Raw genomic sequence first — 103,295 nt, forward strand, 5'->3', positions numbered from 1 at the left:
TAATCGAAATGCCATTTTGCGCTTGTGCTTTGATTAAAGACGTAAAATAATATTTTTTAGAGTAAGCGGGATAAAATGAAAATAGCATTATTTGATTTTGATGAAACATTAGTAGAAGAAAATTCACTCGGTTTTTTGTTTAAGCATTTTTTAGGGAAAACCCCATTACCGCTTCAGTTGTTACCTTTATTGCTAAAATCGTCAACCTATAAACAACCGATTAAAACATCTATTAAGACGCACTTTTATAAGCAATCGTTGAAGAGTAAAACCTCCGCAGAGGTTTTTGCGGCGGGAGAATTTCTGTTTCAAAAAGTCACTCCAATTGATGAAGTCGTGAATATGATGACGGCTTTACATGATATTGGCATTCAAGTGTGGATTGTCACTGCGTCACCAGAACAATATATTGCCGGTATCGTCAAGCGATTGGGGTGGCCCGTTGAACGTGTTATTGGGACGACTATTATAGAAAAAAATGGCTACCTTACCGGGGACATTGACAGTGAGTGCCAAGAGCAAGAAAAAGTACGCCGTTTAGAGGCTATTTTTAGCGACAGTAGTATTTCCTTTCAGGTTGAACAAGCCTTCGGAAATTTACCTGTTGATATCCCTATGTTAAATATGGCTAACAAAAAGTTTTATGTATTAGACTGCAACGTTAAGCCCTATGAAGCCGATCCTGTGTAAAGGACATACTATAAAAACAATCGGGGACAGCCGTAAACTGCAATACCTTAAACTATTGATTTTATATGATTGAAGTTATGGGTGTCCTCAATTAGCCAGTGTCGTGTTACCCGTCATTCCCGAGTTTTTTTATCGGGAATCTCTGTTGGGTTAATCTAAAAGATTGGATGCCCTCGATTGGCTGTTTTCTATGGCTGAAAAGGGCACATTACGAGATAGGAAAGGGTGTTAATCGGGGACAGCCGTAAACTGCAGTACCTTAACCTATTGATTTTATATGATTGAAGTTATGGGTGTCCTCAATTGACACACCAGTAGTACAGCATTGGTGCAGCAACTACAAAAATCCCGGGAAGCTCTCGGCCTTGAAGATGCACTAAAAAAGTTAGATAAATATGAATTGCTGATTTTAGATGACATTGGCTATGTAAAGAAAAGTGACAGTGAAAGCCAAGTATTATTTGAATTAATAGCACACCGTTATGAACGAAGTAGTTTATTGATCACAACCAATCAAGCATTTAGTGAGTGGGATAGTATATTTGGCGACAACATGATGACAGTTGCCGCCATAGATCGCCTTGTTCACCATGCTGATATTTATAAAATAGAAGGAGAGAGTTACCGTAAAAAAGAAGCTTTAAAATCAAACCAAGAAATCGGTCAAGTTAATTGACGCCGATCGGTCAAAGTAATTGACGTCTGATAGGTTCTACTAAATGAAGGAAATTACCAAGTTTATTGTAGTTTTTTGTTAACCATTTTACTGGCGGGATTTTTTGCTCACCTAACAGCAACCAACCGTCTTTTGGTGGGACATCTGTTTTTGCAAGATTAAACTCAATTTTACAACCACTAGCTGCTAATTCATCAATTTCTGAGAGCATTTTGATAGCTTTGTGTGGTTGCCAAGTTTCAACAATAGAACTGGGAATATTTTTGATACCATGTAAAAGCTTTTGGTAAACGATTGCTTCGATACAAAATCTTAGTTCAAGGCAAGCATAAATATGATCTGTAGTATTCTCTGAATCTAGAAGCTGCATTGCTCGGTGTAAGTGTGATTCTTTTTTATAGATACTAAATACTGACACGGGAGTCCTTAAAGCTAACGCCTTGTTAAATTTTTACTTGTACCACTTTTGATAAGAATTAGAAGTTACAGCTTCTCCTGCTTTTTTCTCATTCTGATTGCACTCTTTACACAATAATTGGATATTTGTTACATCATTAAATCCATATTGCGCAAGTGCTACAATGTGGTCGTAATTTTCTTTGTTATCGATATTTACAATACCAGACAAATCTTTATTACAAAGGACACATTGCCCTCGATCTCTAAAATATACAGCCCTCTTAACCCATTGCGGTATATGACCTCTTTTTAATCTACCTCGTTTAGTTATAAGGTCATTATCAACTTTTTTAAGACCTTCTCTTTCAAGTGCTCCAGAAACCATTAAATTAAATTCCATGAGAAGGTCTCGATTTTGAAAAAGAATATAAAAAACTTCTTCAACTGTATGAGTTAATAATTGATCATATTCCTCACTCAGATGTTCCATATAATTATAAATAAGATCATCATTATGCTCTGTCTTACTTTCATTTTTTTCTATATAACTTTGAAATGATATATGCGGAATAGAGTGAAAGTTCAAAGCCCATTCAATAGGTAAATGCTTACTTTTATTTTCAGATAATTCGTTTAAATTCTCATAATAAATACGATCAATTACGAAATATAAATATTTATGGAAAAGTGAAATCTTAGGAAACGTTTCTATTAAATATGCAACATTACCACTACCGTGAAATTCATCCAGAGCTCTAGCCATTGAAAATTGATTTTGAAGGGTATTCTTAATCACATTACAAAAATAATACGTTTCATAAAACTTAGCGTTTAACATGAGCCTCCAAAAAAATCTAACAGTGTTATTAAGCAGAATTTATCAGTCTTTTATCGGACTAATGAAAGCGACTTATTCATTAAAAGTTTAATAAATAATGATATAGGAATTCAATAGAAACTAAAAGTACAGTGGATTTTATTTGTGGTTTTTTTATTAATGAATTTATTACTTACTTTGTTGATTAGTCTATTGATTATTTACTGAATTCATTGATAAAAGAAGATGGAAATAAGGGAGGGGAGCTGAGTGTTTTGGTGAGACTTAACTGCTAGAAAATTCACTAGCAAAAGAGAGTGTGACGTTATAATTACTTAACGTCACAGGTAACTGCTTAACTGTTTATCTGTTTATTGCGAGATAAGAGCCGGCGGCTATCATAATGCTACCTGCGCCTTGGTTTAAGCGTTTATGGGCGAGAGGGGTCTTGAGCATGTTACCCATACGACTTGCACCATAAGCAATCAACATAATGCCGGACATTAACGCAAGCGATGAAAGTATTGATACCAGTACAATGTCTTGTGCTTTTAATACGGTTAAATCAATAAAAGTGGGTAAGAATGAAATGTAAAAAAGAATCACTTTGGGGTTTGAGGCAGAAATCAAGAAACCTTGTGTAAAACTCGCTAGTGGTGAGTCTTTTGTCTGGGTTTCGGGTAGCGCTTCTGATCCTGTTTCAACGGCACTTTTAACATGGGGTAAGGCTTTAAACATTTTGTAACCTAAGTAAATAAGGTAAGCCGCGCCTAAGTAGCGAATAACCAAAAACACCTCAGCGTAATTATGCGCAAGACTGGCTAAACCAAAACAGGCGGCAATCAGGTACAGAAGGTCGCTACTAACCATGCCCATTGCCAGTAAATAGCATTTTCGCGGACCATAAACCATCGCACGCGCAAGAATGGCAAACACACCTGGGCCTGGGGTAATGCCAAAAATAAAGATGGCAATAAAAAAGGTAATCGCGGCTTCTAGTGACATATTACAGCCCTTATCAATCAATAAATTTAAGGACTATATCATAGAATATTCGTCGTGCTATAGGGGCTTTTAGCGGGCCGTTACGATTGAATTTCAAGTAAATATTACGTTATTTTTTCGATGATATTTTGTAACTGTTTATATGTATTAGTTACAGGCATTAAGCCTCTGTATTAAGCCTCTGCATTAACGGGTCAGCACGTTATCTTCGTTTTCTATGCTGGCACGTTAATAATAAGGGGCTTAGTCGAGGCCCATTTCAGCTCTGAAATCGCGTACGATTTCATCGTAAACGCCGTTATTTTTAATCTTAATCAAACCTGCTTCAAAGCGTTCAGACATGACTTTTCCCTGCGGGTGCTCTTTGGAGAACGCGAGCCAAAATCCATCAATGGAGATAGTACCGACTTTGACAACTTTGCCTGTCAGTCCTTTTTTCTTGATTCTAAGGTGGCCGGGCATTTCATTCATGAGAATAAAATCGACACGACCGTGATCAAGCATACCAATCAGTTGATAATCTGATCTGGCTTCAAAGCGGGTAATGTCGGGGTTTTCCATAAAAACAGTCGGGTAGGTATAACCAATTGTGATACCTACATTTTTACCCACTAGAGAGTCGAGTGTTAGGCCTCGTTGAGTTCGCTCTTCAAGGGAAAAAATAGACAGCTCTTCTTTAAATAGCGGGGTTTTATGCCAATAATATTGGTTACGGTTTTTGTCTGTAATGGTGGCATTAAAACAGGCCAGTATGTCTTTGCTTTGGGCGACACGCATGCAACGAGAAAAGGGCATGGTTTTGAATTTAGCATGTAGGTTCTCTGCATCTAACACGGCATTCACCAGTTTAGGGGCTAACCCCACGGGCTCCGCGCTAATTTTATCTTTTTCGCTATAGGGGGCCCAATCGTCTTCGGCTGCAATTATTAAAGACTCACTCCAAGTTTCGCTACTGACCATTGAACAGGTAAGTAATAGCCAGCTTAACTGTGTCCATTTCATCTTTGTGCTCCTATTAAGTGCAAGGTAGTTAGCATTTAATAGTGTAGCAATCATTCTTAAAGTAGGGATTCTTTAGAATGTGCCTGATAGGCTAGAAAGAGGGCTTAAGTGATATTTTTTAGTTATCACCTCTCATCGCTAAAAGTATGCCAATGGTTTGATTTCTAACCACTTTCAAAAGACGGCACGCCATTTTTAGGCAAAGAGAAAACACTCTAAAAATAATGATTTTTATTTGTATTAGAATTTAGCTTTTTAAAGTAAGTGCGCTATATTATTATGAAATAAGAAGTCTCACACTAAGGTAACGGAAAATGTTTAAAAAAACATATATAGCAACAGCACTTATTACAGCATCATTCGGAATTCAAGCTGCAACACATAGCTTTGATGCTCGTTCAACGGGAATGGGGGGGATCGGTGCGTCGAGTGCAGACTACCTAACCGCAGCTTTCCATAACCCCGCTTTAGTCGCAAGATACAATGAAGATGACAATGTCGGTATTTTGTTGCCATATGTTGCTGCAAGTGCCCAAGATCCTGACTCAATTATGGATCAGTTAGATGATTTTTCAGACATCTATGATAACGCAGATACTTCTACAAACCCTGATGATGTTATTCAAGCATTAAGTGATCTAAATGGTAATTCAGGTCATGTTCAAGTGGGTGTTGGTGGCGTTATTGCAGTTCCAAATCATCTTTTATCCTTTAGTATTTATGCCAAATCATATGCTGATGCATTTGTTGTTGCTGATGTTCATGAAGATGATTTAGATAAGGACAGTTATTTAGATCCTAATTATAACCTGCAATCTCAAGGTGTGACGTTAGGTGTGGCTATTTTAGAGGGTGGGGTCGCGATTGCTAAAGACTTTAAATTTGAACAAGGCACATTTTATGTTGGACTGACGCCAAAGTATCAACAGGTGACAACGATCAACTATGTGGTTGATCTTAATGATTATGAATTTGATGATTGGGATGATAAAAAGTATCAAAGTGAGGATGCTAATTTTAATGTAGATTTTGGTGTCGCTTACGCAATGCCTCAAGGGCTTGTATTTGGTCTTGTGGGTAAAAACCTGATTGAACAAAGCTATGAAACAGTGAATGTAAAAAATGTTCAAGCTAACTACACACTAAATCCTGTTTATACTGCATCGGCAAGTTATAACCATTCTTTGTTTACTGTTGGCTTGGATGTCGATTTAAATGAGAATGAGCGTTACGACAATTTCACTGAAATCAGTGAAAAATCAGACAATACTCAAATGGCGGGCCTTGGTGCAGAGTTTAATGCTTGGGATTGGGCACAAGTGCGTATTGGTTACCAAACAGATATTGCTGACACGTTAGATGATCAAATGACTGCAGGTTTAGGGATATCACCGTTTGGTGTTTTCAGTCTTGACCTGGCAGCCACCTATTCTGGTGATGAACAGTTTGGTGCCGCTATACAAACTGCGTTTACATTCTAATTTAGATTGTTAAATTAGAAAATTGCTTGGTGTTGTTGTTCTGTTGAATAACAACACTTTTTTATCTGTTCACGACACCTCTTATTATTTCCTATTTCCTTGTTTTTCTGCCATTTCAACTGCTTGTACATTTCTTTTTCTTCGTGGTGAATCGCTTTTGAACTTATTTAAGCGCCCCCATTAAACTGTGTATCTGTTAGAAAAACTTGTTTTTTGAGGGGCGCTCATATATATATCTATTCTTTTAGAAATAGTCCTGTGCAGGTGGAAAAATTGAGAGAAGATAAAACGTCACATTTAGTGTTTGGTCGAGAATGCGGAGAGTGTACTGCTTGTTGTGTTGTACTGCTTATTGATGATGAAAATTTTAAAAAACCAGCTGATCAAGTTTGTTCAAACTTGATGGAGCAAGGTGGATGTAAAATTTATACTACACGACCTTCGGTATGCCAAGAATGGTATTGTGCATGGCGTTTTATGGAGCAGTTAGACGAAACATGGCGACCTGATCGTTCTGGTGTTTTGTTACGCTCAGACGAAAATGGCATTATTTTTCAGCCAATACGTGATCCTAAAACAGTATTAACCACTGAACGTGCTATCGAGTTAATTGGTGGTGGTGTCGCCCAGGGGATTCCGATGTCGATGTCTATTCCGACAAAAGAGGGATTTCGCAGCTTTGGTTTGTCACTGAATGACTATTTAGAAGAGGCGGTGCAGTCAAGAAATCTGGTTACTATTCAAGAAAAAATGATTGAACTGATTGCGTATTCAGAAGCACAAAATACAGCAATGATCCCAATATTAGAAGGCTAAAATCTCTTCTCTCACACGCTGATGGTGACTCTTTATCAGCGTGAAATTTGTTATGGTAATTAACCACTTAGTCATAACGAATTACCATCACCATTCCTCATTATTCTTCATTTATCTCGCTGATTAAACATGAACACATTTATCTATTACTCTCTCTTGCTACGATCTATGATACGGCCTATCGCTACGAGCTGTTAATGCGAGCACTACCCAAATAGCGTACCACGGTCTAACATTAATCTAAGCGAGATAAACATGTTTCATTTGAAACGATGTGGGTTGCTAGAAGACAATCAAATAGTCATAAGTAGATGGGGTATTCATGATGAGGGTATATTTAATACGAACAGTGTTTTTTATAATGACAATCCTAGTAAATGTCACTTATGCGCAGCCTATCCAAATAGTGACAGAACAATACCCGCCTTATAATTACGAACAAGACGGTGAAATTAAAGGTATCGGAACAGAAGTTGTTCAGGCTGTATTTAAAGAAGCTGGCATGGCTGCAAACATAAAAGTATATCCCTGGGCGAGGGCATATAAAAATGCGCTGAAGAGAGAAAATGTACTTATTTATTCGATTAGTCGTACGCAACAACGAGAGAAATTTTTTAAATGGGTTGGGGTGATTGTGCCTATCGATTTTTATATCTATTCTTTAATAGAAAGAACGGATATTCATATTGACCAGTTAGAAGGTGCTCAGCAGTACAGTATCGGGACGGTAAGAAGTGACGCATTAGAACAATTATTCACAGGTAAAGGCTTTTCAAAAGTGCATAAAAGTATCTCAAATAAAATCGTAATGGAGATGTTATTTGCTGAGCGTTTAGATCTATGGCCAATCTCTGAACTTGCTGCAAACCATCTACTATTACAAAATAATCACGCGCTATCCTCCGTCAGAAAGGTTTATCACTTAGAAGGATTTTCGTCGGATGGGCTGTATATGGCCTTTGGGCTGCAAACCTCAGACAGTGTTGTATCAACATTTAAAGACGCGCTTGAAAGCATTAAACGTAAGGGAATTTACCAAGATATCATTGACAAATATGTCGAATAATCGCGTGAGATTTTATGTTCATGAGATATTGCTACGCTCTTTTAAATTAAAACCTGTTTTTACTTCTCACTACCTTGTGAAATCAGTGCCTTTATCTTCATCGATAGGCAGGTGAAAAAGAATAAAAAACAATCAGTTCAATGAAAATCCACTGTATTTAGCGCTAACTGCCTAGCGCGCCTAGCTTTTCAACTTGCCAGCCACTACAATGCGCGCCATTTCCCATTTTAATGATTTTTTTTACAGCGTTATTATCAGGCTGTAACAATTTCAATAGTACGTAACTATATTAAGCAGATAACTATGATTGAACCATCCTCCAAACGTCTCCGCCATGCTAAAGGTCCTTTTGCAATGACCGTGGTTTATAGCTTTACTGGCGCCTCTATTTTAGCGTCTATTATCTTTTCACTGTTGTTGTTTCTGTCTATCGATAACGACCCGTGGATGCAGTTCTTGTTTGGCGCATTAGCGGTGATTTTTGAACTCGGTAAGTTTTTTGCTTGGTATGAATTTGGCGAACGTTTAGCAAGACGTAACCTATACGCCGCAGTATCGGCCTTTACTTTTTATAGCATTTTAGCTGCTATTTCTATTGGTGGCAGTATCGGTGGTATTAATAGTGCGACCAATACGGCGCAGCGACATGTTGATAGTCAGCAGAATAAAAGTGCTACTTTTGATTTACAAATTAACGCCATTGAAAAACAGATAGATTTGAATAATTTAGCGGCACAAAAATATATCGACCTAAACCGTATTGCTACAGGGGTTGCGCGTATTCAAACTGAAAACACAGTGTTACGTGAACAGCAACTCACGCTGGCGATTGAACGCGATAGGTTACCTGTGGCAAGCCAAGGCTCTGTATTTGGATTAATTGGCAGTGTTGCGACGGCGTTAAATATCGACGCTAAAACAGCGCAGTTATCACTGGTTATCTTTTTATCTGTTTTATTAGACTTGTTTGCTGCCTTTTTTGTTGGCTTGATTGGTGAAGAGCTACGTTTTAGTCGCACTTTAAAAGCGCAGCAACAAACAAAAAATAGCAATAAAAAGTCGTTGTTTTCACTTGATAATAATGAAGATGATAGCGATAACGGCCTACCCACTGAATTGGAACTGGCAAAAACTGAGGCCAGTGATTTACCACGAAATGAAGACTTAATTGTGCAAGCCATCGCATTATTAAGCGCGGGTGATATTCGCTGCTCAAAAAAAGCATTAGCCGATAAATTACTGTTGAATGCAGAAGACACGGATTTGCTATTTAGTAGTTTATTACAGCAGGGTCTCGTCACCCAAAAGCCTAATCGCCATTTTGTCTGGCAAGGTGATATGACTCAATCTTTGAGTCAAGCGGCCTAAGGCTAAAAACCTTAATTGTTAACGTCATACACTATTTTAAAATGCTGACCTAGGTCGGCATTTTTTATGCTCTCCCTTTATTACATCCCTGTCAGTACCGCTACGGTAAAGCTCTATAAATGCAGTTCTTCGTGACCTTTGTGTAACGTAGTGGCTTCGTGGTCGGCTTTGGTTCGTTGGTTTTTTCTCTGTGCGTTGTTGATTTTTAAAAGAAAGTTGATTAATTAAAGCGCCTAATAGATAAATTAAATGTAAAAAACATCCTTAAAATTTGACTGTTTGACCTATATCACGTTATTGTGCGGTCACCTCTGGATATCGTCTTAAAAACGATGCGTTTTAATAGTTTAAAACGTTTGGGAACTTGGTTAAAAGCCAAGGCTGCCCCCGCAACGGTAAAGTTGTTTATAGTGATATAAATGCCTAAGCCCGGATACCAAACCATTGGATGATACTTGCCCTCGAGGCAAGTACCGTGGTGTTGCGGAGGGCTTCACCGGCTGGTTAATTTGCATTAAAAGACGCGACTCATCTTTTAATCTGACGCGCCATCTCCTCCACAACTTCGCCTGTTATTTTTCAGACGGAGAATTTTCTCATGTTACAACTCAAAAAACTGTTCAAACCGCTATTGTTAGCCACTAGCTGTGCTTTGTCTTTTTCTGCACACGCGCATTTTCAATTGCTTTATACCCCCGATTTACTGCGCGCTAAAGGCGGAGAAATCAATTTAAAACTGCCTTTTACGCATCCTGCTGCCAGCGGTCATGTAATGCCTGTTGATAAACCTGAAGCCTTTTATATGATCAAAAAAGGCAAAAAAACAGACTTAATACATACCATTTCTGATATCGAATGGGAAAGTGCTGTTGATAAAGAACATGCCTACCAAGCCGATGTGAAGCTTCGTGGCCTTGGCGATTACGTATTCATTGTGCAACCTTCCCCGTATTTTGAAGCTGAAGAAGATATTTATATCCAACAGCTGACTAAAACCATTGTTAATGTGGGTAACTTACCCACTGATTGGAATGAAGACTTTAATCTAAGTGCTGAAATCGTCCCCTTAACCAAACCTTACGCTATTTATGAAGGCGGTATTTTTAGTGCCGTGGTGAAATCAAAAGGTCAACCCGTACCATTTGCTGCCATTGAAGTTGAGTTCATGAACTATGTGCCTGACATGCAAAAAAATCAATTTGCTAAAGAACCTATCATGACACCACCTGCGGACGTGTTTATCACCCAAACTATTTATGCAGATGCCAACGGTACGTTTCATTTCTCGTTGTTAAAAGCGGGTCAGTGGGGATTTGCCGCTTTAGGGATAGGGACTGAAAAAACCTATAAAGGCAAAGAACTTTCACAAGATGCTGTAATTTGGGTTCAAGCGACTAAGTTACCTTAGTATTCAGAATGGATAACGGTAGCTCGGATTAGACACCGACTTACCGTTTTAATTTAAAAGGATGTTTATGCATATTGTAGATGGGGCATTATCAGCACCTGTTTTAGCAGGGGGCGCGCTCTTAGCTATTGTGGGTATTTTTATTGGCCTGAAAAAAATGGACTACGACCAATTGCCTTTAGTGGGCGTGTTAGCCTCTGTCTTTTTTATTGCTTCCTACATCCACCTTCCACTGGGTTTCTCTAGTGTGCATTTAATTATGAATGGCCTGCTGGGTATTTTATTAGGTTGGGTCGCTTTTCCGGCGTTATTAGTGGCGCTGTTATTACAAGTTATCTTCTTTGGGTTTGGTGGATTACTGGTATTAGGCGTTAATACTCTCAATATCGCCTTGCCAGCTGTTTTTATGTATTACCTCTGCTACCGCGGAATACGTCACGACAGTGCAAAAGTGGCCGCTATATGGGGCGCAATTGGCGGTGCTGGCGCGATTGTTATCACCTCTATTATGGTTGCGTTTTCACTGGCCTTGTCTGGCGAGTCATTTGTATTAGCCGCTAAAGCGGTATTACCCGCCCATATCCCGATTATGGTGGTCGAAGCCTTTGTCTCTTACTCTGCGGTTTATTTAATTCACTCGGTTAAACCCGATGCCATTCATAGGGATCTTATTTCGTGAAAACATTATTCGCCTGCGTGATTTTACTTTTGCTTAGTTTTAATCTTTCTGCGCATAACGTCGTGGGTGGCGTGTATGTCAGTGGCGCAGACATTGAAGGAGAAGCCGGATTCTCTAATGGCGCGATGGCCAATGCTGGCACCTTAGTGAAAGTCTTTGATCAATCGGGCATTCCCTTAGGTGAAGTTGTCACCGACGATGAAGGTTTTTTTATTTTTAGCGCTAAAAAGCGTATTACCCATGTCTTTGAAATCAATATGGGCGCGGGCCATACCTTAAAAATGCAACTACCCGCTGAGGAATTACCTGACAGTTTATCGGCTGAGGGTTTGACCACATCGGATGAAAATGCGCCATTAATTAGCACTTCTACAGCTATTGCATTGGATGAGCAGATAACCTCATTACTGTTAGAAAAGGCGATTGCTAAACAGATAAAACCACTGCGTAAAGAGATCCAAGCGTTAAAAGAAAAATCAGGGTTTCGCGACATAATAGGCGGCGTTGGTTATATCTTTGGCCTGCTCGGTTTGGTGGTATTTATGCGTGAATATATGTCTAAAACTAAACAAAATGTTAAGGATTAAGGCGTAATGTCACAAGGCTTAGAGCATAGCTTGACCTCGTGGTCAGGGCAGGCACTGAAACATCAATCTTCATGGATTGACGAGTTAGATGCGCGGGTGCGGGTTGTGTGTGCTGCACTTTTTGCTTTAGTGGTAGTTTCTAGTGTGAGTTTTGTAGCGGTATTGCTCGGTTTAAGTTTTGCGTTTTTTGTTGTTAAAGCGAGCAAATTAAACATCAAACGCACTTTGCGTCGCGTAGTTGCGATGGACCTGTTTATGCTCACGCTGATTTGTGTTTTACCTTTTACCACACCGGGTGACACTATGTTTACCCTGTTTGGTTTATCAGCAAGCTGGCAAGGATTAACCCATGCTTTGTTAATTACCTTGAAAGCTAATGCGGTGTTATTAGTACTGTTTTCATTGGTGGCAACGATGAGTGCATCGACCTTTGGACACGCGTTAGCACATTTAAAGGTACCCGATAAATTGGTGCATTTGTTACTTTTTTTAGTACGTTATTTAGATGTGATTAGCCAAGAATACAAAAAGATGCGCAGGGCCATGCAAGCACGTGCCTTTGTTATGGGCACCAATTTCCATACCTGGAAAAGCATTGGTTACTTGTTTGGCATGTTATTGATTCGCTCTATTGAACGTGCTGAACGCATTTTAGGCGCAATGAAATGCCGTGGTTTTTGTGGGCGTTTTTATCTTAACGATGAAATGAAAATCACCCCTTTAGATAGACGCTTTAGCGCCTTCTTTTCGTGTTTTTTAATACTCTTAATAGGGATCAATGTAGATGACTTATTGCAATAAACCGTTAATCGAAATCGAAGATCTAAACTATGCCTACCCAAGGCGTGGCAGTGTATTAAAGGACATTAATTTCTTGTTATATCAAGGCGATCGCGTGGTAATTAATGGGGATAATGGTGCAGGAAAAACAACGTTATTACACTTGATTGTTGGTTTGAAGAAAGCCAAACAGGGCGATATTTATGGCTTTGGTGAAATCTGTAAAACTGAAAAGCAATTTAATCGATTACGCGCAAAAGCGGGTTTATTGTTCCAAGATCCTGATGATCAACTCTTTTGCCCAACGGTATTAGAAGATGTCATGTTTGGCCCGATCAACTTAGGGTTTACTAAAACACAAGCCATCGAAAAATCGATTGTTACTCTCAATCGTTTAGGTCTGCAAGGCTTTGAATCGCGTATTACTCACCAGCTCTCTGGTGGTGAAAAACGCATGGTCACACTGGCCTGTGTATTAGTGATGGAGCCTGAAGTCTTAATATTGGATGAACCCACTAATGCCCTTGATGAGAAAGCTAAATTGCGTTTATTAAATGTATTAAAAACCTTGCCACAGGCGATGATCATCATTTCACACGATAAACCCTTTGCGCAGCAACTCGCGACACGCACTTTGTTATTACAAGATGGTTTGTTAACAGAGCAGATAAACAACCACGAAGCCGTTGCGTAAAGAGGGGGTTAATATGGAAAATGACAAACACAGTAAAATGGACTCGATCAATCAATCACACAATAATGTTTTCCCGTTTACCGCGGTGCAAGGGCAACCGTTATTTAAACTGGCATTGTTATTAGCCACTGTAAATCCGTTAATTGGTGGGGTATTAATTTCTGGACCACGTGGCTGTGCTAAATCGACCTTGGCACGTGGTGTTGCGGATCTTTTACCTGCAAAGCAAGATCTTACACCGCAGTTTGTGACGTTACCGCTCGGTGCGAGTGAAGAGATGCTTATTGGCACGCTTGATTTAGAGCAAGTATTAAATAACAAGTCGGTGCAGTTTTCTGCCGGTTTATTAAAAAAAGCACACGGTGGTGTGTTGTATGTGGATGAAGTGAATCTGCTGCCAGATCATTTAGTAGATCAGCTGTTAGATGTCGCCAGCAGTGGCGTTAATATTGTTGAACGTGATGGTATTAGTCACTCTCACGAGGCGGCGTTTACCTTAATTGGCACTATGAATCCCGATGAAGGCGAATTGCGTCCGCAGTTACAAGATCGTTTTGGTTTAATGGTTGAGCTAGATAATAACTACAGTTTAGATGAGCGCATTAATATCGTTAAAACACGCCAAGCCTTTGAAGCAGATAAAGGCCTTTTTTGCGATCAATACCAAGTACAACAAATAGTATTACAGCAGCAAATTAGCGATGCACAAAAGCGCTTAGTTGATGTGACCTGTGCCGAGCACTGTTTTATCGATATTGCTAAGCGTTGCCAACAAGCCAATGTTGAAGGTTTACGCGCAGATATTATGATGCATCGCGCCAGTATTACCCATGCAGCATGGTGTGGCAGAAGCGAAGTTACTTTAGACGATATTGAACAAGTCGCACCTTTAGTCTTATTGCACCGTCGCCAATCAGGTGGAACACCGCCTAATAGTGGAAAAGACAACAAGACAGAACAGAGCGAACAACAAAAAACAGAGCAAAATCAGCCAGCGACTAACAGTGGATTTTCACGTCCGCAAGTCCCACAAACACCCGCTCAAACAGAGCAATCAGAAACCGATGCTAATACTAACAGTGGCAACGAGAGTGGCAATGATAATGGCACTGGGAATGACAGCCACGAGAACGTCGGTGAATGGGGCGCAATGCCAACACAAAATGCTGAAAGTCAGAAAACCGGTGAGGCGATTAACTTAACCTTGCCAGCTTTAACAACGCATTTGGCGAAACAGAGTAAAAACCAAGATAGCTTGGTTAAACGACACAGTGCACAAGATAAACAAACCAGTGCTCATGGGGCACAAAAAAGTGCGCTTGAAGGTGCTAAACCCGATTGGTTTTCAACGATTTCAAATTCAATTGGGGCATGGCCACCGGCCAAATTCGCGTATAAAAAATTGGCCAAAGGGCAACAACATTGTCATTTGATTTTATTAGATACCTCAGCGTCAACACTCAGTCAAAGTTTGTCGTCGTTGGCTAAATCAGTGGTGGTGAACATCGCACAAAGCGCTTATTTACAACGCGATAAAATGAGCGTGTTAGGTTTTGGTAATGATCAAATTGAAACCATTATTAAAGCAGGACGTGCGCCTAAAAAGATAGAAAATCAACTTGATGAAATCTGCGCTGCGGGTGGTACGCCATTACGCTTAGCACTACAAAATGCAGCTAACAGAATTAACTCTCTGACTAAACAATATCCTAGCTTACAGCTGTTTTGTTATTTGATAACGGATGGGCGTAGTCGTGTGGATCTTGAGGATCTTAAACTCAGCGTACCTACCTTATTGATTGATATTGAAAAATCGCAAGTAAAACGAGGCCGTGGCAAAGTATTAGCGACACAACTCGATGCGAGTTATTTAGCGATACAGGGCTGATCACACATGAACACTAATAAGATGAATACAAACATGAACAAAGCGAGTTGCCCGGCATTGTTTTTAGCCGCACCCGCATCAGGGCAAGGTAAAACAACTATAACAGCTGCCATCGCACGCTACTTTACGATGCAAGGAAAAGTGGTGCGTGTGTTTAAAACCGGGCCTGATTACCTTGACCCACAAATACTGGCGCAGGCATCTAATGCACATGTCGAGCAATTAGATATGTGGATGGCCGGTGAAAACTATTGCCAGCAGAAGCTTTATGAAGCGGCGCTTGAGGCTGATCTTATTTTAGTCGAAGGCGCAATGGGCCTGTTTGATGGTGAACCATCAAGTGCTGATTTAGCTGCTCGTTTTAACCTGCCTATCGCAATCGTGATGGATGTAAAAGGCATGGCACAAACGGCGGGCGCGATTGCGATTGGCTTGGCGAACTACCGCGATGATTATGAATGTTATGGTTTAATCGCTAATAATTGCAGCACAGATCGCCATGCACAATTAATCAGAGAAGCACTTGCCGATAAACTACCTTTATTAGCTTGCCTTAAAAAAGATGAAACGATTACGCTACCTGAGCGTCATTTAGGCTTAGTGCAAGCGAGTGAAGTGTTTGATGAGTTAGAAGAAAAATTCACCCTCGCAGGTGAGTGGTTAAAAGAGGGAGTCATACGTGCAAACGCTTCGAGTCCCTTATTTCCGAACACTATATTAACCTTGCCTGCGCCTGTTGATTTTTATGCGACTGAATTACCCAGTGTTAAACCGTTATTAAAAGGCAAAACCATTGCGATTGCACGTGATCGTGCTTTTAGTTTTATCTATCAAGCTAATACACGCTTGTTAGAAGAGATGGGCGCAAGGTTAGTTTACTTCTCACCGTTGACCGATACGCAGCTTCCTGAGACCGATGCGTTATGGTTACCGGGTGGTTATCCTGAGCTTTATGCTCAGCAATTGGCACAAAACCAAACCATTCAGCAACAAATACAGCAGTTTTATCAAAGTGATAAACCGGTATTAGCAGAATGTGGTGGCTTTTTATATTGTTTGAACGAGCTGATCGATTTGGACAATAAACACCATCAAATGCTTGGCCTCTTAGCCGGTAACGGCAGTATGTCGGGAAAACGTGGTTGTCAGGGCATGCAAAAAGCAATATTGCCAGAGGGTGAGATTCACGGTCACGCACATCATCGCTCACGCGCCATTATGGATATGGATGCCATGGGGTACGGGCAACGTCAACGCCACCCTGCACCGGGAGAGCCTATTTATCGTGATAAAAAACTCACGGCCAGTTATTTACACCTATTTTTCCCATCAAACCCAGCATTGATTGCCAACTTATTTACAGGGCAACTTCAAGCGGTTGATAAAGAAAAATTAAACGCTTGGCAGCAAATAGCAGGTAACCAGTAACTATGTGGCCAGAATCAAGCGAAGAAGCAAAGCCATTACGTAATGGCCTCACCACAGGAAGCTGCGCAACCGCGTGTTGTGTTGCCGCTGTGCGCTTTTTACTGGCAAAAAAACAGCCTAGTACGGTTGAGATAACCTTACCTCGAGGTGAAAAATTTGATTTAGCCATCATCGATTATGTTGTACTTGATGGTGGTTCATCTGATGCTTGCATAGATCTACAAGGCGTACGCACTTCAACCATTAAAGATGCAGGAGATGATCCCGATGCCACCCATGGTGCAACCTTATTTGTTGAGCTGCGTTTGCTCAAAACACCGGGTATTTCTTTTAAAGCGGCAGCGGGTGTCGGCACAGTAACACGCGAAGGATTAGTGCTAGATATCGGTGAGCCCGCTATTAATCCGGTTCCTAGAAAAATGATGACCGAACATCTAAATCATTATGCACTTACTTATCAGTACCCAGGTGGCTTTGAAGTCTCAGTGGGTATCGAGAACGGCGAGCAGATTGCTAAACATACAATGAATGGTCGTTTGGGCATTATTGGCGGTTTATCCATTTTAGGCACAACGGGTATTGTGCGTCCTTATTCTTGTTCGGCTTATATCGCCTCTATTCATCAAGGTATTGATGTTGCTCAGGCAAATGGTTTTACACACCTTGCTGCCTCAACGGGTATTGCCAGTGAACGTGCGATTCAAGAACATTATCAGATGAACGAAATAAGTTTAATTGAGATGGGCGATTTTGTCGGCGCAATGCTTAAGTACCTGCGTCGAGAAAAAAATGCGCCCGACGTGCATAAACTATCGATCAGTGCGGGTTTTGGAAAACTAAGCAAATTAGCCAATGGCCACCTAGATCTCAACAGTCGCCAATCAAGTATCGATTTTACGCAATTAGCCAATATTGCCAAATCATTAGGCGCATCGGCAGCCTTACAAGACGAAATTATTAACGCCAATACCAGTATTGAAGTATTAAATAAAACCAAAGCTGCAGGTTTAGACATCGCCAGGGTTATCTGCCAAGACGCGTTAAAAGTCGCCCAAGCGATTGTTCACCCATCGATCGAAGTAGAAGTCTGGGCCGTTGATAGAAAAGGCCTTTTTGTTGCTAATGCAAAGCAAAAGGCAAAGCAAGATCCGATGTTCACAGAGGAAGATCTATGAAAATTTTAGTTATCGGTGGCACCGCTGACGGTCGCCATCTAACCAGTGCTTTATTTGAATCTGGCTTTGATGTCACTTATAGCATTGCGGGTATTGTGCGCAAAGCCACGCTGCCTTGCTCGGTGATTAGTGGCGGGTTTACGCAGTTTGGCGGATTAGCGCAATATGTATTGGATAACAACATCACCCATTTGATTGATGTTACTCATCCCTTTGCGCAAAAAATGAGTAATAAAATTTCATTAGTCAGTGAAGACTTAGCAATCGCTGCTATTCGTTTTCACCGCCCTGAATGGCCAAAACATGTGCACGATAAGTGGATCGAAGTTAACGATTGGCCTGAATTGATAACAGCGGTGAATACTGCAAAACATCAATCACTGTTTATGACCGCAGGGCAAGTGACACAATCTGTGATTGATGCACTCGCGAGTCAGGCGAAACATGTTTTATTGCGCACTGCGATGCCGGTAAAAATCCATTTACCCAACAATGTCACATGGGTAAAAGCCATTGGTCCTTTTCAATTAGACAATGAAAAGCAGCTGATAGAGCAATACCAAATAGATGCCATTATCAGCAAAAATAGTGGCGGTGATCCAACTTATGCAAAAATTGAAGCTGCGCGCGACTTGGCTATTCCGGTCTACCAATTTAAACGCCCCACACTAGCACCGACGCAATACCAATGTGATAACCAACAAGGCTGTTTTGATCTGTTAAATATCCTAGCTTCTAATGAAAATAAAAGTAATGAGTGTAACTAATGACTGAAAAAATGAACTTTGATTATATCCAGGATCCAAAAAAGATTGAAGTGGAAAGCTTTCGCCAAATCCGTGAATTAACGGCATTGGATCACCTGTCAATTGAAGCGCAACAAGTGGTGATGCGTATTGTGCACAGTGTTGGTTTTCCACATATTGCAGCGCAGGTGAACTTTAGTGAAAATGCTTGTCAGTCTGGCATTGCTGCGCTGAAAAAAGGCATGCCCATTCTTTGTGATGTAGAGATGGTCAAACAAGGCATTACTAAACGTATGATCAAAACGGATCCACTGTGTTTTCTAAACCAACAAGGTGTCGCTGAGCGTGCAAAAGAGCAGGGCGAAACGCGCACTATGGCAGCGGTTGAATCTTGGTTGCCACACTTAGCGGGCAGTATTGTGGTGATTGGCAATGCACCCACGGCGTTATTTCGTTTATTAGAGATGATTGCTCAAGGTGCACCTAAACCGGCGCTCATTATTGGTATGCCGGTTGGATTTGTCGGGGCTGCAGAATCTAAACAAGCGCTCTGGGATATTCATCAACAACTTGATATCGAATGTATTACTTTGCTCGGCCGTGAAGGTGGTAGTGCGGTTTCAAGCGCAACCTGCAATGCCTTATTACGTTGTATTAAAGGTGAGATTTACTAATGCAGCCGGTGAAAATAATCAGTGTTATTGGTTTAGGTGTTGCTGAAAATGCAGCGCTGAGTGCAGAGGCGATCAGCGCATTAAATAATGCCCAATTAGTGATTGGCTCAGCGCGCCAGTTATTAACTCTCGCGAATATATTAACCACTCAAAAAACAGCACATTTACCTAAGCTCAATGCCCTGAAAGCGCTTATTGAAACGGCATCCTCTGTGGTGGTATTAGGCTCTGGCGACCCACTTTATTACGGTATTGGCAGTTGGTTAAGCAAACAATTTACCAGTAGCCAATTGCATTTTTATCCTGCGATATCGAGCATTACTCAAGCCTGTCATAGCTTGGCGATTGGCCAGCAAGATGTCACGGTTTTAAGTTTACATGGGCGTCCATTAAATAAATTGAAAGTGGCGTTAAAGGCGAATCAAACCTTATTACTGCTCACGGATAAACACAGTCAGCCATCAAATATTGCGGAAGTGTGTTTAGAGACGGGTTTTGATCAGGCTGAAATTATTGTCTGTGAACGTTTAGGTTATAGCGATCAAAAGATCTCGCGCTTTATATTAGACGCGTTAATTAATACCGAACACTCTTTTGATGCTTTGCATGTCTCCTTTGTGATTTGTCATCAAAACCAAGGTTATTTACCTGAGTTTCCGGGCATCAAAGATCAATATTTTGAAACCGGTGAATTGGGCAGTAAAGGCATGATCAGCAAACGTGAAGTACGTTTGGCTATTTTGTCTTTATTACAGTTGCAAAAAGAGGATCTGCTTTGGGATATCGGCGCGGGGTGTGGCGGTGTTTCTGTCGAGTTGGCTTATTGGCAGCCTAAGGCAACGGTTTATGCCATTGAGCATCATCAGCAACGTTTTGAGTGTTTATTAAAAAATCGTGAAAAATTTGGTGTGGTGAGTAATTTAAAACCTATTTTTGGCCGTGCACCTGAGCAGTTATCTTCATTACCTGCTGCGAATAAGATCTTTATTGGCGGCAGTGATGGTGAGTTACCTGTGTTGTTAGCATCGCTTTGGCAAGCCTTACCCGAAGGCGGTAAAATTGTAGTGAGCGCGGTGATGGAAAGCACTAAATCTCAACTCTTTGATTTTTATTCGCTTCGATCTGATAACGAGGATTGCCAAGCGGAAACCTTACAAGTTGCCATTAATAAAGGTGCCACCTTGGCTGGGCAACTGATTTATCGTCCTGCGTTACCCGTTAATCTGTTTAGCTTTATCAAAAGGAAAACATCATGAGTGGTTTGTTTATTGGCGTGGGTGTGGGTCCGGGTGATCCTGAATTACTGACCTTAAAAGCCTATCGTGCGATTCAAAACGCCGATGTGATCTGTTATTTAGAAAACGAATCAGGGCACTCTCAAGCACTGACTATTGCCGTTGAGGCGTTAAAAGATCCGATTAAAGATCAGCAGTTTTTAACTGTTTCTTTTGCCATGTCGCGTGAACGAATCGCGGCTAATCGTGCTTATGATAAAGCCATTGGCCAAATTCAAGCACAACTTAAGCTAGGCAAAAGTGTTGCTTTTTTATGTGAAGGTGATCCGTTGTTTTTTGGCTCATTTACTTACTTGCTTGAACGTTTAGACAGTGAATATGCATCACAAGTTATTCCAGGTATTCCTGCCTTTATCGCGGCTACTGCGCAGCTACAAATGCCATTAACGGTATTAAAGCAATCTTTTGCGGTGATCACGGGCCGACATGAAGATCAGAAAATTCGCGCTGCATTGCTTGAACACGATGCGGTAGTGATCATGAAAGCAGGCATTGAAAGACCACGATTAATTAAGTTATTAAAAGAAACCCAACGTTTTGATGATGCCAATTACTTGGAATACATCAGCCGTGATAATCAGAAAGTCATTACTGATTTAACACAACTTGAAGATAAAGCGGGCCCATATTTCTCCTTATTTGTAATAACCCGACCTGAGAAAAAAACAGGGGAGTTAATACTATGATACGCATTATCTGTTTAACAGAGCCGGGTTTACAACTCGCTAAACGGTTAAATAAAGTCTTAATAAACAGTGATATTAGTTTTAAAGCGCAGCCTTTTAAAGAAACAGTGCAAGGCTATTTTGAACAGGGTGATCAACTGATCTTTATTTGTGCCACGGGTATTGTGATGCGCACGTTAGCCCCTGTTATCAAAGACAAACACAGTGATCCTGCCGTATTAGTGCTTGATGAGTTAGGCAAGTTTGTGATCCCGCTGTTATCCGGTCATGAAGGCGGTGCTAATGAGTTTGCTCGCCAAGTGTCTGCCTTGCTTGAAAGCCAATTGGTGATCACCACGGCAAATAACTATTTAAAACCTGTTTATGTGGTCGGCATGGGCTGTGAGCGAGATTGCCCTGAAGCGGTGTTATTGGGTTTATTAGAGGAGTGTTTACAAAAATCCAATCTCACTATGGAGCAGGTTTCTGCCATTTGCAGTATTGATATTAAAGATGACGAACTAGGACTTATTTCTTTAGCGAGTAACTTAGCAAAACCTTATCTGACCTTTGATACAACACAACTGGCACAAGTTGAAGATCAACTATCAACTAAATCAGATTACATTTTTAACACCGCTGGTGTGTATGGCGTTGCAGAATCTGCCGCCCTTTATCAAGCAGAAGTGGCGACCGGAAATAGCAGTGAATTGTTCTTAAACAAAAACAAGAATAAACAGGCGACCTGTGCAATAGCGAGATCATATAGCTTATAGGTTATAGCTACGAGCTTTTAGTTTCTAGCTTCGAAATTCAAGTTGTTATCTCGCAACCCGACTATCGACACTCGAAGCAAGTGGCTCGAAGCATGGAATATATTTAACGGATATGGGAAATAAAATGAGTAATAAAAAACAACTTTTTGTCGTAGGCATGGGACCGGGTGATTCAGAATTGGTTGCGCCTAAAGCATTAAAAGCGGTACAGCAAAGTACTGACTTAGTGGCTTATGGTCTGTATTTAGATCTATTAGGCAGTCCTTGTGATAACAAAGTGCACCATGACTTGCCTTTAGGCGAAGAGATTGCGCGTGCACGATTAGCGTTAGATTTAGCGGCCAGTGGTAAAACCACTGCACTGATTTCAAGTGGTGATATCGGTATTTATGCGATGGCAACCTTAGTCTTTGAATTGCTCGACAGACAATTACAAGGGCTTGAAAATCATCCAGAATGGTTAGATGTTGAGATTGATGTAGTGCCGGGTATTTCTGCGATGCAAGCGGGTGCAAGTCGCATCGGCGCTATGTTAGGTCATGATTTTTGTACAGTGAGTTTATCGGATTTATTAACCCCCTGGGAAACCATCAATAAACGTATTCATAGTGCAGGTGAAGGCGATTTTGTTATCTCTTTTTATAACCCTGTGTCTAAAAAACGTGATTGGCAACTTAACCATGCACGTGATGTATTGCTTAAATACCGTCCAGCATCGACACCGGTATTAATCGGCCGTCAATTGACTCGTGAAGATGAAAGCATTCGTATTATTCGCCTTGATGAATTGGACGCAAAAGACGTAGACATGTTTACTTTAGTGAGTGTCGGTAATAGTGAATCAAGACATATCGTTAACGGCAATAAACACTGGGTATACACCCCTCGAGGCTACAAAAAGAAATTATAACTTTGGCGTCGTTATGTTCGATTATTTATGAAGTACATCCATGTACTTCATCGCTTTGCGACTGGCTAAAGCCATTCAAATAGGTTCCGTACCTATTTGTCTGCGTTAAAAGTGCTCACTTGGTAAACCAAGCTCCGCGCTTTCGCCTTGAACTAAACGCACATAACTTATCCAAAGATAAATTTACCGTGTTCTCTGTTTAACGCAGTGACTTCGTGGTAATTAACGAACTTAAACTGACGGCTAACAGCTGAATGCTGACAGCTATAAAGGAAGAGAAATGACCGTTTATTTTATCGGTGCTGGGCCGGGTGATCCTGAATTGATGACTCTTAAAGGGGCGCGTTTATTAAAGCAGTGTCCTGTGGTGTTGTATGCAGGATCCTTGATTCCGCGTGAGATCTTACAAGAAGTAGAAGACAGCGCTGAGTTGATAATTGATACCGCAAAAATCAATCTGGATGAGATGGAAGCGTATTTTGTTGAAGCTGCTAATGCGGGCAAAGATGTTGCGCGTCTGCAGTGTGGTGATCCTGCTTTATATGGTGCGATTGCAGAGCAAATTCGTCGCCTTGAAAAGCATGGTATTGATTATCAAATCATTCCTGGTGTGAGTGCAACGGCGGCCTCTGCAGCTTATTTGGGTAAAGAGTTAACACTGTCAGGGGTTTCACAAACGGTGATCATGACACGTTATGAAGGTAAAACACCGTTTCCTGAGCGTGAGCGTTTACCGCAATTAGCACAAAGTGGCGCAACACTGGCGATTCACCTGGGTATTACTAAGATTCGAAAAATAGTGGCTGAATTGATTCCACACTATGGCGAAGATTGCCCGGTTGCAGTGTGTTATCGAAGCTCGTGGCCTGACCAAGATAAAGTGACGGGCACGCTGGCTGATATTAGCGAAAAGGTGGAAGCGAAAGGGTTTAAGTTAACCGCGCTGATTCTTGTCGGGCATGTTTTAGACACCACCAATTTCCAAGATTCTTACCTTTATCATAAAGATAAACCCAATATTTTCCGTCGTCGTAAAGGCGCATTATCACTTCAAGAATTAGAGGCACAAAATGTCAAATAGCATCTTATTAAACAAAATACCTACCACTGTTGTTACTGGTTTTCTTGGTAGCGGTAAAACAACCTTATTAGCTAACTTGCTTAAAAAAGCAAAAGGTAAACGCATTGCCGTGATCATGAATGAGTTTGGTGAATTGGATATCGATTCTGAATTGTTACGTAGTTGCCCATTTGAAGAGGGCGAGTGTGAAGATGATGCTGGTCAATTAGTCGGTGCTGGTGATGGCATTTATGAATTAGCCAACGGCTGTATTTGTTGTACGGTTGAAGAAGAGTTTTTACCTGTGATGAAAAAACTGGTTGAGCGTCGCGATCAAATTGATCACATTCTCATTGAAACATCGGGTCTTGCGTTACCTAAACCTTTAGTACAAGCCTTTAACTGGCCGGGTATTAAAGAGTTTTGTACCGTTGATGCGGTGATCACTGTGGTGGATGGTCCTGCGATTGCCGCTGGTCGTTTTGCCGATGATGAAGATAAAGTAAAAAGTCAGCGCGCTGCCGATGAAAGCTTAGATCACGACCCAAGCTTACAAGAGTTATTAGATGACCAACTTAATTCCGCGGATTTAGTGGTGGTGAGTAAAAGTGATTTATTAAACGAAGCTGATGTGAATAAAGTAAAAGCAGTGATTGAAAAGCGTCTACCAAGCACGGTTAAAACGGCTTATGTTAATCACGGTAATGTCCCGCTTGAAGTGTTAATTGGTATTAACGCTGAATCTGAAAAAGCCATTGATGCTGTGCATAATCATCACGATCATCATCATGCGCACGCTGCACATCACGACCATGCCCACGATCATTTTGATTCAATGGTTATTCGCATTGGCACTGTTGATGCTGCTAAATTAAAACAAAGCGTAGAGCAACTGCTTAACGACTTTAATATTTTCCGTATTAAAGGCTTTGCTGCAGTTGAAAACAAACCGATGCGCCAAGTATTACAAGCTGTGGGTAAACGTTTAGAAACACATTTTGACCGTTTATGGGCAAGTGATGAAACGCCAAAAACAGAATTAGTGTTGATCGGTAAAGGCTTAGATGAAGCTACTGTCACTGCTATTTTAAAAAGCGCTGAGGTGTAAATATTAATCGCTAGGTCGGTGTATAGGCCACAAATTAGCAGGTGATGGGAATAACCCGGCCTAGGATTCAATATTTTAAAAAGGTAAAAGTTTTAATGCATCTATTAGCGGCACAACCAGGTGGTTTTGTAGAGCAAGAAGGCATTGTGGATTTAGCACAATCGCCAGCACCATTAATCATAATGAGTGCGGCTGATAGTCAATTAACCGCGCTTTCTGCGGGTTTTAAATTGGCTAATCAGCAACATCAGCTCACTGAAATGCGTTTGGTTAATTGGACAAATCTACTTAAACCTGCTGCCTTTGATCTTTATGAAGATAAAGTATTAGAGCAGGCAAAAGTGGTAGTGGTGTCGTTATTAGGTGGCAAAGGTTATTGGTTATACGGTGTTGAGGCGTTAGTGCGTTGGTCGCAACAAGTGGCTGGGCGCACGCTTATTTTGGTGCCCGGTGATGACAATGTTGATCCTGAACTGATTTCGTTATCAACGGTGTCAGAACAAACGCAGCGTCAAGTGTGGCGCTACTTTCGCAGTGGCGGCATTGATAATAGTAAACAGCTATTTGGTTTTTTAAATCAACACTATTTTTCTCTGCCGAGTGATTACAGCGAACCAGCGTTTTTGCCCGTTGCACAGTTTTATAATGAACAAAATATTCATTGGCGTGACAATCAAGATGTCGTGGGACTGATTTTTTATCGTAGTCATCTTCAATCGGCGAATTGCCAGATGTTTGATGATCTGATTGCGTTAATGTCTAGCAATGGCTTAAACCCATTACCGATTGTGATTAGCTCACTCAAAGAAAAGCAAGTCATTGAAACGGTAAATAATTTATTAATAACACACCATTGTCAGCTGATTTTAAACAGTACCGGTTTTGCTTCTAACGCGGTCAGTAGTCCCGATTTAAGCTCACAACCGAATAGTTTTAAACGCCTGTTTAGTGTTGATATCCCGATTTTACAGTTAGTGCTTTCAAGCACCACATTGCAAGATTGGCTGGACTATAAACAAGGCTTACGCAGTCGTGATATTGCCATGCAAGTGGTATTGCCAGAGATGGATGGCAAAGTATTAACCCGCGCTATCAGTTTTAAAACCGAGGCGTTCTTTGATGAAAAAACGCAGATTTCCTTGGTGCAATATCAGCTTCATCCTGAGCGTGCGTTATTTGTGATTGAACTGGCTAAAAAGTATGTTGAGCTGGCCAACAAAGCCAATAAAGATAAACGCATTGCCTTGATTCTAGCGAATTATCCTACCAAAGACGGACGTATCGGTAACGGTGTGGGCTTAGATACACCGAACTCAACGGTGAATATATTACAGACGTTAAAAGCCGCGGGTTACCCCGTTGGAGATGTGCCTGAAAATGGCAATCAGCTGATTGAGCAATTATTACAATCTGTGACAAACAACCCTAATACCTTGCATCATCTTGCCTGTTGGCAAAGCTTGTCATTAAGCGATTATAAAAAGGCCTTTGCGAATTTACCATTGGTTAGTCAACAAGCGATTATAGCGCGCTGGGGTGAGCCCGAAGCGGATATTAAATGTCGTGATGGGCGTTTAATGATTTCCGGCATCCGTTTAGGTGAAACCTTTGTTGGTATTCAGCCTGCACGTGGTTTTAATGTCGATTTACTGGCTAATTATCACGATCCGGATCTTGTGCCACCGCATAACTATTTAGCTTTTTATTTTTGGTTACGTTTTAACTATCAAGTGAATGCGGTTATTCATGTGGGTAAACACGGTAATTTAGAATGGTTACCGGGCAAAGGTTTGGCGCTTTCTAATGAGTGTTGGCCCGATGCGGTGCTTGGTCCGATGCCCCATTTTTACCCGTTTATTGTTAATGACCCCGGTGAAGGTGCACAAGCTAAAAGACGCACGCAAGCGGTGATTATTGATCACCTTATGCCACCCATGACACGCGCTGAAACCTATGGTGAATTAGCGGAACTCGAAGGACTGGTGGACGAGTATTATCAAGCGCAGGGCTTAGATACACGTCGTGAAATTTGGTTACGCGAGCAGATACTAAACAAAGTACAAGAAACACATGTTTTAGATGAACTGAATGCATCGCAACGCGAAGATGATAATGAAGTTCTTGAACAGTTAGATACTTACCTCTGTGATATTAAAGAAGCGCAAATCCGCCATGGGTTGCATATTCTTGGCCAATTACCAGAGCCGATAAAAGTGGCGAATACCTTAGTGGCATTATTACGTTTACCGCGCGGTGAAGGGCTGATTAATCAAGGTATTTTGCACAGTGTGGTGTATGACTTTTCATTAAAACATGAAGGTGAGTTGTTTGACCCCTTAGAGGCGGGGCGTGAACCTTGGCTAGGCGAAATGCCAATTTTGTTAAAAGAGATCACTGATGTGTTATGGCGCACCACGGCAGATACCCGCGAACGATTAGAATTGTTAGTTTTACATTGGGTACAATATTACCTAATTGAAGGGCATGATTTAAGCGAATTAGCCCCTTATGCCAAAACACATGCGCTGTTTATTTATGCGCAGAATACCATTCAAGTGGCACTGCAACAGAGTGTTGAAAATGAACTGAGTGCCATTGTTGATGGCCTCGCGGGTAAATTTATTGACGCGGGCCCTAGTGGCGCGCCAACAAGAGGGCGTTTAGATACCTTGCCAACGGGGCGTAATTTTTACTCCGTTGATAACCGTGCTATTCCTTCAAAAGCGGCTTGGGTATTAGGTCAACAATCGGCACAAGCGCTGATTAACCGCCATTTACAAGAACAGGGTGATTATCCGAAACAGTTAGGTTTATCGGTATGGGGCACGGCAACGATGCGTACAGGCGGTGATGATATTGCGCAAGCCTTTGCGTTAATGGGCGTAAAACCCTTATGGGCGCAGGGCAGTAATCGTGTTATCGATTTTGAAATAATTCCTTGCCAGTTATTAGGCCGTCCAAGAGTGGATGTCACGCTACGTGTTTCAGGTTTTTTTAGAGATGCCTTTCCTAATGTGATGTCATTATTTGATGCCGCTGTGGTGGCAATTAGTGAGCTACAAGAGCCTGGAAATGGTAATATCATCAAACAAAATATTCAGCGACGCGAAGCGCAGTTAATTGCCGATGGTCTGAGTATTAGTGATGCTAAACGCCAAGCGAGTTATCGTGTCTTTGGCTCTAAACCCGGCGCTTATGGTGCAGGTTTACAAGGCTTGATTGATGAACGCTGTTGGGAGCAAAAAAGCGATTTAGCAGAAGCCTATTTAAACTGGGGTGGTTACGCTTACGGAAACTCGAATGGAAACGGGGACAAAGATGGCGTAGAGGCAAAAGAGGCGTTCCAATATCAATTAAGTCATATTGAAGTAGTGGTGCAAAACCAAGATAACCGCGAGCATGACTTGCTTGATTCCGATGATTATTACCAGTTTCAGGGGGGCATGAGTAACGCTGCACAAGTCTATTCTGGGACAGCACCGACTATTTACCATAGCGATCACAGTAACCCCAGTAAACCGATTATTCGCACCTTAAAAGAGGAACTTAATCGTGTATTACGCTCTCGTGTTTTAAATCCAAAATGGATACAAGGCATGCGCGAACATGGTTACAAAGGCGCTTTTGAAATGGGCGCAACCGTTGATTATCTGTTTGCCTATGATGCCACCACGGATTTGATTGCCGACTACCAATATCAACAAGTCACCGATACCTTGTTATTGGATGAAACGAACCAACAGTTTTTGCGTGATAATAACCCGCAAGTGATGGAAGAGATGGCCGAGCGATTAATGGAAGCAGCGCAACGCGGTTTATGGCAAGCACCCGGTGAGTATCAAGATAAATTACAAGATCTCCTGTTAGAATATGACGAAATGCGAGAATCAAAGTAGGGCGAGTGAGCCCTTTATATTAAGGCGTCAATCGGTGTTAGTCGCTGACTGATGACAAGAGTAAATAGATGAAAAGTAAACATAGTTATAGCGAAATAGAAAAACAGGCCGTGTACCGTGTTATCGCGGAACGCCGTGATATGCGTCATTTTGTTAAGGCACCCCTTGAAGAGGGTGTATTAACGCGTTTATTAACCGTAGCTAATCAAGCCCCGAGTGTGGGTTTGATGCAACCTTGGCGTTTTATTCGCATCACCGACGCTAATTTAAAAAACGCGATTAAAGGGTTGGTAGAAACCGAACGAAATACCACTGCTGAATTATTAGATTCACGTAAAAGTGAATTTTTAAAACTTAAAGTGGAAGGCATTTCAGAGTGTGCTGAGCTGATCGTGGTTGCCTTACCCGATGGACGCGAGAAACATATTTTTGGACGCCGTACTATGCCTGATATGGATCTCGCCTCTGTTTCTTGTGCAATTCAGAATATGTGGTTAGCGGCCCGCGCAGAAGGCATTGGCCTTGGTTGGGTATCGCTGTTTGATCCTATCGAACTGGCCACATTATTAAACATGCCTGAGGACAGCCGACCGGTGGCGATTTTATGTATTGGCCACGTAGAAAAATTTTATGAAAAACCGATGCTGGTGGAACAAAACTGGTGTCAGCCTGCAGAGATTGAAGAATTTTTGTTTGAAAATAGCTGGCCAACTAAATAACTAGAAGCTAACAACTAATTACTAACAACTTGATATGGAATGAGTGCAAAATGAATGCAAAAGTAGCTAAAAAAGGGATCATGGTTTGTGGTCATGGTAGCCGTGATAAAGATGCAGAAATGGAATTTGGATTAGTGGCTCAAGGGCTGAAAAAACGTTTTCCTGACATGCCCATTGAATATGGTTTTTTAGAGTATTCTGCGCCGAATATCCACATGGGATTAAACAGTCTTATTGCTCAAGGTGTGGATCATATTTACGCCGTGCCTGGTATGTTATTTGCGGCGACACATGCAAAAAATGATATCCCTTCGGTATTAACTACCTTTGAAGATCAAAATGCAGGGTTGAATGTTAGTTATGGGCAAGAGTTGGGTTTACAAAAACCAATGATTGAAGCATTCCAAGCACGTATTTATGAATCATTAGGTTTGGATGCAAGCAATCCACCTGCTGAGCTTTACGATACAATGTTAGTGGTTGTTGGCCGTGGTACATCAGACAGTGAAGCTAATGCAGAAGCGGCTAAGCTCACGCGTATTGTGAGTGAAAATATGGGTTTTGGTTGGGCTGATACGGTTTATTCTGGTGTGACGTATCCCTCTGTTGGTGTGGGTCTTGAGAAGCTCTTAAAACTCGGTTACAAGCGCATTGTTGTTGCGCCATATTTCCTTTTCACAGGTCGATTAATTAAACGTATTTACGGTTACATTGATAAAGTAGCGAGTGAAAACCCAGGGGTAGAATTTATTAAAGCCGGATATTTACGCGATCATGAAAAAGTCATTGATGCCTTTGAATTTCGTGTACGTGAAATTATGGAAAACAAACAAAGCAACGATGAAAACCTCATGGATACCTTTAAACGTCGTTTAGCCGCTGGCGAAATCGATGTGCATCATCATCACGCTGAATATCAAGATCCAGCGTTAGCTGAGAAAGCACATACGCATGACCATTCACACGATCATAGCCATGAACACTCGCATAGTCATTCACACAGCCATGCTGATAATCACGCCAACAGTCACGCTCATAGCCATGACAATGTTGAACCGCACAGCCACGGTGTTTACAAGCATATTTGGCACCCATTAGGGCCTCGAACTATGATTGGCGAAGGCATCTGTAACTGCTTTATGAGTCAGTTCCCGAAAGAACTGTTAGACGAAGAGATTGAACGCATCAATAATGGCGTACAAGGTGAAGCGTTAGCTCATAGGAAATAGCTGTTAGCTGCCAGTTATTAGCTGTCAGCATAAAACTGCTCATTTTTCCATATGGAAGCGGGACTTTAGTCCTGCCAATATTTGTATAAGAAAAAGATAAAACGTGAATAAAAAAACTATTTTCCACCTTGCTCGTCATGGTCAGACAGCTTGGAACATTGAACACCGTATTCAAGGGCTGCTTGATAGCTTGCTGACCACAGAAGGTGAGGCGCAGGCATTACAGCTCGCAACGTTATGTTTACCTTTAAACATCAGCCAAGTATTAACCTCATCATTGGGCCGTGCGATGCAAACGGCGACGATTTGCTCACAACGATTGCAAGTAGAAGCAAAAATCGTAGAGGGCATTGAAGAGCGTAATTTTGGCGCGTGGCAAGGAAAGTTAACGCCTGATATGCAGTCACATGAGAATTATGTGGAAATCACTTCACAGGTAACGGATTGCAAACCCGAGCAGGGCGAAAGTGCGAAACAGTTATTAACTCGTTTTGAAGCTGCGCTAAAAAAACAATGCCAAACATCCCCTAATGAAGTTTGCTTAATTATCACGCACGGTGATGTATTGCGCTGTTTTATGGCCAATCTTTTACAAGAAGGTTTATCAAAAACTGGTTACGACTACAAAAATGGACAGCTTATTTCCATTAGTTACGATCAACAAAGCGGCTGTTTCACGGCTTTATGATGTTATCGTTTACTTTGTTTGCCGCCCTTATTGTGGATCATTTCATCGGTGAGCCAAAGCGATTTCATCCACTGGTTTTATTTGGAAAAGTGGCGAAAAAAATAGAGCGAAAATTAAACCACGGTTCAAACAGAAAGCGTTTTTTAGGCGGTATGCTCGCTTGGAGTTTGTTGGTTTTACCTATTCCATTGCTTTATGTTGGGCTAACGCTTATTTTTCCCTATTATCTTTTGGTGATAATTAATGTTTATATTGTTTATTGGGCAGTCGCACTCAACAGCCTCAATGTACATGGCATGAAAATCTACAATCCGCTGCAAGAAAACGACCTCACACAAGCGCAACATTATTGTGGTTATATTGTAAGTCGTGATACCAGCGAACTTGATGCGCAGGCGATTAGTCGGGCCACCACTGAATCCATGCTAGAAAATGGCCATGATGGTGTGACCGCGACCTTGATCTATTTTGTACTTGGTGGCGCGCCTCTGGTAATTATTCATCGTTTGAGTAATACCCTGGATGCGATGTGGGGTTATCGCACTGAGCAGTTTAATTATTTTGGTAAATTCAGCGCTCGCTTGGATGACATCTTAGGTTTTGTCAGTGGTAAAATTACGGCGTTATTGTTTGCGCTTTTAGGTTTCGTAAAAGGAAATGTAACCACTGTGGGTAAGGCTTTAAGCAATGCTTATCAACAAAGTAAGCAGTACAAAAGTCACAATGGTGGTTGGGTAATGGCATCGGGTGCGACTGTGTTAAATGTCTGTTTGGGCGGTAAAGCGGTCTATTTTGGAAAAACCGTGCAATCACCTCAATTAGGTGAAGGTGAAGTGGTGCAAAGTAAGCATATTAAAGGCAGCTTAATACTAGTAAAACAAGCGACTTTACTGTGGTTATTATTGGTCTTCATTAGTGAGATAATAGCTATATCGACAGGCATCTTAATAGGACAAGTCACTTAATGGCTATTTTACATGGTGGGCAACTCAGTCGTGTTGCGTTGCAGTACAACATTCCCGAAACACAGTGGTTAGACCTATCAACGGGTATTGCCCCCTTTAGTTATCCGATTACTGATATTCCTTTAAAGGTATGGCAAGACTTACCTACAGTGTCAGAACAGTTCTTACATGTCGCAAAACAGTATTACCAAGCACAGTATTGCTGGCCAGTGTCTGGTAGTCAGGCATTGATTGAAAAGTTGCCTGCGCTTTGGCGAAAAAAACACCCCTCAGCAGGGCATGTTTATTTACCCAAAGTCGGTTACAAGGAGCATCAACACGCTTGGCAACAAGCCGGTTATGAATTGCATTTTTATCAGAAAAATCTGCCTAAAACATTACATGAAAATGCTGTTGTGGTGGTGATAAACCCCAATAATCCGCTCACAGATACCTTCTCTATTAAGCAATTATCGCAATTACAGCAACGCTGTGACATTCAAAACAGCCTATTGATTATTGATGAAGCGTTTGCTGATATATTTGAACCTGCATTTAGTTTTGTAACACAGATCAAAGCCGATACCGACAATGTCATTGTATTGCGCTCTTTTGGTAAGTTCTTTGGACTGGCGGGATTACGCATCGGTTTTGCTTGTTGTAGTTTAAGCTGGTTTGAAATAATCAAAACAACGAGTGGCCCTTGGGCGGTTAATGGCCCGGCTTTGTATATTGCAGAGCAAGCACTGCAAGACAAAAGTTGGCAACAAGCACAAACAAAACGCTTACAAACTCAAAGCCAGCAGCTACAAAGCTTATTAGAAAGCGCTTTGATGGTGAGTCGCATTGAAGCGAATGCGTTGTTTATGACTGTGTTTTTGGACAATGCACCGGCTATTTATGATCAATTATGCCAAAAAGCGATTTACGTGCGCCTAACCGATGAAAATGATGCCTTACGTTTTGGCATTGCTGATGAAATACAGCTTGCAAGGTTACGCTTGTTATTGGAACCATCATCACTTATAAAACAATGATTCATTAAGCACTGGCTATTAAAAATTGTCTATAAATGAACGTCATTATTCACTCTCTAAAAAGAACTCTCTTATGAAATTAAGCCTTAAACCTGCCGTTATTTTTCTTTTATCTATGCTGACGTTGGTGGCGAGTAGCCAAGCTGATGTATTAACAGAGAAAATTAAAAGCGTAGAAAAAAAACTTGGCGCCCGCATTGGTGTTGCTGTTTATGATACTCAAAGTAAGGCGTTATGGAGTTACAAGGGGGATACGCGTTTTCCTTTGATGAGTACCTTTAAAACACTCGCCTGTGCGAAGTTATTGGCCGATGCTGAAAGTGGTATTGTGGACATCAATAGCACCACGATGATCGATGCTGATTCACTCATTACTTGGTCACCAGTGACAGAAAAACGTGTCGGTGAAACCATGAGCCTCAAGCAAGCGTGTACTGCCACTATGGTGATGAGTGATAATACGGCTGCCAATATTGTACTTGCTGGTATTGATGGACCGAGTGGATTAACCAAGTTTATGCGTGCTATCGGCGATGATGTGACACGACTTGATCGTATTGAACCATATTTAGGTGAAGCTATTGATGGCGACCCACGTGATAGCAGCACCCCCAATGCGATGGTGGCCAGTTTGAATAGACTGTTATTTGCTGGGGTATTATCGACTGAGGGTAAAGTACAACTCAAACAATGGATGATGGATAACAAAGTATCGGATGCTTTATTACGCTCAGTGTTACCGCAAGGGTGGTCAATTGCCGATCGCTCTGGTGCGGGTGGCTATGGATCAAGAGGTATTACTGCCGTTGTGTGGTCAGAGCAGCGTCCTGCGCTAATTATTAGTATTTATTTAACACAAACAACGGCTTCTTTTGCACAACGTAATGATACGATTGCCACGATCGGCAAGCATATATTTACGGTCTATCAATAATCTTCTCTTGGCTATTATTTTCTCGGCTATTTATTACGAGAATTAAAATTGAGAGAGTAAAAAATCAATCAGTAATCGAACGCGATGTGGAATAAGGTCTTTCTTTGGATAGACCAGCCAAGTTGCGTTATCGCTGACTTGATAGTCATCAAGAAGATAAACAAGTTTGCCTTGGTCAACCAAAGGTTGCGCGAGATCTTTAGCAAGATGCGCAATACCTAAGTCGGCAATACAGGCTTGTTTTATCGCATCACCATTATTACTGCGCCAATTACCCTGTACTTTTATCTCTTTGACTTTACCCTCAACATTAAAACGCCAACGGTTAGTGATGGCAATTAAACAGTTGTGATGGACTAAATCGTCGGGTGTATCGGGTGTGCCATATGTTTCAAGATAATGTGTTGTTGCCACTAAACTCATATGCCGTGTGGTAAGAGGGCGTGCGATAAGATTAGAATCTTGCATGCGACCGAAACGAATAGCCAGGTCAAAACCTTCTTCAATCAAGTTGACGTTACGCCCGCTAAAATCGATTTCTATGTTAACTTGTGGGTAGGTCTTCATAAAGGTAGCAAGCAGTGGGGCTATTTGATTAGACATGAAATCGCCAGCACCGGTAAGACGAATTAACCCTTTAGGTGATTGCTGCGTGCCTTGTAAATGATCCGTTGCATCATTGAGCGCCTGACGAATCGTTTTAAGGCTAATGAGGTATTGATGGCCGGCATCCGTTAAGCTTATTGTACGCGTTGTGCGATTAATTAATCGTGTATCAATACGTGTTTCTAACTGGGTGAGTTGACGGCTGATATGTGATGTTGAAACATCTAATACCTTGGCCGCTTTGGTAAAACTTCCCTGCTCAACTACTTGAAAAAATTCTTCTAAGCCTTGCCAAATCATATTCATACTCCGTTATTAAAACTGTTATCTAAAGTGCTCAGGTAAAATAGTCATCTAAAGTTATAATTTAATAATATCATGGTTATTGTTGCACCTGTGCAAAAGTGATTGGTTGAAATAACACTTAACGAATTCTTTTTTGAATCTATAATGAACGCATCTTTTTAAATAAGCAGGTGTGCAAACCATGTTAAATTTTACTTTTTCAAATAAAACGCGTATCCATTTTGGCGAACAGCAAATTAAACAAGTTACCCAAGAAATCCCATTAGACGCAAGAGTATTAATTACTTACGGCGGCGGTAGCATTAAAAAGAATGGTGTTTACGATCAAGTGATCGCAGCATTAACTGGACACACTGTTTTTGAATTCTCTGGCATTGAGCCAAACCCAAGTTATGAAACATCGATGAAAGCAGTGGCACTGGTAAAACAAGAAAACATTGATTACATTCTTGCTGTTGGTGGTGGTTCGGTAATTGATGCAAGTAAATTTATTGCGGCAGCTGCTCACTTTAACGGTGAACCGTGGGATATCTTAATTAAAGGCGCGGCGGTTGAATCTGCTATCAAACTTGGTGCAGTATTAACATTACCAGCAACGGGCTCTGAATCTAACGGTGGTTCAGTGATTACAAAATTAGCGACTAAAGATAAACTTCCCTTCATGAGCGCACATGTTTTACCTCTGTTTGCGGTACTTGACCCAAGTGTTATGGACAGCTTACCAGCGCGCCAATTAAGTAATGGTGTGGTGGATGCTTTCATTCATACGACAGAGCAATACTTAACTTATGATGTTGACGCGAAAATTCAAGACCGATTTGCTGAAGGTATTCTATTAACCCTCATAGAAGAAGGTCCAAAACTATTCTCTGCTGAAAAAACCAATGCGGTTAACGCAAATGTTATGTGGAGTGCAACACAGGCTCTAAATGGTTTAATTGGTTCAGGCGTACCGCACGATTGGGCAACACATATGATTGGCCATGAATTAACAGCGAGCTTTGGTCTTGACCATGCACAGACATTAGCGATTGTATTACCTCGTTTGATGTGGGAAATGCGCGAATCAAAAGAAGGCAAGTTATTACAATACGCTGAGCGTGTTTGGGGCATCACAGAAGGCGATGTAGAAACACGTATTAAACAGGTGATTGAAAAAACTGAACAGTTCTTCCATTCAGTACAAATGAAAACACGTTTATCTGATTACGATTTAGATGCAACATCGATTGATGTGGTTATCGAGCAATTAGAGCGTCACGGTATGACACAGCTAGGCGAAAGACAGCTTGTGACACTTGAACGTAGCCGTAACATTCTAATGAACAGTCTATAATAGTTAACCATATTGCCCATTAAGATATGCTAATCAGGCCTTCGTTCAGTTTTTACTGACTAAGGCCTTTTTTCTTTGTGGTTAATTGTTTCGAAACTTATGTAAACCACACTAAACCTGCAGCACAAGAGTTGTATAATTGACTACTATTCAGCGCTAAGATTCATTACAATCCTTGCAAATTCAACTACTCAAAGCCTCTATGACCGATTCCGTTAGCACTAAAAAACATACCTACTTCGAAGATGCTCAAGCTTTTATTATTGGCACTTTACTCATCTCATTAGGGGTTAACTTGTACAGTAGTGCGGGTCTACTCACGGGGGGCACGGCAGGTATTGCTTTTCTTATTAAATATGCGAGCCAGCTCAGCTTTGGCCAAGCCTTCTTTTTAGTCAATATCCCTTTTTACTGGTTAGCACTGAAACAAATGGGCGCTGAATTTACGATAAAAACCTTCATTTGTGTGGCTTTGTTATCGTTATTTTCAGAAATTACGCCACTGTTCATTCAATTCGAACTGCTGAATGTAGTTTACGCGAGCATTATTGGGGGGTTATTAATGGGATCTGGCTTTTTAATGTTGTTTCGACACAATGCAAGTTTGGGTGGGTTCAATATTTTAGCGCGCTATTTATCCAAAACACGAGGTATATCTATTGGTAAATTTCAAATGGCAGTTGATTGTGTGGTGGTCTTTATGGCTATATTTATCGTTAATTGGCAGTTGATTTTGTTTTCTGCGATTGGCGCTATCTCATTAAACTTAATTATTGCAGTGAACCATAAACCAGGCCGTTACACGATTGTATAAAAAGCGATGAGCTTCTAGCATGAAGGCTTGAAGCTCAAAGCTCGAAGCTCAAAGCTCAAAGCTCAAAGCTCAAAGCTCGAAGCTCAAATGCTGATGCTTACCAAATTAAATCATCAGGTATCGCAAACTCTGCGTACGGGTCATCTTCATCAATCGCAGCCACATCCACTTTTTCATGTAATGCTACTAATACAGACGCATCAATCGCTGTCAGCTTTTCAGTTGCTTCTTTATTGATAAGATAAAAATCTTCGTTTAAGACACAAATCGCTAAGCGGCCAGCCGTTAGACTCTTTTGTGTTTCATCGTTAATCGCAATACGTTTAACTTTCTGTGCGTAGGTAAAGTGGTAATCGATTTCACCTTGGTAATTTTCCTCACAGTGCTGCGCAATCATTTGGATTAACTTGCCGTGTGCTGAACGCGCATCTAAATCCGCTTGAGCGGCTCTGTTTTTTTCTAAATCTTGCTGTTTAAGCAACTCTGTTTGTTCATTGATAGCAATTTGCACATCAGAAACTTCAACAGTGCCTTTTTTCTTTTTTTGTTTCGCTTTGCGACGTTTATCGGTTTGCGCTTGCTTGGCTTTTTGCTTATTGATAAGCCCTGATTTCATCAGCTGATCTTGTAGAGAGGCCATGAGTTACCTTGATATTGAATTTAATTGCCATCATTTTAACGACAAAGATAGTGGAAGGAAATTTATTATTGTAAAAAATCGACAAACAGTGAAAACAGATTAAGCTTAAACTACATAAAAGAGGGGGAAGTCTATGAATAACTTACAAGTTTCCGAGTATATGATCGGTAAAAGTTTGTCTTTTAAAAAAGAGATGACCATTGAAACTGCCGTTGAAATTTTACTGGCAAGTAAACAAATTGGCGGCCCCGTTATTGATACTGCAGGGCGTGTAGTGGGTTGGTTATCTGAACAAGATTGTTTAGCAAAAATGATAGAAGCCAGTTATTACTGTGAATTAGTCGCGCTAGTTGAAGATGTGATGTCTAAAAAAGCGGTCACGGTTAAAAAAGAGATGAGTATTGTCGATTTGGCGCAATTAATGCTGAAAACCGCACCTAAAATTTACCCTGTGGTAGATGATGAAGACCATTACATTGGGCTGATATCACGAAAAAATGTATTAGGTGCCATGAGCAAGCAAATTGCTAAGTGCTAACTCTGGCTAATTTATGTTAATTCAGAATAACTTAGGTTTATTCAGCCAGATTAATTCAGTAAATAGAAGGAAAATATTAGAGTTTGATAACAATCGATTGCTTATTCCAGCAATTTTCTTTTAATGGCTCATCTCGCGTTGCGTGCAAACGATTGACAAAATCTGCACGTGACAGGGCATTAACACCCAAGCTCTTGAGATGATCCGTTTGCATTTGGCAATCAATGAATTTCCCACCCACAGAATGAAAATGCTGATTCAAGGCAATAAAAGCGAGCTTTGAACTGTTATCCATTTGACTAAACATTGATTCACCACAGAACAACTGTCCGATACAAACACCGTATAACCCACCCACGAGTTTATCTTCACACCAAACTTCAATAGAGTGTGCTACGCCGAGTTCATGTAACTCACTATAGGCGTCCATCATTTCCTGTGTTATCCACGTTTCTGCCTGTGTTAAGCGTGGCTGTGCACAGGCCTTAATGACCTGTGAAAAACAATGATTGAGGGTGATGGTAAATTTATTTTTGTTAATAAAACGTTTCATACTTCTACTGATATGCACTTCACCAGCAGCAATGTTGGCACGCTCACTGGGGCTCCACCACAATAATGGCTCTCCTTCGCTAAACCAAGGAAAAATACCATTGTAATAAGCATTGTTGATACGTTCAGGGCTGAGGTCGCCTCCCATCGCTAATAATCCATCAGGATCTTCTAACGCCTCTTCTAGTGCGGGAAATAAACGTGGATCGTCACAAAGCTGGGGTAGGTAGATAGTCATTGTTTTCTCTAACTGAAATAGAGCCATAAATTTTAGGCACAAAAAAGCCAGTGTAAACACTGGCTTAATAGATTGAAATAACTATTTGTTAATCACAATCGTTTATTTACAACGTACATCTACGTGATCAAATTGTAAGTCTGTTTCACCAGTATATAACTGACGTGGACGACCAATTTTTTGACCTGGTTGATCTAACATCTCTTTCCAATGTGAAATCCAACCCACTGTACGAGAAGTCGCAAAGATAACCGTAAACATTGAACGGGGGATACCCATTGCACGTAAAACGATACCTGAGTAGAAATCAACATTAGGGTAAAGTTTTCTTTCAACGAAGTATGGGTCTTCAAGCGCAATACGCTCAAGTTCCATTGCAACGTCTAATAATGGATCGTCAACTTTAAGCTCGTCTAATACTTCATGACACGTTTTGTTCATTACTGTTGCACGTGGATCATGGTTTTTGTAAACACGATGACCAAAGCCCATTAGGCGGAACGGGTCATCTTTATCTTTTGCTTTTGCGATGAATTCAGGAATGTTATCAACATGACCAATTTCAATCAGCATATCTAAACATGCTTCGTTGGCACCGCCGTGAGCAGGCCCCCATAAAGAAGCAATACCAGCAGCAATACATGCAAATGGGTTAGCACCTGATGAACCGGCTAAACGTACTGTAGACGTTGACGCATTTTGTTCGTGATCGGCATGTAGAATTAAGATTTTATCCATTGCACTTTCAAGTACAGGATTCACAACATATTCTTCACATGGCACAGCAAACATCATTTTCAGGAAGTTACCTGCATATGACAGTGAGTTATCAGGGTAAACAAACGGTTGACCGTGAGAGTATTTGTAACTCATTGCTGCAATTGTTGGCATTTTTGAGATTAAACGGAAGGCAGCGATTTCACGATGCTTTTCGTTTGTGATGTCTAAAGAGTCATGGTAGAAAGAAGACAGGGCGCCTACAACACCAACCATGATAGCCATCGGATGCGAATCGCGACGGAAGCCTTTATAAAATTGCACTAATTGTTCGTGTAACATTGTATGTGTTAGCACGATACGGTGGAAATCATCATACTGCTTTTTATCAGGTAATGAACCATTTAAAAGAAGATAACAAACTTCAAGGTAATCTGATTTATCAGCCAATTGGTCAATTGGGAAACCTCTGTGCTGTAAAATACCTTCATCGCCATCTATAAATGTAATTGCTGATTCGCAAGATGCCGTTGCTAGAAAACCTGGGTCATAAGTAAAGTAACCTGTTTGTCCTAGTGTACGAATATCAATAACGTCATTACCAGCAGATCCTTTAAGGATGGGTAGCTCGACTGGCTCCTGTCCTGGTAAATGAAGTATTGCTTTTTGATCTGACATTTGATGCTCCTTTAGCTTTTTTTTATATTGCTTGAATTCCAATGCACATATTTTTACAGACTAAAAAGTACCTTGTCAATTTTAACATATCAACAATGAGACATGGGTAATTGGCAAGATATAGAACGTTTGCTTAATGTACAATGTTACCCCTAGGCAACTTGGTAAGGCATTGATAAACCCCTTGAAAATGCACTGAGTGGCGGTTTTGGTAGAATAGAAAAATCTGTAATATAGGTCACAAAATCGAGCTCAGTTTTAACTGTTACATCACAAAAAAAAGGCATAACACTGTCACAACACTTTAACATTATGCTAACAATGGTCCCCGTTACCAAACCCTTCGTTTTAGCCAAGTAGAAAGAGACAAATTGTGCGCAGAGAGAGACCTAAAAATTTAGACCTAGCCACGGTCAAATTTCCTATCACAGCAACAGCTTCCATACTGCATCGTGTATCAGGAATTATCGTTTTTATTGCTTTAGCAATATTCCTTACCTTATTAAATTACTCATTAACTAGCGAAGCGGATTTTTCTCGCGTTGTAGGTTATTTTGATAATTTTTTGATTGAATTTGTGATGTGGGGCTCATTAACGGGTCTTGCTTACCATGCCGTGTTTGGTGTGCGTCACATGATTCAAGATCTTGGGGTTTGGGAAGAGATGGATAGTGCATCTTTAAGTGCTAAAGTTGGATTTGTAATCACAGCGGTATTATCTGTATTAGCGGGGATTTTAGTATGGTAAAGGTTGCCGGTACGTTTGGACGCAGTGGCGTTCATGATTATATTTTATTACGTGCAAGTGCACTCATTTTACTTGCATACACGTTGTACTTAGTGGGTTTTGTTGCTTCAAGCGACATTACCTATGCAACGTGGTCAGGTTTCTTTTCATTAACAATGACTAAAGTGTTTTCATTATTTGCACTGATTGCAATGTTAGTACATGCCTGGATTGGTCTGTGGCAGGTATTAACGGACTATGTTAAATGCACTAAATTACGTGGTGCATTACAGTTTCTTCTAACATCAGTCGCATTTATCTATGTTCTTTCTGGTTTTGTAATTTTGTGGGGTGTTTAAGGTGAGTTTACCTATTCGTGAATTTGATGCGATTGTAATTGGTGCTGGTGGCGCAGGTATGCGTGCAGCACTATCTATTTCGCAAGAAGGCAAAAGTTGTGCGTTGATTACTAAAGTATTTCCAACGCGTTCTCATACAGTATCTGCACAAGGTGGTATTACCGTAGCATTGGGTAACTCACATCCAGATAACTGGGAATGGCACATGTATGACACCGTTAAAGGTTCTGATTTTATCGGCGACCAAGACGCGATTGAGTTTATGTGTAAAGACGGCCCTGATGCGGTTCGTGAACTAGAAAATATGGGTCTTCCATTTTCTCGTTTCGAAGATGGCTCTGTTTACCAGCGTCCTTTTGGTGGTCAGTCTAAAGAATTTGGTGGCGAACAAGCAGCCCGTACTGCGGCTGCTGCCGACAGGACTGGTCATGCTTTGTTACATACGCTTTACCAACAAAACATTAAAAACAACACCACTATCTTCTCTGAGTGGTATGCGCTTGATTTAGTTAAAAACGACGACGGTGATGTTGTTGGTTGTACGGCTATTGATATCGAAAGCGGCGAAGTGGTGATGTTCAAAGCACAGGCAACGGTACTTGCAACAGGTGGCGCGGGTCGTATTTACGCTTCTACTACTAATGCACACATTAATACCGGTGACGGTGTTGGCATGGCATTACGTGCTGGTGTACCAGTGCAAGACATGGAAATGTGGCAGTTCCACCCTACCGGTATTGCGGGTGCGGGTACGTTAGTTACAGAAGGTTGTCGTGGTGAGGGTGGTTATCTTTTAAATAAAGATGGCGAACGCTTCATGGAACGTTACGCGCCGAATGCTAAAGATTTAGCCGGTCGTGATGTTGTTGCACGTTCAATTATGATTGAAATCCGTGAAGGCCGTGGTTGTGAAGGTCCTTGGGGAACACATATTAAATTAAAACTCGATCACTTAGGTGAAGAAGTTTTAGAATCTAAACTGCCGGGTGTTTGTGAATTATCACGTACATTTGCGCACGTTGATCCAGTTAAAGAGCCGATTCCAATTATTCCAACATGTCATTACATGATGGGTGGCGTACCTGCTACGGTTAACGGTCAAGTATTACGTGTTGACGAAGATGGCAAAGACGTTGAAGTAAAAGGTCTGTTTGCTGTTGGTGAGATTGCTTGTGTATCTGTACATGGCGCAAACCGCTTAGGCGGTAACTCATTACTTGATTTAGTGGTATTTGGTCGCGCAACAGGTAAACATCTTGGTGAAGTATTAACCCGAGAAAATACATTAAAAGAGCCGACAGAAGCGAACATTGAAGCAGCTATGACACGCTTAAATCGTTGGGAAAATGGTAACGGCACTGAGTGTCCAAACCAAATCCGTAAAGATTTAAAAGAGTGTATGCAAAACAATTTCGGTGTATTCCGTGACGGTCCTGCAATGGCTGAAGGACTTGCTGAACTTGAAAGTATCCGTAAACGTTTAAATAACGCAAAACTAGGCGATAAGAGCAGTGAGTTTAATACTGACAGAATCGAATGTTTAGAGTTAGATAACCTAATGGAAACAGCAATTGCGACTGCAAAAGCTGCTAACTTCCGTACAGAGAGCCGTGGCGCACATAGTCGCTTCGATTTCCCTGATCGTGATGATGTAAATTGGTTACACCACAGTTTATATAATCCATTGACAGAAAGCATGAGTAAACGTGACGTTAATATGGCGCCAGTACTACGTGAAGCTTTCCCACCTAAAGCGCGTGTTTACTAGAAGGTTTTTTTAGCTATGAATGTTAATTTTTCAATTTACCGTTACAACCCTGATGTTGATAACAAACCTTACATGCAAGATGCTTCATTAGATGTGCCTGAAGGTTCGGACATGATGGTACTTGATGCACTTATCTTGTTAAAAGAGAAAGATGCAACACTGTCATTTCGTCGTTCATGTCGTGAAGGTGTTTGTGGTAGTGATGGTGTCAACATCAATGGTAAAAATGGACTTGCGTGTATTACACCTTTGTCTGATGTGTTATCAAAAGGCAAGATTGTTATTCGCCCATTACCGGGTTTACCCGTAATACGTGATTTAGTTATCGATATGGCACAATTTTATACTCAGTATGAAAAAATTAAGCCATATTTAATCACTGATGCGAGCAAGCCACCTGCAGGTGAGTTCAAACAATCACCTGAAGAGCGTAAACATTTAGATGGATTATACGAGTGTATTTTATGTGCTTGTTGTTCAACTTCATGTCCTTCTTTCTGGTGGAACCCTGAGAAGTTTATCGGACCTGCTGGTTTATTAGCGGCTTATCGTTTCTTAATCGATAGCCGTGATAGTGCAACAGAAGAACGCTTGTCTAATTTAGACGATGCATTTAGTGTTTTCCGTTGCCATGGCATCATGAACTGTGTCAGTGTTTGTCCGAAAGGATTAAACCCGACAAAAGCAATCGGCAAGATCAAATCGATGTTATTACAGCGCGCAATTTAAACGATTAACAATGAAGCGTGTGTCGCCATGGCACATCGCTACATTGTTATGTTATAAAAAATAAAATTCGAATTTTAAGGAATGTTAATGCCAAACAATGTGATGAAAGAATGGTTAGCCTCATCTCATCTTTCCGGGGCAAATTCTACCTATATTGAAGATCTGTATGAATCCTACCTAGAAGATCCCATCTCTGTTGATGCCAATTGGCGCAACGTGTTTGATGAGCTACCAAAAGTTAATGACCTGCCTGAAGAAGCCCATTCAGTGATTCGTGAGCAAATGAAACATGCGGCTAAAGCGCCAAAATGTTTTACCCCGCCAACTGGCGCGGTGCATAACGATGCAAAACAAGTCAAAGTATTACAGTTAATCGGTGCTTTTCGTAACCGTGGTCACGAGGTTGCTGCCTTAGATCCACTCGGTTTAATGAAACACGAAACGATTAAAGAACTTGACCCTTTCTACCATGACCTTGAAGGCTCTGATTTAGACGCAAGCTTCAATGTTGGCTCTTATGCCGCTTCTAATGAAACCATGGTATTACGCGATCTTGTTGCTTCATTGAAAAAAACTTACTGTGGTTCGCTGGGTGCAGAATACATGCACATTACCAACACAGAAGAGAAACGCTGGTTACAAAACCGCATTGAATCTTGTGAAAGTAAACCTTCATTTAGTGAAGAAGCTAAACATCGTTTCTTAGAAGAGTTAACAGCAGCGGAAGGCCTAGAGCGTTACATCGGCTCTAAATTCCCTGGTGCAAAACGTTTCTCACTGGAAGGTGGTGACTCATTTGTATTAATGCTTAAAGAGCTTATTCGCCGCGCGGGTGAACAAGGTGCAAAAGAAGTTGTTTTAGGCATGGCCCATCGTGGTCGCTTAAACGTACTGGTTAATGTATTAGGTAAAAAACCGGCTGATTTATTTGATGAGTTTGCGGGTAAACATGCCGCTCACGAAGGCTCAAGTGATGTTAAATATCACCAAGGTTTTAGTAGTGACTTTAAAACACCTAAAGGCAACGTACACCTATCATTGGCATTTAACCCGTCTCACTTAGAGATTGTTAATCCAGTGGTATTAGGCTCTGTACGTGCACGTCAAGAACGTCTAAATGGTATTGCAGAAAGTGTATTACCGATCACTGTTCACGGTGATTCTGCCATTGCTGGTCAAGGCGTCGTACAAGAAACTTTTAATATGTCACAAGCGCGTGCATTTAAAGTGGGCGGTACAATACGTATTGTTATCAACAACCAAATTGGCTTTACGACATCTAATCCAGAAGATACACGCTCTACGCGTAACTGTACTGATATCGCTAAAATGGTTCAGGCACCTATCTTCCATGTTAATGGTGATGATCCTGAAGCGGTTATCCTAGCAACACAAATTGCCCTTGATTTTAGAAATACCTTCAAGCGTGATGTGGTGATTGATTTAGTTTGTTACCGTCGCCATGGCCATAACGAAGCAGATGAGCCAAACGCAACACAACCCTTGATGTACCAAAAAATCAAAAAACATCAAACGCCACGTGAACTGTATGTTACACAGTTAGAAGGCGAAGGTGTTATTAATCAAGGTTTCGGCAAACAGCTCGTTTCTGATTACCGTGATGCACTGGATAACGGCGAATGTGTTGTTAAAGAGTGGCAAGCGATTAAACACCACAGCATTGATTGGTCTCCCTACCTTAAGCACGATTGGGATATTTCTTATGAAGCACAATTCCCACATGCACGTTTAACTGAATTGGGTGAGTCAATCAGCCAATACCCAGAAGAGCATGTTCAACATTCACGTGTTAAGAAAATTTATAACGATCGTCAGTTAATGGCACGTGGTGAAAAAATGTGTGATTGGGGTTTTGCTGAAAACCTAGCTTACGCAACACTGCTTGATTCAAAATATAATATTCGTTTAGTAGGGCAAGATTCTGGCCGTGGTACGTTCTTCCATCGTCATGCTGTTTTACATGAACAAAAAGAGGGTAAAACTTACCTTCCTTTACAAAACTTATCTGATGACCAAGGACATTTTGATGTCTACGATTCAGTATTGTCAGAATGTGCTGTGTTGGCTTTTGAATATGGTTATTCAACCGCTGCACCAAAAGGTCTTTGTATCTGGGAAGCACAGTTTGGTGATTTCGCCAATGGCGCTCAAGTAGTTTTCGATCAGTTCTTATCATCGGGTGAGCAAAAGTGGGGCCGTATGTGTGGTCTTACAGTTATGTTGCCACACGGTTATGAAGGTCAAGGCCCTGAGCATTCATCGGCACGATTAGAGCGTTATTTACAACTTTGTGCTGAACATAATATGCAAGTCTGTGTTCCTTCAACACCGGCACAGGTTTACCACATGTTACGCCGCCAGGTTGTACGTAATATGCGTCGCCCATTGATCGTGATGTCGCCTAAATCGTTATTGCGTCATCCGTTAGCTGTTTCTAGTTTAGAAGAGCTGTCTAATGGCACATTCCAAAATGCAATTGATGAAATTGATGAGCTTGATAATAAAGCCGTTGATCGCGTTATTTTGTGTAGCGGTAAAGTATATTACGAGTTACTTGAAAAACGTCGCACAGAATCTTTAAATAATGTGGCCATTGTCCGTATTGAGCAATTATATCCTTTCCCTGCTAATGAGTTAGGTGATATTTTAGAACAATACAGCAATGTAAAAGATGTTATTTGGTGTCAAGAAGAACCACAAAACCAAGGTGCTTGGTACTGTAGTCAACATCACTTTAGAACGGTATTACCGAATAATGCAAAACTGCATTATGCAGGGCGTGAAGCGTCAGCTTCTACTGCTGTTGGTTATATGTCTTTACATGTTAAGCAGCAAAAAGCATTAATTAACAAAGCACTGGGTTTCGAAGAATAAAAATAGTATTTGCACGGTTAAAGTGACCTATGTTTTTGATCACTTTTTCATGTGAATGACTCAACGAATTTTATAAAAGACTTTTACCGTAGGACACACATTATGATTGATATTTTAGTACCAGAACTTCCAGAATCAGTAGCAGATGCAACGGTTGCTACTTGGCAAAAACAACCTGGCGATTTCGTTGAGCGTGATGAAGTATTAGTAGAAATTGAAACTGATAAAGTGGTACTAGAAGTACCTGCTACTGCATCAGGTATTTTACAAGAAATTACACAGGATGAAGGTGCTACGGTACTTTCTAAGCAACTTATCGGTAAGCTTAAACCTGCTGATGCGCCTGCTGCTAAACCAACAGAAGTGGTTGTTGAAGAAGACGCTGGTGTTGCTGATGCAAGTCCATCGGTACGCCGTTTAATGTTAGAAGAGGGTATTAAATCTTCAGATGTTAAAGGTTCTGGTAAAGGTGGCATGATCACACGTGAAGACGTTGATAAATTCCGCGAATCTAAAAACAAAGCAGAAACACCAAAGCAAGTTGATATTGTTGCGGCCGTTGCTGCCCGTAGTGACAAACGTGTACCAATGACCCGTTTACGTAAACGTGTTGCTGAGCGTTTATTAGAAGCTAAAAACTCAACAGCAATGTTGACTACTTTTAACGAAGTAAACATGAAACCAATCATGGACCTTCGTAAACAGTACCAAGAAGTATTTGAGAAAAAACACGGTATCCGTTTAGGTTTCATGTCTTTCTACATTAAAGCGGTGACTGAAGCACTTAAACGTTACCCAGAAGTAAATGCAGCAATCGATGGTACTGATATTGTTTACCATAACTTCTTCGATATCAGCATTGCCGTATCGACACCACGTGGCCTAGTAACACCGGTGCTTCGTGATACAGATACATTAAGTGTTGCTGAAATTGAAAAAGGCATCCGTGCATTAGCAATCAAAGGTCGTGATGGCAAGTTAACGGTTGATGAAATGATGGGTGGTAACTTTACCGTGACAAACGGCGGTGTATTTGGTTCGTTATTATCAACGCCAATTATTAACCCACCACAAGCGGCTATCTTAGGGATGCACAAAATCCAAGAGCGCCCAATGGCAATTGACGGTGAAGTGAAAATTTTACCAATGATGTACCTTGCACTTTCATACGATCACCGTTTGATTGATGGTAAAGAATCAGTTGGTTTCCTAGTGACAATCAAAGAATTACTCGAAGATCCTACTCGCCTATTATTGGATATCTAATTATCTAAAATAAAAGCGTGAGCGGTTATTGATTTATATCATTTTTTATTAGTAATCGTTGCACGCTTTAGTAGTATTACTCCACCAAATCGGTTACCTCGGTGGCCTTTAGATCAACTCAACATATGGATAAGAATCATGAATTTGCATGAATATCAGGCAAAGCAACTGTTCAAAGAATATGGCCTTCCTGTTCCACAAGGGATCGCATGTGATAGCGCAGAAGAAGCAGTAAATGCAGCATCTACTCTAGGTGGTGATAAATGGGTTATTAAATGTCAGGTACATGCAGGCGGACGTGGTAAAGCGGGCGGTGTTGAACTTGTAAAAACTAAAGATGGCTTACGTGACTTTGCACACAAATGGTTAGGTAAAAATCTTGTTACTTACCAAACTGATGCAAACGGCCAACCGGTAAACAAACTATTAGTTGAGAGTTGTTCTGATATTGCTAACGAGCTTTACTTAGGCGCAGTGATTGATCGTGCTTCACAGCGTGTTACTTTCATGGCATCTACTGAAGGTGGCGTTGAAATTGAGAAAGTAGCAGAAGAGACTCCTGAGTTAATTCATACAGCAATCATCGATCCATTGGTTGGCGCACAAGCGTACCAAGGTCGTGAACTCGCATTCAAATTAGGTCTATCTGGTAAACAGGTTGGTCAATTTACAAAAATCTTCCTAGGTCTTGCGACTATGTTTGAAGATAAAGATTTAGCGCTTTTAGAAATCAACCCATTAGTGGTTACAGCGCAAGAAGATTTAATCTGTCTTGACGGAAAAATCACAATCGATTCAAATGCAATGTACCGTCAAAAAGAGCTTCACGCGATTAATGACACAACGCAAGATGACGAACGTGAAATGCACGCAGCACAGTGGGAACTTAACTACGTAGCACTTGATGGTAACATCGGCTGTATGGTTAACGGCGCAGGTCTTGCAATGGGTACAATGGATATCGTGCATTTGCATGGCGGTAATCCGGCTAACTTCTTGGACGTTGGCGGCGGTGCTACAAAAGAGCGCGTAACAGAAGCATTCAAAATCATTCTTTCTGACGACAAAGTTGAAGCTGTTTTAGTTAACATCTTTGGCGGTATCGTACGTTGTGATTTAATTGCTGACGGTGTTATCGGCGCAGTTGAAGAAGTAGGTGTTTCTGTTCCTGTTATCGTTCGTTTAGAAGGTAACAACGCAGAACTAGGTCGTAAGATCCTTGCTGAATCGGGTCTAAATATTATTGCAGCAACATCTTTAACAGATGCAGCTCAGCAGTCTGTGAAAGCGGTAGGTGGCAAATAATGAGCATTTTAATTAATAAAGATACAAAAGTAATTTGTCAGGGTTTCACTGGCGGCCAAGGTACTTTCCACTCTGAGCAAGCGATTGAATACGGCACAAAAATGGTCGGTGGTGTTTCGCCTGGTAAAGGTGGTCAAACACATTTAGGTCTTCCTGTATTTAATACAGTACGTGACGCAGTAGAAACAACTGGCGCAACAGCATCAGTTATCTACGTACCAGCACCATTTTGTAAAGATGCAATTCTTGAAGCGATTGATGCGGGTATTAAACTTATCATCACTATCACTGAAGGTATTCCAACATTAGATCTTGTTGCTGTTAAAGTTAAACTTGATCAAGCTGGTGTTGTCATGGTTGGTCCTAACTGTCCGGGTGTTATCACGCCTGGCGAATGTAAAATCGGCATCATGCCTGGTCACATTCACCAGAAAGGTCGCGTAGGTATTGTTTCTCGCTCAGGTACGTTAACGTACGAAGCTGTTAAACAAACGACTGACGAAGGTTTTGGTCAGTCTACTTGTGTTGGTATCGGTGGTGATCCAATTCCTGGTTCAAGCTTCATTGATATTCTTAAATTGTTCCAAGAAGATCCACAAACTGAAGCGATTGTAATGATCGGTGAAATTGGTGGTACTGCGGAAGAAGAAGCGGCTGCTTACATTAAAGCAAACGTAACTAAACCTGTTGTTTCTTACATTGCCGGTGTTACTGCACCTGCTGGTAAGCGTATGGGTCATGCTGGCGCAATCATCGCTGGCGGTAAAGGTACTGCAGAAGATAAATTTAAAGCACTAGAAGATGCAGGCGTGAAAACGACTAAATCTCTTGCTGATATCGGTAAAGCATTACGTGAAATTACTGGTTGGTAGTATAACAATAGCTGTCAGTTTTTAGCTGTCGGCTATCAGTAAGTTCAAATTCAAGCCTCGCTAATTAGCGGGGCTTTTTTGTGTCTGAATTTTGGCGTGAAATTACTGGTTGGTAGTATGCCAATAGCGGTCAGTTTTTAGCTGTCAGCTATCAGTAAGTTCAAATTCAAGCCTCGTTAATTAGCGGGGCTTTTTTGTGTCTGAATTTTGGCGTGAAAACGACTAAATCTCTTGCTGGCTTTTAATGAATACGAGGGCAAAGCATTACCTGAAATTACTGGTTGGTAGGAATGGTAATAGCTGTCAGTTTTTAGCTGTCGGCTATCAGTAAGTTCAAGCCTCGTTTTTTAACGGGGCTTTTTTGTATCTGAAATTTAAAGCTATTCACCACAAAGAAAAAGAAAGTTGAGGGTCTTACTTCGTGGTTGGCTTTGGTTTTATCTTGTTCATTTTTTTGCACTGTCAGCACCTCTAACAAGTTCAAAAGCGATTCACCACGAAGGCACGAAGAAAAAGAAGCTTGAAGGTCTTACTTGGTGTTCTCTGTGTAGCTTCGTGGTTAGCTTTGTTTTTATCTCGTTCATGTTTTACTTCGTGTTCTCTGTGTAGCGTAGCGGCTTCGTGGTCGGCTTGGGGTTTATCTTTGTTCATGTTTTATTTGCACAGTTAGCGCCTGTAACAAGTTCAACGGCTATTCACCACGAAGGCACGAAGAAAAAGAAGGTTAAAGCTTTACTTGGTGTTCTCTGTGTAACGCAATGGCTTCGTGGTTAGCTTTGGTTTTATCTTTATCTTCGTTCATGTTCTATTTACACAGCACGCGTTCGTGGTTGGCTTGGGTTGTTTGGTCTTATTTATTAAATGAAAGGCGATTTGTAGAATGTGCTGTTTGTCTTAATTGAGGCGAGAGAGTAATGATTAATATTATCAGGGTGTTATATCTGTTTTGAACTGATTTGTTAATTTAAGCGATTTCACTAACTCAAGCGGCTATAAATACGCTAAAATGCGCGGCTATTATCTTATTTTAGAGCCCACTATATTAATGACCGCTATTACAATACCTGCCAACTTTACAGAACTTGGCCTTATTCCTCCTTTATTAGCTCGCTTAACTGAGCTGGAATATCAACAGCCAACGCCTATTCAAGCTCAAGCTATCCCAAGTATTTTAGCTGGGCGTGACTTAATTGCAGGTGCTAATACCGGTTCAGGTAAAACAGCTACGTTTGCATTGCCTTTATTACAACAAATACACGCAGAAAAACCACTAAGCAGTAAAAACAGCAAAGGTAACTATGTTACTGGCCTGATTTTAGTGCCGACGCGTGAGCTTGCTAAGCAAGTTGCTGATAGCATTAAATCTTACGCAGTGCATTTTAACGGTAGCATCAAAACAATCGCTGTTTTTGGTGGTGTATCGGTTAATACACAAATGCTTGCATTACGTGGTGGCGCAGATATTTTAGTGGCAACACCGGGTCGATTACTGGATCTTATTTCGAGTAATGCTATCAAGCTAGACTTAGTTAAAACTTTAGTATTAGACGAAGCTGATCGCATGTTAAGCCTTGGCTTTACTGAAGAGTTATCTGCAATACGTGCATTATTGCCAAAGAAAAAACAAATCTTACTGTTTTCTGCGACCTTCCCAGAAGAAGTGAAATCGTTAACAGAAGAATTACTTAACGATCCGATTGAAATACAAGTACAAAGTGCCGATGCGAGTACCTTAGTACAGCGTGTATTTACGGTTAACAAAGGTCAAAAAACAGCTTTGTTAGCGCATTTGATCAAAGAAAATAAATGGCGCCAAGTGCTTATTTTCGTTAATGCAAAAAACAGCTGTAATCACTTAGCAGATAAACTCTCTAAGCGTGGTGTTACTGCTGAAGTATTCCATGGTGATAAAGGTCAGGCTGCACGTAGTCGTGTTCTTGAAGCCTTTAAATCAGGCGAGATTGATGTATTAATTGCCACTGATATTGCTGCCCGTGGTTTAGACATCGAAAAACTGCCTGTTGTTATCAACTTTGATTTACCAAGAAGCCCATCTGACTACATGCACCGTATTGGTCGAAGTGGCCGTGCTGGTGAAGTTGGTTTAGCATTATCGCTTATCGATCATGAAGATTACCATCACTTCAACGTGATTGAGAAGAAGAACAAAATCAGACTTGAGCGTGAAGAAGTCGCGGGTTTTGAAGCGGGTGAATTTACCCGTGATGCATTTTCTGCCCCAGAAAAACCGATGGCTAAGCCAGAAGGTAGTGGCAAGAAAAAGAATAAAAACAAAGTGCAAATCAACGCCGATATTTGGTTAAGAAACTCTTAATTAATTCAGCTAAAAGCACAAAAAAAGAAACAGAGGCATCACATAGTGGTGCCTCTCTTTTTTTTATCCTTTTGGCGGGAAGTTAAAACATGAACCTCAACGCTAACAAGTTCAAAAGCGATTCACCACGAAGGCACGAAGAAAGTGAAGGTTAAAAGGCTTACTTTTTATTCTCTGTGTAATGCAGTGGCTTGGTGGTTTTCTTTGCTTGTTTTTTCTTATTTAGCAATCTGCTTTTTTATATCAATACGCTGTGTTAATTTAATCGCATTTCAGTTTCATGGTGATGGTTTGCCATCTTTGTTTAGGTTTCTTTTTAAATGCACAACATCTCATCAAGTTTCTTCGGCCGACTGTTTGGCAACGCAACCCATCTCTCTCTCAATCATGACGGTTTAACGGTCACGGTTAAAGGTGTAAGCAGCGCATTAATATGGCAAGACTTAATATCACCTCCGGTATTTACTTTGCATTGGTTGGGGCAAACCGTGACCTTTTCTACAGCCGATAAACACTATGTGCTCAGTAAATTGGCCTATCAAAGTGATAAAAAACAGAAGGTGCTTGCTGAGCAATACTGGATAGCTGCACATGCACAGCGATTGGAAAGACTACTCACTAAAATAGATACGTTTGTCCATGGTCGTTATTTACGCCAATCGGGTGTTAAGCGTATTCAAGTTGCGGTTCAAGCTGAATATGCTCGCTGGTTTCCCTGGGCAACGGTGAGTCAGGCTTTGGGAGAAAGCGCTGAGCTTGTGCAACTGTTAGCAAATTATCAGCAATGGCAAACACACGATATTAACGATTTCCGTGAAAGCTATATAGATAAGCAACTGTCATTACATCAACACTTCTTTGATAACGTAGAATCAAACCCGTTAACACTAAAGCAACGTCGAGCTTGTATCATTGACGATGATAATAATCTGTTACTAGCCGGGGCAGGTACGGGTAAAACCAGTGTGATGGTTGGCCGAGCAGGGTATCTCATCAACAGCCAACAAGCCTCTCATCATGAATTGTTATTACTCGCCTACGGAAAAAAGGCGGCGGATGAAATGGATGGGCGCATAAAAGAAAAGTTAAATACGCACAAAATTAGCGCGACCACGTTTCATCAACTGGGTTTGACTATTATCGCCCAAGTCGAAGGCGAGAAACCCAATATTTCTGTGTTTGCTGAAGATGAGAAAGCCAAGGCTAAATGGGTACAAGGTTGTTTTGAGCAGTTCATTAATGACCAAGCGTCTTATCGCCATTTAGTATTAGACTATTTTAGTCGATATTATTATGCCGAAAAGAATGCCGTTGATTTTGAGTCTTTGGGTGATTATTACCAATATTTAACCGATAACGATATTCGCAGTTTAAAGGGTGAAAAAGTAAAAAGCTTTGGTGAATTACGCATCGCTAATTGGCTTTTCCAACAGGGTATTGAATATCGCTATGAACAAAATTATGCGATTGCAGTCAATACGATGGCGCGTAAACAATACCAACCTGATTTTTTTCTACCTGCGCTGAATGTCTACATTGAGTATTTTGGCATTGATGAACATGGCGACACGGCTTCGTATATTGATAAAGACGAGTATCACGCCTCCATGTTATGGAAGGAGCAAACTCACAAGGACAATAATACGCAATGTATCAAGCTGACTTATGCGCATCATAAACGTGGGGCATTGCTTAAGACGTTAGACAAACAGTTATCAATACAACAAAAGGCGTATAACGCACCCCCTTATGAAGCGTTGCCCGATGAGGTGTTATTAGCAACGCTTAAAGAAACCGGGCGTATTACCTTGTTAGCGGAGATTTTCGCTAAACTGCTCGGGCTTTATAAAAGCGCCTGTGTAGATGATGTTTCAGAGCAAGTTATCATTGAGCAAGCAGCTGATCCTAAACAGATGTACAAAGCCTTTGAATTATTAAGCCCGATTTATGACGCTTATCAAAAGCGCTTAGCCGAGAATAATGAAATTGATTTTGAAGATATGATCAGTAAAGCACTGGAGTATATCAACACGGGGAAATTTTGTTGCCCGTGGCGTTTCATCATGGTCGATGAGTTTCAGGACATCTCAGAGCCTCGTGCGCGATTAGTTAAAGCATTACGTGATAATAACAAAGGTTGTTCTGTTTTTGCGGTAGGCGATGACTGGCAAGCCATTTATCGCTTTAGTGGCGCGGATGTTACGTTAACCACCTCATTTACAGATTATTTTGGTGATACAGCACAAACCACGCTGGATACGACGTTTCGTTTTAATAACCGTATTGGCGATGTTGCCACGGCGTTTGTGAGTAAAAACCCTGCACAAATTAGTAAAACCATTCGCTCAATTCACAGTGTCGAAAAACCTGCTGTATCGCTATTAAGAAAAACAGTGTCTAACACGGCAAGTCAAGGTCAACAGGTGATTGATGAAATCGCCAATGGTGCATTGCATGACGTCTTAAAGGCGATTAGCCAGCAGGTGAACAAACCCGTCAGTGTTTATTTGTTAGCGCGTTTCTGGTTCCAATTACCCAATGCTGCTACGCTACAAACCTTAAAAAATCACTACCCAACACTTAATATTCAAACGCAATCATTCCATGCATCAAAAGGTAAAGAAGCCGATTATGTGGTTATGCTTGGACTGACGTCAGGTAAACATGGTTTCCCTTCTGTTAAAGCAACGCCTGCTATCTTAGAGGCATTATTAGCAAAACAAGAACCCTTTGAACACGCAGAAGAGAGGCGATTGTTTTATGTTGCGTTAACCCGTGCTAAACACCGCGTCTATATTATTGCTGATATGGGCCAAGCCAGTGTCTTTGTTAAGGAATTAATCGATGAGCATGATGTTGAACTTAATGAATTTGGCATTACAGTCAATCAAGCGTTTGTGGATCAAATTAACTGTTTAGTCTGTGAAACGGGTTCATTAAAACCCCGTGTTGGTCATTACGGACCTTTTTACGGCTGTTCTCATTTTCCACGTTGCGATCATAAAGAGCGCGCCTGTGTAAAATGTGAAAGTGTCATGAGCAAGAACAAATACCCTGGTTTTAAAGTCTGTTTAAATGAGAGTTGCAATGAATTACTGCCTATTTGCAAATTGTGTGGTGCGGAGATGGCCTTAAGGAAAAGCGCAAAAGGCAGTTTTTGGGGATGCAGAAACTACAAAGGAAATGAGCCACAAAGTTGTAAAAATGGTATCGATCATTCAAAAATTCAGTGGCCGAAAATAAACAGTTAAGTTACTCTCTCACTTTTTCTAACCGACACAGGACAAATGTATGACTACAACACAAGATATGATTAAACACACTGAAAACTGGGTGAGTGATGTGATTGTTAAATATAACATTTGTCCCTTTGCACGCAGAGAAGTTGAGCGTGGTTCAATTCGTTATGCCTTAATTGAAGAATCGAAAAAAAAGAAAGTGCTGCAATCGTTATTAGATGAATGCCGTTATTTAGACGAACACAGTGAAACAGAAACAACATTGTTTATTATGCCCAGAGGTTTTGAAGGTTTTTATGCTTTTTTAGACTTAGTGGATATGGCTAATGACTTGCTTGATTTAGAAGGGTACGAGGGCGTTTATCAACTGGCTAATTTCCATCCTGATTATTGCTTTGCTGATGAACCTCAAAGCGAACCTTCAAATTATACTAATCGCTCGCCTTACCCTACCTTGCATATTATTCGCGAGAAAAGCATGGAGATGGCGATTAATAACCATCCCGATGTTGATGCCATTCCTGAACGAAATGTTGAGTTTGCCAATAAAAAAGGTAATAACTTTTTTGCGACCTTACTGGCGAGTTGCTTACTCAATAAATAGCGTTTTAAAGCGGCGTTTACAGGGCAAATGCATTATAAATGCTATTAAACAATTTAAATAAATTCAAAAGAAATTAACCACGAAGGCACGAAGAAAAAGAAGGTTCTCTGTGTAACGAAGTGGCTTCGTGGTCGTTTTTATGAGGCTCCCAGATGATTAATCTGGCGAACATTTTTGACTGTTTGTAAGCGCATATATTCTTTAAACGCTTCCACTGTTTTTGGCTGTGCAAAATAATACCCTTGGAACTGTTCACAGCCTTTTTCAGTTAATAATTCCATTTGCTCTCTGTTTTCAACCCCTTCGGCGATCACGTTCAGGTCTAAGTGTTTAGCCATGGCAATAATGGTTTTAACAATCATGGCATTTTTAGGATCATGAACAATATCGCATACAAAGCTTTGATCTATTTTCAACTGACTTAATGGCAGCTCTTTAAGGTATTTTAGTGAAGAGTAACCGGTACCAAAATCGTCAATAGAGATGCTAACACCGAGTGATTTTAAGATGGTCATTTTGTTAATGGTATCTTTGATATCATCAATCACAATACCTTCTGTTATTTCAAGGGTGAGTTGATTTGCCGATAAATGATGTTTTTCAAGCGCTTCACGTATGGTATTCACAAAGTTGAGATGCCTGAATTGTTTAGGGCTCACATTGACTGAAATCTTATCTAAATAAATATTTTCTTCTGACCAGCGTTTAAATTGAGCACAACTTTCCTCTAATACCCAAGTCCCTATTTCTATAATGAGGCCTGATTCTTCGGCAATACTAATAAACTCAAGAGGGGATAACAGACCTTTGATGGGATGCTTCCAGCGGATAAGTGCTTCAACACCAAAGCAGTGTCCTTTATTATCAACCTGTGGCTGATAGACCAAAAACAGCTCTTTACTGATTAATGCGACACGTAATGCTTCTTCAATATCAACACGTTTGTGTGCTTGTTCTTGCATTTCAGTATTGAAGAAACAAAAACAATTTTTGCCTTTTTCTTTAGCGCGATACATTGCCGTGTCTGCTTGGCGGAGCAATTCATCGGAGTTACTCTTATGGCTGGCAAATACCGTGATGCCTACACTAATGGTCATGTGATGTGGGCTACCTTTGAGTATGATCGGCGCTTTCATGGCGTTGACCAGCTTTTGTGCAACCAGTGTGGATTCATGGTTAAGTTTTCGCGAGTAAGCTTGATTTTTAATGATCAATACCACGAACTCATCGCCGCCTAAGCGTGCCACGGTATCTTCAGCACGAATACAATCAGAAAAACGCTCAGAAACACGTAACAATAACTCGTCACCCATCGCATGACCCAAAGAATCATTTATCCATTTAAAGTTGTCTAAATCAATGAATAACAAGGCGCCGTAAGACTGTTGTCTATCACACATTGCCAGTTTTTCGTTTAAGCGGTTAATCAGAAGACGACGATTAGGTAAACCGGTGAGAATGTCAAAATGTGCTAATTTCTCGATCTCTTTTTTGCTGGATAATAATTGCCCGGTACGCTGATTAAAAATTTCAACCAGTGAATTGAGCTCTCCTCTACCAGAAGTATTAAACAGTGCCATGTCTTCACTGCTGTTATTGTTATCGACTTGTGCTTGAACTTGTTTCGCTAAATGACTAATAGGTGAAGTGACCACGTAGCGGATGAATAACCAAATAATGAAGATGGTAATAATTAATGCAACCAGTGTAGAAAGCATGAGGCGTTGATAGGTCGCGGTGATTTTTTCTATGCCGATGCTGTAGGGCATCACGGTAATAATTTTCCAATAGGTCTCGGGCATCATGGAAATAGAAACAAAAACGGGTTCGTTGAGTATCGGGTCGTTATCTAAAAACAGGTTGCTGCGTTTGGGTAACGCATTATTGCTGTCATTACGATTATTAAGCAGTGAGGCGACAACGAGATTAGCCTCTTGCTTGTTTATTTGATAACTCGCTAGTGCCATTGTATCGGTGAGTTTTTTACCAAATTGGCTGTTGTGTAATAGGTTTTCAAGTAAATCATTACGTTGTGAATCTAAAATATTGGAAAAGCTTTCAAATTGCGGGTGTTTTTTGGCCAGATCTTTATAATTTATAAAAGATTGTAATTCACTGCCATCTCTGTTTTTAACCGTTGTAATCACTTGTTGTATTTTTGGATAGGAAAGAAAGGTGCCATTACGATCAATCGCAAAAGCATAACCACTAAAGGAGCGGGTTGCTTCTTTTAATAGATGTTGCAGACCCAGTAGTTTTAAATCGATGGTGGCTACGCCGATATTTTTTTTATCTTTTATCAGTGGTGCACTGACGGTAACCATAGGTTGTAGCGAGTAAGGGTCGGTATATGATTTTGACCAGTACGTCTCACCTTCTAATAGGTGGGTAGCGGGTACATACCATTCTTCCTGATGGTAACCATTGCCTTGTGGTTGATTATAATCATCGTAAAAAGTCAGTTGGCCAAATTGATTACGTGCCCAGAAGAAACTATTGCGCTCTTTTTTTTCATCAAATTGATAAGGCGCAGGCCAAATTCCACCCCCTGCAATAAAGGCTTCTGTGCCTTTGTAATTGAGTAATTGTGGTACCAGTGAGTGGTATGATTCGTTTGTATTAGGCAGGGCTTCCGCTAAGTTAGCCATCGCATCCACTAGGGTTGCACTGAGTACCGTGTGTCTTTCTAACTCTGAAATGACTTGGTTATTGGCTTCGTTTAAGCGTAAATAGGCTTCTTCTTCAATAATTTGATCACCGAAGGTTTTTAGTATCATAAAGACCGACAGGGCGATAAAGAAAAAAAGTACCACGAAGATAACTGCCATCTTAAACTGTAGACCGTCATACCATTTAAACGAAAACGTAGATTTATTGTCCATTACATCACCAGAGTTGAATGAGTTTGATATTTTATCAGGCACGCTATTATTAGCATGGCTAGAATATGAGTTAAGCACACATCAAAATTAATGCTTATAAAAAGTCAATAATTTACAAAACTTACAAGTCAGGTCAATGATAAGCCACAGTTTATTGCGAATAACCAATTTGACAATAAATTCACGTTTTTATTGTGGGCGTACTAATACTCTACTGTTATCTGCAATAACGCCGGTTTACCTGTTGGCGAGAGTTTGAGCTTTGATTAATAAGCATACTGACAACACATTAATAATTGATTAATAAAAGCGCGTATTAACGTGATCTGCATCTAAAACAAATAAGTAATGTAATGTTTTAATTCAGTTGTTGTGATCAATGTCCTACCTGTGTAATCTGTTGCGACTTTCAGGTCTTGGTTTTCACAACCAGAGTCTATTTTCTAAATTAATTTTATATATAAAGGATATCTGATGAGCAATAAGCTGATCCTAGTACTTAACTGCGGTAGTTCTTCATTAAAGTTCGCAATCATTGATAGCGAAAATGGAGATGAAAAATTATCTGGCCTTGCTGAATGTTTACATTTAGAAAATGCTTCAATGAAATGGAAGTTAGAGGGTGTAAAAGGGAAAGCTGAGCTAGGTAATGGCGCTGCACATAAAGAAGCATTATCTTACATCGTAGATGAAATCTTAGGCGATAAAGCTGAGCTAAAAGCAAGCTTACACGCTATCGGCCATCGTGTAGTACACGGCGGCGAGAAGTTTACTGCTTCTGCTGTTATCACTGATGACGTGATGAAGGGTATTAAAGAATGTATCGCATTAGCGCCTCTACATAATCCTGCACACATCGTGGGTATTGAAGCTGCACAACAAGCATTCCCTGCATTACAAAATGTAGCTGTGTTTGATACTGCTTACCACCAGACTATGCCTGAGCAAGCTTACCTTTACGCACTGCCGTACAAGTTATACTCACAACACGGTATTCGTCGTTACGGTATGCACGGAACAAGCCATTACTTTATCAGCCTAGAAGCCGCTAAAGTACTTAACAAGCCAGTTGAAGAGCTAAACATTATCAATTGTCATTTAGGCAATGGCGGTAGTGTTTGTGCAATTAAAAACGGTAAATCTGTAGATACTTCAATGGGTATGACACCACTTGAAGGTTTAGTAATGGGAACACGTTGTGGTGATATCGACCCTGCAATCATCTTCCATTTACACGATGAGTTAGGTTACAGCGTTGCAGAAATCAACACTATGCTAACAAAAGAATCTGGTTTATTAGGTTTAACTGAAATCACAAGTGACTGTCGTTTCGTTGAAGATAACTACGATACTGAACTTGTTGCAAAACGTGCAATGGACCTTTATTGCTACCGTTTAGCTAAATACATCGCAGGTTACACTGCTGCATTAGACGGCCGTTTAGACGCTGTTGTATTTACAGGTGGCATCGGCGAAAACTCTGCGCCAATTCGTGAACTAACGTTGAACCGTTTAAGCCTTCTTGGTTTTAAAGTAAATGATGAAGCAAACACAGCGTTCCGTTTTGGTAAAGAAGGTATTATTACTGAAGCTGACAGCACAGTTGCGATGGTCATTTCAACAAACGAAGAATTAGTGATTGCACAAGATACGTTCTCACTAACAAAATAACTATCTGTAAAGATATGTGAATTAAAAAACCAGCGCTTAGCTGGTTTTTTTATATCTATTAAAAACAGAGCATTTAATATCAATGACAATAAATAAACTGTCTGTTTTTTAAACATTCATGTGTCAAACTATGTCAGATGAACAGATTGTCACAAACGTTCACAACTGCGCTTATTTTTGGCAAACTTCAGACAACTCTTTTTGCTTTAATAAGCGCATTAGTTAAATCCACTGTATATATATAAATTAATTGATAACCATTTGTAATCACTATTAAACCTACTTTAAGTATGTTAATTTCACGGCGCAATGGATTGCCCCTATTTTTTTTGCTATTCGCATTAATAACCCGTCAAAACCAGAAGAATCCAATAATGAATAAACCTGCTTTATTAACCTCGATACTTATCCTGTTTTCTGTATTAACAAGCTCAGTCGTAAGTGCAAAGCCTAATGCGCGTGGCAAAGCTCGTTCTGCTGTACCTGTTTATAGTGAGGTGGTTAATTACCATCAAGTATCACAAAGCTTGTCATTGATTGGAAAATTACAGTCGGATAATTTTGTCAGTATCGCCACAGAAGTGGCCGGAAAAGTCAGCTCCATTTCAGTAAAAGCCAACCAAAAAGTACAAGAAGGGCAACTGCTATTCACATTAGATGATAGAAAAGCACAAGCGGCTTTACTTGAAGCGCAGGCCTATTTAGCCGATGAAAAACGTAAATTGAGTGAATACAAACGTCTCGTAAAAAGCAATGCGGTGACACAATCAACGTTAGATGCGCAAAGTGCGCTGGTGGATATTGCGCAGGCCCGTTTAACGGCGGCACAAACTGGGGTGAGTTATCATCATCTATTAGCACCTTTCTCTGGCACCATTGGTTTATTGGATTTCAGTCGTGGTCAAATGGTCTCGGTAGGCAGTGAATTATTAACCTTAGATGACTTATCGGTAATGCAATTGGACTTACAAATCCCAGAACGTTACCTGTCGTTAATCTCAAAAGGCATGAAAGTACAAGCGAAGAGCCGTGCTTGGGCCGGCGAATCATTTTCGGGTAAAGTGGTTGCTATCGATTCTCGTATTAACCCTGACACACTAAATTTGCGTATTCGTGTGCAGTTTGATAACCAAAATAACAAATTAAAACCGGGCATGATGATGTCTGCCGAAGTGGTATTCCCTGCCATTAATGAACCCATTATCCCGGTGCAAGCATTAGAATATTCCGGCACTAAACGTTTTGTTTATCTGATTGATGCAACCAATAAAGTACGCCGCACAGAAGTGATGTTAGGCGGACGTATTAAAGACAGTGTGTTGATTGAATCGGGTATCGAGGTTGGCGCGCGTATCGTGGTACAAGGTTTAGTGAATATGTCTGACGGTTTATTAATTAAAGACCTGAGTGAAAGTGAAGCTCTTAGCCAAGATAAAGATCTTAATGATAATAAAGTTCTTAGTGAAGATGAAGCTCTTAGCCAAGATAAAGCCCTTAGCGAAAATCTAATCACTAAAACCCAGGAGACTAAATAATGTGGATCTCCGATACCGCCGTTAAGCGTCCGGTTGTTGCAATTGTATTAAGTCTTTTATTATGTGTCTTTGGGTTTGTTTCCTTTGAAAAACTCGCCGTACGTGAGATGCCCGATATAGAAAGCCCAGTTGTTACTGTGATGACTCGTTATGATGGGGCTGCAGCTTCCATCATGGAAAGTCAGGTAACCTCGATCATTGAAGATCAAATCACTGGTATCAGTGGTATTGATGAAATTCAGTCCGTGACGCGTAATGGTATGTCGCGTATTACCGTGACTTTCGATTTAAGCTGGGATTTAACCGAAGGGGTCAGTGATATACGTGATGCGGTCGAAAAAGCCAAACGTAACTTACCTGATCAAATTGACGATCCCATTGTGTCTAAAAACAACGGCAGTGGCGAGCCGTCGATTTACATCAACTTAAACTCCAATAAAATGGATCGTGTGCAATTAACCGATTATGCGCAACGTGTCTTAGAAGATAGATTTAGCTTAATCACGGGTGTTAGTTCTGTTGATCTTAGTGGCGGTTTATACAAGGTTATGTACATTAAATTGTTTCCTGATTTGATGGCGGGCAGGGGTGTTACCAGTAACGATATTATTGATGTATTAAAAGAGGAAAACGTTGAGAACCCAGGCGGCGAAGTACGTAACGATACAACCGTAATGTCAGTACGTACCGCACGTTTATATGCACAACCGAGTGATTTTGATTATTTAGTGGTGCGTAAAGCAAAAGATGGCACACCTATCTATCTCAAAGATGTAGCAAAAGTGACCATTGGCGCGGAAAATGAAAACTCCTCTTTTAAAAGTAATGGTGAAGTTAATTTAAGTTTAGGTATCGTGCCACAATCCGATGCAAACCCACTTGATGTGGCGATTGAAGTGCGTCAAGAAGTCGAAAAAATTCAAGCCTTTTTACCCGAAGGCACCACTCTGTACGTGGATTATGACTCGACTGTGTTCATCGAAAAATCAATTTCTGAAGTGTATAACAGCCTGTTTATCACCGGTGGATTAGTAGTCTTAGTGCTGTACATCTTTATTGGCCAAGCACGTGCGACGATTATCCCTGCGATTACTGTGCCCGTGTCTTTAATATCTTCATTTATCGCTGCCTATTATTTTGGTTTTTCAATTAACCTGATCACCTTGATGGCACTTATTTTATCTATTGGGCTGGTGGTGGATGACGCCATCGTGGTGGTTGAAAATATATTCCATCATATGGAACGTGGTGAACCCCCTTTATTAGCGGCCTACAAAGGCACACGTGAAGTAGGTTTTGCGGTTGTGGCAACGACATTGGTATTAGTGATGGTGTTTCTGCCTATTTCGTTTATGGATGGCATGGTGGGATTATTGTTCACCGAGTTTTCGGTATTGCTGGCAATGTCGGTGATTTTCTCTTCATTGATTGCGTTAACACTGACACCCGTACTGGCCAGTAAAATACTTAAAACAAAGACTAAACCGAGCCGTTTTAATCAAAAAGTAGAATCATTCTTTCAATCTTTAGAAGCGAGTTATCGTCGACTTGTGATTAAGGCGGTGCAATTTCGTTATATCGCGCCAGTGATTATTATCGCCTGTATTGCCGGTAGTTTTGTGCTGATGCAGCAAGTGCCATCACAATTAGCACCAAAGGAAGACAGAGGGGTATTATTTGCTTTCGTAAAAGGGGCTGAAGGCACCAGTTACAACCGTATGACTGCCAATATGGATATCGTTGAAGAACGAATTATGCCCTTAATAGGCCAAGGGGTTATTAAATCCTTTAGCACTCAAGCCCCCGCTTTTGGTGGTAATGCCGGAGACCAAACCGGTTTTGTTATCATGGTGTTAGAAGACTGGCAAGACAGAAGTGCCAATGTCACAGAGGCCTTAGCGATGGTCAACAATGCCTTAAAAGATATTCCCGATGTACGCGTGTGGGCAATGATGCCGGGCTTTCGAGGCGGATCTAGCGACCCTGTGCAGTTTGTTTTGGGGGGTTCTGATTACCCTGAACTACAAAAATGGGCTGAATTATTAAGACTCAAAGCGGAAGACGCCGGTGTACTGATGGCAGGAGACATTGATTATTCAGAAAAAACGCCAGAGCTAGTGGTCAACATGAACCAGCAACGTGCTGCGGAATTAGGCATTAGCGTTAATGATATCTCAAGTACCTTAGAGATAATGTTAGGCGGGCGTACTGAAACCAGTTATATCGAGCGTGGTGAAGAATATGATGTTTACCTGCGTGGTGACGAAAATAGCTTTAACAATGTCAGCGATTTAAGCCAGATATATATGCGCAGCGCTAAGGGTGATCTGATTACTCTGGATACCATTACCGAAATTGAAGAGATTGCCTCGGCGAATAAACTTTCTCATTATAATAAACAGAAATCGATCACGCTGTCGGGCAGTGTCGGTGAAGGTTATACGTTAGGCGAAGTCTTAGATTATTTAGACCAACTGGCGATTGCTGAATTACCTGAAGATATCGCTATCTCTTATTCTGGTGAATCAAAAGATTACAAAGAAAATAGTAGCAGTGTATTGATTGTATTTGGTTTAGCGTTATTGGTCGCTTATTTAGTCTTAGCTGCACAATTTGAAAGTTTTATTAATCCTTTGGTGGTGATTTTTACCGTACCGATGGGTGTGTTTGGTGGTTTCATCGGTTTGTATTTCATGTCACAGGGGCTCAATATTTATAGCCAAATTGGTATGATCATGCTGATCGGTATGGTGACCAAAAACGGTATTTTAATTGTTGAGTTTGCCAACCAATTACGCGACCAAGGGGTTGAGTTAGAGCAAGCCATTATTGATGCTTCAGCGCGCCGTTTACGTCCTATTTTAATGACTGCCTTTACCACACTGGCGGGCGCAATTCCGTTGTTATTATCAACCGGAGCAGGCGCTGAAAGTCGTATTGCGGTGGGCACAGTTATCTTCTTTGGTATGGCATTCGCCACCTTAGTGACGTTATTGGTTATTCCTGCGATGTATCGTTTGATTTCTGGTGCGACACATTCACCCGGTCATGTTGAAGCGATGTTGGATTTAGAACTGCAACAAGCATCGCTTGAAAAGCAAGCTAAAAGCCTGTCTTAAAAGCGTGGTAACGGGTATATAACAACACAGGAAATGTAGCCTAAGAGGGCTAGCTTGTGTTGTTATATCGTCGCTTTATTACACTTTTGTTGTTTTTGTAAACAAATAAGCAAAAAAATAGCCTGATAAAACCCAGTAATGAAAAGTTTGTGATATATTCCTGCTCAAATTTGTAGGTTAACAAAAAAATGATGGACGGATATCTGTCATTTATTTATCGCGCATTTGATTTAGATCCTACTAGGATGGCATTAGTCAGTGTAATATTGCGAAAATTTGAATAAGTCACTGTAATAAGAGGGAATAATTATGTTGTATGGATTTGATGTTGGCGGCACTAAGATTGCGTTTGCTGTGTATGACCAAGACCTAAATTGTCTGTTTGAAGATCAAACACCAACACCGCATGATTATGCTTCGTTTATTACCACGATCAGTGACATGGTTCGCCAAGCGGACACTAAGTTTTCTGTTAAAGGCCAAGTCGGTTTAGGTTTTCCTGGTGCCATTAACCCAGAAGATATGACTCTAAATTGTGCCAATGTACCTGCGATTAAAGGTCGTCCCCTTATTCATGATTTATCCGTTTCATTAGAGCGTGATATCAAACTTGAAAATGACGCAAACTGTTTCTTACTGTCTGAATGTTTTGGCGGTAGTGCGGACGGTTGTGCGACGGTATTAGGTGTTACATTAGGCACCGGTGTCGGTGGTGCGCTTTTTGTTAATGGAGAAATTCTTACGGGTAAAAACTCTTTTGCCGGTGAAATTGGTCATTATCCATTACCTGCTACATTATTAAAAAAATACCCAGAATTACCTGATTTAACCTGTGGCTGTGGGCGTCAAATGTGTCTAGAGCTTTATGTTTCAGGCACGGGTTTGGGTAACTTGTATAAACACTATGCAAAAGAGCCACTTAAAGGGCCTGCGATTCTTGAAAAATTCCGCGCTGGTGATAAAACCGCGAAGAAAGTCATCGATATCTACTTTGATATTCTTGCTGCCGGAGTGGGCACCGCAATGATGGTCTTAGACGCTGATGCTATTGTATTTGGTGGTGGTTTATCTAAGTTTGAACTGCTAGTGGAAGAGTTTACTAAACGCCTTCCTGCTCATCTATTAAACGATGTACAATTACCTGTGATTGTTAAAGCCAAATTTGGTGGCGAAGGTGGCGTTCGTGGGGCTGCATTACTGAATCACAAAAGATAATTTTTATTTTATTTTTTGTTTTCTAACCGCTTGTTATTTGAGCTGCAAAAACGCTATTTTAAAGCCGATGAAGTGTAAAATTTCATCGGCTTTTTTGATCCCATCAAAATCTCGCTTATTAGCACGCAATCTAGGCTTAAAAAGATCGACAAAGCAGTGCAATCCTTATAAATTAACCCGCTAATACTTTTTCATCAATTTTGTATAAAAACCGTTCATTAAGGAACTTTTATGGCCCTGCAAGCCTATCAACTTCTCCGTATTATCATTATCGATAGCTTTTGGAAAAAACAGGTCAATGAACTTGATCTCACCGGTCATACTCAACTTGAAGGAACCAATGGCGCAGGAAAAACGTCATTGATGCGTTTATTGCCATTATTTTACGGTATGCGCCCAAGTGATATCGTCAGTAAAGTGGATCAAGCCAAAAACTTTGCCGATTATTATCTGCCACGTGATACCAGTTTACTGGTTTATGAATACGTGCGTCCCTACGGACAAACTTGTATGGTGCTTGCGAGTAGCGATGGCCGTGCAGTACATTACAAATTGATTGATGCAGCCTACGACAGCACGTTATTTATTCACGAAAATAAACGTTTGACGATCAGTGAAATTGAACGAAATTACCGTAATGCCGGCACTGTTTGCTCTAGTTTTTTAGGCGTTGATAAATACCGCCAAGTGATTCAAAACTTACGTAGCGGACGAAAAATAAAAGATGTCCGTGAGTTACAAAGTCGTTTTGCATTTTCTGATAATGCGGCGCCACATATTGATAAAGTGGTGAATGGCACCATCGAAAAAAACCTCGATTTTGATGCTGTTAAACGTATGTTGGTGGAAATTGCGAGTGATCATTTAGCGCGTAACAATATCGATGAAAAAGAGAAAATAAGTTTAAACAAAGAAGATATCAGCCATTGGCTTGCCGATATTCAGGCCAGTCGTGCGATTCAGAAAGTGTCTGACAAAATTGCACTGTGGCAAACTGATTTTACCAATTTAGATAGCCTGCTTAACAAGTTGCAACATCTGCATTTTGAGATGATCAACCACCAAAAAAGCTTGCAAGAAAAACAGCAACACTACCAACAAACCAAAAAGACCACGATTGCAGATCTCGATGTCTTAGAAACAGAATTAAAATTGTCTTCGACAACCTTTAGACAAGATATCAGTACATTAAGTGCAAAAATCGAAGCAGACCAAAGCCGTATAAACTTGCTTGATGAAGACAAACTTAATTACGAAGATAACGATGCGGCCAGCTTCCAATTGCAAGCAGACCAAGCACCTCGTTTTCAGCAACAGCTTAATGAAGTGAATGATGTTATTGCCGCTTTTGAAGGTAATATCAGTAAAATTCAGAGCAAATTTGAAAAACTGATCGGCCAAGTTAAGCAACAAAAAATGGTTGATGTTACGGCGAATAAAGAGCAACACTTTACGGTTAAAGAAGCGGCATCGGTGCAACTTTCAGTGATTTCTGAAACACAGCAAGCACAACTGGCTATTTTGAACGAGCAGTTGAACGCCACTAACTTAAAACTGAACATGCAAAAACAAGCGCTTGAAAACGATGTTAAACAAGTGCAACTGCAACAGAATAATCCTGTATTAGAGCCTGAATTAATCGCAGCGATTGAAGAAAATCAACAAAATCTAGGGTTATGCCACGAAACGCAGACATTAATTCTCGCGAAACAAAATGAGCAGAATGGGCAATTAAATGTGCTTGAAACACAACGCACGTTATTGCTTGATAAACACAAGCAAGAAGGGCGTTATCTAGAGAAAATCAATAACCAACGCCATGAAATTGAGTGTCAATTATTGCCTAAGGAAGGTTCGCTACAGCACTTCTTAACGCATCAAGCTGACGCACTTTCATGGAAAGACAACATTGGTCGTTTATTATCAACAGAACAATTAAACCGCACGGATCTTTCACCAAAATGGGCAGGCCCGAGTGACAGTTTTTATGGCTTGCAGTTAGACTTGATGCAATTGCAGGAAAATGACCTGCAACTCAGTGAGAACGAACTGCGTGAAAAAGCACAGGTTTTAGATGTTAAAGCAGGGCAGTTAACAGACAATATTACGGGCTTAGAAAATCAGTTAAATGAGTGCCGTAAACAGATCCAAGCCTTGTTATTAATGATTGCTGAAAGCAAACAAAGCTGTAAGCAAAATGAGCTGAAACTTGAGCAATTAAAAACCCAAAAAACACATCTTAATGATAAAAAATCCCGTGCGATTAAAGCTGCCCAAAGTGCGCGTGACGAACAGTTAAAAGCACTGTTTACACAGCAAAAAGACAATCGTCTAAAAATAGAAACCTTTCAAGAGCAGCAACAAGACGAACGTTTAGCCTTGCATAATGCCATGTTAGAACAGCGCATGGTGGTTGAGTCCGACAGAGACAGCCAACTAGATGAGTTAAGTAATCAGTTACAAGCGATTGAGCTGAGTGCATCTGAGCGTTTACGTGATTATAAAAAACAACACAGTAGCGCACTGAGCGACCTTGATCCCGATGGTGAAGTTGATAAACGCACACAAGATCGTATCGAACTAGAAAAAGCACTTGATGAGTGTGCGGTGTGGTCACGTAAAGCCCGTGAATATGCACAGTTTATGAATGAGCGTTATGTGCACCGTGATAAATTAGTTGAGGTCAATCAGAACCGTGAAATTGAAAAACGTGGTTTTGAAAATAGCCTTGAAGATCTACAAAGCGAAAAAGGCAATGCGATCAATGAAAACCAAAAATCCCTTAAAAAACTGAATGTGCAATTACGCAACAGCACAGAGTTATTAACGCAGCTTAGCGACAGTCAGCGTTTATGTGAAAAGAGTGGCATCAGCGCGCTTGAAAGTGACAATGAGCCTAACAATGAAGCGGACTTAACCGTCAGTTTCTGTTTCGATTGGTTAAAACAGTTTGAAGTCGTTGAGAAACGTTTAAGCGGGCAATTGCAGCGCTTTAATGAAACTTTTAAGAAGAATCATGCAAGCAGTGAGCTGTTTGAAAATTGGCAGAAATTAGTCGCCGATAACGATAACTTCCAAGGCGCTCGTAACCTGTTTAAGTATCGTGATCCAATTATGGACCTGCTCAGCAGCGCCGAGCAGAAACAGAAAAACACCTATCAGCTAGTGACAGTCAACGCCAATATGATCAATGAGTTCTATCAACATATTGAAAACTTTGGTCGTCGTATTAAAAGCATTGGTAAACAACTTTCTAAAAGTGTCACCGCATTAGCGCACTTTGAAGCTCTTGCTGACATTAACGTTTATACGGTGATGAAACAGGAAGAGCTTGAATATTGGGGGCCGCTGCAACAGTTCGCTAAACTCTTTGAGCAACATCGTGATGAGTTACGTGAAGGCATGGGTGACATTCCCGATGATTTGGTGTTTGCGATGCAGAAATTATCCAGTTACTTACCGAGTGACGGCTTTGTATTAGCGCACCACAATCTCTTTGATATTGAATTTTCAATCAGCGAGAAAGGGCAATTAAAATACGCACGTAATGCGCGTCAGCTTAAAAAAATCAGCTCAACGGGGCTTTCATACTTAGCGATGTTATCGCTTTATGCGGGTATTTTAGGCATGTTACGTGGGCAAACTGAAACCCCTTCAAACATCATTCTACCGGTTGATGAATTGGGTGAATTAGCAGCAGAGAATGTCGATTTATTACTTAAAATGTTCTCGGATAATAATATCTGTATGTTATCGGCTTCACCTTCAACGGACCGACATATTCTTTCGTTGTACAACCGTCATTATAAAATTAAAGATAATAAAATTTTCCACGCCAAGATTCCTCTGTCTCGCATTGATGAATTGTTAGCATTACGTGCACAGCAACAACAAACACATGAAGCGGAGGCTACAAATGTTTAAGCAAACGGTACAAAAGTTATTAACCGGTGAGATTATTTGTGAAACGGCCTTTGCTGATCAGTTTGAGTATTTGAGTGTGACTGAGAACCGTGAGCGTGTTGAAGATTTCCTGTCTAACCTAGACAGAAACTTAACCTATTTAGACAGTGCGGATGCGTATTATGCGACCTTTCAGCAAGTGGAACAAGAAAACAGCAGTGAGTTAACCCAGCTGTTTTTAGAGGTGCGTTCATCATTTCGCCCGCTTGTAGAGTTCTTAGAGCTTTTATTAACCGCGACACAAACGGATTTACCGTTACGTGCCAAATCAATGGTTAATATTAACGGCCTTTTTGACCCCTTTGAACATGACCAAACACTGCGTGAACAACTACGCCGTTTAACATCTATAAAGCCCTTTAAAACTAATAAGCTAGAGTCTCGTGAGCAATTGGTATTTATCTTTCAGAAATTAGAAGAGATGGGCTATTTAGTACGTAAAAACAGTGGCAGTAGTCGTTATTACGCCAGCGCGCGTTTTGATCTTATTTATCTGTTAATCGAATTTTTAAATGATTCTGAACGAGTTGAATTACCGGATGCTATTGAGCAAACCCAAGAAGAGTTGCTCTTTTAATGGCTGCTTATAACGCCTCAGATGTAGCGGATTTATTACGTCAAATTGGCGCGCATGATCAACTGCTTGCAGATGCTTATGTGTATGGCACGGTCAGTGAACTACAAAGTGAATCACGTAAAATTGCCAGTTTGCATAAATCGGGTTTGTTACGCCCAGATGATGAACTCGGTGATTACCGCGTCACCGCTGAACTCAAACGTATGCTTAATCGTTTGATGCGCAAACAAAGTAGTTATCGCCAGCTCAGTGATATGGGTAAAGTCATCGATACGCTTGATGATATGGTTAAAGATTACCGTTTATCGGTACAAAGCAATCAGCATGATGATGCCGAATATTATCTGGATCAGCTTGATGATTTGCTCTATGAAGCAAAAGATAACCTCAATGTTAGTCTTGAAAATATGCACCATGCTATTTCAAGTCAGTTTGGTTTTGTAAGTACTTTAAGCGCGAAAGTGCGCGAAAATGAACGTGCTTTACAATATGCACAAAAATTATTAACTGAGTTACAACAGATAGACCCAGAAAGCTGTTACGAATGGGCTGATTGGGCTTGTCCGAGTGACTTTGCACGTAAAGTCAGTGGTTTTGTCTATTGGTTTAACCAAACCTTGCCACGATTGCGTTTTATCATCGACAATATGCGTTTAAGTTTATTTCGCTTACGACGCGATGAAAAACAAGCCAGTTTATTACGTAATATGGCGCGTTACCTTCATCAACATCCTGAGTTTGAAATCAGTGACTCATTGTTTGAAGATGAGCAATTGCCAGAAACACTGAAGTTTGCCCCAGCGATGCAACTCAAAAGTTATGTTGATACGCGTAATAGTGAATTGGAGGCGCCGCTCATTGCGCTGGTCCAAGCAATGCGTAAACCAACCACAACAGACAGCGTAATTGAACGTGAAGAAAGTGATTTAGAACTAGAAGCTGTGCAAGAGTTTGTTATCGACCACGACTTTTTCGAGGAACAAACTGAGCGTTTGTTTGAGCAGGTTATCAAACACGGTGAAGCTATTTCTGCGGTTCAATATTGGAAAATGGCATTAAAAAGTTGGATAAACGAAGCACAACTGATTGAACCTAAAGAATGGGTTGAATTGGTGTTTAGTAGTTATTGTAAATTAACCAATGACCAGCAGGATGCCTTAGATATTAAACCCCAAGGTACCTTAGTGTCAGGGACAACGGATAACTATTCTTACAGTGATGTGAAAATTTTATTACGATGAACAAACGCCTTTTTCAATATTGCCAAAAACATTTACGCCTCATCGACCAGGGGAAATTAAAAGTGAATGCGTCGCTTAAAAAACTGAGCGAGTATAATATTGGTTACATTGAAAACGGTTTTTTTTACTTTACAGCAAAAGACAAACAACGCCTGATAGAGCTTGTTGCGCAAGAGCACAATGGCCTGCGCTTGAGTGATGCTTATCCTGAGAAAACCTCACGCACTGAGATTGCGCAAAAACATCGTAATGAAAAAGTCAGTGCACTGAATGTCAGTGAAGATTTTGTACTGTTAAATAGCTTACATTCGTTACGTTTAAACAACCAAATCATTCAAAATGCACCCTTGAGCACATTAGGCCATTTTATTTGCGCCTCTGAAATTGAAACCATTGAGCATACGCAGATAGTATTTGTTGAAAATTTAATTGTGATGGCGAATCTAAGCCGTTTAAATATTCCTGATGAATTAAAAGAGGCGCTGTGGTTATACCGTGGTGATGTCCAAGCCTTCAACCAAACCGGTACGGCTTATACGTTTTTTAGACGTTTTCAGGATAGCCATCGGCTAATCTGCTTTAGTGATATCGACCCAAGTGGTTTACAAATCAGTTTAACATCCGGTGCAACCCACGGATTAACATTGAGCGAGATAAGCGACCTTACTATTGAACTGCAGGGTAATGAAAATGAATGGTTCAAGCAAAAAAATGCCATCACCTATTTAAACCAATACCGCGCATTACCACGCTATTATGCGTCTCTGTTCAACTTGATGAAAGACAAGCATGTAACACTGAAACAAGAACACATATTACAACATGGCCTGCCACTCAGCGTATTGCCTTTAACATCTTAAGCGTTGTTCATATCTTTGATATATATCCACCATTTACTTTATTTATAATTTACAATTGGTGCATTAAATGAATAGCTTAAGTTTATTAAGGAATAATAATGCCCGCTATATTCAAAGATCGTCCCATCGTGGCTTATTACCCGATGTGGATCGAAAAACAAAACTGGTTAACCCCAAACAACTGTGCATTATCCAAAATTAATCGTGCGGTTAATGTGGTTATTCTGGCCTTTATTGACCCAAGTAAACCCTATTCGGGATCCTTAGATGCGGCGATAAGTGATTATTTTTTTGAAGGTGAAGGAAAAGCACTGGGAGATGTTGCTTCATTAAAACATCTTAAAGAAGCGATTCACCTGTGCAAAATTCATCATCCCGGGCGTAAAGTGTTAGTTTCGGCTGGTGGTGAAATTGGTGGTGAATTTATCAATGCAGACTTTAGCTCTTTAGCATTATTGGTGGCGGAATTAGATCTCGATGGTTTAGATTTAGACTATGAACCCGATCAAGTGATGACCCAAACCCCCGCGCAGATAGCGATTTACCAAAAAATAATTATAGAGGCACGCCTCGCACTAGATCAACAAACGCAGAGAACAGGTAAAAAATACTTATTAAGCTGCGCGCCAACGGCTGTTGGTTTATTGTCTGAAAATGAACAAAAAATTGAATTTATTGAACAGGTTGCACAGCGTTTAGCCCCTTTAGTTGTTGCCAGTGAGCATACCGATGCTTTACACGTTGGTCAATTAATGGACGACCCTGAAGGCAGTAAAAGCAGTGCGTTAAGTGCCTTTAATTTTAAAGCATCGGGTAAAATGCGCGATGTATTCCTGCAAAAAAGTGCATATGAAAATTACCCTTATGTCGGTAACATGGTCGATATTGTGATTTATCAGGCTTATAACATGGGCAGTGTGAATTTATTAGGGCGTTTACTTTGTTATGAAAGTCATCGTGCTATTTCTGAATTTTTACAAAAAAACACGGATCAGGGCGGATTTTCCATTATTCATGGTTCGCATATTGGCCAAGAAGCATTTCCACGTTACTCACATACCTTATCCAGATTAACCACTATTTATAGTTACATTTGTCTGTATGGCGAGGCGAATGATGGCGCAAGTTTTTGGTCTTATGGGCAAGACCCCGTCGATCAGCAAGATTACCTGCCAGCCCATGGTATGGGTTATACCGATAGCAAAGAGGTTTTTGAATCGATGGCTTTATTACATGATAAATATCATGTCAATTATGCTACAGTACAGCCTTAAATTTGAAAGACAAAAGAGAATATTATGTTAATTAGCAAAAGCACTGCCGTTGAATTCCATTACACATTAAGTAATGAAGGTACTCAACTCGAAAGTAGTTTAAACGAGAAAGCAATGGGTTACTTACACGGCCACGGTGGTGTATTTCCTGCGTTAGAAACTGCGCTAGAAGGCAAAACAATTGGTGATACAATTGAAGTCACTTTAACACCAGAAGAAAGCTACGGTGAGCGCCGCGAAGAAGGTCATATTCAACGTATCCCGATTAAGCACTTACAATCAAATGAAAAAAAATTGAAAGTAGGTTCAGTTGTTTTAGTTGAGTCTAATGAAGGTCGCCAACAAGTAACCGTGGTTAAAGTCGGTAAATTCAACGCTGATTGTGATCTTAACCACCCGTTTGCAGGGAAATCACTGACGTTTGCTATCGAAATTATGTCAGTACGTGCTGCAACAGAAGAAGAAGTAAGCCACGGCCATATTCACGCTGAAGGCGGTTGTGGACACTAGGAGTCGCAATGAAACGGGTAACACTGTATTCAACCAATCAATGCCCACATTGTGATAGTGCAAAACAGTATTTTGAATCTAAAAACATCAAGTTCCGTTTGGTAAACATTAAAAGCCCAGTAGGGCAAAAAGAGTTTGCTAAAACAGGTTTTCGCGCGGTGCCTATTGTTAAGGTCGGCGAAGATTATTTGAATGGTTTTTCGATTGTAAAGTTCAATAAGCTTTATCAAGGTTAACCGTTAATGGTTTAGCTGCATTGCCTAGCTTAAAGCAGTCCTTTAAATATACTTGAAGGGCTGTTTTTTATATTTATAACCTCCTATTATTTACTCATTTACTCATTTCTTTTCTAATTCCTAATTCACCTCCCTATTAGAGACTGCCATGAACAACAAAATCTATTTCCCTGTACTTATTATTATCGCCGGTTTAACACTTTATTATAATATGCAAGCCGCTGATGCAACGGTTTCAAAGCCACCACAAACGCATATTGAAGAAACCGCTTCTGTGGTGACAATTAACTCGTTAGCCGCCTTAAATACCTTATTCGATAAACTCGATTACCATGAAACAACCTGGAAGCAGGAGAGTAAAGTTGTACCTCGTATTTCCTTTAAAGGCATCGGAGATAATTGGTCAACTAAGTCTAATCAATTACCCGTGAATACCAAAAAATCTATTTTCTTTCGTCTCATCACGCCCTTAGTGCTGATCGCGAATGAGCAGGTTATCGCAGAGCGTCATATCGTTAAAACGGCACCATTAAGCTCGGAAAAATTACTTGAGATTGCGCTTAAATATCGCATTTTAGATGTGAAGAACAAAAATAAATTATTAACTGAAGCGCAACGTGTCAGTTTGTTAGCGCGTGTGGATATTTTGCCGCCTTCATTAGCGGTGGCACAAGCCGCAGAAGAGAGCGGTTGGGGCACGTCACGTTTTGCGAGTAAAGGTAATGCGCTGTTTGGCCAGTGGGATTTTAGTGGCAATGGCATGAAACCAAAGCAACAACGTAAAGAATTAGGCAACTACGGCGTAGCACGTTTCGATAGTCCGCTGGCTTCCGTTGAAGCTTATATTTTTAACATTAATAGCAATGCTGCTTACCTGAAATTACGTGTATTGCGTGCTGAGTTACGTGCTAATAATACACCGGTGACAGGTACTGAACTGGCGGGTACATTGGATAAATATTCTGAAAGAGGTGAGGCGTATACTGAGGGTTTACGTCAAATGATTCGTTTTAATAAACTGGAAACGCTTGATACATTAACGCTTTCTAAGGAAAAATTAATCCACCTGAATACTGATGGCTAGATTTGACTAGATTTTGTTAGGGGTCATAAATAATAGCTTATTAAAAATGGCATAAGCACATTTTGTTATGCTTATGCCATTAAATACGTCTTCTGTGTTTTTCTAAAAGAAGGCGCTTATTTCATATCTTGTTCTACTAACCACAGACGGAATGCTTTTTTCTCTTCCTTTGATGCCTGCTGGTAAAGTGACTGTAAAGTGCCTTTTTGCGTACTCGCAACGGTTGTTGCAGTCGCTGCTGCTACGGCTACGGCTACGGTGCCTGATGTTGCTAAGGCAATATTGTTCTCTTGATTGTAAGCCACAATCAATGCTTCAATATCGCTGTAAGGCATAAAACCTTTCCCTTCTAACGTGGTGCTATCATCAATTTTGTATTGATTATCTTCACTACTGATCTGCCACGTTAAACCGGCCTTAATCTGTTTCTCTGCTTGACGTTGTGTATTCATTTGTTGAACAGATATTTTTGTATCTTGCTGTAGATCGATGCTGAAAATAGCAGGGCGACTCTCAATGATGTCATCGTTGTTAAATTGTGTTGAGTAACGCACCACTATCTGATGTTCACCGGCTTTTAGCTTATTACTTTTTTGAGAGAAAAAACTATTTTTTACCTCTTTACCATTGATCGCTAATATCTCTACGCCATTAACGCCTTCTAGTTCGAGTGCGTAGCTTGAAGGTATCATCGCTAAGGTTAATAATACTGCTGATATTGTTCTCATAAGTCTTCCAAGTTGAGGTATTAGTAATGAAAATTGTAACTATTTATTAACACGAAAAATAGTTAAATATTTACTTTGTGTCATGTTTTTGTGGGGAATATCCATATTTAAAATACATTAAAGCGTGAAAGTGCAAAGACTTGAATGCAGAAAGCTTGAAGGCGGGAAAGCAGATGAAGGCTTGAAGGGGGTTGAGCAGGGCTATTGCTAGCCCTGCTTATATTTTATTTACTGGTTAAATTAAACGTAGTGGTGATAATGTTGTTTTCAGCGCTACCTTCAAGAGAAGGATTAAGTGCAAAAACCTGGCTATTATTCACTGTGTTTATTTTAATTAATTCATTTTTAATCACACTAATACGTTGCTGTGCTAGCTCGGTTAATTGCAGGCTTGCTAAGGGCTGTACGCTCACAAGGTGATCAAATAACAGTTGCTGATATTGCTCATCAAAGAGAGCTTGTTCAACCTCTTTTTCAGGATCCTGCGCCTCAACTAATGGTTTCTTCAACGCCTCAAGCGTTTTTTCACCCTCTGTTTCAGTAATCGCTTGTTCCATTATGTTTATTTGTTCGCTGACGGCTTTGTCTGCCAGTGCAAGTCGTGTGTTCAGCGCCTGTATTTTTAAAACATGACTTTCTTGCTCACTGTCCACGTTAACGCGTATCTCTAAGATAAGCTGTGGGCGTTTGTTGAGTAGCTCAGCTAATGTTTTTAAGTTCGCTGTTTGTTGCTCACTTAATGTCGCGCTTGCTAACTCAAACTCCACAGCGTTAAGCGTTTGCTCATCACCACCGGCTAAATTGGCCAGTAATGAGAAAGGCGAAGTAACCGCTTTGGTTAATACATTTAGCAGTGCTTTCATGATTAAACCACCGATTTCAAAATCAGGGGAGTTCATGTCACCTGTAGTAGGCAAGCTAATATCGATAATGCCATCGCTATCTTTAAATAAGGCCAGTGCAAGTTTAAGCGGCAGGTCAAGCGACTCTTCACTGTCTACGGCATCACCCAATTCAAACTGATCTAAAATTAAACGGTTGTGACCATCTAAGTAACCTTTCACTATTTTATAGTTTAACGCCAGGCTTAGTTTCCCTTTATCAATAACATAACCCGCATAACGACCGGCATACGGCGTCAGTGTCGTTAATTCGATTTTATCAAAGTTGATATTAATGTCGGTGTATAAATCGCCACTTAATGGGTTTATTTTACCCTCGACTAATACTTTTCCGTATTCCTCAACCGTCCCTTTGATTTTTACATCAGCAGACTCAAGGTTGTTTGAAGAGAGGCCTTTAATCACACCGTGCATATTTTGGATGCTGGTACCAAATTGAGGGCGCAATGAGAGGTCGGCAAAATAAGTGCTGCCCCCATTAATTAAAATTTCATTAATGTTTATTTGTGGTGCGGGCGATTGTTTGCTCTTGGCTTTGGTTTTTTTACTTTTAGTTTCTTTTTGGGCAATCATTAATTGTGAAAAGTTAATGCTTCTATCTGCAGTGATGACCAAACGAGAGTAAGGTTTATCGAGTATTATTTTGTTGATATCAATGGCTAATGGAGAGAGGTTTACCTTGAACGGTGTTACCTGTAGTTTTTTCCAGCCTAATAAACGACGTTTTATAATGGTGTCTCGGCTATCAAAATCAGTGATCGCAATATTACCTTTAAAGTTTCCTTTAAACTCATCTTGTAATCCTTGTTGCTTGTGCCGCGCCAATTTCACATCACCCGTAACAGATAATGCGCCTTTTTCGATGCTGACATTCGCGAATTCGCTAACATAAGGTTGTACTAAGTTAAGGGCAATATCTGCTAGCACGAGATGGCTGTTAAGCTTAAAAGGTTGTGCGGTAAGATCCCCTGAAATGCTATTTTTCTTAGAGCTTTCAACTTGATATGACAATGAGAAGGCTTGTTTGTTAGCCAGGCTTTGATTCAATTCAGACAGTGACGCGTTAATCTCATGAATCTTAATTTTTGCTTCACTTTTAACCGATTGGTCAACAAAGTTAATTTGGCTATTCTCAACAACAATATCCTTAATAGACCACTGGAAAGGCTTTGAAGGATTTACTGCTGGTGTTGTTTCAGTAATGGTTTGCTCTTTGTGATTGTTTTTAGCAAGGAATTTATCTAAGGGAGCAAGTAGCGCCAGCTCTCCGCTTTTATCTCTTAATAAGTCCAGATCAATGCTATCAATGACGATTTTTTCAATCGCAACATTTTGTTGATTAAGATTGAACTGCGTTGGGCCCACTTTTATCTGTTTAATCGAGACAAATTCAGGTGATGCAGCTTGTAAAGCGACGTTAATATCATGCAGGGTCACAAAGGCATTATCTAAGGTAACTTGGAAATGACTGTCGATATAACTGAGTGCATAGTTTGATTGTAAATCGACATCACTATGGAGCAATGTGTAAGGAGAAAAAGGGGCGATATAAGGCCATAAGCGATGCGCTTTAATACCTTTGATAGAGAATGAACCTTGAGATGAAATTGGCGCAACGGAGAGATTACCCGACCAGTCGATTGATTGCTCATTACCTAGGGAAATATGTAATTCATAATCCCCGCCTTTTTCAACGTAGGTCGAAAAATCCTTGAGGTTAAAACTAATTGGGTTTAATTGATGTTTGATCAGTGTTTTTTGACTGTGATCAGTCGCTTTCAATGAACCATTTTTAACACTGATATTATCGAACAACAGTTTAGGCATAACAAAAGGCGTGGCGGCTGTGGGTTCAATTTCAACCTCGGCAATTTGATGCTGGGCTAATGCCTGTTGAATGTTGGTTGTGCCGTCTGCTGCAATTGCTAAATGGAAGCTCGGATCAATAAGTTCGACATTTTTAAAGGTAAAGGCACCTTCAAACAGTGAGCGTAATTCAAAATCTGCGTGAAAACGGCTGAAGGCGATGGTTTCCGCTTGCTCTTCAGTGATGGCTAATTCGCTAATAGTTAAGGTAAAAAGAAAAGGATTAACCTCAATTTTCTTGATACTTGTTTGCCAACCTAGCTGAGCATCAACTTGTTCACTAATCGTATTATGAATGATTTTAGGTAAAGCGACAAACCCGATCAGACTATAAAGCGCGAGAAGAAATAGCAGCCAAAAAGGCACACTACGATAGAACTGGCGACTAAATAGTTTTTTAAAAGTATTCACGGTAAACCTTAATAATAAGCGATAAAATCAAGTATAAATCAAGGCTCCATTTATTTATACAGATGGAGCGTATCGTCAGTTTTATTTTACCTATTTACACTTTATTACATTTATTTCAGCTACTTTATTAACGCATTAGTAACTTATTAAACGGTGTTTTTTCAATGATCTTAACAAACAAAAGTGTACTTATTAGTGTGCCAAAAAAGATGATGACATCTTTTGTATAGCCGCTAATTTGGTACAGGCCAACCAGATTATAAAATACAATCATAATAGACAGGTGAGCGACATAAACACCGAGAATATGTTTACTCAAGGCATGCACTAAGGGGGTATCACCCACGGTTGGAAAACGTAGACATAAGAAAAAAATGGCAGTCGCCCAAAGGGGGGTAAAAAATAAAAAATCATGGGTATTAAAGGTCACATCATGCAGGGATAACCAATAATCTTCAGAAAGATGGCCCAATAATCCAATGCTAAATAACACTAGGATTAACGACAATTTCAGGTTGTACTGATATTGGCGAATAAAATAACCGATTGTGACCATTAATAGGCTGAGAAAAGGCCCATTACGGGTGAGAAATGGGCTCGGTAATTCAGTGAGTATTGCGTAACAGCCTGCGAGTACGCCATAAAGATATAAAATAAGCGCGAGGGGTAATAATGCTTTTAGCGCATTAAGTTTTTCTAAACAGGCGATCAGTGTGACCGCAATGATCAGCGCCGGTAAAAACCAAAGGTGTACTAATCCTCCCTCTAAAAATGAATTAAGCGGTGTTTGCCACAGGAACTGCCAATATTCAGTACGCTCGGCGATATAACCAACACTGGCCAGTAATCTAAAGTTGCTTGGTATTAATAATGTAATCACAGACCAGACTAACCAGATTGTTAATAAGGGGCGCACATAGTTTATTAAGGTTGCCAGGGGATGCTGATGCAGTTTCGGTTGTATCAGAAACCCAGTGACAATAAAGAAAAAGGGCACCGCAAAACGACTTAATTGATTCGCTAAGTAACCCACAATAGGCTGGTCATTAAATAACGGGTTATGCATGAAAAGGCCCGCGTGAATAACGATCACCGCCAACATGGCAATAATTCTCATTAATTCGATACTGGCTAAACGCGGTGCTTTATTTGTATGGGTCATTAACTTAACTCGGTAAACGGATATTAATACTTAACCTGAGTTCTGATAAATGAGCGCTTTTACTGAATTCAGGTTACCTACAATGAGTTAAGAGATCCTTTCAATACATTGATCGATTCGTGTTAGAAATTTGCTAACTATTAAAATGTCTTCTTTACTCTTTATTCGGTGCTTGGTTCGTTAGTTTCTGGTTTTTTATCATTCATAATGTTCTTGATAAAGAAAAACATTAAAAAGGCAAAAATACCTGCGGTAATACCAAGACCAATAATTGAATAATAAACCACAGGGTCATTGAGTAACATATCGAAAAAATCCATCGTAAACTCCTTTTCATTGTTTATACAAAATAGTATTTATATAAAATATTGTTGATAACTGACAATATCGACACAATGAAAACACGCTGCTGATGTAGATCAAAATAGGTATAAAAAAACCACGTTAAAAAACGTGGTTTCAGGGGGGATTAACTGTTTTGTGCGCTAACCGCGTTTATTCAGGTAATACGCCGTTGTGGTAAACGTTTTGTACGTCATCACAGTCATCAAGCATTGCCATGAATTTTTCAAAGCGCTCTACATGTTCAGCAGCAATATCTGCATCAACTTGTGGTACAAACGTCACTTCTTCAACATCAAGCTCAAGTGTTGGGTAACACTCATGAATCGCTGTTTTTGCTTTAAAGAATTCTGTATGTGGGCAAAAAACACTAATTTTACCGTCTTCAGCAACAACGTCAGTCACATCAACATCTGCCATCATCAGATCTTCTAAAACGGCTTCATCATCTTCACCGTTGAATACAAATACCGATTGGTGTTCAAACATGTGTGCAGCACTGCCTGGAGAACCAATTTTAGAATCTGTTTTCATGAAACAGTTACGTACGTCAGTCCAAGTACGTTTGTTATTGTCGGTTAAACAATCAACAATAACGCTACAGCCACCCGGTGCAAAACCTTCGTAGGTTGCACGTTCGTAATCTTCGCCAGCACCACTTTTTGCTTTGTCTATTGCATTTTTAATTACATGACTTGGTACTTGGTCTTTTTTTGCACCATCGATTAAGCGTCGAAGTGAAAGGTTGCCATCTGGATCAAAGCCGCCGGTTTTAGCCGATACGTAGATCTCTTTTGAGTATTTAGAATAAACTTTTGTTTTTGCGCCCGCAGTTTTAGCCATTGACTCTTTACGGTTTTGATATGCTCTTCCCATCGGATCGACTCTTTTTGTAAGTTAGTTAAAATTTTAGGCTCAAATTCTACCTGTTAGGGCACTTGTGCGCTAGTGTAGGAGCCATAAATCTTGAGCTAGATAAAAATATTGAGCAATTTTAAGACAACGGATTGTTTAAAAGGACAAAAAATGCACAATAAAATTGAAAAAGTGTTAGCGCAGCTAAATTCCGTGTTGCTAGGTAAAACACAACAAACGAAATTAGCCTTGGTCTGTTTACTCGCTGATGGGCATCTTTTAATCGAAGATTTACCCGGTATGGGCAAAACCACCTTAGCTGCCACGTTAGCAAAAACCCTAGGGCTTGATTACCAACGTGTACAATTTACCAGTGATATGTTACCCGCCGACATTATTGGCGTGTCTATTTTTGATACCCAAAAGCAGTTGTTTAGTTTTCATCAAGGGCCCATTTTTAACCAAGTTTTATTAGCCGACGAAATTAATCGCGCTAGCCCTAAAACACAAAGTGCCTTATTAGAAGCGATGGAAGAAAAACAAGTCTCAGTGGATGGAACAACCTACCCGCTAGCTAAACCTTTTTTTGTTATCGCGACACAAAACCCCCTCGACCAAGCTGGCACGTTTCCTTTGCCTGAATCACAGCTAGACCGTTTTATGATGCGTATAGAGTTGGGTTTCCCAAGCCAACAAGCTGAAATGCAAATGCTTAAGAACGATCATAAAGAGCAAAAAGTGCAGGCCATTGTTGATGTCAGCGAGTTACAAGCCATGCAAGTTGCGGTGCAAAAAGTAGAAGCTAATGATGCGTTATTAGATTACCTATTAAGGTTAATCGCTGAGAGTCGTTATGGTGGTTTAGCGGTTAATCCACTGTCACCCCGTTGTAGTAAAGTTTTATTGCAAGCAGCAAAAGCGATGGCATTCATTAATCAACGCAGTTATGTCATTCCTGAAGATGTACAAGCGGTTTTTGTTGCGGTGACAGAACATCGCTTAATGGGCAGTCACCAAGATAAAAGCAGCAATGGTGTATTAAGTGAAACACTGCTTAAACGTATCGACCCATTAAATTGATGGCACGCCACTCATGTTAAGAAAGTTCATTAAAAACCGTTTTAACCAATGGCTAAAACGGCGCATGCCTGCCACTAAGGTGATCACCTTAAACAGTGGTAATACGTTTATATTCCCTTCGAAATCTGGTCTGCATTTTCTTATTAGTTGTGCGCTGTTGTTTTTATTAGGCACAAATTATCAAAATAACTTAATTCTGTTTTTAGTGTTTTTCCTGTGCAGTTTTATGATCACCTGTTTATTACTCAGCTATCAAAACCTTGCTGGATTAACATTAAATGCCGTGACACCTGACGCGCAGTTTGCTGCTAGAGACAGTTTGTTTAAATTAAGGCTGACGGAAGGAAAGGTATGTGCACAGGATGTCAGTTTCAGTTTTCAGCATCCGAGCTCTGCTTTGCAAACGGTGATTGAAAAAGACAGTGTTGCGCTTTATGGTTTTTCAAAACAGCGTGGTTATTACAATCCCGGTCGAGTCACAGTACGATCCACATTCCCCTTTGGTTTGTTTAATGTCTGGACACATTTGGACTTTGGTTTTAATGCACTTTTATACCCGCATCCATTTGAGAATAAATTTCAAGTGGAGAGTGCATCAAATAATGCACAGGAGAACAGTCATTATCAATCCATTGTGGGTGTGGATCAGTTTTCAACACTTAAAACCTATCAGCCCGGTGAGTCTTTAAAATCGGTGGCATGGAAGCAATTAGCGCAAGGCCGTGGTTGGTACAGTAAACAGTTTGAACAATCGGCAGGGGGCGATGTGTTACTCGACATTAATAGCCTGACACATCTCCCATTGGAAACTCGTTTGAGTTTTTTATGTTACCAAATTATTGAATTACAAAAGACCCACCAGCGTTATGCCTTAAAGCTTAATAGCGAGCCAACAAAAGTCGGCAGTGGCATTACCCATAACCAACAATGTTTAAGCGCATTAGCCTTGTTTGCTTTGCCCATCTCTAAAGTTCAAGAGCCTAAAACCCAAAAGTATGAAAATCAAGATACGGGGAAAGCGCAATGAAAGAGTTCTTAAACCGTTTTAATCTGACCCTCATTATTGTTTGTTACAGCGCGATTGTCTTAGCCTTATATGAACAGTTACACATTTATGTTGTGTTATTTGGTGTGCTCTGCGCTTGTTGGCGAGGCGCACATTTCTTTGGCTGGATAGCCTTAATGCCACGTTTCCTACTCAGCGCAGTCGCGATTGCGACCAGTGCACTGACAGTGGGGCTGTTGTATCAGCAAGGGGTGTTTAACATTATGTTGCACCTTATTTTTCTGGGTTTTAGTTTGAAATTTTTGGAATTGAGATCCACCCGTGATGTGTACTTTTTTGTTAATACCGGGTTTATATTAATCGCGCTGTTCTTTATTTTTAATACCTCTATTGTTGCCACCTTGGTGGCGAGTTTTTTATTACTGCTGTTATTCGCTATTTTATTAAGCTTGCATGCACAACGCTTGGTTAAAAATGCCTACCTGACACTGCTATTTAAAAGCTGTTTATTAAGTTTGCCACTGGCAATAGTGCTGTTTGTGGTGATGCCACGTTTACCCTCTTTATGGAAAATGCCCATTCAAAAGCAAGCAACAACAGGGCTCAGTGATACGGTTAGCCCTGGTGAAATTGCTAAGTTAAGTCGCTCAAGTGCCTTAGCATTTCGCGCTACATTTAGCGATGTTATTGCACCAGAAAGCGAGCGTTACTGGCGCGCAATGACACTGGATAATTTTGATGGCAGAACCTGGTCGCAGAGTACGTCGTTGAAACAAGAAGAGTCCATGGCAAAACGGGGGGGCGGGCGACAGTTTTATCAAACTAAAAACGCTGAACAACCGAAAAGTGAATATGAGTTGATCATTGAACCACATTATAATTATTGGCTACCCGTTTTAGATTACGCGTTAACCCCAACCGGCTTGGTCAGTTTGAGCGATTATTCGCTGCGCAGTGATAAACCGGTTATTGCTCGACAAGCGATCACAGTTGCGCAAACCAGCGCGGTTAAAACACAGCCTTTAACGGCGAATCAAATAAGACAATTCACGCAATTACCTGAGCGTAAAAGTGCGCTTGGCAATGACCGAACCGATGCATGGATAGCTGAAAATCTAAGTAATGGGTTAAGCAAAGAAAGCATATTAGCGCAGCTGTTAAATGGTTTTTCCGAAAGTTTTCGTTATACCCTTGAACCGCCTCGTTTAGGTGAAAAACAGATTGATGACTTTTTGTTTAATTCGCAAGCGGGTTTCTGTGTGCATTTTGCCAGTAGTTATCTTTATGTTGCCCGTCGATTAGGTTTCCCTGCACGTATGGTGACGGGGTATTTAGGCGGTGAATGGCAAGCCTCGGAAGGATTTTTTACTATTCGCCAGTATGATGCCCATGCATGGGTGGAAATTTGGCGAGAAAACCGCTGGCAACGTGTCGACCCAACCGCGTATGTTGCGCCTGAACGTGTTGAATCAGGTTTACAAGCCGCACTAACAGATGGCAATGAATTTTTGGCCGATGAGTATTTTTCATTACAAAAATGGCAATCCGTTGAGCTGATTAATCTGTTGCGCGGGCGATTAGCGCAGATGGATTATCTATGGGCACGTTATGTGGTTAACTTTGATAATCAAAGCCAAGTAAAGTTAATGCAACGCTGGCTCTCTAAAATTCCGTGGTTAAAACTCGCCTATGCTGTGATGTTAGTGATGGCGATTATTTTTGCGGCCTTGTTGCTGATCATTTTTAAACCTTGGCAAGTTAACAAGATAACCATTGAGGATAAAATTTATCTGCAACTGCAGGGGCATTTCAATAAGCAAGGTATGAAGCGTGAAGCGGGGCAATCCGTAAGTGAATATTGTCTGTTATTAAGTAAAACGTTTTTGCTCTCTGACTCGTTATGTCAAAGCTTTGCGCTTAAATATAATGCGATTAAATATCAGACGAGACAAACAAAAGGGCAGCGGAAAAAACAGATTAAGCAGTTAATATTTATTAGTAAGCAGTTAACGAAAAGATAAACAGTCACGATGAAGGGATAACGCGCGACTGTTTATTGTTAGTGGTTATTTTTTGAAAGGTTCGGCTAACATTTTAAAGTCTTTGATACATACTTTGGTAGGGCCATACTTGCGAATAGAGCGGAATTTATCGCGTCCAATACTGATGCTAACGTCATTAAACATCTCTTTTTGTGTCACTACTTTTGCATTTTCAAAGTAACTTTGTAAGTCACTTTTATTATCATTAAGGTTTGTATTTAATTCACTTAAATGTTTTTTAACTTCTTCTTTAGTCAGCATTAAACGTGCGTCTAAAGTCTGCTTCTTTTCTGAATTAGGTAATATATCTATTTTGCGTTGCGCATCAATCAAGCTTTGTAATTTATCGCTCTCTGCTTGAATGATATGATTTATTTGTTTTTTGTTTTCCATTAATATCGGATAATTACCGATTAAATCAATGTGTGTTTTTGACCCTGCACTTGCGCCCATTGACACAGTGTTCACGCCGCCATTAGTACACAAAAAGCCGCCTAAAATAGTGCCTTTCATACCCGCTTCATCTATGACATTGATATCGCCTTTGCAGGCTACATTGCAATGTAATAACTGTTGTTTAATGTTCACTTCAAGACCGGCTTCAATTTTTGTATATTGACTAAAACTCGCCGTCACACTGCCTTCACTTTTTATTTCACAGGAGTAATGATGACTGCCTTCTTCAACTTGGTGACCGATAATGCCTTTACCCACGGTTAAATCGCCACCGCATTCTAAATGAGCCGATTCAACAAAACCTGAAACCGTAATATCACCCGTTGCTTTGACCGCCATACCATCGCAAATATCGCCTTCAATAATGACACTGCCTTCATATTCCACGTTGCCATAACCGACATCCACGTTACTAATAATGAGCACATCGTCGACTTTCATGCCGTTATTAAGCACTTTAGGAATGCCTGATAAGCTCGCAAGCAGTAAGTTTTCATCTGTCTCACAGAGATGCGTATTTTCACCGAGCTCTAGGGAAAAGTCTTTTCCTGACTCATGGGGGATGATTTCACCCGTGACTGTGATGCCATCTGTCCCTTCAATACAAGGAATTTTACGCATCAATTGTGTTTCGGGTTTAACCGTAATTAATTGCCCAAGGTTGCGCATATCTACCGTACCATCTTCATTCTTCTTCGGTTTTAGCAAGCGTTCTTTAGGGGTTTCAACGAGTCGTTTGAAGGTCGCATCGGTACCTTGCACAGGTTGTGTGCCTTTGGCAATACTGGCTTGGAAGCTACTGCCGGCTTTGGCTTGTTTAGATTTTTCAACGAGTAAGGTCAGTGTTTTTACAATAATTCCCTCGGTTATCTCGAGTTCATCCATCTCACCTTTAAGCTGCTCCATGGTAAGGGGGAGGCCACCATAGGCACTAGTGACAACGGCTTTGGCAACCATTTTTAGTGGATCAAAGCTGATGTTTAATTGCGCATGCAAACGATCAGCAATGGCAACAGACTCAAGCTCGGCACTACGTTCTTTTTGAGTTTCTAAACGGGTAAAGCTTTGTACGGCTTCGTTGAGGCCTTTAAGGCTTAACTTCAAGTTAGCGTGATCTGAACTTTGAAAAAGGCGGGTTAAACTTGGAACACTCACTTCATCTTGCACTGGTGTGATTAACAGCAATAACTGTTTTTTATCAGCAGAAAGACGTAATAAGTTGCTCGTGAGTGGTTGTTTGTTTTCCATATTAACCTACCTAAAATAAACAATATCTTTAGATAGTACCCAGAGAAACAATAAATTGCAGGTCAATAAGTTATTTATTGACCTGTTTGTTTCGTTTTTGCTATGAACTGCACGAAAGCATTGAACAGCCTACTTTATTTCGCGCCCAATCGGGACGTTGTTGTGCGTAATTTTCGTACTCAGGTTGTTCATCATAAGGATTTTCTAATAAGACTTTAAGTGTTTCTATCTCGCTAAAGTCACCGTCTTCTGCCAGGTCAATGGCTTGCTGTGCAAGATAGTTTCTTAAGACATATTTAGGGTTCACTTTATTCATATTAGTTTGGCGTATTGATGCTGCTAGACCATCAAAACTAAGACGCGCTTGATAGCGTTGTAACCAAGTGTCGAGTTGTTGTTCATATTTGGCTGTTAGTTGTCCGGCAAGGTAATAACAGTCAGTAAAATGGGCTAACGCATCGCTGTTAGGCTGATAAGTCGCTAGCAAGCGATAGAACAAGGTCATATCGGTTTCAACGGTTTCGAGTAATTGCTCTAATGCTTTGAAGAGATCCTGATCGCTGCTGCCTTGGTAGTCTTTAAAACCCAGTTTTTCAGACATCATGGTTTGCCATTTATTCTCATAGTGAATCGCGTAATCACTCATAATGCTTTGCAGTGGCTCAGCTTCACCAATCAATGGAAAAATAGCATTCGCGAGTTGGAACAAATTCCATTGGCTAACTTGAAATTGCCCACCAAAACGGTAACGTTTTTGGCCTTCATCGGTGGTGTTCGGTGTCCAGCCTAAGTCAAAGTCATCAATCCAACCGTAAGGGCCATAATCAATCGTTTCGCCAATAAGGGACATGTTATCGGTATTCATTACACCATGAACAAAACCCACTCGCATCCACTGTACAATCATCGTAGAGGTCTTATCACAAACCGCTTTAAACCAATTTAAATAGGTTTCGATATCAAAATTGCCATTCTCAGGCTTAAGCTCAGGGTAGTCATTGTTAATGCTGTATTGCACTAGCTGTGTCATTAACGCTTCATCACCACGTGATGCGGGTAATTGAATAGAGCCAAAACGTAAGAAAGAAGAGGATACGCGACATACAACAGCACAGGGCTCAAGTGACGCATTACCATCGTACATTTTATCGCGAATCACTTGGTCACCGGTTAAGCACAAACTAAGCACACGTGTCGTGGAAATACCCAGATTAAACATCGCTTCAGAGCACAGGTATTCACGAATAGAAGAGCGTAAAACAGCAAGACCATCACCGCGACGAGAATAGGGCGTTTTACCCGCGCCTTTCAGTTGTAAGGTTTGGTAGCCCAGTTTTTCGGTGTTTATTTCAACTAGGTTAATAGCACGACCATCACCAAGTTGTCCGGCCCATTGACCAAATTGATGACCGCCATAACAAAGCGCATAGGGACTCGTTTGTTCAAGCACTTCATTACCTGTCATCACATTAACGAACAATTGTGATGCGCAGTCTTCTGCCGACAGACCTAATTCAGAGGCAAATGTTTCGTTTAAATTAACTAGGCTTGGGTTTGAAGTCGCGGTTGGCGTTACCCATGAGTAAGCTGCGTTTTCAACACTACGGCAACTGTTTTCTGAGATCGGATCGGCAGGAAGTTGATCAATAAGACGGTGGCTAAATTCAAGGTTTTGTAATGACATGAGAATACCTGAGCAAATAACAATAGTTTACTATTTTACTCGGGTATTGATCAAGCATTGCGAAAGATTCGCTAATGCTTGTTGTTATATTTGCAATGATTAAAGCTCTGCAGCAACCACTGATATTTCAACTAACAAAGCGTCACGTGCCATGCTTGCTTCTACACAAGCGCGTGCAGGTGCGTAACCTTCAGGAATCCAAGCATCCCAGACTGCGTTCATACCCGCAAAGTGTTCACTCATGCTTTTTACATAAATAGTTGCAGAAAGAATCGCTTCACGTGAGCTACCCGCTTCAATTAATAACTCATCGACTTTATCAAGCATGGTTTGTGTTTGCTCGCCAATCTCTTTGGTCGCATCAGCGCAGACTTGGCCACAAAGGTAGATAGTGCCATTGTGTTTAACGATACGGCTCATGCGTGGTTTTGTTTGTAAACGTTCGATCATGTTGATTCCTAAATAAAATAGTGAGTCATAGACAGTTTAAGTTAACCGAGTATTAATAAAATGGATATTAATGAAAACAGGGCTAGCAAGCAAGTGCCTCGCTAAATCAGCTAACCCAAGGGTAATCGCGGCTAGTCCCCATGCTCCGCGTGGGGATTCAGATTGACTATGTTGATTGCTAGTATTACTTTGGCTATGCATTACCACGCAGAGCGTGGGAACGAGTTATCCCGGCTAGCCCCCATGCTCCGCGTGGGGATTCAGACTGACTGTGTCGATTTGTAGCACTACTTTGGTTATGCATTACCACGCAGAGCGCGGGAACGAGTTAAATCAGCTAACCCCAGGGTAATCACGGCTAGTCCTCATGCTCCGCGTGGGGATTCAGACTGACTATGTTGATTTCTAGCACTACTTTGGTTATGCATTACCACGCAGAGCGTGGGAACGAGTTAAGCACTCCGCCAACCGCTTCTAAATTGCGCTGTTATTCACTATCGTGAGCAGTATGTTGATTTCTAGCACTACTTTGGTTATGTATTACCACGCAGAGCGCGGGAATGAGTTAAATCAGCTAACCAGTAAAGAGAAAGTCTGTGACTATCGGATTTATAGTAACTCAGGTACAATTTGACTCACTTAATTTTCAACTTAAATAGTCTTAATTCATGCCATCATCTACACCTCAACCCGTGACACTTAGGTATTTATCTGCCTACTCACAACAAGTACAATCCCAGATTCGTTCGATGGTTGAACAAGATACCTTGGGAAAATTTTTACTTAAAAAATACCCACAAGTGCATCAAATCAATAACGATAAAATGCTTCGAGATTATGTGATGGATTTGAAAAATAGACATCTACGCAAATCGTCTCCGCTAAGCAAAATCGTTTACGATAAAAAAATTCATGTGATCAATAACGCGCTGGGTTTGCATACGTTTATTTCCAGAGTGCAGGGCAGTAAGCTGAAAAGTAAAAATGAAATCCGCATTAGTGACATTTTTAAAACCGCGCCAGAGCCATTTTTAGAGATGATCGTGGTGCATGAATTAGCGCATGTACGTGTCAAAGCACACGACAAAGCCTTTTATCAATTATGCGAACATATGTTGCCTAATTACCATCAGTTAGAATTTGAGATGCGTTTATATCTGACGCAGCTAGAGCTAAAAGGCAAGATTTACGCTTAATAGATTGAAGCGTTTAATTGGGGTTTAGGTAAAAAATAAGCATAAAAAAAGAGAAAGGCGAGTGCCTTTCTCTTTTAATCGATGAGTTATGCTGATAAATCTAGAAAGAAGTACGTCGGTAATCGCGGTACTTAGGTGTCCAGAAGTTCTCGGTTAAACGTCTTTGCATGGTATGTTCAGAAATAGCGGGGGCAACACCATCATCAATCGCTTGTTGTGCCACAGCGTAGGCAATGGATTTGCTGATATCTTGAATTTCATTTAACCCTGGTAATAACGCACCTTTCGCTTTTTTGTAGTTCATTGAAGCATCTGCCAGTGCCTGACTGGCCGCCATTAACATATTATCGGTAATTGACGTTGCGCGTGCCACCAGCACACCTAAACCAATACCCGGGAAAATATAACTGTTGTTACACTGCGAAATTTCAAAGTATTGATCGTTATATAAAACAGGTGCAAAGGGACTGCCTGTTGCGACAATCGCCTTACCATGACTCCAATTGATAATATCCTGTGGTGTTGCTTCAACACGTGATGTTGGATTTGACAGGGGTAATACAATCGGATGTTCTGAATTTTTACATAAGTCTTCAACGACTTGCTGGGTAAATAAGTCTGGCTGACCACTCACACCAAACAACACAGTGATTTTACCTTGCTTAATCACTTGCTCTAACCCTAATGCTTGGCTTTTATCCCAATCCGCTAAGTCTGCAGACTTCTGCATTAATGGCTGTTGAAAGGATTGTAAATTTGGCATGTCGTCAGTTAACAAACCATAGCGGTCGACCATAAAGACTTGTGAACGCGCTTGTTGCTCGGTTAACCCTTCACGCTGCATCTGTCTGACGATATGTTGTGCAATACCACAACCCGCAGAGCCTGCGCCTAAAAACGCAACACGTTGATCGCTGAGTTTTTCATTTTTGTCCTGACAAGCTGCAATCAGCGTACCCACTGAGACTGCTGCTGTGCCTTGTATATCATCGTTAAAACAACATAACTCATCACGGTATCGTGTTAGTAGCGGTGTGGCATTAGTTTGTGCAAAATCTTCAAACTGTAATAACACTTCTGGCCAACGACGGCGCACAGCTTGAATAAACAAGTCTAAAAACTCATCATATTCTTCACCGGTAATACGTGGATGACGACAACCCATATACATAGGATCTGCTAATAAATGACTATTGTTCGTGCCTACATCCAATAATATCGGTAAACAATAAGCAGGACTAATACCCCCACAGGCGGTATACAAAGCCAATTTACCAATTGGAATACCCATGCCACCAATACCTTGATCGCCGAGTCCTAAAATACGTTCACCATCGGTGACTACAATCACTTTTACGTTTTGTTTTGTGGCATTTTGTAACATGTCATCAATTTTATGGCGTTCAGGGTATGAAATAAACAACCCCCTTTTACGGCGATAAATTTTAGAAAATTGCTCACAGGCAGCCCCAACCGTTGGGGTGTAAATCAGCGGCATGACTTCTTCTAAATGATGGTCGATAAGATGATGGAATAACGTTTCGTTAGTATCTTGAATATTTCTTAGGTAGATATGTTTATCTAAGTCAGAACTAAAAGAGGAAAGCTGTTGATAAGCACGTACAGATTGCTCTTCAATCGACTCAATATTATGCGGCAATAAACCGGTTAAATTAAAACTGTCTCGTTCATCTTGTGAAAAAGCACTGCCTTTATTCAATAAAGGTGATTCTAATAATGCGGGACCCGCAAATGGGATATATAAAGGGCGTTTAAATGGCATAAATCCTCGGTGTTATCTTAGTGTAAGTGACAGTAATAAATATAAATAATTAACAGCTGCTCGCTTGGCAGTACGTTTTTGTTATTCGGTCGTTAATAATATTCATTACTAGATTGTTTGTTTAATGCGCATATGTTGATCAATGTCATTGCAATATTTATCCCATTATAGTTGAGGTTAATCATCTAGGCAGGTTATCAATACAACGCACTGCACAAAAATGAAAGACACTGCACCTATAATTCAATAGATAACTGTTATAAATCAACAAGAAGTGAACTTTTCTGTCCCAATCGCAATAAAACATCAATAAAGGTTTGGTTATGTTAAATCTGTTTTTAGGCACTTTAGCGGTGTATCACTGCAGTAAAAAATGACCTTTAAAATCAACAAAAAGTGATAATTAGCCTTGTTATATTGCGCTTTCAATCAGACTTGTTAATATCGCAAAATAGTCGGGGAGCCTAGTAGGCTGAGATTGCATTTTTTAAAGACCCGTTGAACCTGATTCAGTTAACACTGGCGTAGGGAACTATCTGTCTTGTTTGTTACGATTTGACCCAGCCTTGTGTTTAAAATCTTCTGCTTGATACAGTTCCAATGCGCCAGCGTTAGGAGCTTTTATGTTAAAAACGACATCAACATCAATACCGACAAATTCAACAGCGAACAAACCAACGTCATCAACACCGATTGTCTTAACCATTGCCGGTTCTGATAGTGGGGGGGGCGCAGGTATTCAAGCGGATATTAAAGCCATTTCTGCGACGGGCAGTTACGCCTGTTCTGTGATCACTGCCATCACGGCGCAAAACACCCAAGGTGTGTCTGCTATTTTCCCTATTCCCCTTGAGCATGTTGAAAAACAACTCGATGCGGTCTTTAGCGATCTTAATGTCGTGGCTGTGAAAGTGGGTATGTTGGCCGATTCTGACATTATCAATGTGGTCGTTGGCAAACTAAAACAATATAAACCGCCATTTTTAATCGTTGATCCTGTGATGGTGACACGTAATGGCGATCTGTTATTACAAGCGGATGCGATTAATACCCTTAAATCAGAACTACTTTCCCTTGCTGATATTATTACCCCTAATTTATTAGAAGGCGCCGCTTTAACCGGTTGCGAAGTGCCTAATAACGAAGCACAGATGAGTGACATGATAAACGCGTTACGTCAGCTTGGCTGCAATGCGGTATTACTCAAAGGCGGTTATTTATCGCAGCAAGAAAATAGTAACGATTTTCTGATATTGCCTGAGCAAGTGCATCATTTAAACGCCAAACGTATCAAGACTGATAATACACATGGCACGGGGTGTACGCTCTCTTCTGCGATTGCATCCTACTTAGCGCAGGGGCATGAGTTGTTATCGGCGGTGCAATTAGCGAAACAGTATATTTCTGGCGCCATTAGCCATGCAGATGAGTTACACATAGGCAACGGGCACGGCCCCGTGAATCATTTCTACGCAGGTCATACAAATGTCTGTTAATTCCCCTGATTATTTACCTAATTCTGCACCTAACTCTACACCTAATATGTCTGATGCTATAAACACGGGCATTAGCATTGATATTGCGGGTGGTTATCTGCGTTATCACGATAGCGAACAAGCGGTTATCGAAAACCTCAATGTGCATATTCCGGCGGGAAAGTGGACCTGTATTTTAGGACAAAGTGGCTGTGGAAAAAGCTCTTTATTACGCTACCTGGCGAATTTATTAACCAATAAAGTGCAGTGGTCGGGTGATATAACGACACAACCGCCGTGTGATTATCAACACGAAATCGCCTATATGGCGCAACAAGATTTATTAATGCCGTGGTTATCGGTATTAGATAACGTCATGATAAGCACGAAGTTTGCAGGCAAGCTTTCAAAGCACGACAAAAAAACGCAATTAGATAAAGCGCATTCATTATTGCAGCAAGTTGGATTAGCCGATAAAGGCGCTTATTTACCGCAACAATTATCAGGCGGTATGCGCCAACGTGTTGCGCTAGCTAGAACGCTGATGCAAGACAAACCTATCGTATTGATGGATGAGCCATTTTCAGCGTTAGATGCCGTTACCCGTTATCGTTTGCAAAACTTGGCGCACCAATTACTTGAAAACAAAACCGTTGTTTTGATCACCCACGATCCACAAGAAGCGCTGCGTTTAGCGAAACAGCTTTATATCATGCAAGGCAAACCTGCGATTGCTACCGCGTTACCGATGCCAAGCTCAGAAACACCGCGTGATTTTGATGCCGAATGTGCGTTATTGCAGCAACAAATAATGGATCGTTTGGAGCAAGATTATGCGTGATTCAACGCCGATGAATAAAATAGCCATACAGCTTAAAAGCAAAGAGAGTGTCACGCATCGATTGATTCGCTTATTGATTAGCGCCGGTGTGATCATTGCGTTATGGCAGGCGATTGTTATCTACTTTGAAATGCCTTCATTCATTTTACCGAGCCCCTTTGATGTGTTTGTTAAACTCTTCGAAAGATATCAGGTATTGCTTAAACACAGTTGGGTGACCACGCAAGAAATCGTATTAGGCTTACTGCTGGGTGTGAGCATGGGACTGTTATTTGCATTACAAATGTTGCTCTTTAAACCCGTAAAACGCTGGTTATTACCGATTTTAATTGCCAGTCAGGCGATTCCGGTGTTTGCTCTCGCGCCAATATTAATGCTCTGGCTTGGTTACGGCATAGCATCAAAAATCGTCATGGCCGCGTTAATCATCTTTTTCCCTATTACCACTTGTTGTTACGACGGATTACGTAATACCCCTGTGGGTTACCTTGATCTCGCGAAAACAATGGGCGCCAGTAAATGGCAAATGTTACGTCACATTCAATTCCCTGCCGCGTTACCGACCTTAGCGTCTGGTATTCGTGTTGCCGTGGTGATTGCACCTATTGGCGCCGTTGCGGGTGAGTGGGTTGGCTCAAGTGAAGGGTTGGGCTATCTGATGTTACATGCCAATGCCCGTATGATGATCGATGAAATGTTTGCTGCTTTATTTATCCTATCTGCCTTATCGGTAACGCTGTATTTTGTTGCCGATAAGTTATTAAAAAAACTGATTAACTGGGAAGTGTAATTAGAAAATCAACATAATTTACAATAACGATAACTATATTAATAACACCTAACACCCAAAACACTAACAATAGAAAGACTAAGGACGTTAAATGAAAAAAACTACTATTTTGAGTGCGATTGCACTAGCAACAAGCATGCTATCAGCAACGGCTCAAGCAGAAACCAAGCAACTTACATTAATGCTAGATTGGTTTGTTAACCCGAATCATGGCCCCATTGTTATTGCGAAAGAGCGCGGTTACTTTAAAGCGCAAGGCATAGATGTCATCATTCAAGAGCCGGCAGACCCAAGCATGCCACCTAAACTTGTGGCTGCTAACAAAGTGGATTTAGCGATCACTTATCAGCCAAACTTAACCATTGATGTGGCAGCTGGTTTACCATTAATTCGCTCAGCGACCTTGATTGCGACGCCGTTAAATGCCTTGATGATAATAGACAGTGAAAAGAACAAGGTAAAAACCTTAGCGGACCTAAAAGGTAAAAAAATTGGTATTGCGATGGCAGGTAACGAAGAAGCATCAATCGGCACTATGCTCGCCACTGCGGGTGTTAAATACGATGAAGTTCAAATCATTAATGTTGGTTGGGCACTTTCTTCTTCAGTGGCATCGGGCAAAGTGGATGCAATTTGGGGCGGATTACGTAACTTTGAAACCAACCAACTTGCGCTTGAAGGCTTTAAATCAAAAGCCTTTTTCCCAGAAGAGCACGGTGTGCCGGTGTATGACGAATTAGTCATTGTTGCTAATGCCAATACCTACGATAAAGCCACTATCATCGCTTTTAATAAAGCCATCGAACAAGCTGCGATTTATATCGTTAATCACCCTGACGCGGCTTGGAAAGAGTTTGTTGCCTATGCACCCGATACACTTAACAACGAGTTAAACAAACGTGCATGGCGCGATACGTTAACGCGTTTTGCATTACGTCCATCAGCGATTGACCTTAAACGTTACGATGATTATGCACAGTTTATGTATTCAGCAAAAATCATTAAAACGTTACCAAAAGCACAAGATTACATTCCTAATTTTCAGTAAAACCAATCTCACACTAAATAGAGTCGAACTATGAATCATCAAGATCTCATTAATGCATGTCGCCAAGATTGGGATGCATACACAAAACATGCCTTTGTAGAGCAATTAGCACAAGGCACGTTAGCACAGCCATGTTTCTTACATTACCTGAAACAAGACTTTTTGTTTCTTAAGCAATATGCACGTGCTCATGCCTTAGTCATTTACAAGGCACGTACGTTAGCGGATATGCGTAACGCCTTACCGAGTGTGCATGCATTATTAGATTCTGAAATTGGCCACCATGTAAGCTATTGCGCAAACTGGGGGCTGACTGAGTCAGACTTGGAAGCTGAAGACGAAGATTTTGGCACGGTTGCTTATACACGTTATGTACTGGATTCGGGCATGCAAGGCGATATTGTTGATTTATATGCAGCACTCGCACCGTGCTCTATTGGTTATGCAGAAATTGGGCGTAACTTAAGAGATGATAAAAATACTAAGCGAGAGAATAACCCTTTTGAAAGTTGGATTGCGCTTTATGGCTGTGATGAATTTCAAGAGGGCGTTAAACAAGGTACACAACATATCGATACGTTATTAGCCGAGATTGATGTAAACAGTCAACGTGGACAAGACTTAATTAAAGTATTCAAAACAGCAACACGCATGGAAGTGGCTTTTTGGCAGCAAGGTTTAGACAAACGCTAAATGCGATTTTTATTTATGCATGTTATTGATTAACTGCTATTTATTATTTACTCATTAGGAACGCTATTATGAATCAAAATGTAGGTTTATTAGTTAACACTATTTCCGCCGCGTTGACAGCATTACGTGAGCAAAAACCGCTGGTGGTTAATATCACCAACTATGTGGTGATGAATAATAGCGCGAATGCGTTATTGGCGATTGGCGCTTCACCTATCATGGCGCATTCTCGTCAAGAAATGGCTGAAATGATGTCTTTTGCGGGCGCACTAGTGATTAATATTGGCACCTTAGACAGTCAATGGACAGCACGTATGCTGTTTGCCGTTGAACAAGCCAATACGAATAATAAGCTGGTGGTACTTGATCCGGTGGGCTGTGGTGCGAGTCTGTTACGCACTGAGTTTTCACGCCAAATAGCAAAAAACGCCAATAAGTTAATCATACGTGGTAATGCCTCTGAAATTATCGCCTTAGTGGGGGAAAAAGCACAGAGCAAAGGCGTTGATTCACTAGATAGTAGTGAAGCCGCTGTAGGGGCTGCACGTTATTTAGTAGAAACCTACCACTGTAATGTGGTGGTTTCTGGTGCAACAGACTTCATCATCACTGCGGATAATCAAGTTAAGCTCAATAATGGCCACGCAATGATGCCTCATGTTACAGGCATGGGATGTTCATTAAGTGCGCTGACGGGCGCATTTGCAGCCGTTGGTGAAGAAACGGGATTAGCAGCTGCTGCTGTTTTTGGTGTGGCAGGTGAAATCGCTGCTGAGCAATCAAAAGGGCCGGGCAGTTTGCAACTGAACTTATTGGATGCTTTGTATCAGCTAGATGAAGCCACATTGAGTGCACGTTTAAAATTGTCGTAAACTGATTATTGTAAATCGAAAGCTGTAAACCGAAAGCCGTAAACAGGTTCTCAGAAAAACCAGCGATGCACTTTTAATCGATTTAAAAGTGCATCGTTTTTTACGGACTCTGTTTTCTAGCAAGCTTTGTTGGTTACAATCCCTGTTTTCTAAAAGCTCTCTATTTTCTAAGTAATCCCTATTTTTAAACAATCCCTGTTATTCTAAATAAACCCTTAATCATTTAAAAAGTGAGTCTCTCTGTGAATCCATACCGTTTATATTTAGTCACCGATGATCAACAAGACTTAGCAACCCTCACGCACGTCGTTAAAGAGGCCGTTGCGGGTGGCGTGACTATGGTGCAAGTACGAGAAAAGCAGGGCGACATTCGCGCTTTTATCGACACCGCCTTGGCTGTAAAAAAGGTGTTAAAAGACACTGGTGTCGCGTTAATCATTAACGATAGAGTCGATGTTGCTTTGGCCGTTGATGCAGAAGGTGTGCATCTTGGGCAATCGGATATGCCGGCTGCAATGGCGCGCCACTTAATTGGCCCTGATAAATTATTGGGTTTATCGATTGAGACAGAACAACAGTTGCAAGACGCAGAATCGTTACCTATCGACTATATCGGCCTAAGCGCTATTTTTGCCACGTCAACAAAAACCAATATTAAAAAAGAGTGGGGCATTGAGGGGCTAGCGATGGCCGTTAAAAAAAGCTCGTTTCCTACGGTCGCAATAGGCGGTATTAATGCCACGAATCTTGGCGATATTATCGCAACAGGGGTAGATGGTGTTGCGCTAGTTTCTGCAATTTGTCATGCAGATGACCCGCAACAAGCCGCTCGGTATTTTAAGGGGTTGTTGTCGGCTAAGTAATAGGTACGCTTTACTTATTTAAATTCTATTTGCAATAGCGCAGACTACTATTGAGCTGACTGCATTGTAGCTTGTCTTCTTTGTCGGTAATCGTTATAAATTTTTTAAAAAACGAAATAAAATAACTATGTTTATATACAGTCCTTTGTTTTTCTGTATTTCCACACATTATCTTCAGCTAAATAGGAAAGTTTCTGTATTTTGTGCAATTTTAGATCAAGTAAAAAGCGCCAATAGATTGATATTAAATAAATATATTGTATTGTGGTATTCTATAAATTTACATATTAGATAGTTTAATTCTCTTGTCAAAATATAGAATTTTTCTATCTAATACGCTGTTATATTTCATGAGATCTGTTCGGAGTTTCAATGTCTGATGTACTACCAAGTATTTTAACTTTTTTAGAAGTTGGATTTAGACCTATTATTCTTACTTTTGCCGCTTTATTAGGTCTATATTTTTCATTTAAAAAGATAGGTACGTCTGTTGAAGTACAATACTCAACTATAATCGACACATTTTATCCTGAGAGAATCCGGAGTATTGTACTAACCAATCATAAAGACAAGGTTGTCCCTATATGGGGTATTCAAGCTGTTTTAGAAAATAGTCATAAAATATCTTTATCCGAATATAGCGAACCCAAATTATTAAAGCCCTATGAAACAATGAAGTTAGAATTTGAAAAATATTCAGACTTAATTGTAGGTAGGGACAGCTTTGAACCAAATTTTGTTTTTGGTAAAGTTGATATATTTTTAGACAATGGTAAAAAGTTTAAAAAATGCAAAACGTCTTCAAAAACGAAGCGAGAGCTACCTTTTCAAAAAATATCTGTGAGTAAAACAAAATTTGACGATATTGTAATTACTAAATATATGGCTTTTATATTGGTTTATGTAATTGATGGCGTGACAAAAACAGCATTAATTGGGAAAAGTGGCTTTATTACTAACGAGTGGGGGTTCAGCTTTAATTCGTTTGGTGAAAATGTGAGTGAGAAAACTATTGTCGAAGGCATTGAAAAACTAGGGCTTCATCAGCTATTTACCAACTATATTTGCTACAAAATTGAATATCCTCACATCGATTATGCATTTAGAATGTTACCTGACAAAGCGTGTAGCTTAAATGAAATATAACAAGGCAATTAAACGGAAAATTACAGTTGGCTGTTTTTCGTGCCTCAAACATTATAGCCAACTATAATTTTCCGCTTATTGCGGCGTTATATGTCGCTACTTTTAAGGTTGTGTTTTAGTTTCTCATATACGCTTTGTTTACTGTTTTACCATGTTGTTTGCGAAGATTTTCTCAAATAGAAAAGCTTAAAAGTAGCGTCGATTGCGCCGTAGATTTGATTGGTTAACTTGTATTTCGTCAATCTGCTAATCGTGGTGTTTTGGTTGTCTCAATTAGCTTTTTTTTCAATTCGTTAACTAGTTTTTTAATTGAGTATTTAAAATCCCAAAGGGTAGTTTTAACCGTTCATAAACTGTTTAAATATTAGTTTTGTGTCATCTTCGTAAAGTGTTTTCTACGGAGTTCAAAGTTAATAATTAAGTGGCTTTAAATCGTGGTGGTTTGCTTTATCATTCCATGTCGTTATGTACTTGTATTATCAGAGGTTTCAAACTGATCGCGAGCATCTAACAAGCACTTTAAACGGAACAAAAACAGTTGGCTATTGTTCGTTCCTCACAAAATTATAGCCAACATTTTTTGTCCGCTTAAGTGGGCGTTAGATGTCGCTACCTTTTAGGGTATGTTTTAGTTTTTCGTATACGTTTTGGCTAAGGTATTATCATGCTGTTTGTAGAGATTACCTAAAATAGAAAAGCTTAAAAGTAGCGTTGATTGTGCCGTTACTTTGATTGGTGAAATTTCTAATTCGTCAATCTAAAAATCGCAGTGTTTTTGTTTCTGAATTAGCTTAACTTTCAATTCATCAACTATTTTTTGGTTTGAGTATTTGAAATCTAAAAGGGTGGTTTTAAAAGTTCGTAAACTGTTTGATTATTAGTTTTGTCTGAATCTCGTAACGTGTTTTCTACGGAGTTCAAAGTTAATAATTAAGTGGCTTTAAATCGTGGTGGTTTGCTTTAGTATTCCATTTCGTTATGTACTTGTATTATCAGAGGTTTCAAACTGATCGCGAGCATCTAAC

84 protein-coding genes, 1 pseudogene and 2 riboswitches are annotated in these 103,295 nt (G+C 40.5%); of the genes and pseudogenes, 67 read left to right on the plus strand and 18 right to left on the minus strand.

The window, feature by feature from the left end; genetic code table 11:
• Positions 1–75 precede the first annotated feature (75 nt).
• Positions 76–690 carry an HAD family hydrolase gene (locus CXF74_RS00110; RefSeq protein ID WP_101080368.1) on the plus strand — a complete coding sequence of 205 codons (615 nt, stop codon included), beginning with the start codon at positions 76–78 and terminating at the stop codon, positions 688–690.
• Between the two features lie 313 nt (positions 691–1,003).
• A pseudogene (locus CXF74_RS00115) lies at positions 1,004–1,366 on the plus strand (ATP-binding protein); the annotation flags it as partial.
• Positions 1,367–1,376: 10 nt separating this feature from the next.
• Here CXF74_RS00115 and CXF74_RS00120 read toward each other — a convergent pair.
• The 4 genes from CXF74_RS00120 to CXF74_RS00135 all read right to left on the minus strand — a co-directional run bounded on the left by CXF74_RS00120 (position 1,377) and on the right by CXF74_RS00135 (position 4,589).
• The gene (locus CXF74_RS00120; RefSeq protein WP_101080370.1) at positions 1,377–1,784 is read right to left on the minus strand and encodes a hypothetical protein; all 408 of its coding nucleotides are present in this window, start codon (positions 1,782–1,784) and stop codon (positions 1,377–1,379) included.
• 33 nt (positions 1,785–1,817) lie between these two features.
• Positions 1,818–2,603 carry an HNH endonuclease gene (locus CXF74_RS00125; RefSeq protein WP_101080371.1) on the minus strand — a complete coding sequence of 262 codons (786 nt, stop codon included), beginning with the start codon at positions 2,601–2,603 and terminating at the stop codon, positions 1,818–1,820.
• Positions 2,604–2,945: 342 nt separating this feature from the next.
• On the minus strand, positions 2,946–3,587 hold the full coding sequence (locus CXF74_RS00130; RefSeq protein ID WP_101080372.1) for a LysE family translocator: 642 nt from the start codon (positions 3,585–3,587) through the stop codon (positions 2,946–2,948).
• Between the two features lie 243 nt (positions 3,588–3,830).
• The gene (locus tag CXF74_RS00135; RefSeq protein WP_101080373.1) at positions 3,831–4,589 is read right to left on the minus strand and encodes a substrate-binding periplasmic protein; all 759 of its coding nucleotides are present in this window, start codon (positions 4,587–4,589) and stop codon (positions 3,831–3,833) included.
• Between the two features lie 314 nt (positions 4,590–4,903).
• Here CXF74_RS00135 and traF point away from each other — a divergent pair, with 314 nt between their 5' ends.
• The 27 genes from traF to bla all read left to right on the plus strand — a co-directional run bounded on the left by traF (position 4,904) and on the right by bla (position 34,640).
• Positions 4,904–6,070 carry a conjugal transfer protein TraF gene (gene traF / locus CXF74_RS00140; RefSeq protein ID WP_101080374.1) on the plus strand — a complete coding sequence of 389 codons (1,167 nt, stop codon included), beginning with the start codon at positions 4,904–4,906 and terminating at the stop codon, positions 6,068–6,070.
• Between the two features lie 273 nt (positions 6,071–6,343).
• On the plus strand, positions 6,344–6,886 hold the full coding sequence (locus CXF74_RS00145) for a hypothetical protein (RefSeq protein ID WP_101080375.1): 543 nt from the start codon (positions 6,344–6,346) through the stop codon (positions 6,884–6,886).
• Between the two features lie 361 nt (positions 6,887–7,247).
• Positions 7,248–7,952, plus strand: a complete 705-nt coding sequence (locus CXF74_RS00150) for a substrate-binding periplasmic protein (RefSeq protein WP_157822297.1) — start codon at positions 7,248–7,250, stop codon at positions 7,950–7,952.
• Between the two features lie 303 nt (positions 7,953–8,255).
• Positions 8,256–9,320, plus strand: a complete 1,065-nt coding sequence (locus CXF74_RS00155) for a Preprotein translocase subunit SecY (RefSeq protein WP_101080377.1) — start codon at positions 8,256–8,258, stop codon at positions 9,318–9,320.
• 313 nt (positions 9,321–9,633) lie between these two features.
• Positions 9,634–9,779, plus strand: a riboswitch (cobalamin riboswitch).
• Positions 9,780–9,918: 139 nt separating this feature from the next.
• Positions 9,919–10,728 carry a DUF4198 domain-containing protein gene (locus CXF74_RS00160; protein ID WP_101080378.1) on the plus strand — a complete coding sequence of 270 codons (810 nt, stop codon included), beginning with the start codon at positions 9,919–9,921 and terminating at the stop codon, positions 10,726–10,728.
• A 67-nt stretch (positions 10,729–10,795) separates the two neighbouring features.
• Positions 10,796–11,407: a cobalt transporter CbiM gene (cbiM, locus tag CXF74_RS00165; protein WP_101080379.1), complete on the plus strand. Its 612-nt coding sequence runs from the start codon at positions 10,796–10,798 to the stop codon at positions 11,405–11,407.
• Positions 11,404–11,994 (plus strand): cobalt ABC transporter permease, encoded by a 591-nt coding sequence (locus CXF74_RS00170; RefSeq protein WP_101080380.1) that lies wholly within the window; start codon positions 11,404–11,406, stop codon positions 11,992–11,994. The genes cbiM and CXF74_RS00170 overlap by 4 nt, the downstream gene beginning before the upstream one ends.
• Positions 11,995–12,000: 6 nt before the next feature.
• A complete protein-coding gene (gene cbiQ / locus CXF74_RS00175) occupies positions 12,001–12,795 on the plus strand; it encodes a cobalt ECF transporter T component CbiQ (protein WP_101080381.1) in 795 nt (264 codons plus the stop codon).
• Entirely contained in the window at positions 12,779–13,468 is a 690-nt protein-coding gene (locus CXF74_RS00180; protein WP_101080382.1) for an energy-coupling factor ABC transporter ATP-binding protein, read from the plus strand. The genes cbiQ and CXF74_RS00180 overlap by 17 nt, the downstream gene beginning before the upstream one ends.
• Positions 13,469–13,481: 13 nt before the next feature.
• Positions 13,482–15,356, plus strand: a complete 1,875-nt coding sequence (locus CXF74_RS00185) for an AAA family ATPase (RefSeq protein ID WP_101080383.1) — start codon at positions 13,482–13,484, stop codon at positions 15,354–15,356.
• Between the two features lie 6 nt (positions 15,357–15,362).
• Entirely contained in the window at positions 15,363–16,784 is a 1,422-nt protein-coding gene (locus CXF74_RS00190) for a cobyrinate a,c-diamide synthase (protein ID WP_101080384.1), read from the plus strand.
• A 2-nt stretch (positions 16,785–16,786) separates the two neighbouring features.
• Positions 16,787–17,959: a cobalt-precorrin-5B (C(1))-methyltransferase gene (locus CXF74_RS00195; RefSeq protein WP_101080385.1), complete on the plus strand. Its 1,173-nt coding sequence runs from the start codon at positions 16,787–16,789 to the stop codon at positions 17,957–17,959.
• Complete coding sequence (locus tag CXF74_RS00200; protein WP_101080386.1) at positions 17,956–18,726, plus strand: precorrin-6A/cobalt-precorrin-6A reductase; 771 nt, start codon at positions 17,956–17,958, stop codon at positions 18,724–18,726. The genes CXF74_RS00195 and CXF74_RS00200 overlap by 4 nt, the downstream gene beginning before the upstream one ends.
• The gene (locus tag CXF74_RS00205; protein WP_232772390.1) at positions 18,726–19,379 is read left to right on the plus strand and encodes a precorrin-8X methylmutase; all 654 of its coding nucleotides are present in this window, start codon (positions 18,726–18,728) and stop codon (positions 19,377–19,379) included. The genes CXF74_RS00200 and CXF74_RS00205 overlap by 1 nt, the downstream gene beginning before the upstream one ends.
• On the plus strand, positions 19,379–20,635 hold the full coding sequence (gene cbiE / locus CXF74_RS00210; RefSeq protein ID WP_101080387.1) for a precorrin-6y C5,15-methyltransferase (decarboxylating) subunit CbiE: 1,257 nt from the start codon (positions 19,379–19,381) through the stop codon (positions 20,633–20,635). The genes CXF74_RS00205 and cbiE overlap by 1 nt, the downstream gene beginning before the upstream one ends.
• Positions 20,632–21,360 carry a precorrin-2 C(20)-methyltransferase gene (gene cobI / locus CXF74_RS00215; protein ID WP_101080388.1) on the plus strand — a complete coding sequence of 243 codons (729 nt, stop codon included), beginning with the start codon at positions 20,632–20,634 and terminating at the stop codon, positions 21,358–21,360. Before cbiE ends, cobI begins: the two co-directional genes overlap by 4 nt.
• Positions 21,357–22,115: a cobalamin biosynthesis protein gene (locus CXF74_RS00220; protein ID WP_101080389.1), complete on the plus strand. Its 759-nt coding sequence runs from the start codon at positions 21,357–21,359 to the stop codon at positions 22,113–22,115. The genes cobI and CXF74_RS00220 overlap by 4 nt, the downstream gene beginning before the upstream one ends.
• Before the next feature lie 124 nt (positions 22,116–22,239).
• Positions 22,240–23,025, plus strand: coding sequence for a precorrin-3B C(17)-methyltransferase (gene cobJ / locus CXF74_RS00225; protein ID WP_101080390.1), 786 nt, complete (start codon positions 22,240–22,242; stop codon positions 23,023–23,025).
• A gap of 280 nt (positions 23,026–23,305) precedes the next feature.
• Positions 23,306–24,106 (plus strand): precorrin-4 C(11)-methyltransferase, encoded by an 801-nt coding sequence (gene cobM / locus CXF74_RS00230; protein ID WP_101080391.1) that lies wholly within the window; start codon positions 23,306–23,308, stop codon positions 24,104–24,106.
• Entirely contained in the window at positions 24,096–25,193 is a 1,098-nt protein-coding gene (cobW, locus tag CXF74_RS00235; RefSeq protein WP_232772391.1) for a cobalamin biosynthesis protein CobW, read from the plus strand. The genes cobM and cobW overlap by 11 nt, the downstream gene beginning before the upstream one ends.
• A gap of 95 nt (positions 25,194–25,288) precedes the next feature.
• Positions 25,289–29,089, plus strand: coding sequence for a cobaltochelatase subunit CobN (cobN, locus tag CXF74_RS00240; protein ID WP_101080392.1), 3,801 nt, complete (start codon positions 25,289–25,291; stop codon positions 29,087–29,089).
• A 68-nt stretch (positions 29,090–29,157) separates the two neighbouring features.
• Positions 29,158–29,808 (plus strand): 5,6-dimethylbenzimidazole synthase, encoded by a 651-nt coding sequence (gene bluB, locus CXF74_RS00245; protein WP_101080393.1) that lies wholly within the window; start codon positions 29,158–29,160, stop codon positions 29,806–29,808.
• A 50-nt stretch (positions 29,809–29,858) separates the two neighbouring features.
• On the plus strand, positions 29,859–31,037 hold the full coding sequence (locus CXF74_RS00250; RefSeq protein ID WP_101080394.1) for a sirohydrochlorin chelatase: 1,179 nt from the start codon (positions 29,859–29,861) through the stop codon (positions 31,035–31,037).
• A gap of 103 nt (positions 31,038–31,140) precedes the next feature.
• Positions 31,141–31,725: a histidine phosphatase family protein gene (locus CXF74_RS00255; protein WP_101080395.1), complete on the plus strand. Its 585-nt coding sequence runs from the start codon at positions 31,141–31,143 to the stop codon at positions 31,723–31,725.
• Entirely contained in the window at positions 31,725–32,690 is a 966-nt protein-coding gene (gene cbiB / locus CXF74_RS00260) for an adenosylcobinamide-phosphate synthase CbiB (RefSeq protein WP_157822298.1), read from the plus strand. Before CXF74_RS00255 ends, cbiB begins: the two co-directional genes overlap by 1 nt.
• Positions 32,690–33,706, plus strand: coding sequence for a threonine-phosphate decarboxylase CobD (gene cobD, locus CXF74_RS00265; protein WP_101080397.1), 1,017 nt, complete (start codon positions 32,690–32,692; stop codon positions 33,704–33,706). Before cbiB ends, cobD begins: the two co-directional genes overlap by 1 nt.
• 73 nt (positions 33,707–33,779) lie before the next feature.
• Entirely contained in the window at positions 33,780–34,640 is an 861-nt protein-coding gene (gene bla, locus CXF74_RS00270) for a class A beta-lactamase (protein ID WP_101080398.1), read from the plus strand.
• Between the two features lie 42 nt (positions 34,641–34,682).
• Here bla and CXF74_RS00275 read toward each other — a convergent pair whose 3' ends face one another.
• Positions 34,683–35,546, minus strand: coding sequence for a LysR family transcriptional regulator (locus CXF74_RS00275; RefSeq protein WP_232772392.1), 864 nt, complete (start codon positions 35,544–35,546; stop codon positions 34,683–34,685).
• A 187-nt stretch (positions 35,547–35,733) separates the two neighbouring features.
• On the opposite strand from CXF74_RS00275, the gene CXF74_RS00280 reads away from it, so the two are divergent.
• Both CXF74_RS00280 and CXF74_RS00285 read left to right on the plus strand, forming a co-directional pair.
• Positions 35,734–36,888, plus strand: a complete 1,155-nt coding sequence (locus CXF74_RS00280) for an iron-containing alcohol dehydrogenase (protein ID WP_101080399.1) — start codon at positions 35,734–35,736, stop codon at positions 36,886–36,888.
• Positions 36,889–37,090: 202 nt separating this feature from the next.
• Positions 37,091–37,702, plus strand: coding sequence for a YitT family protein (locus CXF74_RS00285; protein WP_101080400.1), 612 nt, complete (start codon positions 37,091–37,093; stop codon positions 37,700–37,702).
• 97 nt (positions 37,703–37,799) lie between these two features.
• On the opposite strand, the gene CXF74_RS00290 is transcribed toward CXF74_RS00285, so the two are convergent.
• The gene (locus CXF74_RS00290) at positions 37,800–38,342 is read right to left on the minus strand and encodes a DUF2058 domain-containing protein (RefSeq protein WP_101080401.1); all 543 of its coding nucleotides are present in this window, start codon (positions 38,340–38,342) and stop codon (positions 37,800–37,802) included.
• 133 nt (positions 38,343–38,475) lie between these two features.
• Here CXF74_RS00290 and CXF74_RS00295 point away from each other — a divergent pair, with 133 nt between their 5' ends.
• Positions 38,476–38,880, plus strand: coding sequence for a CBS domain-containing protein (locus CXF74_RS00295; RefSeq protein ID WP_101080402.1), 405 nt, complete (start codon positions 38,476–38,478; stop codon positions 38,878–38,880).
• A 76-nt stretch (positions 38,881–38,956) separates the two neighbouring features.
• Here the strand turns inward: CXF74_RS00295 and aat are convergent, their stop codons facing one another.
• Together aat and gltA are read right to left on the minus strand one after the other, a co-directional pair.
• Positions 38,957–39,670 (minus strand): leucyl/phenylalanyl-tRNA--protein transferase, encoded by a 714-nt coding sequence (gene aat, locus CXF74_RS00300; RefSeq protein WP_101080403.1) that lies wholly within the window; start codon positions 39,668–39,670, stop codon positions 38,957–38,959.
• 102 nt (positions 39,671–39,772) lie between these two features.
• On the minus strand, positions 39,773–41,065 hold the full coding sequence (gene gltA / locus CXF74_RS00305) for a citrate synthase (RefSeq protein WP_101080404.1): 1,293 nt from the start codon (positions 41,063–41,065) through the stop codon (positions 39,773–39,775).
• A 373-nt stretch (positions 41,066–41,438) separates the two neighbouring features.
• On the opposite strand from gltA, the gene sdhC reads away from it, so the two are divergent.
• The 11 genes from sdhC (at position 41,439) to CXF74_RS00360 (ending at position 57,164) form a co-directional block, all read left to right on the plus strand.
• Positions 41,439–41,813, plus strand: a complete 375-nt coding sequence (gene sdhC / locus CXF74_RS00310; protein WP_101080405.1) for a succinate dehydrogenase, cytochrome b556 subunit — start codon at positions 41,439–41,441, stop codon at positions 41,811–41,813.
• The gene (gene sdhD, locus CXF74_RS00315; protein ID WP_101080406.1) at positions 41,807–42,151 is read left to right on the plus strand and encodes a succinate dehydrogenase, hydrophobic membrane anchor protein; all 345 of its coding nucleotides are present in this window, start codon (positions 41,807–41,809) and stop codon (positions 42,149–42,151) included. Before sdhC ends, sdhD begins: the two co-directional genes overlap by 7 nt.
• A 1-nt stretch (position 42,152) precedes the next feature.
• Positions 42,153–43,919, plus strand: a complete 1,767-nt coding sequence (gene sdhA / locus CXF74_RS00320) for a succinate dehydrogenase flavoprotein subunit (RefSeq protein ID WP_101080407.1) — start codon at positions 42,153–42,155, stop codon at positions 43,917–43,919.
• Positions 43,920–43,934: 15 nt separating this feature from the next.
• Positions 43,935–44,648: a succinate dehydrogenase iron-sulfur subunit gene (locus tag CXF74_RS00325; RefSeq protein WP_101080408.1), complete on the plus strand. Its 714-nt coding sequence runs from the start codon at positions 43,935–43,937 to the stop codon at positions 44,646–44,648.
• An 87-nt stretch (positions 44,649–44,735) separates the two neighbouring features.
• Entirely contained in the window at positions 44,736–47,543 is a 2,808-nt protein-coding gene (locus CXF74_RS00330; RefSeq protein WP_101080409.1) for a 2-oxoglutarate dehydrogenase E1 component, read from the plus strand.
• A 102-nt stretch (positions 47,544–47,645) separates the two neighbouring features.
• The gene (gene odhB, locus CXF74_RS00335) at positions 47,646–48,809 is read left to right on the plus strand and encodes a 2-oxoglutarate dehydrogenase complex dihydrolipoyllysine-residue succinyltransferase (protein ID WP_198552736.1); all 1,164 of its coding nucleotides are present in this window, start codon (positions 47,646–47,648) and stop codon (positions 48,807–48,809) included.
• A gap of 138 nt (positions 48,810–48,947) precedes the next feature.
• The gene (gene sucC / locus CXF74_RS00340) at positions 48,948–50,114 is read left to right on the plus strand and encodes an ADP-forming succinate--CoA ligase subunit beta (protein ID WP_101080410.1); all 1,167 of its coding nucleotides are present in this window, start codon (positions 48,948–48,950) and stop codon (positions 50,112–50,114) included.
• Complete coding sequence (gene sucD / locus CXF74_RS00345; protein ID WP_101080411.1) at positions 50,114–50,986, plus strand: succinate--CoA ligase subunit alpha; 873 nt, start codon at positions 50,114–50,116, stop codon at positions 50,984–50,986. The genes sucC and sucD overlap by 1 nt, the downstream gene beginning before the upstream one ends.
• Positions 50,987–52,031: 1,045 nt before the next feature.
• Positions 52,032–53,321: a DEAD/DEAH box helicase gene (locus CXF74_RS00350; RefSeq protein ID WP_198552737.1), complete on the plus strand. Its 1,290-nt coding sequence runs from the start codon at positions 52,032–52,034 to the stop codon at positions 53,319–53,321.
• 320 nt (positions 53,322–53,641) lie between these two features.
• The gene (locus tag CXF74_RS00355; protein WP_101080413.1) at positions 53,642–56,572 is read left to right on the plus strand and encodes a UvrD-helicase domain-containing protein; all 2,931 of its coding nucleotides are present in this window, start codon (positions 53,642–53,644) and stop codon (positions 56,570–56,572) included.
• Between the two features lie 40 nt (positions 56,573–56,612).
• Entirely contained in the window at positions 56,613–57,164 is a 552-nt protein-coding gene (locus CXF74_RS00360; protein WP_101080414.1) for a DUF1415 domain-containing protein, read from the plus strand.
• Positions 57,165–57,301: 137 nt separating this feature from the next.
• On the opposite strand, the gene CXF74_RS00365 is transcribed toward CXF74_RS00360, so the two are convergent.
• Complete coding sequence (locus CXF74_RS00365; RefSeq protein ID WP_101080415.1) at positions 57,302–60,046, minus strand: bifunctional diguanylate cyclase/phosphodiesterase; 2,745 nt, start codon at positions 60,044–60,046, stop codon at positions 57,302–57,304.
• 474 nt (positions 60,047–60,520) lie between these two features.
• Here CXF74_RS00365 and CXF74_RS00370 point away from each other — a divergent pair, with 474 nt between their 5' ends.
• The 12 genes from CXF74_RS00370 to CXF74_RS00425 all read left to right on the plus strand — a co-directional run bounded on the left by CXF74_RS00370 (position 60,521) and on the right by CXF74_RS00425 (position 77,331).
• Positions 60,521–61,717 carry an acetate kinase gene (locus tag CXF74_RS00370; RefSeq protein ID WP_101080416.1) on the plus strand — a complete coding sequence of 399 codons (1,197 nt, stop codon included), beginning with the start codon at positions 60,521–60,523 and terminating at the stop codon, positions 61,715–61,717.
• 374 nt (positions 61,718–62,091) lie between these two features.
• The gene (locus tag CXF74_RS00375; protein WP_101080417.1) at positions 62,092–63,252 is read left to right on the plus strand and encodes an efflux RND transporter periplasmic adaptor subunit; all 1,161 of its coding nucleotides are present in this window, start codon (positions 62,092–62,094) and stop codon (positions 63,250–63,252) included.
• Positions 63,252–66,371, plus strand: coding sequence for a multidrug efflux RND transporter permease subunit (locus tag CXF74_RS00380; protein WP_101080418.1), 3,120 nt, complete (start codon positions 63,252–63,254; stop codon positions 66,369–66,371). Before CXF74_RS00375 ends, CXF74_RS00380 begins: the two co-directional genes overlap by 1 nt.
• A 309-nt stretch (positions 66,372–66,680) precedes the next feature.
• A complete protein-coding gene (locus CXF74_RS00385) occupies positions 66,681–67,586 on the plus strand; it encodes an ROK family protein (protein ID WP_101080419.1) in 906 nt (301 codons plus the stop codon).
• A 231-nt stretch (positions 67,587–67,817) separates the two neighbouring features.
• A complete protein-coding gene (locus CXF74_RS00390) occupies positions 67,818–71,510 on the plus strand; it encodes an ATP-binding protein (protein WP_101080420.1) in 3,693 nt (1,230 codons plus the stop codon).
• Positions 71,503–72,126: a hypothetical protein gene (locus CXF74_RS00395; protein WP_101080421.1), complete on the plus strand. Its 624-nt coding sequence runs from the start codon at positions 71,503–71,505 to the stop codon at positions 72,124–72,126. The genes CXF74_RS00390 and CXF74_RS00395 overlap by 8 nt, the downstream gene beginning before the upstream one ends.
• Positions 72,126–73,367, plus strand: a complete 1,242-nt coding sequence (locus CXF74_RS00400) for a hypothetical protein (protein ID WP_101080422.1) — start codon at positions 72,126–72,128, stop codon at positions 73,365–73,367. The genes CXF74_RS00395 and CXF74_RS00400 overlap by 1 nt, the downstream gene beginning before the upstream one ends.
• Positions 73,364–74,227: a DUF7281 domain-containing protein gene (locus CXF74_RS00405; RefSeq protein WP_101080423.1), complete on the plus strand. Its 864-nt coding sequence runs from the start codon at positions 73,364–73,366 to the stop codon at positions 74,225–74,227. The genes CXF74_RS00400 and CXF74_RS00405 overlap by 4 nt, the downstream gene beginning before the upstream one ends.
• 98 nt (positions 74,228–74,325) lie before the next feature.
• On the plus strand, positions 74,326–75,501 hold the full coding sequence (locus CXF74_RS00410; protein WP_101080424.1) for a glycosyl hydrolase family 18 protein: 1,176 nt from the start codon (positions 74,326–74,328) through the stop codon (positions 75,499–75,501).
• A 24-nt stretch (positions 75,502–75,525) separates the two neighbouring features.
• A complete protein-coding gene (locus tag CXF74_RS00415) occupies positions 75,526–76,011 on the plus strand; it encodes an FKBP-type peptidyl-prolyl cis-trans isomerase (protein WP_101080425.1) in 486 nt (161 codons plus the stop codon).
• A gap of 8 nt (positions 76,012–76,019) precedes the next feature.
• Positions 76,020–76,247, plus strand: a complete 228-nt coding sequence (locus CXF74_RS00420) for a glutaredoxin family protein (protein ID WP_101080426.1) — start codon at positions 76,020–76,022, stop codon at positions 76,245–76,247.
• Between the two features lie 148 nt (positions 76,248–76,395).
• Positions 76,396–77,331: a glucosaminidase domain-containing protein gene (locus tag CXF74_RS00425; protein WP_198552738.1), complete on the plus strand. Its 936-nt coding sequence runs from the start codon at positions 76,396–76,398 to the stop codon at positions 77,329–77,331.
• Positions 77,332–77,447: 116 nt separating this feature from the next.
• Here the strand turns inward: CXF74_RS00425 and CXF74_RS00430 are convergent, their stop codons facing one another.
• The 5 genes from CXF74_RS00430 to CXF74_RS00445 all read right to left on the minus strand — a co-directional run bounded on the left by CXF74_RS00430 (position 77,448) and on the right by CXF74_RS00445 (position 83,618).
• Positions 77,448–78,059, minus strand: coding sequence for a DUF2057 family protein (locus CXF74_RS00430; RefSeq protein WP_101080427.1), 612 nt, complete (start codon positions 78,057–78,059; stop codon positions 77,448–77,450).
• A 224-nt stretch (positions 78,060–78,283) separates the two neighbouring features.
• A complete protein-coding gene (locus CXF74_RS00435; RefSeq protein WP_101080428.1) occupies positions 78,284–81,238 on the minus strand; it encodes a DUF748 domain-containing protein in 2,955 nt (984 codons plus the stop codon).
• 127 nt (positions 81,239–81,365) lie between these two features.
• On the minus strand, positions 81,366–82,400 hold the full coding sequence (locus tag CXF74_RS00440) for an acyltransferase (RefSeq protein WP_101080429.1): 1,035 nt from the start codon (positions 82,398–82,400) through the stop codon (positions 81,366–81,368).
• A 161-nt stretch (positions 82,401–82,561) separates the two neighbouring features.
• The gene (locus tag CXF74_RS21865) at positions 82,562–82,720 is read right to left on the minus strand and encodes a hypothetical protein (RefSeq protein WP_157822299.1); all 159 of its coding nucleotides are present in this window, start codon (positions 82,718–82,720) and stop codon (positions 82,562–82,564) included.
• Positions 82,721–82,895: 175 nt separating this feature from the next.
• A complete protein-coding gene (locus tag CXF74_RS00445) occupies positions 82,896–83,618 on the minus strand; it encodes a YebC/PmpR family DNA-binding transcriptional regulator (protein WP_101080430.1) in 723 nt (240 codons plus the stop codon).
• 150 nt (positions 83,619–83,768) lie between these two features.
• Between CXF74_RS00445 and CXF74_RS00450 the strand changes: the two genes are divergently transcribed.
• Genes CXF74_RS00450 through CXF74_RS00460 form a run of 3 tightly spaced genes read left to right on the plus strand, consistent with a single transcriptional unit; the run spans position 83,769 to position 87,704 of the window.
• Positions 83,769–84,677, plus strand: coding sequence for an AAA family ATPase (locus CXF74_RS00450; RefSeq protein ID WP_101080431.1), 909 nt, complete (start codon positions 83,769–83,771; stop codon positions 84,675–84,677).
• Between the two features lie 13 nt (positions 84,678–84,690).
• Positions 84,691–85,704, plus strand: a complete 1,014-nt coding sequence (locus tag CXF74_RS00455; protein ID WP_101080432.1) for a DUF58 domain-containing protein — start codon at positions 84,691–84,693, stop codon at positions 85,702–85,704.
• Positions 85,701–87,704: a transglutaminase family protein gene (locus CXF74_RS00460; RefSeq protein ID WP_101080433.1), complete on the plus strand. Its 2,004-nt coding sequence runs from the start codon at positions 85,701–85,703 to the stop codon at positions 87,702–87,704. The genes CXF74_RS00455 and CXF74_RS00460 overlap by 4 nt, the downstream gene beginning before the upstream one ends.
• A 45-nt stretch (positions 87,705–87,749) precedes the next feature.
• On the opposite strand, the gene CXF74_RS00465 is transcribed toward CXF74_RS00460, so the two are convergent.
• The 3 genes from CXF74_RS00465 to CXF74_RS00475 form a co-directional block, all read right to left on the minus strand.
• Positions 87,750–89,429, minus strand: coding sequence for a DUF342 domain-containing protein (locus CXF74_RS00465; RefSeq protein WP_101080434.1), 1,680 nt, complete (start codon positions 89,427–89,429; stop codon positions 87,750–87,752).
• Positions 89,430–89,529: 100 nt separating this feature from the next.
• The gene (locus CXF74_RS00470) at positions 89,530–91,113 is read right to left on the minus strand and encodes a protein adenylyltransferase SelO (RefSeq protein ID WP_101080435.1); all 1,584 of its coding nucleotides are present in this window, start codon (positions 91,111–91,113) and stop codon (positions 89,530–89,532) included.
• A gap of 99 nt (positions 91,114–91,212) precedes the next feature.
• Positions 91,213–91,563: a RidA family protein gene (locus tag CXF74_RS00475; protein WP_101080436.1), complete on the minus strand. Its 351-nt coding sequence runs from the start codon at positions 91,561–91,563 to the stop codon at positions 91,213–91,215.
• A gap of 668 nt (positions 91,564–92,231) precedes the next feature.
• On the opposite strand from CXF74_RS00475, the gene CXF74_RS00480 reads away from it, so the two are divergent.
• Positions 92,232–92,759: a M48 family metallopeptidase gene (locus tag CXF74_RS00480; RefSeq protein WP_101080437.1), complete on the plus strand. Its 528-nt coding sequence runs from the start codon at positions 92,232–92,234 to the stop codon at positions 92,757–92,759.
• Positions 92,760–92,859: 100 nt separating this feature from the next.
• On the opposite strand, the gene CXF74_RS00485 is transcribed toward CXF74_RS00480, so the two are convergent.
• Positions 92,860–94,542 carry an NAD-dependent malic enzyme gene (locus CXF74_RS00485; RefSeq protein WP_101080438.1) on the minus strand — a complete coding sequence of 561 codons (1,683 nt, stop codon included), beginning with the start codon at positions 94,540–94,542 and terminating at the stop codon, positions 92,860–92,862.
• A gap of 446 nt (positions 94,543–94,988) precedes the next feature.
• Positions 94,989–95,090: riboswitch (TPP riboswitch) on the plus strand.
• Positions 95,091–95,165: 75 nt separating this feature from the next.
• On the opposite strand from CXF74_RS00485, the gene thiD reads away from it, so the two are divergent.
• The 8 genes from thiD to CXF74_RS00525 all read left to right on the plus strand — a co-directional run bounded on the left by thiD (position 95,166) and on the right by CXF74_RS00525 (position 102,270).
• Positions 95,166–96,038, plus strand: a complete 873-nt coding sequence (gene thiD, locus CXF74_RS00490) for a bifunctional hydroxymethylpyrimidine kinase/phosphomethylpyrimidine kinase (protein ID WP_101080439.1) — start codon at positions 95,166–95,168, stop codon at positions 96,036–96,038.
• Positions 96,028–96,858, plus strand: a complete 831-nt coding sequence (locus CXF74_RS00495) for an ABC transporter ATP-binding protein (protein WP_332870260.1) — start codon at positions 96,028–96,030, stop codon at positions 96,856–96,858. Before thiD ends, CXF74_RS00495 begins: the two co-directional genes overlap by 11 nt.
• A gap of 10 nt (positions 96,859–96,868) precedes the next feature.
• On the plus strand, positions 96,869–97,648 hold the full coding sequence (locus CXF74_RS00500; RefSeq protein WP_232772394.1) for an ABC transporter permease: 780 nt from the start codon (positions 96,869–96,871) through the stop codon (positions 97,646–97,648).
• Positions 97,649–97,739: 91 nt separating this feature from the next.
• Positions 97,740–98,696 (plus strand): ABC transporter substrate-binding protein, encoded by a 957-nt coding sequence (locus CXF74_RS00505; protein ID WP_101080441.1) that lies wholly within the window; start codon positions 97,740–97,742, stop codon positions 98,694–98,696.
• 30 nt (positions 98,697–98,726) lie between these two features.
• Entirely contained in the window at positions 98,727–99,389 is a 663-nt protein-coding gene (gene tenA / locus CXF74_RS00510) for a thiaminase II (protein WP_101080442.1), read from the plus strand.
• A gap of 68 nt (positions 99,390–99,457) precedes the next feature.
• Positions 99,458–100,261: a hydroxyethylthiazole kinase gene (thiM, locus tag CXF74_RS00515; RefSeq protein ID WP_101080443.1), complete on the plus strand. Its 804-nt coding sequence runs from the start codon at positions 99,458–99,460 to the stop codon at positions 100,259–100,261.
• A gap of 242 nt (positions 100,262–100,503) precedes the next feature.
• The gene (gene thiE / locus CXF74_RS00520) at positions 100,504–101,124 is read left to right on the plus strand and encodes a thiamine phosphate synthase (RefSeq protein ID WP_232772393.1); all 621 of its coding nucleotides are present in this window, start codon (positions 100,504–100,506) and stop codon (positions 101,122–101,124) included.
• A gap of 372 nt (positions 101,125–101,496) precedes the next feature.
• Positions 101,497–102,270 (plus strand): hypothetical protein, encoded by a 774-nt coding sequence (locus CXF74_RS00525; protein ID WP_101080445.1) that lies wholly within the window; start codon positions 101,497–101,499, stop codon positions 102,268–102,270.
• Positions 102,271–103,295 lie beyond the last annotated feature (1,025 nt).

The organism is Psychromonas sp. Urea-02u-13 (genome assembly GCF_002835995.1).
In the GTDB taxonomy this organism is placed as follows: domain Bacteria; phylum Pseudomonadota; class Gammaproteobacteria; order Enterobacterales; family Psychromonadaceae; genus Psychromonas.

What these genes read in the sequence shown, in the direction of transcription:
- CXF74_RS00445 (WP_101080430.1), bottom strand. Translation starts at nt 83,618, where the DNA reads ATGGGAAGAGCATATCAAAACCGTAAAGAGTCAATGGCTAAAACTGCG.
- CXF74_RS00275 (WP_232772392.1), bottom strand. Translation starts at nt 35,546, where the DNA reads ATGATTTGGCAAGGCTTAGAAGAATTTTTTCAAGTAGTTGAGCAGGGA.
- CXF74_RS00350 (WP_198552737.1), top strand. Translation starts at nt 52,032, where the DNA reads ATGACCGCTATTACAATACCTGCCAACTTTACAGAACTTGGCCTTATT.
- CXF74_RS00355 (WP_101080413.1), top strand. Translation starts at nt 53,642, where the DNA reads ATGCACAACATCTCATCAAGTTTCTTCGGCCGACTGTTTGGCAACGCA.
- CXF74_RS00415 (WP_101080425.1), top strand. Translation starts at nt 75,526, where the DNA reads ATGTTAATTAGCAAAAGCACTGCCGTTGAATTCCATTACACATTAAGT.
- CXF74_RS00455 (WP_101080432.1), top strand. Translation starts at nt 84,691, where the DNA reads ATGTTAAGAAAGTTCATTAAAAACCGTTTTAACCAATGGCTAAAACGG.
- CXF74_RS00525 (WP_101080445.1), top strand. Translation starts at nt 101,497, where the DNA reads ATGTCTGATGTACTACCAAGTATTTTAACTTTTTTAGAAGTTGGATTT.
- CXF74_RS00220 (WP_101080389.1), top strand. Translation starts at nt 21,357, where the DNA reads ATGATACGCATTATCTGTTTAACAGAGCCGGGTTTACAACTCGCTAAA.
- CXF74_RS00180 (WP_101080382.1), top strand. Translation starts at nt 12,779, where the DNA reads ATGACTTATTGCAATAAACCGTTAATCGAAATCGAAGATCTAAACTAT.
- aat (WP_101080403.1), bottom strand. Translation starts at nt 39,670, where the DNA reads ATGACTATCTACCTACCCCAGCTTTGTGACGATCCACGTTTATTTCCC.
- CXF74_RS00370 (WP_101080416.1), top strand. Translation starts at nt 60,521, where the DNA reads ATGAGCAATAAGCTGATCCTAGTACTTAACTGCGGTAGTTCTTCATTA.
- CXF74_RS00285 (WP_101080400.1), top strand. Translation starts at nt 37,091, where the DNA reads ATGACCGATTCCGTTAGCACTAAAAAACATACCTACTTCGAAGATGCT.
- CXF74_RS00205 (WP_232772390.1), top strand. Translation starts at nt 18,726, where the DNA reads ATGACTGAAAAAATGAACTTTGATTATATCCAGGATCCAAAAAAGATT.
- CXF74_RS00395 (WP_101080421.1), top strand. Translation starts at nt 71,503, where the DNA reads ATGTTTAAGCAAACGGTACAAAAGTTATTAACCGGTGAGATTATTTGT.
- sucD (WP_101080411.1), top strand. Translation starts at nt 50,114, where the DNA reads ATGAGCATTTTAATTAATAAAGATACAAAAGTAATTTGTCAGGGTTTC.
- CXF74_RS00200 (WP_101080386.1), top strand. Translation starts at nt 17,956, where the DNA reads ATGAAAATTTTAGTTATCGGTGGCACCGCTGACGGTCGCCATCTAACC.
- tenA (WP_101080442.1), top strand. Translation starts at nt 98,727, where the DNA reads ATGAATCATCAAGATCTCATTAATGCATGTCGCCAAGATTGGGATGCA.
- CXF74_RS00295 (WP_101080402.1), top strand. Translation starts at nt 38,476, where the DNA reads ATGAATAACTTACAAGTTTCCGAGTATATGATCGGTAAAAGTTTGTCT.
- CXF74_RS00195 (WP_101080385.1), top strand. Translation starts at nt 16,787, where the DNA reads ATGTGGCCAGAATCAAGCGAAGAAGCAAAGCCATTACGTAATGGCCTC.
- CXF74_RS00125 (WP_101080371.1), bottom strand. Translation starts at nt 2,603, where the DNA reads ATGTTAAACGCTAAGTTTTATGAAACGTATTATTTTTGTAATGTGATT.
- CXF74_RS00475 (WP_101080436.1), bottom strand. Translation starts at nt 91,563, where the DNA reads ATGATCGAACGTTTACAAACAAAACCACGCATGAGCCGTATCGTTAAA.
- cobN (WP_101080392.1), top strand. Translation starts at nt 25,289, where the DNA reads ATGCATCTATTAGCGGCACAACCAGGTGGTTTTGTAGAGCAAGAAGGC.
- CXF74_RS00390 (WP_101080420.1), top strand. Translation starts at nt 67,818, where the DNA reads ATGGCCCTGCAAGCCTATCAACTTCTCCGTATTATCATTATCGATAGC.
- CXF74_RS00430 (WP_101080427.1), bottom strand. Translation starts at nt 78,059, where the DNA reads ATGAGAACAATATCAGCAGTATTATTAACCTTAGCGATGATACCTTCA.
- bla (WP_101080398.1), top strand. Translation starts at nt 33,780, where the DNA reads ATGAAATTAAGCCTTAAACCTGCCGTTATTTTTCTTTTATCTATGCTG.
- cbiE (WP_101080387.1), top strand. Translation starts at nt 19,379, where the DNA reads ATGCAGCCGGTGAAAATAATCAGTGTTATTGGTTTAGGTGTTGCTGAA.
- CXF74_RS00480 (WP_101080437.1), top strand. Translation starts at nt 92,232, where the DNA reads ATGCCATCATCTACACCTCAACCCGTGACACTTAGGTATTTATCTGCC.
- sucC (WP_101080410.1), top strand. Translation starts at nt 48,948, where the DNA reads ATGAATTTGCATGAATATCAGGCAAAGCAACTGTTCAAAGAATATGGC.
- thiM (WP_101080443.1), top strand. Translation starts at nt 99,458, where the DNA reads ATGAATCAAAATGTAGGTTTATTAGTTAACACTATTTCCGCCGCGTTG.
- CXF74_RS00425 (WP_198552738.1), top strand. Translation starts at nt 76,396, where the DNA reads ATGAACAACAAAATCTATTTCCCTGTACTTATTATTATCGCCGGTTTA.
- CXF74_RS00440 (WP_101080429.1), bottom strand. Translation starts at nt 82,400, where the DNA reads ATGACCCATACAAATAAAGCACCGCGTTTAGCCAGTATCGAATTAATG.
- thiD (WP_101080439.1), top strand. Translation starts at nt 95,166, where the DNA reads ATGTTAAAAACGACATCAACATCAATACCGACAAATTCAACAGCGAAC.
- traF (WP_101080374.1), top strand. Translation starts at nt 4,904, where the DNA reads ATGTTTAAAAAAACATATATAGCAACAGCACTTATTACAGCATCATTC.
- CXF74_RS21865 (WP_157822299.1), bottom strand. Translation starts at nt 82,720, where the DNA reads ATGGATTTTTTCGATATGTTACTCAATGACCCTGTGGTTTATTATTCA.
- CXF74_RS00385 (WP_101080419.1), top strand. Translation starts at nt 66,681, where the DNA reads ATGTTGTATGGATTTGATGTTGGCGGCACTAAGATTGCGTTTGCTGTG.
- CXF74_RS00365 (WP_101080415.1), bottom strand. Translation starts at nt 60,046, where the DNA reads ATGGACAATAAATCTACGTTTTCGTTTAAATGGTATGACGGTCTACAG.
- CXF74_RS00450 (WP_101080431.1), top strand. Translation starts at nt 83,769, where the DNA reads ATGCACAATAAAATTGAAAAAGTGTTAGCGCAGCTAAATTCCGTGTTG.
- sdhD (WP_101080406.1), top strand. Translation starts at nt 41,807, where the DNA reads ATGGTAAAGGTTGCCGGTACGTTTGGACGCAGTGGCGTTCATGATTAT.
- CXF74_RS00155 (WP_101080377.1), top strand. Translation starts at nt 8,256, where the DNA reads ATGATTGAACCATCCTCCAAACGTCTCCGCCATGCTAAAGGTCCTTTT.
- bluB (WP_101080393.1), top strand. Translation starts at nt 29,158, where the DNA reads ATGAAAAGTAAACATAGTTATAGCGAAATAGAAAAACAGGCCGTGTAC.
- CXF74_RS00250 (WP_101080394.1), top strand. Translation starts at nt 29,859, where the DNA reads ATGAATGCAAAAGTAGCTAAAAAAGGGATCATGGTTTGTGGTCATGGT.
- CXF74_RS00410 (WP_101080424.1), top strand. Translation starts at nt 74,326, where the DNA reads ATGCCCGCTATATTCAAAGATCGTCCCATCGTGGCTTATTACCCGATG.
- cobJ (WP_101080390.1), top strand. Translation starts at nt 22,240, where the DNA reads ATGAGTAATAAAAAACAACTTTTTGTCGTAGGCATGGGACCGGGTGAT.
- CXF74_RS00465 (WP_101080434.1), bottom strand. Translation starts at nt 89,429, where the DNA reads ATGGAAAACAAACAACCACTCACGAGCAACTTATTACGTCTTTCTGCT.
- CXF74_RS00505 (WP_101080441.1), top strand. Translation starts at nt 97,740, where the DNA reads ATGAAAAAAACTACTATTTTGAGTGCGATTGCACTAGCAACAAGCATG.
- CXF74_RS00160 (WP_101080378.1), top strand. Translation starts at nt 9,919, where the DNA reads ATGTTACAACTCAAAAAACTGTTCAAACCGCTATTGTTAGCCACTAGC.
- CXF74_RS00130 (WP_101080372.1), bottom strand. Translation starts at nt 3,587, where the DNA reads ATGTCACTAGAAGCCGCGATTACCTTTTTTATTGCCATCTTTATTTTT.
- CXF74_RS00420 (WP_101080426.1), top strand. Translation starts at nt 76,020, where the DNA reads ATGAAACGGGTAACACTGTATTCAACCAATCAATGCCCACATTGTGAT.
- CXF74_RS00405 (WP_101080423.1), top strand. Translation starts at nt 73,364, where the DNA reads ATGAACAAACGCCTTTTTCAATATTGCCAAAAACATTTACGCCTCATC.
- CXF74_RS00110 (WP_101080368.1), top strand. Translation starts at nt 76, where the DNA reads ATGAAAATAGCATTATTTGATTTTGATGAAACATTAGTAGAAGAAAAT.
- odhB (WP_198552736.1), top strand. Translation starts at nt 47,646, where the DNA reads ATGATTGATATTTTAGTACCAGAACTTCCAGAATCAGTAGCAGATGCA.
- CXF74_RS00360 (WP_101080414.1), top strand. Translation starts at nt 56,613, where the DNA reads ATGACTACAACACAAGATATGATTAAACACACTGAAAACTGGGTGAGT.
- cbiM (WP_101080379.1), top strand. Translation starts at nt 10,796, where the DNA reads ATGCATATTGTAGATGGGGCATTATCAGCACCTGTTTTAGCAGGGGGC.
- gltA (WP_101080404.1), bottom strand. Translation starts at nt 41,065, where the DNA reads ATGTCAGATCAAAAAGCAATACTTCATTTACCAGGACAGGAGCCAGTC.
- CXF74_RS00185 (WP_101080383.1), top strand. Translation starts at nt 13,482, where the DNA reads ATGGAAAATGACAAACACAGTAAAATGGACTCGATCAATCAATCACAC.
- CXF74_RS00135 (WP_101080373.1), bottom strand. Translation starts at nt 4,589, where the DNA reads ATGAAATGGACACAGTTAAGCTGGCTATTACTTACCTGTTCAATGGTC.
- CXF74_RS00400 (WP_101080422.1), top strand. Translation starts at nt 72,126, where the DNA reads ATGGCTGCTTATAACGCCTCAGATGTAGCGGATTTATTACGTCAAATT.
- CXF74_RS00485 (WP_101080438.1), bottom strand. Translation starts at nt 94,542, where the DNA reads ATGCCATTTAAACGCCCTTTATATATCCCATTTGCGGGTCCCGCATTA.
- CXF74_RS00460 (WP_101080433.1), top strand. Translation starts at nt 85,701, where the DNA reads ATGAAAGAGTTCTTAAACCGTTTTAATCTGACCCTCATTATTGTTTGT.
- cobM (WP_101080391.1), top strand. Translation starts at nt 23,306, where the DNA reads ATGACCGTTTATTTTATCGGTGCTGGGCCGGGTGATCCTGAATTGATG.
- cbiQ (WP_101080381.1), top strand. Translation starts at nt 12,001, where the DNA reads ATGTCACAAGGCTTAGAGCATAGCTTGACCTCGTGGTCAGGGCAGGCA.
- CXF74_RS00470 (WP_101080435.1), bottom strand. Translation starts at nt 91,113, where the DNA reads ATGTCATTACAAAACCTTGAATTTAGCCACCGTCTTATTGATCAACTT.
- cobW (WP_232772391.1), top strand. Translation starts at nt 24,096, where the DNA reads ATGTCAAATAGCATCTTATTAAACAAAATACCTACCACTGTTGTTACT.
- CXF74_RS00150 (WP_157822297.1), top strand. Translation starts at nt 7,248, where the DNA reads ATGACAATCCTAGTAAATGTCACTTATGCGCAGCCTATCCAAATAGTG.
- CXF74_RS00290 (WP_101080401.1), bottom strand. Translation starts at nt 38,342, where the DNA reads ATGGCCTCTCTACAAGATCAGCTGATGAAATCAGGGCTTATCAATAAG.
- cobD (WP_101080397.1), top strand. Translation starts at nt 32,690, where the DNA reads ATGGCTATTTTACATGGTGGGCAACTCAGTCGTGTTGCGTTGCAGTAC.
- CXF74_RS00495 (WP_332870260.1), top strand. Translation starts at nt 96,028, where the DNA reads ATGTCTGTTAATTCCCCTGATTATTTACCTAATTCTGCACCTAACTCT.
- CXF74_RS00500 (WP_232772394.1), top strand. Translation starts at nt 96,869, where the DNA reads ATGAATAAAATAGCCATACAGCTTAAAAGCAAAGAGAGTGTCACGCAT.
- CXF74_RS00330 (WP_101080409.1), top strand. Translation starts at nt 44,736, where the DNA reads ATGCCAAACAATGTGATGAAAGAATGGTTAGCCTCATCTCATCTTTCC.
- CXF74_RS00190 (WP_101080384.1), top strand. Translation starts at nt 15,363, where the DNA reads ATGAACACTAATAAGATGAATACAAACATGAACAAAGCGAGTTGCCCG.
- cbiB (WP_157822298.1), top strand. Translation starts at nt 31,725, where the DNA reads ATGTTATCGTTTACTTTGTTTGCCGCCCTTATTGTGGATCATTTCATC.
- CXF74_RS00280 (WP_101080399.1), top strand. Translation starts at nt 35,734, where the DNA reads ATGTTAAATTTTACTTTTTCAAATAAAACGCGTATCCATTTTGGCGAA.
- cobI (WP_101080388.1), top strand. Translation starts at nt 20,632, where the DNA reads ATGAGTGGTTTGTTTATTGGCGTGGGTGTGGGTCCGGGTGATCCTGAA.
- CXF74_RS00375 (WP_101080417.1), top strand. Translation starts at nt 62,092, where the DNA reads ATGAATAAACCTGCTTTATTAACCTCGATACTTATCCTGTTTTCTGTA.
- CXF74_RS00380 (WP_101080418.1), top strand. Translation starts at nt 63,252, where the DNA reads ATGTGGATCTCCGATACCGCCGTTAAGCGTCCGGTTGTTGCAATTGTA.
- CXF74_RS00325 (WP_101080408.1), top strand. Translation starts at nt 43,935, where the DNA reads ATGAATGTTAATTTTTCAATTTACCGTTACAACCCTGATGTTGATAAC.